Annotated in this window: 86 protein-coding genes and 1 tRNA gene (2 of these 87 cut by a window edge); 30 read left to right on the top strand and 57 right to left on the bottom strand. The window is 57.1% G+C overall.

Annotated elements, in window-relative coordinates; genetic code table 11:
* The 4 genes in view from ABIB18_RS10820 to yejF are tightly spaced (at most 11 nt apart) and all read left to right on the top strand, a layout consistent with a single transcriptional unit that may run on beyond the window.
* Positions 1–663 carry the 3' end of an extracellular solute-binding protein gene (locus tag ABIB18_RS10820; protein WP_354474171.1) on the top strand. 1,146 nt of this gene lie to the left of the window's left edge, so the window shows 663 of its 1,809 coding nt (coding positions 1,147–1,809); its start codon lies beyond the left edge, outside the window; the stop codon is at positions 661–663.
* 11 nt (positions 664–674) lie between these two features.
* Positions 675–1,766: a microcin C ABC transporter permease YejB gene (locus ABIB18_RS10825; RefSeq protein WP_031377232.1), complete on the top strand. Its 1,092-nt coding sequence runs from the start codon at positions 675–677 to the stop codon at positions 1,764–1,766.
* Complete coding sequence (locus ABIB18_RS10830) at positions 1,766–2,788, top strand: ABC transporter permease (protein WP_354474138.1); 1,023 nt, start codon at positions 1,766–1,768, stop codon at positions 2,786–2,788. Before ABIB18_RS10825 ends, ABIB18_RS10830 begins: the two co-directional genes overlap by 1 nt.
* Positions 2,789–4,393: a microcin C ABC transporter ATP-binding protein YejF gene (gene yejF / locus ABIB18_RS10835; RefSeq protein ID WP_031377234.1), complete on the top strand. Its 1,605-nt coding sequence runs from the start codon at positions 2,789–2,791 to the stop codon at positions 4,391–4,393.
* Here yejF and ABIB18_RS10840 read toward each other — a convergent pair.
* The 3 genes from ABIB18_RS10840 to rsuA form a co-directional block, all read right to left on the bottom strand.
* Positions 4,380–4,700 (bottom strand): YejG family protein, encoded by a 321-nt coding sequence (locus tag ABIB18_RS10840; RefSeq protein ID WP_031377235.1) that lies wholly within the window; start codon positions 4,698–4,700, stop codon positions 4,380–4,382. The genes yejF and ABIB18_RS10840 overlap by 14 nt on opposite strands.
* A 307-nt stretch (positions 4,701–5,007) precedes the next feature.
* Positions 5,008–6,204 (bottom strand): Bcr/CflA family multidrug efflux MFS transporter, encoded by a 1,197-nt coding sequence (locus ABIB18_RS10845; RefSeq protein ID WP_031377236.1) that lies wholly within the window; start codon positions 6,202–6,204, stop codon positions 5,008–5,010.
* A gap of 64 nt (positions 6,205–6,268) precedes the next feature.
* Positions 6,269–6,988 (bottom strand): 16S rRNA pseudouridine(516) synthase RsuA, encoded by a 720-nt coding sequence (rsuA, locus tag ABIB18_RS10850; protein ID WP_031377237.1) that lies wholly within the window; start codon positions 6,986–6,988, stop codon positions 6,269–6,271.
* 155 nt (positions 6,989–7,143) lie between these two features.
* Between rsuA and radD the strand changes: the two genes are divergently transcribed.
* On the top strand, positions 7,144–8,898 hold the full coding sequence (gene radD / locus ABIB18_RS10855) for a DNA repair helicase RadD (protein ID WP_354474139.1): 1,755 nt from the start codon (positions 7,144–7,146) through the stop codon (positions 8,896–8,898).
* Between the two features lie 176 nt (positions 8,899–9,074).
* Entirely contained in the window at positions 9,075–9,359 is a 285-nt protein-coding gene (gene rplY / locus ABIB18_RS10860; protein ID WP_013358540.1) for a 50S ribosomal protein L25, read from the top strand.
* 112 nt (positions 9,360–9,471) lie between these two features.
* Here rplY and yejK read toward each other — a convergent pair whose 3' ends face one another.
* On the bottom strand, positions 9,472–10,476 hold the full coding sequence (yejK, locus tag ABIB18_RS10865) for a nucleoid-associated protein YejK (RefSeq protein ID WP_354474140.1): 1,005 nt from the start codon (positions 10,474–10,476) through the stop codon (positions 9,472–9,474).
* Between the two features lie 158 nt (positions 10,477–10,634).
* Between yejK and ABIB18_RS10870 the strand changes: the two genes are divergently transcribed.
* The 3 genes from ABIB18_RS10870 (at position 10,635) to ABIB18_RS10880 (ending at position 12,789) form a co-directional block, all read left to right on the top strand.
* Positions 10,635–10,862, top strand: coding sequence for a YejL family protein (locus ABIB18_RS10870; protein ID WP_009089108.1), 228 nt, complete (start codon positions 10,635–10,637; stop codon positions 10,860–10,862).
* A gap of 22 nt (positions 10,863–10,884) precedes the next feature.
* Positions 10,885–12,639: an LPS biosynthesis-modulating metalloenzyme YejM gene (yejM, locus tag ABIB18_RS10875; protein ID WP_159223552.1), complete on the top strand. Its 1,755-nt coding sequence runs from the start codon at positions 10,885–10,887 to the stop codon at positions 12,637–12,639.
* Positions 12,640–12,712: 73 nt separating this feature from the next.
* Positions 12,713–12,789 (top strand) — tRNA-Pro (locus ABIB18_RS10880).
* A 249-nt stretch (positions 12,790–13,038) separates the two neighbouring features.
* On the opposite strand, the gene ABIB18_RS10885 is transcribed toward ABIB18_RS10880, so the two are convergent.
* Together ABIB18_RS10885 and ABIB18_RS10890 are read right to left on the bottom strand one after the other, a co-directional pair.
* Positions 13,039–13,422, bottom strand: coding sequence for a hypothetical protein (locus tag ABIB18_RS10885; RefSeq protein ID WP_354474141.1), 384 nt, complete (start codon positions 13,420–13,422; stop codon positions 13,039–13,041).
* 43 nt (positions 13,423–13,465) lie between these two features.
* Positions 13,466–13,858, bottom strand: a complete 393-nt coding sequence (locus tag ABIB18_RS10890) for a DUF2786 domain-containing protein (RefSeq protein ID WP_354474142.1) — start codon at positions 13,856–13,858, stop codon at positions 13,466–13,468.
* A 1,102-nt stretch (positions 13,859–14,960) separates the two neighbouring features.
* On the opposite strand from ABIB18_RS10890, the gene ABIB18_RS10895 reads away from it, so the two are divergent.
* Positions 14,961–15,164 carry a hypothetical protein gene (locus ABIB18_RS10895; protein ID WP_031377240.1) on the top strand — a complete coding sequence of 68 codons (204 nt, stop codon included), beginning with the start codon at positions 14,961–14,963 and terminating at the stop codon, positions 15,162–15,164.
* A gap of 71 nt (positions 15,165–15,235) precedes the next feature.
* Positions 15,236–15,952 carry a 4'-phosphopantetheinyl transferase family protein gene (locus ABIB18_RS10900; protein WP_031377241.1) on the top strand — a complete coding sequence of 239 codons (717 nt, stop codon included), beginning with the start codon at positions 15,236–15,238 and terminating at the stop codon, positions 15,950–15,952.
* Between the two features lie 157 nt (positions 15,953–16,109).
* Here ABIB18_RS10900 and ABIB18_RS10905 read toward each other — a convergent pair whose 3' ends face one another.
* The 3 genes from ABIB18_RS10905 to apbE form a co-directional block, all read right to left on the bottom strand.
* Positions 16,110–17,762, bottom strand: a complete 1,653-nt coding sequence (locus ABIB18_RS10905; RefSeq protein ID WP_069728979.1) for a multidrug ABC transporter permease/ATP-binding protein — start codon at positions 17,760–17,762, stop codon at positions 16,110–16,112.
* A gap of 96 nt (positions 17,763–17,858) precedes the next feature.
* Positions 17,859–18,500 (bottom strand): DNA oxidative demethylase AlkB, encoded by a 642-nt coding sequence (gene alkB / locus ABIB18_RS10910; RefSeq protein WP_031377243.1) that lies wholly within the window; start codon positions 18,498–18,500, stop codon positions 17,859–17,861.
* Positions 18,500–19,549 (bottom strand): FAD:protein FMN transferase ApbE, encoded by a 1,050-nt coding sequence (gene apbE / locus ABIB18_RS10915; RefSeq protein ID WP_354474143.1) that lies wholly within the window; start codon positions 19,547–19,549, stop codon positions 18,500–18,502. The genes alkB and apbE overlap by 1 nt, the downstream gene beginning before the upstream one ends.
* A gap of 180 nt (positions 19,550–19,729) precedes the next feature.
* Between apbE and ABIB18_RS10920 the strand changes: the two genes are divergently transcribed.
* The gene (locus tag ABIB18_RS10920) at positions 19,730–19,840 is read left to right on the top strand and encodes a response regulator (RefSeq protein WP_193387668.1); all 111 of its coding nucleotides are present in this window, start codon (positions 19,730–19,732) and stop codon (positions 19,838–19,840) included.
* Between the two features lie 150 nt (positions 19,841–19,990).
* The gene (locus tag ABIB18_RS10925) at positions 19,991–20,167 is read left to right on the top strand and encodes a hypothetical protein (protein ID WP_162836812.1); all 177 of its coding nucleotides are present in this window, start codon (positions 19,991–19,993) and stop codon (positions 20,165–20,167) included.
* 39 nt (positions 20,168–20,206) lie between these two features.
* Here the strand turns inward: ABIB18_RS10925 and ompC are convergent, their stop codons facing one another.
* From ompC to ABIB18_RS10955, 7 genes are all read right to left on the bottom strand, one after another.
* Entirely contained in the window at positions 20,207–21,319 is a 1,113-nt protein-coding gene (gene ompC / locus ABIB18_RS10930) for a porin OmpC (RefSeq protein WP_354474144.1), read from the bottom strand.
* A 599-nt stretch (positions 21,320–21,918) separates the two neighbouring features.
* On the bottom strand, positions 21,919–23,088 hold the full coding sequence (locus tag ABIB18_RS10935; protein ID WP_031377246.1) for a beta-barrel domain-containing protein: 1,170 nt from the start codon (positions 23,086–23,088) through the stop codon (positions 21,919–21,921).
* A complete protein-coding gene (locus tag ABIB18_RS10940) occupies positions 23,085–25,244 on the bottom strand; it encodes a type I secretion system permease/ATPase (RefSeq protein ID WP_354474145.1) in 2,160 nt (719 codons plus the stop codon). The genes ABIB18_RS10935 and ABIB18_RS10940 overlap by 4 nt, the downstream gene beginning before the upstream one ends.
* Before the next feature lie 28 nt (positions 25,245–25,272).
* The gene (locus ABIB18_RS10945) at positions 25,273–26,628 is read right to left on the bottom strand and encodes a TolC family outer membrane protein (RefSeq protein ID WP_354474146.1); all 1,356 of its coding nucleotides are present in this window, start codon (positions 26,626–26,628) and stop codon (positions 25,273–25,275) included.
* Between the two features lie 307 nt (positions 26,629–26,935).
* A complete protein-coding gene (locus ABIB18_RS10950) occupies positions 26,936–28,855 on the bottom strand; it encodes an Ig-like domain-containing protein (protein WP_354474147.1) in 1,920 nt (639 codons plus the stop codon).
* Between the two features lie 360 nt (positions 28,856–29,215).
* Complete coding sequence (locus ABIB18_RS23780; RefSeq protein WP_502922711.1) at positions 29,216–34,045, bottom strand: beta strand repeat-containing protein; 4,830 nt, start codon at positions 34,043–34,045, stop codon at positions 29,216–29,218.
* Entirely contained in the window at positions 33,984–47,210 is a 13,227-nt protein-coding gene (locus ABIB18_RS10955) for an Ig-like domain-containing protein (protein WP_502922710.1), read from the bottom strand. Before ABIB18_RS10955 ends, ABIB18_RS23780 begins: the two co-directional genes overlap by 62 nt.
* Before the next feature lie 741 nt (positions 47,211–47,951).
* Between ABIB18_RS10955 and ABIB18_RS10960 the strand changes: the two genes are divergently transcribed.
* Genes ABIB18_RS10960 through rcsB form a run of 3 tightly spaced genes read left to right on the top strand, consistent with a single transcriptional unit; the run spans position 47,952 to position 52,438 of the window.
* Positions 47,952–49,106 (top strand): MFS transporter, encoded by a 1,155-nt coding sequence (locus ABIB18_RS10960; RefSeq protein ID WP_031376600.1) that lies wholly within the window; start codon positions 47,952–47,954, stop codon positions 49,104–49,106.
* A gap of 22 nt (positions 49,107–49,128) precedes the next feature.
* Positions 49,129–51,786, top strand: a complete 2,658-nt coding sequence (rcsD, locus tag ABIB18_RS10965; protein ID WP_354474172.1) for a phosphotransferase RcsD — start codon at positions 49,129–49,131, stop codon at positions 51,784–51,786.
* A 1-nt stretch (position 51,787) separates the two neighbouring features.
* A complete protein-coding gene (gene rcsB / locus ABIB18_RS10970) occupies positions 51,788–52,438 on the top strand; it encodes a response regulator transcription factor RcsB (protein ID WP_031376602.1) in 651 nt (216 codons plus the stop codon).
* Between the two features lie 48 nt (positions 52,439–52,486).
* On the opposite strand, the gene rcsC is transcribed toward rcsB, so the two are convergent.
* Together rcsC and gyrA are read right to left on the bottom strand one after the other, a co-directional pair.
* Complete coding sequence (gene rcsC, locus ABIB18_RS10975; protein ID WP_354474148.1) at positions 52,487–55,339, bottom strand: two-component system sensor histidine kinase RcsC; 2,853 nt, start codon at positions 55,337–55,339, stop codon at positions 52,487–52,489.
* Between the two features lie 801 nt (positions 55,340–56,140).
* Positions 56,141–58,816 (bottom strand): DNA topoisomerase (ATP-hydrolyzing) subunit A, encoded by a 2,676-nt coding sequence (gene gyrA / locus ABIB18_RS10980; protein ID WP_031376220.1) that lies wholly within the window; start codon positions 58,814–58,816, stop codon positions 56,141–56,143.
* A gap of 177 nt (positions 58,817–58,993) precedes the next feature.
* Here gyrA and ubiG point away from each other — a divergent pair, with 177 nt between their 5' ends.
* From ubiG to yfaE, 4 genes are all read left to right on the top strand, one after another.
* Positions 58,994–59,719, top strand: coding sequence for a bifunctional 2-polyprenyl-6-hydroxyphenol methylase/3-demethylubiquinol 3-O-methyltransferase UbiG (gene ubiG / locus ABIB18_RS10985; protein WP_031376221.1), 726 nt, complete (start codon positions 58,994–58,996; stop codon positions 59,717–59,719).
* A 662-nt stretch (positions 59,720–60,381) separates the two neighbouring features.
* The gene (gene nrdA, locus ABIB18_RS10990) at positions 60,382–62,667 is read left to right on the top strand and encodes a class 1a ribonucleoside-diphosphate reductase subunit alpha (RefSeq protein ID WP_069728985.1); all 2,286 of its coding nucleotides are present in this window, start codon (positions 60,382–60,384) and stop codon (positions 62,665–62,667) included.
* 75 nt (positions 62,668–62,742) lie between these two features.
* Positions 62,743–63,873, top strand: coding sequence for a class Ia ribonucleoside-diphosphate reductase subunit beta (gene nrdB, locus ABIB18_RS10995; RefSeq protein WP_031376222.1), 1,131 nt, complete (start codon positions 62,743–62,745; stop codon positions 63,871–63,873).
* A gap of 2 nt (positions 63,874–63,875) precedes the next feature.
* Positions 63,876–64,136, top strand: a complete 261-nt coding sequence (yfaE, locus tag ABIB18_RS11000; RefSeq protein ID WP_031376223.1) for a class I ribonucleotide reductase maintenance protein YfaE — start codon at positions 63,876–63,878, stop codon at positions 64,134–64,136.
* Between the two features lie 100 nt (positions 64,137–64,236).
* Here the strand turns inward: yfaE and ABIB18_RS11005 are convergent, their stop codons facing one another.
* Entirely contained in the window at positions 64,237–65,433 is a 1,197-nt protein-coding gene (locus ABIB18_RS11005) for a nicotinamide mononucleotide deamidase-related protein YfaY (RefSeq protein ID WP_316552625.1), read from the bottom strand.
* A 246-nt stretch (positions 65,434–65,679) separates the two neighbouring features.
* Positions 65,680–65,991 (bottom strand): stress response protein ElaB, encoded by a 312-nt coding sequence (elaB, locus tag ABIB18_RS11010; RefSeq protein ID WP_031376225.1) that lies wholly within the window; start codon positions 65,989–65,991, stop codon positions 65,680–65,682.
* Positions 65,992–66,327: 336 nt separating this feature from the next.
* Here elaB and ABIB18_RS11015 point away from each other — a divergent pair, with 336 nt between their 5' ends.
* Entirely contained in the window at positions 66,328–67,986 is a 1,659-nt protein-coding gene (locus tag ABIB18_RS11015; RefSeq protein WP_031376226.1) for a glucan biosynthesis protein D, read from the top strand.
* Positions 67,987–68,251: 265 nt separating this feature from the next.
* Here the strand turns inward: ABIB18_RS11015 and ABIB18_RS11020 are convergent, their stop codons facing one another.
* The 15 genes from ABIB18_RS11020 to lrhA all read right to left on the bottom strand — a co-directional run bounded on the left by ABIB18_RS11020 (position 68,252) and on the right by lrhA (position 85,568).
* On the bottom strand, positions 68,252–68,710 hold the full coding sequence (locus tag ABIB18_RS11020) for a GNAT family N-acetyltransferase (protein ID WP_069728988.1): 459 nt from the start codon (positions 68,708–68,710) through the stop codon (positions 68,252–68,254).
* Between the two features lie 116 nt (positions 68,711–68,826).
* Positions 68,827–70,284 carry an NADH-quinone oxidoreductase subunit NuoN gene (nuoN, locus tag ABIB18_RS11025; RefSeq protein WP_031376228.1) on the bottom strand — a complete coding sequence of 486 codons (1,458 nt, stop codon included), beginning with the start codon at positions 70,282–70,284 and terminating at the stop codon, positions 68,827–68,829.
* A gap of 6 nt (positions 70,285–70,290) precedes the next feature.
* The gene (nuoM, locus tag ABIB18_RS11030) at positions 70,291–71,811 is read right to left on the bottom strand and encodes an NADH-quinone oxidoreductase subunit M (RefSeq protein WP_031376229.1); all 1,521 of its coding nucleotides are present in this window, start codon (positions 71,809–71,811) and stop codon (positions 70,291–70,293) included.
* A 205-nt stretch (positions 71,812–72,016) separates the two neighbouring features.
* Positions 72,017–73,852: an NADH-quinone oxidoreductase subunit L gene (nuoL, locus tag ABIB18_RS11035; protein WP_031376230.1), complete on the bottom strand. Its 1,836-nt coding sequence runs from the start codon at positions 73,850–73,852 to the stop codon at positions 72,017–72,019.
* Positions 73,849–74,151, bottom strand: coding sequence for an NADH-quinone oxidoreductase subunit NuoK (gene nuoK / locus ABIB18_RS11040; protein ID WP_003854236.1), 303 nt, complete (start codon positions 74,149–74,151; stop codon positions 73,849–73,851). The genes nuoL and nuoK overlap by 4 nt, the downstream gene beginning before the upstream one ends.
* On the bottom strand, positions 74,148–74,699 hold the full coding sequence (gene nuoJ / locus ABIB18_RS11045) for an NADH-quinone oxidoreductase subunit J (protein WP_031376231.1): 552 nt from the start codon (positions 74,697–74,699) through the stop codon (positions 74,148–74,150). Before nuoJ ends, nuoK begins: the two co-directional genes overlap by 4 nt.
* A gap of 10 nt (positions 74,700–74,709) precedes the next feature.
* Positions 74,710–75,252, bottom strand: coding sequence for an NADH-quinone oxidoreductase subunit NuoI (gene nuoI / locus ABIB18_RS11050; protein WP_031376232.1), 543 nt, complete (start codon positions 75,250–75,252; stop codon positions 74,710–74,712).
* Positions 75,253–75,263: 11 nt separating this feature from the next.
* Positions 75,264–76,241, bottom strand: a complete 978-nt coding sequence (nuoH, locus tag ABIB18_RS11055) for an NADH-quinone oxidoreductase subunit NuoH (protein ID WP_046288193.1) — start codon at positions 76,239–76,241, stop codon at positions 75,264–75,266.
* Entirely contained in the window at positions 76,238–78,961 is a 2,724-nt protein-coding gene (gene nuoG, locus ABIB18_RS11060) for an NADH-quinone oxidoreductase subunit NuoG (protein ID WP_354474149.1), read from the bottom strand. The genes nuoH and nuoG overlap by 4 nt, the downstream gene beginning before the upstream one ends.
* A gap of 114 nt (positions 78,962–79,075) precedes the next feature.
* Entirely contained in the window at positions 79,076–80,416 is a 1,341-nt protein-coding gene (gene nuoF, locus ABIB18_RS11065) for an NADH-quinone oxidoreductase subunit NuoF (RefSeq protein WP_031376234.1), read from the bottom strand.
* A 2-nt stretch (positions 80,417–80,418) separates the two neighbouring features.
* A complete protein-coding gene (nuoE, locus tag ABIB18_RS11070) occupies positions 80,419–80,934 on the bottom strand; it encodes an NADH-quinone oxidoreductase subunit NuoE (RefSeq protein WP_046288191.1) in 516 nt (171 codons plus the stop codon).
* A gap of 2 nt (positions 80,935–80,936) precedes the next feature.
* Positions 80,937–82,736: an NADH-quinone oxidoreductase subunit C/D gene (gene nuoC / locus ABIB18_RS11075; RefSeq protein WP_031376236.1), complete on the bottom strand. Its 1,800-nt coding sequence runs from the start codon at positions 82,734–82,736 to the stop codon at positions 80,937–80,939.
* 116 nt (positions 82,737–82,852) lie between these two features.
* Positions 82,853–83,530, bottom strand: coding sequence for a NuoB/complex I 20 kDa subunit family protein (locus tag ABIB18_RS11080; RefSeq protein ID WP_009089012.1), 678 nt, complete (start codon positions 83,528–83,530; stop codon positions 82,853–82,855).
* A 15-nt stretch (positions 83,531–83,545) separates the two neighbouring features.
* Complete coding sequence (locus tag ABIB18_RS11085; protein ID WP_031376237.1) at positions 83,546–83,989, bottom strand: NADH-quinone oxidoreductase subunit A; 444 nt, start codon at positions 83,987–83,989, stop codon at positions 83,546–83,548.
* Between the two features lie 655 nt (positions 83,990–84,644).
* Entirely contained in the window at positions 84,645–85,568 is a 924-nt protein-coding gene (gene lrhA, locus ABIB18_RS11090) for a transcriptional regulator LrhA (protein WP_021509211.1), read from the bottom strand.
* Between the two features lie 374 nt (positions 85,569–85,942).
* Between lrhA and ABIB18_RS11095 the strand changes: the two genes are divergently transcribed.
* The 3 genes from ABIB18_RS11095 (at position 85,943) to yfbR (ending at position 88,422) form a co-directional block, all read left to right on the top strand.
* Entirely contained in the window at positions 85,943–86,146 is a 204-nt protein-coding gene (locus ABIB18_RS11095) for a hypothetical protein (RefSeq protein WP_354474150.1), read from the top strand.
* Positions 86,147–86,535: 389 nt separating this feature from the next.
* Entirely contained in the window at positions 86,536–87,753 is a 1,218-nt protein-coding gene (locus ABIB18_RS11100; protein WP_046288189.1) for a pyridoxal phosphate-dependent aminotransferase, read from the top strand.
* A gap of 69 nt (positions 87,754–87,822) precedes the next feature.
* Positions 87,823–88,422: a 5'-deoxynucleotidase gene (yfbR, locus tag ABIB18_RS11105; RefSeq protein ID WP_031376238.1), complete on the top strand. Its 600-nt coding sequence runs from the start codon at positions 87,823–87,825 to the stop codon at positions 88,420–88,422.
* Positions 88,423–88,444: 22 nt separating this feature from the next.
* Here the strand turns inward: yfbR and ABIB18_RS11110 are convergent, their stop codons facing one another.
* The 3 genes from ABIB18_RS11110 to yfbV form a co-directional block, all read right to left on the bottom strand.
* Positions 88,445–89,104, bottom strand: coding sequence for a sugar phosphatase (locus ABIB18_RS11110; protein WP_031376239.1), 660 nt, complete (start codon positions 89,102–89,104; stop codon positions 88,445–88,447).
* A 13-nt stretch (positions 89,105–89,117) separates the two neighbouring features.
* Entirely contained in the window at positions 89,118–89,612 is a 495-nt protein-coding gene (locus ABIB18_RS11115) for a YfbU family protein (RefSeq protein WP_031376240.1), read from the bottom strand.
* A gap of 142 nt (positions 89,613–89,754) precedes the next feature.
* Positions 89,755–90,207: a terminus macrodomain insulation protein YfbV gene (yfbV, locus tag ABIB18_RS11120; protein ID WP_031376241.1), complete on the bottom strand. Its 453-nt coding sequence runs from the start codon at positions 90,205–90,207 to the stop codon at positions 89,755–89,757.
* A gap of 335 nt (positions 90,208–90,542) precedes the next feature.
* Between yfbV and ackA the strand changes: the two genes are divergently transcribed.
* Together ackA and pta are read left to right on the top strand one after the other, a co-directional pair.
* Positions 90,543–91,745, top strand: coding sequence for an acetate kinase (gene ackA / locus ABIB18_RS11125; RefSeq protein WP_031376242.1), 1,203 nt, complete (start codon positions 90,543–90,545; stop codon positions 91,743–91,745).
* Between the two features lie 70 nt (positions 91,746–91,815).
* Positions 91,816–93,960, top strand: a complete 2,145-nt coding sequence (gene pta, locus ABIB18_RS11130) for a phosphate acetyltransferase (RefSeq protein ID WP_072050970.1) — start codon at positions 91,816–91,818, stop codon at positions 93,958–93,960.
* Positions 93,961–94,038: 78 nt separating this feature from the next.
* Here pta and yfcD read toward each other — a convergent pair whose 3' ends face one another.
* Together yfcD and yfcF are read right to left on the bottom strand one after the other, a co-directional pair.
* Positions 94,039–94,563: an NUDIX hydrolase YfcD gene (yfcD, locus tag ABIB18_RS11135; protein WP_031376244.1), complete on the bottom strand. Its 525-nt coding sequence runs from the start codon at positions 94,561–94,563 to the stop codon at positions 94,039–94,041.
* Between the two features lie 110 nt (positions 94,564–94,673).
* Positions 94,674–95,315 carry a glutathione transferase gene (gene yfcF, locus ABIB18_RS11140; RefSeq protein WP_031376245.1) on the bottom strand — a complete coding sequence of 214 codons (642 nt, stop codon included), beginning with the start codon at positions 95,313–95,315 and terminating at the stop codon, positions 94,674–94,676.
* 182 nt (positions 95,316–95,497) lie between these two features.
* Between yfcF and ABIB18_RS11145 the strand changes: the two genes are divergently transcribed.
* Entirely contained in the window at positions 95,498–96,397 is a 900-nt protein-coding gene (locus ABIB18_RS11145) for a TIGR01777 family oxidoreductase (RefSeq protein WP_256150301.1), read from the top strand.
* Positions 96,398–96,753: 356 nt separating this feature from the next.
* Here ABIB18_RS11145 and hisP read toward each other — a convergent pair whose 3' ends face one another.
* From hisP to ABIB18_RS11220, 15 genes are all read right to left on the bottom strand, one after another.
* Entirely contained in the window at positions 96,754–97,527 is a 774-nt protein-coding gene (gene hisP, locus ABIB18_RS11150) for a histidine ABC transporter ATP-binding protein HisP (protein WP_031376246.1), read from the bottom strand.
* An 8-nt stretch (positions 97,528–97,535) separates the two neighbouring features.
* The gene (locus ABIB18_RS11155) at positions 97,536–98,252 is read right to left on the bottom strand and encodes an ABC transporter permease (RefSeq protein WP_031376247.1); all 717 of its coding nucleotides are present in this window, start codon (positions 98,250–98,252) and stop codon (positions 97,536–97,538) included.
* A complete protein-coding gene (locus ABIB18_RS11160; protein ID WP_031376248.1) occupies positions 98,245–98,934 on the bottom strand; it encodes a histidine ABC transporter permease HisQ in 690 nt (229 codons plus the stop codon). The genes ABIB18_RS11155 and ABIB18_RS11160 overlap by 8 nt, the downstream gene beginning before the upstream one ends.
* Positions 98,935–99,133: 199 nt before the next feature.
* A complete protein-coding gene (argT, locus tag ABIB18_RS11165; RefSeq protein ID WP_046288187.1) occupies positions 99,134–99,916 on the bottom strand; it encodes a lysine/arginine/ornithine ABC transporter substrate-binding protein ArgT in 783 nt (260 codons plus the stop codon).
* A 259-nt stretch (positions 99,917–100,175) separates the two neighbouring features.
* On the bottom strand, positions 100,176–100,745 hold the full coding sequence (locus ABIB18_RS11170; RefSeq protein WP_031376250.1) for a UbiX family flavin prenyltransferase: 570 nt from the start codon (positions 100,743–100,745) through the stop codon (positions 100,176–100,178).
* Between the two features lie 111 nt (positions 100,746–100,856).
* The gene (purF, locus tag ABIB18_RS11175) at positions 100,857–102,374 is read right to left on the bottom strand and encodes an amidophosphoribosyltransferase (protein WP_069728995.1); all 1,518 of its coding nucleotides are present in this window, start codon (positions 102,372–102,374) and stop codon (positions 100,857–100,859) included.
* Positions 102,375–102,411: 37 nt separating this feature from the next.
* On the bottom strand, positions 102,412–102,897 hold the full coding sequence (cvpA, locus tag ABIB18_RS11180) for a colicin V production protein (RefSeq protein WP_031376251.1): 486 nt from the start codon (positions 102,895–102,897) through the stop codon (positions 102,412–102,414).
* A gap of 264 nt (positions 102,898–103,161) precedes the next feature.
* Positions 103,162–103,902 (bottom strand): cell division protein DedD, encoded by a 741-nt coding sequence (gene dedD, locus ABIB18_RS11185; RefSeq protein WP_031376252.1) that lies wholly within the window; start codon positions 103,900–103,902, stop codon positions 103,162–103,164.
* The gene (gene folC / locus ABIB18_RS11190) at positions 103,892–105,160 is read right to left on the bottom strand and encodes a bifunctional tetrahydrofolate synthase/dihydrofolate synthase (protein ID WP_046288185.1); all 1,269 of its coding nucleotides are present in this window, start codon (positions 105,158–105,160) and stop codon (positions 103,892–103,894) included. Before folC ends, dedD begins: the two co-directional genes overlap by 11 nt.
* A gap of 94 nt (positions 105,161–105,254) precedes the next feature.
* On the bottom strand, positions 105,255–106,169 hold the full coding sequence (gene accD / locus ABIB18_RS11195; RefSeq protein WP_031377194.1) for an acetyl-CoA carboxylase, carboxyltransferase subunit beta: 915 nt from the start codon (positions 106,167–106,169) through the stop codon (positions 105,255–105,257).
* A 149-nt stretch (positions 106,170–106,318) separates the two neighbouring features.
* Entirely contained in the window at positions 106,319–106,981 is a 663-nt protein-coding gene (locus tag ABIB18_RS11200; protein WP_031377193.1) for a DedA family protein, read from the bottom strand.
* A gap of 29 nt (positions 106,982–107,010) precedes the next feature.
* Positions 107,011–107,814 carry a tRNA pseudouridine(38-40) synthase TruA gene (gene truA / locus ABIB18_RS11205; RefSeq protein WP_031377192.1) on the bottom strand — a complete coding sequence of 268 codons (804 nt, stop codon included), beginning with the start codon at positions 107,812–107,814 and terminating at the stop codon, positions 107,011–107,013.
* 2 nt (positions 107,815–107,816) lie between these two features.
* Complete coding sequence (locus ABIB18_RS11210) at positions 107,817–108,824, bottom strand: aspartate-semialdehyde dehydrogenase (RefSeq protein ID WP_031377191.1); 1,008 nt, start codon at positions 108,822–108,824, stop codon at positions 107,817–107,819.
* 103 nt (positions 108,825–108,927) lie between these two features.
* A complete protein-coding gene (gene pdxB, locus ABIB18_RS11215; RefSeq protein WP_031377190.1) occupies positions 108,928–110,061 on the bottom strand; it encodes a 4-phosphoerythronate dehydrogenase PdxB in 1,134 nt (377 codons plus the stop codon).
* 55 nt (positions 110,062–110,116) lie between these two features.
* Positions 110,117–110,896 (bottom strand): AraC family transcriptional regulator, encoded by a 780-nt coding sequence (locus ABIB18_RS11220; RefSeq protein ID WP_089561975.1) that lies wholly within the window; start codon positions 110,894–110,896, stop codon positions 110,117–110,119.
* A gap of 97 nt (positions 110,897–110,993) precedes the next feature.
* On the opposite strand from ABIB18_RS11220, the gene ABIB18_RS11225 reads away from it, so the two are divergent.
* Complete coding sequence (locus tag ABIB18_RS11225; RefSeq protein WP_046288513.1) at positions 110,994–111,893, top strand: DMT family transporter; 900 nt, start codon at positions 110,994–110,996, stop codon at positions 111,891–111,893.
* Here ABIB18_RS11225 and ABIB18_RS11230 read toward each other — a convergent pair.
* Entirely contained in the window at positions 111,874–113,262 is a 1,389-nt protein-coding gene (locus ABIB18_RS11230; protein WP_046288184.1) for a sensor histidine kinase, read from the bottom strand. The genes ABIB18_RS11225 and ABIB18_RS11230 overlap by 20 nt on opposite strands.
* Positions 113,253–113,924, bottom strand: a complete 672-nt coding sequence (tctD, locus tag ABIB18_RS11235) for a transcriptional regulator TctD (protein ID WP_069728999.1) — start codon at positions 113,922–113,924, stop codon at positions 113,253–113,255. Before tctD ends, ABIB18_RS11230 begins: the two co-directional genes overlap by 10 nt.
* A gap of 120 nt (positions 113,925–114,044) precedes the next feature.
* Here tctD and ABIB18_RS11240 point away from each other — a divergent pair, with 120 nt between their 5' ends.
* Positions 114,045–115,025, top strand: a complete 981-nt coding sequence (locus ABIB18_RS11240; protein ID WP_354474151.1) for a Bug family tripartite tricarboxylate transporter substrate binding protein — start codon at positions 114,045–114,047, stop codon at positions 115,023–115,025.
* Positions 115,026–115,037: 12 nt separating this feature from the next.
* A protein-coding gene (locus tag ABIB18_RS11245; RefSeq protein ID WP_031377187.1) for a tripartite tricarboxylate transporter TctB family protein crosses the window boundary here: on the top strand, positions 115,038–115,343 show its 5' portion. It continues 126 nt past the right edge of the window; the window shows 306 of its 432 coding nt (coding positions 1–306); it begins with the start codon at positions 115,038–115,040; its stop codon lies off the right edge, out of view.

Genomic DNA, 115,343 nt, shown 5'->3' on the forward strand with positions numbered 1-115,343 from the left:
GAACTGTTCACCCAGCCTTATCACCCGCCCGTTACCGACGGCAGCGGTTACGATCGCGCCCGTCTGCTTCAGGCGTTTTCCTTGCTGAAACAGGCGGGCTGGCAGATTAACCATCGCCGATTGGTGAACCAGAAAACCGGTCAGCCGTTTAGCGTCGAACTGCTGTTACGCAGCGGTACCAGTACGGAATGGGCGCTTCCGCTGCAGCACAATCTGGCGCGGCTCGGTATCACCCTCACTCTGCGCCAGGTGGACAGTTCACAGTATCTGCGGCGGCTGCGTGAGGGCGACTATGACATGATCGCCACCGCCTATTCTGCTATGCCGATCCCTTCCTCCAGCCTGCAGATTTACTGGCAGTCGGACTACATCGCCTCGTCGTGGAATACCGCGCGGGTTAAAGATCCGCTGGTCGACCATTTCGTCAAACAGATTGTGGCGCATCAGGGCGATCTCCCTGCCCTTCGGCCGCTGGCACAGGTACTGGATCGCATTCTGCTGTGGAATGCCTATATGATTCCGATGTGGTACAACGCAGAGCAACGGCTGGCGTACTGGGATAAGTTTTCCCATCCGGCCGGCAAACCGGCTTACAGCCTCGGGCTGGAAAACTGGTGGTATGACGTGAACAAAGCTGCCCGGCTGCCGGCCAGCAAACGCTAAGGAGTGGACCGTTGGCAACTTACTTTCTGCGCAGGCTGTTGCTGATTATTCCCACTCTGTGGGCGATCATCACCCTTAACTTTTTTATCGTACAGATTGCACCGGGCGGTCCGGTCGATCAGGCGCTGGCCAATATCCAGTTCGGTCAGACCACGGGTCTGGCGGGCGGCGGTGCCGACAGCGCGGGGTCCCGCGCCAGCCTGAATGCACTTAACCCGGCGGATAATCAGTATCGCGGCGCGCGCGGGCTGGATCCCGAAGTGATTGCGGAGATTAAGCAGCGCTACGGCTTTGATAAGCCGATCTGGCAACGCTATGGCGAAATGCTGTGGGACTATGCCCGCTTTGATTTTGGCGACAGCCTGTTCCGCAGCGCCTCGGTGCTTCAGCTGGTTAAAGAGAGTTTACCGGTGTCGATCAGTCTGGGTCTGTGGAGCACGCTGATTATCTATCTGGTGTCGATCCCGCTCGGCATCCGTAAAGCGGTACGCAACGGCAGCGCTTTTGATATCTGGAGCAGCACCTTCATCATTATTGGCTACTCGATTCCGGCCTTTCTGTTCGGCATCATGTTAATCGTGCTGTTTGCCGGCGGCAGCTATCTCGACTGGTTCCCGCTGCGCGGCCTCACCTCACCCCAGCATGACAGCCTGCCCTGGTACGGTCAGGTGCTCGACTATTTCTGGCACATCGCACTGCCGGTGCTGGCAACGGTGATTGGCGGCTTTGCTACCCTGACCATGCTGACAAAAAACGCCTTTCTGGATGAGATCCGTAAACTGTACGTGGTCACCGCCCGCGCCAAAGGGGTGCCGGAGCGCCGCATTCTGTATCATCACGTGTTCCGCAACGCGATGCTGCTGGTGATTGCCAGCTTCCCCGCCACCTTTATCAGCATGTTCTTCACCAGTTCAGTGCTGATCGAAGTAATATTTTCACTTAACGGCCTCGGATTGCTCGGCTATGACGCGACCCTGCAGCGCGACTACCCGGTGATGTTTGGTACGCTCTATATTTTCACCCTGATCGGCCTGTTGATGAATGTTCTCAGCGACTTAACCTATACGCTGGTCGATCCCCGTATTGATTTTGAGGGCCGCTGATGCGCTTATCTCCCCTGAATCAGCAGCGCTGGCAGCGCTTTCGCCATAACCGACGCGGTTACTGGTCGCTGTGGATCTTCCTGTTTATTTTCCTGCTGTCGCTGGCTGCCGAGCTGATCGCCAACGACAAGCCGCTGCTGGTGCATTATCAGCAGCGCTGGTATTTGCCGGTGCTGTTTGACTACAGCGAGACCGATTACGGCGGCGTGCTGGCAACCGCCGCCGATTATCAGGACCCCTGGCTGCGGCAGCGGATAGATCAGCAAGGCTGGGCGATCTGGGCGCCGATCCGCTTCAGTGACAGCACCATCAATTTTGCTACCCAGGTGCCCTTCCCTTCCCCGCCTTCGGCGCAGAACTGGCTGGGTACCGACGCAACCGGCGGTGATGTGATGGCGCGCCTGCTGTACGGCACGCGTATTTCACTGCTGTTTGGCCTGCTGCTGACGCTGTTTTCCAGCGTGATCGGCATGGTGGTCGGCGCGGTGCAGGGCTATTTCGGCGGCAGGGTTGATCTGATTGGACAACGGCTGATTGAAGTCTGGTCCGGCATGCCGTCGCTGTTTCTGCTGATTTTGCTCTCCAGCGTGATTCAGCCTGGTTTCTGGTGGCTACTGCTGGTGACGGTGACCTTTGGCTGGATGAGCCTGGTCAGCGTGGTGCGGGCCGAGTTCCTGCGCACCCGCAACTTCGACTATATCCGTGCGGCACAGGCGCTGGGCGTCAGTGACAGCCGGATTATGCTGCGCCACATGCTGCCGAATGCGATGGTGGCCACCCTGACCTTTCTGCCGTTTATTTTGTGTGGATCGATTACCACGCTGACCTCGCTCGATTTCCTCGGCTTCGGATTGCCGCTCGGTTCGCCGTCGCTGGGGGAACTGCTGCTGCAGGGTAAAAATAATCTGCAGGCGCCGTGGCTCGGCCTGGCGGGCTTTTTCTCACTGGCGATCCTGTTATCGCTGCTGATTTTTATCGGCGAAGCGGTACGTGACGCCTTCGGTCCGGGCAAAGGAGTCTGAATGGCTGCGCCACTGCTTGCTATCAACCATCTTTCGGTCGCCTTTCGTCAGGGCGAGCAGCTGCATCGGGTGGTGGATGAGGTTTCATTACGCGTTGAGGCCGGTGAAACGCTGGCGCTGGTGGGCGAATCGGGTTCCGGCAAAAGTGTCACCGCCCTGTCAGTGATGCGGCTGCTGCCTCCCTCGACGGTCGCCTGGCCAGGCGGGGAGATCCTGTTCAACGGTGAGGATCTGTTGCGCGCCAGTGAGCAGCGGCTGCGCGGCATTCGCGGCAATCAGATCGCGATGATCTTTCAGGAGCCGATGGTGTCGCTGAACCCGCTGCATACCGTGGAGAAGCAGCTGTACGAAGTGCTGTCGCTGCATCGCGGTATGCGGCCTGCGGCAGCGCGCGGCGAAATTCTCAGCGTGCTGGATCGGGTCGGGATCCGCCAGCCCGCCGCCCGGCTGCACGATTTTCCGCATCAGCTGTCGGGCGGCGAACGTCAGCGGGTGATGATCGCTATGGCGCTGTTAACCCGGCCAGCGCTGCTGATAGCTGATGAGCCGACCACCGCGCTGGATGTGACGGTGCAGGCACAGATTCTGACCCTGCTGCGCGAGCTGCAACGCGAATTCAATATGGGGATGCTGTTTATCACTCATAACCTGAATATTGTGCGTCAGCTGGCGGATAGCGTCAGCGTGATGCGTCAGGGAAAGGTGGTTGAGCAGAATCGCTGTCGGACGCTGCTCAGTCAGCCGCAGCATCCCTACACCCAACAGCTGCTGGCGGCAGAGCCGGAAGGCAGGCCATTGCCGCTGCCCGCCGATGCGCCGGTGATCCTGCGGGTCGATCAGCTTCGGGTCAGCTTCCCGTTGCGCCGTGGCCTGTTCCGCCGCCAGGTGGGTGAAAAACGGGCGCTCTCTGCGCTGAGCTTTACGCTGCGGCGCGGCGAAAGTCTCGGGCTGGTGGGCGAATCCGGTTCAGGTAAAAGCACCACCGGCCTGGCGCTGCTGCGGCTGATTGAGGCCGGCGGCGAGGTCTGGTTTGACGACCAGCCGCTGCATCAACTGTCACGGCGGCAATTGCTGCCGCTGCGTCGGCGCATTCAGGTGGTGTTTCAGGATCCGAACTCTTCGCTCAATCCGCGGATGACGGTGCAACAGATTATCGCCGAAGGGCTGGCGGTGCATCAGCCCGAGCTGACGGCACAACAGCAGGAACAGCGGGTTATCGCGGTGATGCAGGAGGTTGGGCTGGATGTGGAGAGCCGTCATCGTTATCCGGCTGAATTCTCCGGCGGTCAGCGGCAACGCATCGCCATCGCCCGGGCGCTGATCCTTGAACCGGAGATGCTGGTGCTGGATGAGCCGACTTCGTCGCTGGATCGCACGGTACAGAAACAGATCCTGACGCTGTTGCGTCGGTTACAGCAGCAGCGTCAGCTGAGCTATCTGTTTATCAGTCACGATCTTGAGGTGGTGCGCGCCCTGTGCCACCAGCTTATCGTGCTGCGTCAGGGGGAAGTGGTGGAACAGGGAGAGTGTGAAACGCTGTTTGCCTCGCCCGCGGCGGAATACACCCGCGAACTGCTGCGCTCAGCGCAACTTAGCGAGGGATAAAGGTTTCGGCAATCGCCACGCCCTGATTTTTCAGGCAGCAGTTGGTGGCACTTTCGTCGCGGCGCTGGATAAACAGGCAAGGCTGCCCTTCGCACTCGGCGACTTTACAGTCGACCTGGATGTCAGCCAGCACCTCTTTCAGCTGCTGCAGGATCTCCCAGGCCGGAATGCCGTCGTGGCTGATTAACCGCAGCGCGATAAAATCCTGATCGTCCAGCGTGGTGTCATCCGCTTCGATGGCACTGTGATGATCGCTGGTCCAGCGAAAGCGCTGTGGTAAGCGATGCACAATCGAAAGTTGCAGCATAATTATCAATGTCCCCAGGAGTTTTACTTCGCCATCCCCTCAGTGGCTGACGCCCGCTTTGCCAGCATCAGTGTCCGGACGTCAAGGCCCGGCTTCTCATTTCCCACTAAAGCGAATCGCTGAATTTATTTTTTGCGAGTGGTATCGCAATTCAGGCTATATGTACCGCGTTCGGCAGCACTTAACAATCATTTTAGACGCAATGTGGTTACTTTATTAGCTAAATATTTTCACAATATAGAAACAAAGTGGCGCAACAGATCGGGCCGTGCGGGATAACCGGGACGGCCTGATCGATTGAACGCGCTTAATGTGTGGCGTGACGGGGACGGGAAGCGTAGAAGAACAGCAGCAGAGAGAGCGTGGCGCACAGGGCAATAGTGCCAACCATCGGCCAGGCACTGTTAAAACTGACCAGCGACAGCAGCGCGCCGACAAACGCACCCACGCCGAAGCGCAGCGTGCCGGCCAGCGAGGAGGCGGTACCCGCCATATGCGGGAACTCATCAAGGATTACCGCCATCGCGTTCGATGAGACCATCGACACGCAGCCGATAAACATCGCCACTCCCATCACCAGCGGTAAAAAGCCGAGATCAAAGGCGCTGACGATCAGCAGCCAGATGCCCATGCAGAACTGAATCAACAGACCCAGACGGAACATCGCCACCGGGCCAAAACGGCGCACTGCCCGGCTGTTAATCAGGGTTAAGATGAACAGAAACACCACGTTAAGGCCGAAGTAATAGCCAAAGTTTTGCGGTGAAACGTGGTTCAGCTCGATATAGACAAAGGGGCCGGCGTTGAGAAAGGTAAACAGCCCGGCAAACGAAAATCCGCTCGACAGCATGTAGCTGAAGGCGCGTTTGTGCCGGAACAGGATCACGAAATTTCCCAGCGTGGTGCGCAGATGGAAACGCTGTCGCTGCTCGGGTTTCAGGGTTTCCCGAATCTGCGTGGTAACCAGCACGGTGGTGACCACCGCCGCCGCCGACAGCGCCCAGAAAATGGCGTGCCAGTTCCAGATCAACAGCAGCCAGCCGCCAATAATCGGAGCCAGCAGCGGCGCAATGGTGGTAATCAGCATCACGAACGACATCATGCGCGAGAAATCCTCTTTCGAGTAACTGTCACGCATCAGGGCATTGATCACCACGCTGGCGGCGGCGGCCGATAATCCATGCAGAAAACGCATGGCGATAAGCTGATCGATGGTCTGCGACAGCGCACACGCTGCGGCAGCAACGGCAAAAATCAGCGTGCCGAGGGCAATCACCGGCTTGCGGCCGTAGCTGTCGGCCAGCGGGCCGTAAATCAACTGGCCGATGGCGAACCCGAGGATGTAGAGGTTGAGCGTCATCTGCACGCTGCCGGCAGAAACGCCAAACTCACGCGCAATTTGCGGCATCGCCGGCAGATACATGTCAATCGACAGTGGCATCAACATCGCTAACAGACCGAGGATTACCACCAATCCTACCGGCGAATTCTTTTCCTTGCGCACAGCCTCTCCTGCCCTTGCTGATTAAACCGATCGGCCGCTGCGCGCTTGCAGTCAGCCTGCTCTGTTATTTTGCCTGCAGCTCTTTCGGCACGCCGATACTGGCGATCTCTTCGGCGGTCAACGGCCGGTATTCACCCGGTTCCAGATCTGTATCCAGCGAAATATCACCGATTCGCTCGCGATGCAGGCCCACGACCCGATTACCGACGGCAGCAAACATCCGTTTCACCTGATGGTAACGCCCTTCGCTCAGGGTCAGCAGTACCTCTGTTGGGGTAATCACCTCCAGCTGCGCCGGTTTAGTCAGGCTTTTTTCATTGTGCAGCTGCACGCCGGCCGTAAACTGCGCGGCGGTATCGTCGCTGACCGGCGACTCCAGCGTCACCCGATAGGTTTTTTCGCAGTGATGGCGCGGCGAGGTAATGCGGTGTGACCACTGGCCGTCATCCGTCAGCAGCACCAGCCCGGTGGTATCAATGTCGAGACGACCGGCGGCGTGCAGTTTGAATGCCATCGGCTCTTCGATAAAATAGATAATGGTCGGATGATCGGGGTCGTCGGTTGAACAGACGTAACCCTGCGGCTTATTCAGCATGAAGTAGCGTGGCCCGGTCTGCATCTGCAGTACGTTGCCGTCATATTCGACCTCGTGGTCGGGCAGCAGTTTGAAGGCGGTGTCGCGCACCACTTCACCGTTGACGGTGACACGCTGGCCACGGATCTCACGATGGGCGATGGCACGGCTGATTTCCAGTTGCTGAGAGATGAATTTGTCGAGTCGCATGAATTCGTTTTGCCTGTTACTGCGGAGGGAACCTGAAACGGCCTGGTTAACCGTTGAAAATGTACGGGAAGTATAGCGTGATCCGCGCCCGCCTGACAGCGCGTTTACCGCGCTTTCGTGGCATAATTACCCTCAGTTTGCCAAAAGTGATAGCCATGTCTTTTACCTTACGCCCCTATCAACAGGACGCGGTCAATGCCACCGTTGCGCATTTCCGTCGTCATCACCACCCTGCGGTTATTGTGCTGCCGACCGGTGCCGGAAAAAGTCTGGTGATTGCCGAGCTGGCCCGGCTGGCACGCGGCCGGGTGCTGGTGCTGGCGCACGTGAAAGAACTGGTAGCGCAGAATCACAGTAAATATCAGGCCTACGGGCTGGAAGCCGATATCTTTGCCGCTGGCCTGCAGCGAAAAGAGAGTCAGCGCAAAGTGGTGTTTGGTAGCGTGCAGTCGGTCGCCCGCAACCTGGACCAGTTCGACAGCGCCTTTTCGCTGGTGATTGTCGATGAGTGTCACCGCATTGGCGATGACAAAGAGAGCCAGTATCAGCAGATTTTTAACCATCTGCGGCAGCACAATCCGCAGTTGCGGTTGCTCGGCCTGACCGCCACCCCGTTCCGTCTCGGTAAGGGCTGGATTTACCAGTTTCACTACCACGGCATGGTTCGCGGCGATGAAAAGGCGCTGTTTCGTGACTGTATTTACGAGCTGCCGCTGCGCTACATGATTAAACATCAGTTTCTGGTGCCGCCGGAGCGGCTCGATATGCCGGTGGTGCAGTATGATTTCAGCCGCCTGACGGCACAGTCCAACGGCCTGTTCAGTGAAGCCGATCTCAACCGCGAACTGAAACAGCAGCAGCGCGTTACGCCGCATATCATCCGTCAGATTGTCGAGTTCGCAGAAGATCGACACGGCGTGATGATATTTGCCTCTACGGTCGAGCACGCGCGTGAAATTCTGCAACTGTTACCCGACAACAGCGCCCTGATATCAGCGGAGACCCCGGCCAAAGAGCGCGATGCGCTGATTGTGTCGTTTAAGGCGCAGCAGCTGAAGTTTCTGGTTAACGTGGCGGTGTTGACGACCGGTTTTGATGCGCCACACGTTGATCTGATCGCCATTCTGCGCCCGACCGAATCGGTCAGCCTGTATCAGCAGATTGTGGGCCGCGGCCTGCGGCTGTCGCCGGGCAAAACCGACTGCCTGATCCTTGATTACGCCGGTAACCCGCACGACCTGTTTACCCCGGAAGTGGGCGCGCCCAAAGGTGCCAGTGATAATCAGCCGGTACAGGTGTTCTGCCCCGCCTGCGGCTTTGCCAATACCTTCTGGGGCAAAGCCACCGCCGACGGCATGGTGATTGAGCATTTTGGCCGCCGCTGTCAGGGCGTGCTGGAAGATGACGACGGTGAGCGCGAGCAGTGCGACTTCCGCTTCCGCTTCAAAAGCTGCCCCGACTGCGGTGCAGAAAATGATATCGCCGCCCGACGCTGTCACCAGTGCGACAAAATTCTGGTCGATCCGGACGACATGCTGAAGGCCGCGCTGAAATTAAAAGATGCGCTGGTGCTGCGCTGCGGCGGAATGACGCTGGAACAGGGCCGCGATGCCAAAGGTGAATGGCTGAAAGCGACCTATTACGATGAGGAAGGCACCAGCGTCAGCGAACGTTTCCGCCTGCAGACGCCAGCCCAGCGCAAGGCGTTTGAACAGCTGTTTATGCGCCCACACCAGCGCGCGCCGGGCGTGCCGCTTGGCTGGCAAACCGCGGCCGACGTGCTGGCGCTGCAGCCGTTACTGCGCCATCCCGATTTTGTGGTAGCGCGGGCCAAAGGCCAGTTCTGGCAGATCCGCGAGAAGATGTTTGACTATCAGGGGCGCTTCCGTCGCGCCAATGAGCTGCGCTAATGAGCGCTATCGGATCCGGCTAACCGGATACCGAACCCGACTGGCGGGTATATCGTTTGCTACCACCTGGCATAACGGCTATACTGCCGCCCGCTTTTGCATGTGCATCAGCGGTATTGAATAACCTGCCTGTTACTGGGTCGCCTGTAGCAGGAATTAAATAAAGAGATATATTAATGCTCACTATCAATGCAGTAGAACGTAAAGAGCAGGGTAAGGGTGCGAGCCGCCGCCTGCGTACAGCAAACCGTTTCCCGGCCATCATCTACGGTGGTTCTGAAGCGGCTGTTGCCATCGACCTGGATCACGACTCCGTAATGAACCTGCAAGCTAAGCCAGGTTTCTACGACGAAGTGCTGACCCTGTCTGTTGACGGTAAAGAAACCAAAGTGAAAGTTCAGGCTGTTCAGCGTCACCCGTTCAAGCCAAAACTGTTTCACATCGACTTCGTTCGCGCTTAATCGCGAGCTTCGTTGAAAGCAGAAGGGCCGGTTGCGAAACCGGCCCTTTTCTTTTGGCGCGGCCAGGTGAAAACGGTGGCGCGCAGGTAAAGCCGGGCTCAGCCCGGCTTTTTTATTTGCTGCTGGTCCGGCGCTGAAGCTGATCGCGCAGGTTCGGCGGCGTGCCTTTGATGGTCAGGGTATCGGTGGCCGGATCCCAGAAAATGCGCTCACCTAACAGCATTGCATCAAAATTCAGCGTCAGTCCCCCGCCGCTGCCGGCAAATTTGGTTAACTGCCGCAGCGTGCTGCGGTCGGCCGGGAAACTCTCTTCCAGCTCGTAACCCTGTTCCTGGGTAAACGTCTGGAAGGTTTTTTCGCCCAGCGGCGGCAGCTCGCCCGACAGATCTTCCAGCGCAATTTCTTCACCCGCCTGCAACTGCTCGTTGCAGTAGCTGTAGACCTGCTGACGGTAGTTCTGACGCTCCTGCTTATCGAGATTCGACTCGCTGCAGTAATCATCCACCGCCTGTAACAGACCGCGGTTCTGCGCTTTGGTGTCTAAGCCCACCTCAGCACCGAGGAAATCCATAAAGAAGTCAGCCACTTTACGTCCGACGCGGCCACGCAGGAAGGTCAGGTAACGGGTTGATTCCGGGTTAGTTTCCCATTCGGTCAGGTCGATACGCGCCACAATATCGGCATGATTAATGTCGAGATAATGGGTACTGCTGATGTCCATCTGCTCGTTAACCCGCATGCTCGACTGGCTGTTGAGCACCGCAATCAGCAGATAATCCACGGCCAGATAGCGATAGTGAACAAACAGCACCACACCGCCTTCGGCAAACGGATATTTTGCCAGCTCATCGCGCAGGCGACCGGTGGCCGCGCGGCTAAAAGCGAGAAAATCATCGTTGCCCTGGCGACAATTACGCAGCGCGTCCGCCAGTTCACTCTCTGTGGTAAACAGGCCATAGGCTTTGCTTTTCGCGCTGTAAACCCGGTGCAGCTCCTCCACCATGGCGTTAACCGTGTTGGTGGCGGGTAACAGCGAATCGCGTAGCACCAGTTCAAGCTGGTTTTCATCGCGTTTAATTAACTGATGCAGGGCAATCTGGTCGATATCCAGACTCATGGTAGACTCTCCTTTTAGCACAGGCGCGTATTCAAACACCGCCGGCATCGGCTTTCAACTCAATGCGTAAAGCGAACAGTGCGCTTTCGATAAAATTGCGGAAAAAAGGTCGCTGTTCCGGTAATATATCGCCTTTTGAAATGAGCTCAGATAACGATATGCCACAATCTTCCCGTTACAGTGATGAACGCGTGGAACAACTCCTCGCGGAAATGGCCCAAATCCTGCAAAAGGACAAAGCCCCGACCGATCTCTCCCTGATGGTACTGGGAAACATGGTGACCAACCTGATAAACAGCGATGTCGCCCCTGCGCAACGTCGTTCACTGGCCCGATCTTTCGCTGATGCCTTGCAGGCGTCGGTACGTGACGATAACGCCCATTAATTTGCTGATTTGATCTCATAATATGGTAACCAACCGGCAGCGCTACCGCGAAAAAGTCTCCCAGATGATCAGTTGGGGGCACTGGTTTGCTCTGTTTAACATCCTTTTCGCGCTGATTTTAGGCAGTCGCTACCTGTTGGTCGCTGACTGGCCTTCTTCGCTGGCGGGGCGTATCTACGCCTATAGCAGCTGGGTTGGCCACTTCAGTTTTATCGTCTTTGCCGCCTATCTGTTGATCATCTTCCCGCTAACCTTTGTGGTGATGTCGCAACGGCTGTTGCGGGTGATCTCGGCGGTGGTCGCCACCGCCGGGCTGACGCTGGTGATGGTCGACAGTGCGGTATTCAGCCGCTTCCACCTGCACCTCAATCCGGTAGTGTGGGAGCTGGTGATCAACCCCGACCAGAGCGAGATGGCGCGTGACTGGCAGCTGATGTTTATCAGCGTGCCACTGATCTTCCTGGTCCAGATGCTGTTTGCCACCTGGAGCTGGCAGAAGCTGCGCAGCCTCAATCGCCGTTCATTTGGTAAACCGGTTGCCGCGCTGTTTATCAGCGCCTTCTTTGCCAGCCATCTGATGTATATCTGGGCCGATGCCAACTTCTATCGCCCGATTACTATGCAGCGCGCTAACCTGCCGCTCTCCTATCCGATGACCGCCCGTCGCTTCCTTGAGCGACACGGCTTACTGGATGCGCAGGAGTATCAGCGCCGTCTGGTGCAGCAAGGCGATCCGGAAGCGGTGTCGGTTGAATACCCGCTGAGTGAGATTACCTTCCGCGACGCCGGGACCCGCAATAACCTGCTGGTGCTGACCGTCGATGGCCTGAACAACGCCACGCTGGCAAAAGCACTGCCGCAGCTGAATCAATTTGCCAGTGAAAATGTGCGCTTTACCCAGCACTACAGCGCCGGTGATACGCCGGAAAAAGGGCTGTTTGGCCTGTTTTACGGTATCTCTTCCAGCTACATGAACGGAATACTGGCGTCCCGCACGCCGTCCGCCCTGCTTGGTGCGCTCAGCACCCAGGGCTATCAGTTTGGCCTGTTCTCGTCAGAAGGGTTTAATCCCCCACTCTATCGCCAGGCGCTGCTGACCGACTACTCGTTGCCTGCCAGCAACAGTCAACCGAATGCCAGCACCGTCACCCAGTGGCAGAACTGGCTGGACAGACAGCACGATGCCAGCAATCCGTGGTTCTCGTGGGTGGCGCTGAATGGCCCGAACGTCACCGGTGACAACGCAAAAGCACGTCAGCGCAGCTATCTGCGTCAGGCACCGGCGGTTGATGAGCAGATTAGCGCGGTGCTTAACACGCTGCAGGCGCGTGATTTGCTGAAAAATACCGTGGTGGTGATTACCGCCCAGCGTGGACTGGCGCTGGAAGGGAATCCTGACAGCGCCAGTAATCGCGAAACCCTGCAGGTGCCGCTGGTGATTCACTGGCCAGATACCCCTGCACAAACGGTGGATCGTCTTTCTGACCATCAGGATGTGATGGCAACGCTGATGCAGCGCCTGCTGCATGTCCGCACCAACCCGGTTAACTATTCACAGGGTGAAGATCTGTTTGCCGCGCGCCGTCGTCACGACTGGGTTGCCAGCAGCGAAGAGAACAAGCTGGTGATTACCACGCCGCAGGTAACGCTGGTGTTGAACAATAACGGCAGCTACCGTGCCTATGATGCGCAGGGCAAAGCGTTAAAAGATCATAAACCGGAGCTGGCGTTGCTGTTACAGGTGCTGACAGAAGAGAAGCGATTTATCGCTAACTGATTAATAATGAGGCAAATAGTTGGCTGGCGTCTTGCATTCATGGCGAGAACCAGTAGACTGATTGTCCAGAGTTCGGCACGTAGCGCAGCCTGGTAGCGCACGGTCATGGGGTGTCCGGGGTCGGAGGTTCAAATCCTCTCGTGCCGACCAAATTCCCTGAAGAAGCAGCCCAAAAGGCTGCTTTTTTTGTTTCTCAAGGTCAATATGAGGCGAGAGCGTTTCCTTTCTTCTCCACTGAGGTCAGAGCACTGACCATCAGTCCCGGCTTCATCCACTTAACCTTCCCGCTTTACACATAATCATTACACGAGACACCGATTATCCTGATGCCGCTGCTGACGACAGGCACAGCATATATCCTTATGCGTGCTTTGGATTAGTTTTTTCCAATTTTTAATGTCATTCCCACATATTGGTAACCTTACATTTAGCTATATCACCATTTGAGAATCTGATTTTAAAGTTATGTCCTTTAGCTGGTGCTCCACCTGACGGCAGATACAAATTATAAACGCCAGCCAGGAGGTTAGTAACTTCACTCGATGTTGAATCGATGGTATTGATTCGAAAGACAGGATGAACAATTATACCTCTAAATTTACAACTGGATTTAAGACTGTATATTCCGCTACTCTGTCCCAGAGCTTGATTAACAGAAGTAATACCAGGTGACTGCGGTTTCACAGATGGTTTAATAGAAACTGCTGGCTTGCTATTCAATGCAAAAAACTTGCTCTTCAAGTCCTTTAATTCTTTCTGTAAATTTTCAGCACGTCTATACATATCATCGCGTGAGTTTTTAAGCTGAGAAACTTCGTAATGTTGATCAGAGAGAAGACTGTATTGAACTAATGTTGCAGTCAAAGAAATAGCAAAAAAAAAACCCCAGAGCCCTGGCTATTTTTTTGTACTTGAAAACATCTTGAGAAATACGCAATACCGATTCCTGAGCTTCCACAGCGGTTACAACTAACTCTCTAATTTGTTCCTCTTGTGCCGTAGCCACTCTACGCCACTTGATAGCTAACTCTTCAGCTTCCCGTAACTGTTTATTATTTATAGGATTAAAGTAATCCTGGCTAACCTTGTCTTGTAAAACTGACGATGGATTAATGCCTTCACTTTGCATTAAAGAAGCAGCAACTTTAAGTGCTTGAGCGGCTTCGTTGGCATTAGAGTTGTTTAACGCAGAACTAATCAGCTTTCTCAGCTTAGACATATAAAACCTTCAAAGTCGAATCATTCACGCTTAGCCTCAACATAATCATTTCACATTTACCCAGAATTATTAGAGATTATTACCACCAGACCAAAGCAGAGCAGAGCAGAGCAGAGCAGAGCAGAGCAGAGCAGAGCATTCGAAGCGTTAAAAAGCACAGGTAGATTTGCTATGTAAGTACGCGTGGCAATCGTGAAAAATGAGAATGTGATATATTATTAATATTACAACCTTTTAACAAGCCTATTCTTTCTTTGTTCTATATGCTTACTTGCCTTTATACCATCCATTCCATTTACAAAAAAGCAGAAAAAGATAAACATCTTCTTGAAAATAAATATTTTCTCCCTGAAGTAAAGCACCCTTATCTTACCTGAAAGCATCCACATGCATTGAATACTTTTCACTGGCAGATATAAATAAAGACCTACATGAGACTTACAATACAATTATCTATACTGAAAAGCTGATTTTCATAAATTCAGCCCTGAATCAATTTAAGGAAAGCACCATGAGTATGCATGCTTACGTCTAATCGAATACTCAGGATGCGTTTTTTGCTAGCGGCTGAAAGGACGATCGAATCTATAAGATCGCTTGAACAATGTCCTTCAGCATTGTTGATGCCAGTCAGACCATTGACTCCGGTATCCGTAAAACTGTCTCTTTAAATTTTGTCATCAAACGGTCACGTAGCTCGCGCTCTGAGGATTCCGATCTATACTGAAAAGCGTGTGGGTAACGATAGGAGAGTTCATGACAGTAATCGAAAAAGACGATCCAACCGAAGCACCAGAGTCCGGCGATAAGCAACAAACACCGCCAGACAAGAAGTAACCCACTAAGGCCGCGCCAGACGCGGCCTTTTCTATGGCGGTTGCCGCTAAGCTCTGTCAGATGTCGCCCGATCGCCCGGCTCATCCCGCATAACCTCCCGTTCAGCCAGACAACATCCTGCACGCTTTCAGGCAGTTACCTGTTGCAGCGAAATCCAGTCTGCCTCACAAAATAAGCACAACGCGACGCCAATTCATCAAACTGAAACAAAAATGTCACAGAAATTGCCTACTCTGGACTCCCCTGAAATTGATGGATAATTTTTATGGCGATCAAAGCGAAAAGCCTGAAGGATGCAGAAGCATTATTGCATTCAGGCATTAGCAAAGTGGAACTGGCGTACGACATTGGCAGCGACGATTTCTTTCGTCTGGCGAGCCACTGGTGCGACCGCGGCGCTCGCATCAGCAAAGGTCACCACCATTTTGTCGTTTCACTGAAAAGTTTTGCCATTCCCCCGAACGACTGATCCCTGCGGTCGGCTTGCCCCGGCTTCCTACGCCTGATTTAATGCCCTTTTGGCTTTGATTACGGCACCGCATGCGCTATCCCGACGTTCCGCTGCCGCCTCCTGCAGGCGGCTTTATCCTTTCTCAGCATCTGAGCGACAGCGATCCCTGGCTGGCGGTGAGCCGCTTTGATCCGCAACACTACAGTGATGCGCTTGCTGTTGCATGGGGACTACCGCTGCCCGATCGCCTGCAGCGGGCGGTAAATAAGCGCCGTGCCGAATATCTCGCCAGTCGGCTGCTGGCCCGCTGTGTGATGGCGCGTCTCGGTATTGATGATTTTATTCTGACCAACGCCGCCGATCGTTCGCCCTGCTGGCCCGCCGGCGTGCAGGCTTCGCTGTCGCACAGCGCAGGCGTAGTGGTGCTGGCAGCAACCCGTCAGCCCGGTGGTGTCGGTGTGGATGTCGAACAGTTGATGTCAGACGCAACGGCCAATGAAACCGCTGACCTGCTGATGAATCCTCAGGAGCAGCAACTGCTGCGGGCGCTGCCCATCAGCTTCAACGCTGCCGCCACTCTGCTGTTTTCTCTGAAAGAATCACTTTATAAGGCGCTGTGGCCCCAGTTGCATCAGCCGATGGATTTTCAGCAGGCGGCGCTGGAAACGGTCGATCTCCGGCGTCAGTGCGCCACTTTACAGCTCACTCATCATTTCAGCGATCGCTTCACAACAGGGACCCGCTTGCAGGCGCAGTTTTTGTGGCAGGACGATCAGGTGATTACCCTGCTGACGCAGCAGGCATAAAAAAACCGGCTAAGCAATGCGGCTTAGCCGGGGTAAACACATGACGACAGAAGAAGTTTCAGGATGGCAGAGAGCCTGCTCTCTGCTGAATTCCAGCATAACGTGGTAGCCGCGCAGGCCGCCAATATGCCTTTTTGCTAAGCTTTGCCAGCCTGCATCAAAGCCCGGTATCGGTGCGTTCTACCGAGTCCAGCGTGGCCAGATCGCGTTCGCTGCCGGTCAGTTCACTCAGTTGCCCTTCTCGCATCTCCAGCAGTCGATCGGCATGAATAAAGTAGTGATCATCGTGGCTGATGGCGAATACCGTTTTGCCGGCCGCCTGCAACCACGGCAGCAGTTCACGATAGAAGATACGACGGAAATGCGGGTCCTGATCGGCGGCCCATTCATCCAGCAGCAGCACATCCCGCTCTTCAGCCACCGCCAGCAGCAGTGCCAGCCGTTTGCTCTGCCCTTTGGAGAGCTGCAGATTCAGCACTTTATTACCTTCGATCTTCAGTTTGTCCTGCATCTTCAGCCGTTCCAGCCACTGCTGCACTAACGCCGGGTTCGCCGGAATGCCTTCGTGGCTAATCAGCCGATCAAACAGATGCACATCAGTGAATACCGCCGAGAAGTGTTTACGCCAGTGATCGAGCCCGTCAGCGTCAATCGGTTGACCATCCAGCAGCAGACTGCCGGACTGCGGCTGATACAAGCCGGTCAGCAGCATCGCCAGGGTAGATTTACCGCTGCCATTGCCGCCAATCAGAAACACCAGTTCACCGCGGCGCAGGGTAAGGTTGATCGGGCCGACCTTAAAGCCATTTTCACCGTAGTGAAAACAGACATCCCGCAGCTCCAGCGTCTGCCAGTCAGCTTTGGACGGAGAAGCGTGGAATTCGGGCTGATAAGGTGCCAGATCAAAGGCATTGAGTTTGCGGAATGCCACCTGCGCGCTGAGCAAGGTGGGCAAAGCGCCGACTGCCGACAGCAGCGGCGTTCGCAGAAACAGCAGCGTCAGGGAAAAAGTCGCCGCCACCGCCGTGTTGGCCCAGCCGAGGCTGTTGGCCATAAAAAAGACCATGCCGATGGCGCCCAGCGTCATGATATTCGACCAGTTCACCGCACTGAGATGATAGGTATCGGCCCGCACAATATGGTGTCGCCAGGCGGTGGCATCTTCCTGATAGACGCTTTCATAGATCTGCCGGGCGCGCTCACGGTTAAGCTGCAACTCTTTGCGTCCGTCAATCACCGTCTGGTAGTCACGATAGAGGTGATCTTCGATTTCACGCAGCTTCGCCATGTGCTGATAAACGCGCGACACCAGCATCCAGCCACCCACCAGCGTCACGGCCAGCCAGCCGCTGGTCACCAGCAGCATTTTGGGTGACAGCCAGGCCAGATAGATCGCTGAACCCAGAGTGATGATGACGCCCTGAATCAGCTCCGGCAGACGCACAAAGGCCAGGGTAATGGCACGCACATCGCTGGTCAGACCCGCCAGCAGTTGCGCGCTGCCGAGTTGCTCAATCCGCTCCACCCGGGTATCAAGAATGCGTTTGATAAATTCACCGCGCATCCGCCAGACAAACTGATGGCCCAGCATCGTCAGCGCCAGCTGGGAGGCCAGCGTAACCGCCATCAGTACCACCAGCTGCAACAGAAACTGCGGCAGTACCGCATAGGAAGTATTGATCGCGACGATCATTTCGCGGTTGATAAAGGCGATCATGCCAATACCCAACACTGCGCTCAGCAGCGTCAGCGCAATAACCCCGATAAAAGGCCAGCGAAACTGGCGAAAAACAACGCTTAACAACGTCATGCAGGCAATCCAGCAGTCAAAAAACAGCCTGCAGTGTAATGTGATGCAAAATGATAGCAATAGTTATTCGCACTGCGCCGCGCACCGCATGGCGAATTAAAAGGCGCGGCGGAAAGTCAGGTTATAGCGCCACGCGCCGACCAACGGGTGCACGCCCGGCTTGAGCGGCAGGATGCCGTGATAACGCAGGCGTGACGGCCCGCCCCACACCACAATATCGCCATGCTCCAGCAGCACCCGCTGGGTGGTGTCGCCACGTTCAAAACCGCCAAACTGGAATACCGCCGGTAATCCCAGCGAGACCGAGACGATAGGCTGACGCAGATCTTTCTCATCTTTGTCCTGATGCAGGGTCAGCTTCGCGCCAGGTTCATAGCGATTGAGCAGGCAGGCATCAGGGTTAAAATCGGGAAAGCCCGCTTCACGCGCTGCGGCCTGCGCCAGACTGCGAAACAGCGGCGGCATCGGTGGCCACTTGCGCCCGTTGAGGTTATCCTGCTGCTGATACTGATAACCGCGTGAATCCACTGACCAGCCAAAGTCGCCGCAGTTGGTCATCGCCACCGACATGCGGTGACCGCCCGGCGTAATGCGATGCGCAAACGGATTCTGGTCGGCGATGGCCAGAATCTGCTGATACAACGCTTCAGCCTCATCGCGCGCCCGGCGGCGCAGGATCACCGCGCCGTCAGCCAGCGGTTCCTGCCACGGTTGCTCTTCGCTAAACAGATCTAACATCAGGGTGCTCCTGTCGACTCGGGTTTAATCACAAAGGCGGCAAACTGCGGTGACATCCAGCTCACAAAACCATCGCCTTCTTTACTGATCAGATAGACCGCCAGCTGCTGCTGGATTGCCAGCGCTTTGGCTTTTTTACTGCCCAGAACCATCAGGCCAGTATCCCAGCCGTCGGCCTCCAGCGCGGTGGTCGCGATCACGGTAGCCGAAACCAGTTTATGCTCAATCGGTCGGCCGGTAAGCGGGTCGATCACGTGAGAAACGCGCTTGCCGTCCAGTTCATAATAGTTGCGATAGCTGCCCGAGGTGCTGATGCCGTGTCCCTGTAGATCAACCCGCGCCTGCACCGCATTCTCACGGTCGGTCGGCTTCTGAATGGCGACCCGCCACGGCTGGTGCTGGGCGTTAAGCCCGCGGCTCAGCACTGCCCCGCCAACCGACACCAAATAATTATTAATCCCCAGCTGCTCCATCAGGCGCGCCAGATGATCGGTGGCAAAGCCCTCGCCTACCGTTGAGAGATCAACATACAAGCCAGGCAGATCCTTTTGCAGCCACTGGCCACCCGCGCCCTGCACTACCCGCAGATGCTGCAGACCGGTCTGCGCTTTGGCCGCCGCTATTTCCGCCTCATCCGGCGTATGGCTCGGCTGTTTTGTCGGGCCAAAGCCCCACAGATTGACCAGCGGTCCGACGGTGATATCCATCGCCCCTCCGGTTTTAGCACCAATGCGCAAGGCGAGCGTGACGATGTCCGCCATATTCTCGCTGACCGGCTGCGGCGTCAGCGCACGGCTCTGATTAAAGCGCGACAGCACCGAATCGGGCTTCCAGGTAGAGAGTTCGGCGTCGTCACTGTCGAGCTGCTGCTGAATGCGCTGCTGCAGTGCAGCTTTGCGGCCACTGTCGACGTCGGCCAGGCTGACCCGCCAGACCGTGCCCATGGTTTTGCCTTCCAGCACCATTGATGACGTCGCCGCTGGCTTATCACAACCGGCTAACAACAGGATGGCAAACGGCAAAGACAGCAGATTAATCTGATATCTCATTAATCCTCACTTGTAAAAATTTATCTATTCCTGCTACAAAGCATAAATCGCTGGTAAAGAGCGTAAAAGAGGGTTGAATCCTTCAGTCAATGACGCCAGTATCAACCGGTCATCTACTATGCATCCGCCCGTAACCGGGCGATTTACGTTTAACGGTTTGGTTTAATTAAGGAGCAGCAGATGATCTACGTGATTCTTGCCATCGCCCTGGGCCTGTTCATTTACAGCAGCTACAAAGTCTGGCATCAGCGCCGCCATCGTCACATGGCGCTGTCACGGCCGCGCCATTAACCCGCAGCGCTGCACCTGAACGGGGCAATGACCCTCTCAGCGTGCGCGGCAAGTTTACCAGAAGCGGCGGCAGGGCCGTGGCTATCAGAGCGGTAAAGCTGGCATGAATTCTGCACTGTTGAAACAGTGTTTATCTCTGAGAGGTGCAGAATGAAAACGTCACAGAACCTGCAGGCAGCCTGGCATCAGTGGCTGAGCTTTTCAGCCTTTTCTCTGGCGGGCGTGGCATTTGAAGGTGCCCGATTTGGCAGTGTGGTCTCACCGGTCACGGCAGTTGCGAAAGCGAAAAAGTGGCGAACGGCAGATGAGATAAAGGAAAAGGATTAATGACTCAGGTGCGCAGCCAGCGCTGCGCACCTGCACAAATCAGAACTGGTAAACCAGACCCAGTGCCACCACGTCGTCGGTATTAATACCGGCCTGGTCGGTGAACTGGTTGTCATCCAGCAGGTTGATTTGGTAATCCACATAGGTGGACATGTTTTTGTTGAAGTAGTAAGTCGCGCCTACATCAATGTATTTCTTCAGGTTTTGTTTACCCCAGCCCTGCACATCGGTGCCGCGTGAGGTGACATACGCCAGTGATGGACGCAGGCCGAAGTCGAACTGATACTGTGCCACCAGCTCCCAGTTTTCCGCTTTATCCGCATAACCAAACACCGGCGAATCGCTGCTACCGAAGCGGGTTGCGTTGTAAGACTTGGTGTACATCGCTGCCAGATAGATGTTGTTGGCATCGTATTTCAGACCGCCGGTGTAGGCTTCTGCTTTGTCGCCACGACCGAGGATACCCGCCTGGTTGCCGTTCTGATCGTTGGTACGGTCAGACTGGAAAGCCGACGCACCGATACCAAAACCGGAACCGAGATCGTAAGTGGTGCTCAGACCCCAGCCGTCACCGTTCTGGCCCAGCACATCACGACCGTTTGGTGACTCATCCCCATTGCCGTTTTTGCCCTGATACTGCACCGCAAAGTTCCAGCCATCGACCAGGCCGAAGAAGTTGCTGTTGCGGTAGGTCGCCATACCGTTGCCGCGCTGGAACATAAAGTTATCCGCGCCATAGGTATCACCACCGAACTCTGGCAGCACGTCGGTCCATGCGCCGATGTCATAGGCTACGCCGTAGTTACGACCGTAATCGAATGAACCTGCATCGCCAAACTTCACACCGGCAAAGCCGACGCGGGTATAGCTGTCAGCTGTACCTTCAGATTCTGCATTGTTCAGCGCCGCCTGATACTCCCACTGGCCGTAACCGGTCAGCTGATCGCTGACTTCGGTTTCGCCTTTAAAGCCAAAGCGGACGTAAGACTGATCGCCATCAGAACCATCGTTATCAGAGAAGTAGTGCAGACCATCGACTTTACCAAACAGGTCTAATTTGTTGCCGTCTTTATTGTAGATTTCAGCTGCGTTTGCTGATCCTGCTGCGACCAGCAACGCAGGGATCATCAGGGAGAGAACGCGACGTTTCATTTTATTACCCTCTGTAATGTGCCTTTATTATTTGCCACTGCGAACTGAATGATTAAAAATTCAGCCGGCAAGCCATTGTTGTTTTATAACGGGCAATAATCCATCACGAAAATGCTACTAAATTTCCAAAACTGTTTCATAGTTCGAAACAGTTATTTCTGAATGTAAGTTTTGGGGAACTAATAACCAGCACATATCGATAAAAAATATGGCACAAAAAGCTAATCGAATTTCGCCTCGTTTGTTATCAACACGTTACATCGGAATGCTCTGAAGCACTGAATGATAAAACTTATGCGTCATCAGGTAATACAATAGAGCCCGCTATCATCATTTATTTCATTATTACCTTCATTCACTCCGAATGAGATGTTTACCCTAATTTCCCGCCGGACATGTTTGTCCGGCATTTTTTTTGCCTGCGATCCGCCGTTGCGATTCGTTTTATGTAAACATGGTTTCCGGCGATTAATTAACTTTATTATTTTGCCGCACAGAAGGTTAATTTCCGCACTGCCTGCCGCTTATCTGGCGATATATCCGCCCACTTAATTTATCACCGTAACTAAGCACACTGCGATAATATCCGGACCGTGATTTTAGCGTTCGCGCATTGATTCTTTAACTTTATTCAGCGGTTTAAGCAGGTAATCCATCACCGATTTCTGACCCGTCTTAATTTCAACATTGGCCACCATACCGGGCACGATCGGGAATTTACGGCCGGCACGGTTCGTCAGTTCCGCTTTTTGGGTGCGAACATAGACCCGGTAGTAGTATTGATCCCGCTTAACCTCATCCTGCAGCGTATCCGGCGAGACGATTTCGACCTCACCCGGCAGATCGCCATAGATAGAGGAGTCGTAGGCGGTGATTTTGACGATTGCCGCCAGGCCGGGACGGATGTAAGCGATATCGCGCGGATTAATGCGGGTTTCAATCAGCAGCTGATCTTCCAGCGGCACAATCTCCATCAGCTTGCCGCCCGGCTCCAGTACCCCGCCCACCGTGGTCACCTGAATATCCTTAACGATGCCGCGCACCGGCGAATAGAGCGTGGCGCGCGTCAGCTGGTCCTCTTTCCCCGCCGCCACCTGCAGCTGCGCATCGAGTTCAGCATTGTTTTTCACCTGCTCTTCGTGGGCGCGCACCAGATAGTCATTGCGCGCCTCGTCAATTTTGCCGCGTAGGTCGCTGACCTGGCGACGCAAACGGATCACCTCGACCTGACCGGCCGCGCCTTTAGCGACCAGAGGCTCGGTCAGGCGCAGCTCATCCTGCACCAGCTTCAGCGACTGCTGCAGGTTGCTGATGGTTTCCGTCAGGTTGCGCCGCCGGGATTCATACAGCTGCCTTTCCCGCGTCACCAGCTGCGGCTCCTTCAGGGTTTCCGCGCTGAACTGCAGCGGCGTGCCTGACAGCTCCGCATCCAGCCGCTCCGAGGAGGCGCGCAGGGTGCGCACTTTAGCCTGCGCTTCACCGAAGTTGGACTGGAAGCGGGTTGGATCCAGCGTCGCCAGTATCTGCCCTTTCTCGACAATATCGCCTTCATGCACGTTGAGCTGTTTGACGATGCCGCCATCCAGGCTGTCAATAACCTGTGCGCGGCTGGAAGGGGTCACTTTGCCGGTGCCGACGGTTACCTCATCCAGAATGGCGAAGTGCGCCCAGATCAGGAATATCGCCAGCGCTGCCGTGCAAAGCCAGATAATGGCGGACGTACGGCGTTCATGTCGTGCCAGATCTTTATCAATCATCACCAGGCTCATGCAGCATCTCCTTTATTCGGCCCTGCCGCCGGTTGGGCGGCCGGAGTCGTGGCGCGGCGCAGGATCTCGTCACGCGGCCCATCGGCCACAATCCGGCCGTTATCCATCACCACAATGCGGTCGACCATCTTCAGCAGCGCCGGACGGTGCGTGACCAGTATCAGGGTGCGCCCGCTGATCCAGCCCTGAAGCTGACGGATCACATGCTCTTCCAGCTGCTCATCCATGGCGGCGGTCGGCTCATCCAGCAACACCACCTGCGGCTGACGCAGGATCATCCGGCTCAGCATCACCATCTGACGTTGCCCGCCGGACAGGCCGCGCCCGCCTTCATTAATAATACGATCCAGACTGGCCGCATCCTGCTGTACCAGCGATAGCGCGCCGCTGATGCGCAGCGCCTGTAACATCTCCTGTTCGCTGGCGTGCGGATTGCCCAGCATCAGGTTTTGCCGCAGCGTGCCAAAAAACAGTCGCGAATCGTGTGACAACCAGCCGAGCTGGCGGCGGAGATCGATCGGATCGATGCGTTCAATATCCACGCCATCAACAATCACCTTGCCCTGGCTCGCCATCGCCTGACCGGCGAGAATTTTGAGCAGGGTTGATTTTCCGGCACCGACTTTACCCAGAATGGCAATCTTCTCGCCCGGTTTGATCTGCAACTGCTGCACGTTGAGGACGTTCTTTTCATTCTCTTCGTCGTAGCTGTAATGCACGTTACGCAGATCGTACTGGCCGGTCAGCGTCGGACAGTGCGCCAGGGTCGCCGCGTCGGGCTGATCGAGCGGCTTCTTCAGCAGCTCATCCAGCCCTTTCATCGCCATTTTGGCATGCTGCCAGCGGGAAAAGACCATGGTGAGCTGCATCAGCGGCGCGATGGTGCGTGACGACAGCAGACTACAGGCGACCAGGGTGCCGGTGGTGATTTGCGAATCGAGAACCAGATAGACGCCGAACACCAGCATGCCGGCATAGGTGAGCTGCTGCACCGTGGCGGCCCAGCCGGTCAGCCGGGCGCCCCATAAGCGTTGCTGATTACTGATAGCGGCGCTGACCTCATGGGTCTGTTCCCACTGGCGCTGGAAATAGGGTTCCGCCTGCAGCGCTTTAATATCTTCAATACCTTCAATGGTTTCCACCAGCACCGCATTACGCAGCGCCCCTTCGCGCAGCCCCTCCTTCGCCAGCCGCGCCATCGGGATCTGCACCAGCATGCCAGGGATCACGATCAGCGGTATCGCCGCCAGCGGAATCAGCACCAGCCAGCCGCCGATAAATGACATGATGACCAGGAACAGGATAACAAACGGCAGATCGGCGGCCGCACCCACCGTGGTGGAGGTCAGCAGTTCACGTACCTGATCGATTTCACGCAGCTGCGAAATGAACGAACCGGTCGATTTGGGTCGTGCTTCATTGCGAATGCTCATCGCCCGGGCGAACAGCATGGCAGAGACTTTCAGGTCGATGCGCTTGCCCATTAAGTCGGAGACCTGGGTACGCATCAGGCGGATCAGATACTCAATCGCCGCCGCAATCAGCACCCCGACAAACAGCACCCACAGCGTGGCCTGCGACTGCGCCGGGATCACCCGATCGTAGACCTGCATTGAGAACAGAATGCCGGCCAGCGCCAGCACGTTGCTGATCACCGACGCCAACGAAATCTCGGTGATGCGCCGGCCCATGCCGCGAAAGTTCTTCCAGAACCAGTGCGGTTCATACGGCTGGACGAATTCATCGATGCGCGCATCGCGGCCGCGCGCTGCGACGCCAATCACCCCGACTTCGCCCTGTGCGCGGGCCAGCAGTTCAGACAGCGCGCCTTCACGCACCACGTCGCCGCCTTCGCTTAGCCAGTAGCGTGCGCTGCCGTCCGGGTCGATTCCTTCCAGTACCGCCACGCTGCTGTTTTCCAGTACCAGCACTACCGGGGTGATCTCCTGACGCCAGCGCAGCTTATTTTGCGGCACCATAGTCAGATGCAGCCCGAGCAGCCCGGAGAGCCGTTCCAGCTGCTGCGCCACCGGCAGATGTTCAAACCAACGCATCTGCTGGCGCAGTGTTTTGCCGTCGGCAGGTTTACCGAACCGCGCAGCCACGCGCAGCATGGCGGCAATCCAGTTATCGGTATTCAGGTTTTGTGCGCTCATGGTTAATGCCTTTTAATGCGAAAGCTCGCTATTGCAGCGAAGGAAGGAGATCGCCGCTGCTGCGCTGACGATCGATACCCAGGATATCGAGCAGATTGTCGACCGCAGCGGCATAGCGCACGGTGGCATCCCAGCCATCGTAAAGCGCGGTGATGCGTGAACTGTCCGCCTGAAACACATCCTGTTCCACGCTCAGCAGATCGTTCAGGCTGCGCTTACTGAGCCGGTACTCATCGGCATAGACATTGCGGGTATGGTCGGCGCTTTCCAGCTGCACTTCACCGGCCGCCTGGCGTTGCTGCGCGCCAATCATGTCGGCATAGGCGGTGGAGGCATTCTGATTGATAGTGAGTTTGGCCTGCTGAACCGCCGCCTGCGCCGCTTCACGATCGCCCTCGGCGGACTGGGTTTTAGCATTGACCATGCCGCCCTGGTAGAGCGGCGCTTCAACCTGCAGCTGGACCTCATCGTCCCAGTAAGACTGACGATCGTTTTCGTAGCGGGTCCGGCCAGCCTGAACTTTGATAGTTGGCCAGTGGCCGGACTGCGCCTGACGCACCCGCTCGCGCGCGGCTTCCTGCTTCGCCTGGGCGCTGCGCACCGCGGCGCTGTTGGCGTAAGCGATTTTATCGAGGGTGATCTGCTGATTGAGCAACGCCTGCGGCAGTTCAGGCAGGGCCGCCGGCACCACGCCGGTCAGCACCGTCAGCTGGGCTTTGGCTGAACGCAGCTGCGCCCGATACTGCTCCAGCGTGGCGTGCATCGCGGCGATACGGGTTTCCGCCTGTAACACGTCCGACTGCGAGTTGAGTCCGGCGTCGGCGCGCAGGCGGGCGATATCACGTATCCGCTCCAGTGAGGCGATATTGGTGTGGGCAGTTTCCGCCAGCGCCTGATAACGTTTGACTTCGAGATAGGCCTGCAGCGTATCTTCTGCCACGGTGGTCATTGAGTCGAACAGGCCAAACAGGTAGGCCTCTGACAAGGCGTGCTGCTCGTCGATAGCACCGCCGGTGCGGCCAAAATCGTACAGGAGCTGGCTGAGCATAATGCCGCCGGAGCCATTGTTATTCAGGCTGCCGGCGGAATCGGTCTGATGCGATCGGCCTGCCGCGCCCTGTAGGGAAATCTGCGGATACCAGGCACTTTTGGCGGCGTCGAGATCGCCTTCGCCAACGTGGATTTGAGCCGCCGCTTGCGAGATTTTCGGATTACGGGCGAAGGCGCGGAGAATGGCGTCACGCAGCGTTAAGGTGGCTATCTGTTCTTCGCTGGGGGCGGCACGCCAGTTAAATTCAGCTTTGGGCAAGGGGGCGGCAATGGCCGCAGGCAACACTACGCCATTCAGGGCGCATAACAAAAAGGTCAATCGCACTTTGTTCATTATGTTTACCAACAGGGGTTCTTATCAGCATGGTGTTTTCCCGGTGAACAAAGAGTGCAAAACGGTGCGCCGTTGCGGGCTTGCGCCTCATCAGACTGCGTCAATTAATTTATGGTTCGTAAGCCAGACGCTAAACGACCTTTAACATTATTAGATCATATCCCGCGCTTCTTCCTGCTAAATATCGATGAAATAATTAATTATTTTCTCAATCGCGCAAAATTTAATCGATGATGTTACGCCTGCCAATCCAGACGGGCTTAACAAACCCGTCCGGAAGGCAGTACGTTAACTAATGTGTTTCAGGTCAGACTAGCGGATGAACGGCGGGGTGTTGCCATAAGTGGTCGGCGAGCGTGTAAGGGGAATCGGTCACCAGATTGCTGTCGTGCGGCGCAGCAACAGCGGCAGACGCCTTCGCCGCCGGCAGCGTTTCGGCTGCCGCTGTCGGGCTGAGGTTATCCAGTAGCTGATCGACCGACAGCAGATTCAGCGTGGCAGCAGCGTCAGTATGTGAGGCCACCGTCACGGTCTGGCTGGCACTGGCCAGATTGCCGGCACTGTCTTTGGCGCTCACCGTCATCTGATATTCACCATCATCCAGCGGCGCCAGCTGTCCGGCCAGGATGGTCAGCGCCCAGCCGCCGTCTGCTTTCACGCTGGCGCTGTAGTGCTGATCGCCGAGGGTTAACTGCACCAGGCTGCCTGGCTCAAGGTGGGTCGAACTGCCCTGAATCAGATGCCAGCTGTTAACATCCGCAGCGTCAATCACGTTGTCGTCGAACGGCGTATCCAGCGTCAGGGTCGGACGCTGATGAGTAGCCACGGTGAACAGGCTGCTGTTGGTCTGGGTGTCGCTGTTGCCATACTCATCCCAGCGATGATAGGTGACGGCGACCGGTCCCTCCGGCAGCGCCTGCAGATCGCTGGCGCTCAGGGTCACCATCCCCTTCGCGTCCGGCTGGTAGGTTTTGCCATTGATCACCAGCTCGTTAGCGCCCTCAACATAGAGGCTGAGATCGTGCTGCGCTTCCTGATAGTTGAGGATCATATCGCCGCCGATATCCATTTCGACATAGATCGGGATAAAGCCGGTTTTGATGTTCAGCTCATGGCTGGCGTCGGTATAGTTGTTGGCACCGTCAATCGACCAGGCGCGGATCTCGCCGATATTAATAAAAGCCTGCACATCCGCCGCCGGGATCACCACCTGCCAGTGTCCATCCTCACTCAGCGTGGCGGCATAATCTTTCTCGTTGGCGCCGGTGATCACCAGCCGATGGCCTGGCATCACGGTCGACAGCGTGCCGCTCAGCCGTAAATCCTGCTGGGTTTCCGCCAGATTGATCACATCATCCGCCGTCACCTTATCAAAGCTAATCTGCGGCAGGCTGCTCAGGTGGGTGATCAGCGTCAGCGGGTGAGATTCAGTGGTGGTGTTGCCATTCGGATCAACCGCACTAACCCTCAGACTGTAGACGCCATCCTGCTGCGCTTTGAGATCGCTCTCGTGAAAGGTGCCGGTCCATTTGCCGTCGCCGCCAACAATCGCCGTGGTGGTGATGCTGCCCAGCGTCAGAGTTACCCGTGAGCCAGCAGGCAGATGGGTGCCGCTGCCGCTGATGTCGACGCCATACACACTCTCCTCAATGTTAACCGCGTTATCGCCGCTGATGGTGTCCACCGTCAGAGTCGGCTTAAGGCTGCGGTCGGCATAGAGACCAAAATCGACCGTGGTGTCGGTGCTGTTACCGGCTTTATCGGTGATGGTCAGCGTCAGGGTGTGATTGCCGTCCGGCAGCCCGTTCAGCACCTCGGCGGGCATCGAGGCGTTCCAGTAGCCCCACTGATTGACGGTGCTCTGCCAGCTCTGATCGTTGAAGGTCAGGGTGACGGTTGATCCCGCCTCCCCCACCGCCTGACCGCGCAGATGGACCGGGTTTTGCACTTCCCAGTTGGCGATCACCCCATCGCTGGCGATCGGTTCATACGGCCGCAGCGCGGCGGGCGGCTGGGTATCTGCGGCCGCGGTAACCGCCAGCGTCGTCAGCCCAATCGCCGGACTGAGCGCGCTGTCGGTGAAGAGATCGGCAGACGGCGTTGCGATGGTGGACGTCACTGCCGGGGCCAGGCTGCGCGCGGTGTTATCGGGAACGGCAAATTCACTCACCGCCGCCTGAAAAATGGATTCGAGCCGGACGGCACGAAACGTATCACGCTGGGACATAGGTAACCTCAATTCAGAACAGAAACGCAGGCGCAAACCATCAGATAAACTGATCGTTAAGGTTGGCGCAGTTATGTCAGGCAAGCGTAAGCTGCCCGTTTCCGCTGGTCGGAACCGGTTACCCGCAGGTAACAAGGATTAATGAATAGGCTGCTAAAAAAGCCGCTAAAGAATTTTAGATGTCAGATTTTCTGCATTAACCGGCGTGGCGCCGTTTGCTGCCCCTACCCTAATCTTTCACCCTGCTGATGAATAGTGGCGAAAATCTGGAAAATGGAATTATCACGGCCGGAAAATAAAAAATCAGCGGGCGCTCACACACCCGCTGATTCCATCAGGCTTACTGATATTTTAGCCGCACTACACGATATGCACCTGCAGGTTATGTTGCACCAGCACATCGCCCAGCGTGTTATCGCTGGTCAGCGCCGAATTGTGATAAACCTCGAAGGTTTGCCCCTGCACGGTACGCTCGCCGGTTACCGCCCAGATGCCGCCATTGCTGTTCGCCAGCGTCACCTGGCTGCCATCGGCACCCTTGATGATCAAATCATCACTTTGCTGGTCGGTAATGCTCAGTGCTTCATTCAGATCGAGTTTCACCGAGTTAGTCCCGGTTTTGCCGAGGTCGAGTACTTCAATGTGCTCGACTTTCAGACCCAGCGAGGTGAGATCCAGATTCAGATGCTCCCCGTTCAGCACCAGCGTATCGGTGCCTGCGCCGCCATCGATGTGCGTAAAGTTGAGATCACTGACCGTCACGGTATCAGCCCCACTGCTGCCGGTAACCGCTGCACCTTCCACCGTGCTGCCATCAGCCAGCGTGATCACCACGCCACCAATGGTGTAGCTGGCCTCCCCGGCTGGCGCAGCGGCGGCAACGGTTTCCGGTGCGGAAGCGCTTTCACTGCTGCTGGCCGGCGCGGTGATATCCGCGTCGGTGGTCAGGGTCGAGACCACCGCAGCATGGGTGACGTTTTCCTCACTGCTGCTGGTGTTGTGCTGCGTTTCACCGCCGGCACTGGCCACCGTGGCGCTGTCATCGGCCACCGGGAACAGTGCCACCGATTCGGTGGCGGCAGTCGTAATCGGCAACAATGACCCTAACAGCAGAGTATTGGTGGTCGAATAGCTGTTGCCTGCCACATCAGTGATGGTGATTTTTGCCAGCGTACCCAGCGACAGCAGCAGGCCGCCAACCGACAACAACGACGGCGCGAAGTTAGCGGAGTAACGCCCCAGCGCATCGGTGGTGGTATTGATCGTCGGTCCGTTGCTGCCGTTGGCGAGCAGCAGCGTGACGCTGACTTTCGATCCCTGCGCCGCATTCAGCGAGCCGCCCTGCACCGTCAGTCCGGTCAGCAACGACGTCACGATGCTGAGCACCGGATCGGCGCCCACCAGCGGTGAATTGTGTGACAGTGCGGTAAAGGAGCTGCTGCTGGTGACGGTATTGCCGCCAATATCAGCCACCGTTACGGTCAGCGGATGACTGCCATCAGAGATCCCTTTCAGGGTGGCTGACGGTACGCTGATGCTCCATGCCCCATTCGCGCCAATGGTGGTGGTGAGGATATTGCCCGCGAGGTTAACCGTTACCGTGCCGCCAGCGGCATTGGTGCTGGTGCCGCTGATGGTTTCGGCGGTATTGGCTTCGGCAATATTCAGGTAACCGTCACCGCCAAAATAGCTGCCCAGACTGACCGTCGGCGTGGTGTGACTGACTACGCCGAGTACGGCCGAGCCGCTGCCGCTGCTGCCCGCGCCATTGGTGACGCTGGCGGTGACGGTGTACTGACCATCGGCAATTGCCGCCAGGCTGGCCGCCGGAATCGACAGGCTCCAGTTACCGTTGCTGTTCACCGTGGTGCTGTAGGTCTGTCCGCCCAGCGCCACGCGCACCACCGATCCTTCCGCATTGGTGGTACTGCCGCTAATGGTTTGCGCCGTTTTGACATCCACTGCGCTCAGCGCATTGTCACCAAACAGTGAGGTGATGGCGACCGTCGGCGCAGTATGCGCAATCACGCTCAGCGCACCGCTGCTGTTCGCCACGTTGCCATAGGCGTCGGTGCCGGTCACGGTCACAGTTTTGCTGCCGTCGGTGATTGCCGCCAGATCCGCTTTCGGAACGCTGATACTCCAGCTACCGCCGCTCACCACTTTAGTGGTGTAGGTCAGCCCGTTCAGCGTGGCGCTGACGGTTGATCCGGCCGCCAGGCTTGAGCTGCCGCTGATGGTCTGATTGGAGGCCAGATCCGCTGCGCTCAGCACGCCATCGCCAAACACCGTGTTCACCGACAGCGTCGGCTGAATCAGCCCCAGCGAGACACCGGCACTGGTGCTGCTGGTGTTGCCCACCGGATCGGTGACCGAGGCGCTGACCGTGAAGTTGCCGCTCAGCAGCGTCGAAAGAATGGCAGGCGATACAGTGGCAGAGAAGGTGCCATCCGGGTTAACCAGCGCGGTGGCGGTGGTATTGCCAATCGCCAGCCGGACGCTGCTGCCCGCCGCCACGCCTGATACCGTACCGCTGATGGTCTGCGTCACCAGCGATTCTGCCAGGTTCAGCACGCCGTCACCAAACAGCGGGTTAAGCGTCACTTTCGGCAGGTTGTGAATGCCGACCAGCGCGCCCGCCGAGGTGCTGCTGGTGTTGCCCGCGCTGTCTGTAACGCTGACGCCGACGGTGAGATTGCCATCGGTAATGCCCTGCAACAGCGTTGGCGTCAGCGAAACGTTGAAGTTGCCACTGGCATCGGTGGTGGTGATGAACTGCTGCGATCCGACAGAGACCACCACACGCGAGCCCGGTTCTGCCCCGCCAACCACGCCGCCGATCACCTGGGTGACCAGCGCATCCGCCACGTTAAGCAGGCCGTCGCCAAACAGCGGATTAACGGTGATGGTGGGCAGCAGCGTATCGACCCGGATCCCGGCACTGGTGCTGGCGGTATTGCCCGCCGGATCGGTGACCGAGGCACCGACCGTCAGGTTGCCCTGCGCCAGCGTGCCCAGAATATCCGGCGTGACCGTCGCCGTGAAGGCACCGCCTGCGCCGACCGTGGTGGTGAGCTGGCTACTGCCAATGTTCAGCGTCACGATCGATCCCTGCGCCACATTGTTGACCACACCGCTGATCACCTGGCCGGTGGCGATGTCCGCCAGGTTCAGCACGCCATCACCAAACAGTGAGGTCAGGCTGATCGACGGGGTCTGGGTGAAGATGCCGATGGTCGCGCTGTTAGAAGCGACGTTACCGGCCCGATCGGTGACGCTCACGCCCAGCGTCAGGTTGCCATCCAGCAGTGAACTAAGATCGCCGCCCGGCAGGTTAACGCTCCATGTGCCGCCCGCCTGCACCGTGGTGGTGTAGGTATGGCTGCCAAAGGTGACGGTGACCTGTGAACCGGCGGCGGCGTTCTGAATCACCCCGCCGACCACCTGACCGGTTGCCGCTTCAGCAATGTTAAGAAGATTATCGCCACCAAACAGCCCGGTCAGGGTACCAACGACCGGCACGGCATTGACAATCGCCGTCACGGTTTCCGGGACGCTACGGACGTTACCGGCCGCATCGGTCAGGGTGACGTTCAGCGCCAGATCGCCATCACTCAGCAGCCCCAGTACGGAAGGCGGTACCACAATCGCCCACTTACCATCCTGGCCCACGGCGGCTGACAGCGTGGTTCCGCCCAGTACTACCGAGACCGTCGCGCCAACCCCTGCCGAGGTGGCCACGCCGCTGATGGTTTGTGCCACCGTGGTATCGATGGCGCTCAGCGTTCCGTCGCCGAAGACCGAATCGACCACCAGGGTTAGCGCGCTGTTGACCAGTTTATTCACGGTCAGAGTGGCGTCAGTCTGGTTACCGCTGACGTCATTAACCCGCACGCCAAACACCAGCGCGCCATCATTCAGGCTCGACAGCACCTGTGGATCGACATCGAGACTCCAGCGGCCGTCAGCACCGACCACCGCCGTGGCAATCGGTGCGCCGTCACCGAGATAGAGACTGACGGTTTGCCCTTCAGCCCCCTGGGCACTGCCGGTCAGCACCTGGTTGACGAGCAGATCCGCTGCGTTGATCAGGTTGTCGCCGAGGAAGGCGTCAATCAGGATCAGCGGTGCCGTGTTGTCCACCGTCACCGTTTCATTGACGGTGGTAACGTTGCCCGCCGCGTCGGACAGTTGCGCCGTAATCACCGGTGCAGCACCATCCTGCAGCGCCTGCATGTCGCTGGCCGGTACGGTAGTGGACCAGCTGCCGTTGCTCTGTACGATGGCGTTATAGCTTTTGTTATTGAAGGTGACGACCACCGTGCGCCCGACTTCGGCGCTGTCGGCGGTGCCGCTGATCACCTGACTGGTGGCGCTTTCACTGCCGTTGACCCGATTGTCGCCAGCAAAGGTGTTGAGCGTCAGGGTCGGTGGCGTCAGATCGATCTGCACGCTGCCGCTGGTGGATACCGAGGTCGTGCCATTGTTAGCGATGACCGTAATGGCGACGCTGCCGTCAGCATTGCCGAAATCGCTGACCGGCAGGGCGACGGTCGACCAGCTACCGTTGGCGTTCAGGGTGGTGGAATAGTTGATGTCATTAATCACTACCGTGACCGCGCCGCCCGCACCAAGATTAGCCGAGGTGCCGCTCACCACTACCCCGCCCGCCTGATCGGCGGTACTGATGATGTTATCGCCTGAAATAGTACCCAGCGTCACCAGCGGTCCTGGAGGTGGCGTGAGATTGACGTTTAAGGTCAGATCCTGGCTGGTGGTGTTGCCCGCCAGGTCGCTGACGCTTAACGCCAGGGTCGTCGTCGGCTGGCTGAAGGTGGCCATCTGTTCTGGCGTCAGGGTCAGGCTCCAGCTGCCGTTCGCGCCGACCACCGCCGTTCCGAGCGCCGTCGCGCCCAGCGAGACGCTGAGCACGGTGCCCGGTTCGGCACCGGCAGCCATGCCGCTCAGCAGCTGCGGCTGGATGCTCTCGCTATAGCTGAGCGCGCCATCGCCGGCAAAGGTGCCGACAGTCAGCACCGGCGGCGTGGTATCAACCACCAGCGAACTGCTGATGGTGCTGCTGTTACCGGCCGCATCGGTTGCCGTCACGGTGACCGGATAGCTACCGTCAGTGAACACCGAGAGATCCGCGTTGCTCAGCGGCATCGGCCAGCGTGCTGTACACCGCATCACCCATGGTGATCCGCACCGTCTGACTAGCACCGGTTTCGCCGGTGGTGCCGCTCAGGGTAAAGCCCGCTGCAACATCGGCGGCATTGATGTAGCCATCGAGGAACTGAGCATCAACGGTCGGCTGCGGTGCAGTGAGATCGGCGGTAAAGGCCAGCTCCGTGGTGCCAGTGTTACCCGCCGCGTCGACCACGTTAACCGTCAGAGTATGCGCGCCATCACCCAGTGAACTCAGCGCGTTGGCCGGAATGTTTACCACCCAGTTACCTGCACCATCCACCGCGCCGTTGTAACGCGAACCGTTCAGATCGACGGTGATGCTCACGGCCTGATTATCACCAATGCTACCGGTGGAGCCGGTCAGCGTAACGCCCGCCGCCGCTTCACTGATATTCAGCACACTGTCAGCGCCAAATGCACCGTCGTTAAAGGTTGGGGTCGGGGCTGTGACCTCGGTCACCACGTTGAGCGCCGTGCTGTCGGTGTTACCGGCCAGATCGCTGGCGGTGACCGTGATGGTGTGGCTGCCGCTGCTGAAAGTCGCCAGTTGCGCAGGTGTCAGCGTCAGCGACCAGCTGCCATCGGTCTGTACTGTCGCGGTCAGCGGTTGATCGCCATTAAAACCTGAGATCAGCACGCTGACCGTCTGTCCGGCCCCGCTAAGCCCGGTCGAGCCGCTCAGCACCTGCTCGCTTGCCGCATCAGCCGCACTGAGCGCACCGTCGCCAAACGGCAGATTAAGGGTAACGTCCGGCAGGTTATTCACCGCGACCAGCACGTTGCCGCCCACGCTGGCGCTGTTGCCGTTAACATCGGTGACCGTCACCGTGACCGGCCAGTTACCATCCGGCAGCGACTGCAATACCGCCGGTGGCAGATCCAGCGTCCAGCGGCTATCGCCGTCGCTCAGGGTGGCGGAATAGACGGTGCCATTAACGGTAACCTGCACCGACGCCGGATTGGTGACGTTGATGGTGCCGCTCAGTGCACCGCCTGCCGCCGCCTCGTCAGCGTTGATACGGCCATCAGTGAATGGCGTATCCAGCGTAGGCGCAACAAGCGGCGTCGTGGCGGTGATAAAGCTCTGGGTCGCTTCCGTGCTGTTACCCGCCCGATCGGTGGTGGTCACGGTAAGGGTGTGCTGCCCGTTGCCGAGAATAGCGATGTATTCCGGCGTCAGGCTGGCGGTCCAGTTGCCATCTGCATCAACCGTGACCGACAACGGAATGTTGTCGTTTCCGACCGTCACGCTGACCGTCTGACCGTCGCCCACCGCGGTGGTGCCGCTGATAACCTGCACCGTTGCCGCTTCGCTGCTGTTGATCACATTGTCACCAAACAGCGTGGTGGCGAAGGTCGGCGTTACCGGCGGCGTCAGCAGAATTTCAATCCCGGCTGTAGCCTGCGCCGGGTTACCGGCGGCATCAACGGTGGAGACCACCACCTCGGTCAGGCCGTCTGGCTCACTGCTCAGCGCGCCAGGTGCCAGATAGAGCGACCAGTTCCCGTCCTGGCCCACGGTGGTGCTGAAGGTCTGCTCACCGACCTGGATCGTGACAATGGTGCCTGGGGTCACACTGCTGCTGCCGTTCAGCGACAGCTCGCCGGCCGCATCGGCGGCGCTCACCAGCCCGTCGCTAAACGGCGCCGCCAGGCTGATGGTCGGCAGGGTATTAAAGGCGACATCCAGCGAGGTAGTGGTATCGGTGGTGACGTTACCTGCTGGGTCGGTTACCGTCACGCTGATGGTTTGTGAGCCATCGGCTAACTGCTGGAGATCGGCGGCCGGAATGGTGACCGACCAGTTCCCGCCCGTTCCGGCGGTGGTGGTGTAGGTGACGTTGTTTAAGGTGACCGCCACCGGCAGACCTTCTGCGGTGTTACCGGTGATGGTCAGATCCTGCAACGACTCCGCCAGGTTCAGGCTGCTGCCGGCACTGAGCGCAATGTCCGTCACCACCGGCAAGGTGGTATTGACCGTGACATCATGGGTTGCCGTGGCCGGGTTGCCGGCCACATCGCTGGCGCGCACGCTGAAGGTCTGGGTGGAATCTGCCGGCAGGCCGTTGAAGGCCGTCGCGGGCACGGTCACCGTCCAGTTGCCGTTCGCGTCGAGCGTGGTGCTGTAATCGACATCGTTGAAAGTGACTGTGACCGCGGTGCCACCAGCCAGCTGGGTGCTGGTGCCGCTGACCACCACGTCGCCGGTCGCTTCAGTGGCGTTGATCACATCATCACCGGCCACCACGTTGACGCTGAGCGTCGGCTGGGCCTGATCGCTGGCGACCACCACCAGACTGGTGCTGCTGCTGGCCGGGTTACCGGCGACATCAGCGGACACCACCACCAGCGCCTGCTCACCATCCGGCAGAGTAGCGATATCGGCCGCCGGTACGATCACCGTCCAGCCGCCACCGGCCGCGACCGTGCCACTGTAGTCGATATTATTCAGCGTGACCGTCACCACCTGTCCCTCGGCAAGGTTGGTGCTGGTGCCGCTGACGGTCAGATCCTGCCCTGCTTCAGCCTGATTGAGGTAGTTATCACCGCTGACAGGCCCGATGGTCAGGGTCGGCAGCGTCGCGCTGTCGGCATCACGGGTCAGCGTCTGGCTGATGCTGGTCTGGTTGCCTGCGGCATCGGTCAGCGAGACCCCGACCGGATAGCTGCCATCCGTCAGCCCCTGCAGCACGCTGGCGGGCAGCGTCACCTGCCAGCTGCCGTCTGACAGCACCTGGGTCTGGTAATCCACATTCTGGAAGCTGACGGTGACAATCTGTCCGGCATCAGCAACCGAGGCGGTACCGCTGACCGCCACATCCTGCAACAGCTCCAGTGAGTTGATGGTGTTGTCGCCGCCAATCGCATTCACGTTCAGCGCTGGCGGGGTGAAATCGACCGTGACGCTGCTGGCGAGTGAGCCACTGTTGCCTGCGGCATCACTGACGTTGACCTCCAGGGTATTAATACCGTCGCTCAGGGTCTGCAACTGGGCTGGCGTCAGGGTCACCGTCCAGTTGCCCTGGGCATCAACCACCGCTGAATAGCTCTCGCCGCCCAGCGTCACGCTCACCGTCTGGCCTGCGCCCAGTAATCCGGTGGTACCGCTCAGCGTCTGGCTGGAGTCAGCTTCATTGCGGCTCAGATAGCCATCGCCGAATGGCGTGTCAATGCTGACCGACAACGAGGCGGTCGCCAGATTGATCTCCCGCGTTTCGGTGACCGGGTTGCCCGCGGTATCACGCACGGTGACGGTGACGGTATAGAGACCGGCCGGAATATCCGTCAGTGCGCCCGCCGGCAGCGTCAGGCTCCAGTTGCCCTCTCCGTTGACGGTGGTGGTCCAGATCTGGTTATTCAGCGTCAGGGTAACCAGCTGCCCTTCACCGGCGTCGCTGCTGCCGCTCAGGATAACCGGTGCCGTACTTTCGGCGATGTTGATGATGTCATCACCCGCCACCGCATCAAGGGTTAACACCGGTGGCGTGCGATCCACCACGACACTGCCGTCGGTGCTGGCAGTGTTGCCTGCCGCATCCTGTACCGTCACGGTATAGCCGACGGTCTGTTCCGGCAGATCCGCCAGGGCGACCGCCGGGACAGAAACCGTCCAGTTGCCATTGTCGTCGGCCGTCGTGGTATAGGTGTTGCCGTTCAGCACTACGCTGACACTCTGGCCGTCTCCGCTGGCACCGGTGGTCCCGCTGAGGGTTTGCGTACTGGTGATGTCGCTGCTGTTGAGCGTGCCGTCACCAAACGGGCTGGTGATGGTCGGATCGGGCAGATTGGTGGCCAGTACGTTGAGCGTCGCCGCGCTGCTGAGCGTCGCGCCTCCGCTGTCGGTAGCGGTCACCGTCAGGGTGTAAGCACCATCCGCCAGACCGGCCAGCGCGTTGGCCGGTACGATCAGACTCCAGTTGCCGTTGGCCGCGACCTGCGCGGTGTAGCTGACATCGTTAAGCAATACCGTCACCGTGCCACCCTGCGGCACATTGACCGAGCTGCCGGTTACGATCAGCGGCTCAGCCAGTTCCTGGGCATTCAGGTAGTTATCGCCACTCAGTGCATTGAGCGCCAGGCCGGAAGCGTTGCTGTTAACGTCGAAGGCCAGGGTGTTGGTGGCGGTGTTGCCCGCCACGTCGCTGACGGCCACCGTGAAGCTGGCACTGCCGTCATTAAGCGCACTCAGCGCGCCCGCCGGTACGGTCAGGCTCCAGGCGCCGCTGGCCTGCACCGCGGCACTGTAGACGTTGCCGTCCAGCGTCACGGTCACCAGTTGCCCTGGCTCGACGTTGCTGACGGTGCCGGAGAGACGCTGATCGGTCAGCCGCTCTGCACCATCCACCACGTTGTTGCCGGCAAAGGTATCCAGCGTCAGGGTTGGCAGGCTGGCAGGATCGACTTTCAGCGCCAGACTGGTGTTACTACTGGTGCTGTTGCCGGCGGCATCGCTGGCGGTAACGGTCAGCGGATAGTTGCCGTTGCCCAGCCCGCTGTAGATAGTGGCGGGCAGATCGAGACTCCAGTTGCCTTTCGCGTCTGCCGTGGTGCTGGCGCTGCTGCCGTTGAAGCTGGCGACGATCAGGGCATTGGCTTCGCTGCTGCCGGTCAGCGCCAGCGGCTGCTGGCTCTCTGCGGCATTAATGATGCCACCTGACGGCGTATTCAGGCTCAGCGGCGGAGGCAGCGTATCAACCGCAACCGTTCCGCCCGCCTGGCTGCTGTTACCGGCCACATCGCTGACCACCACGGTATACGGTGTTTCACCCTGCGGTAACGCTGACAGCACTTCAGCCGGAATCGTCACCTGCCAGTTGCCGGCCTGATCGACCGTGCCGCTGTAGCTGACGCCATCCAGCGTCACGCTGACCGCCTGGCCATCGCCGCTGACGCCGGTCGTGCCGGTGATGGTGCCGCTGGTCGCCGCTTCCGCGCCATTAAGCACCCCGTCCCCGAACGCGTCGCCTGGGGTGGCAACCGGCAGCGCGGTGGCGATCACCGTCACCACCGTGTCGGTAGTCGCCAGTGGCGTACCGTCGGCATTCGTGACGGTGGTGGTCACGGTCAGCGGGCCGTCGGCGACATTAGTCAATGTGCCAGCCGGTAAGGTCAGGTTCCAGCTACCGTCGGCCGCCACGGTGGTGGTGACGGTGGTGCCATTCGCGGTCACCTCTACGATGCTGCCTTGTGGCAGACCGCTGGTGCTGCCGCTGACCAGCACATCGCCAGTCAGTTCACTGGCGTTGAGGTAGTTATCGCCGGTGATCGGGGCCAGTGCAACGGAAGGCTGGGTATTATCCACGTTGAAGTTAAGCGGGCTGCTGCTGGTGTTGCCGACCGCATTGATCACGCTGACGTTCAGGGTCTGGCTGCCCTCCGCCAGACCGGCCAGCGCCCCAGCCGGCAGCACGATGCTCCAGCTGCCGCTGGCTTCGACCACGCCGCTGTAGTTGCTTCCATTGAGAGAGACGGTGACCTGCTGTCCTGCTTCCACGTTGGTGGAGGTGCCGCGCAGGGTAATCGGCTGCAGCTGTTCGGCAGCGCTGACAACGCCATCGCCGGAAAAGGCATCACTGTCTACGGTCAGCGTTGGCTGGAGTTCAGGTGCGTTCACCACATTCAGATCGATGGTCTGACTGGTCTGGTTGCCATTGGCGTCGGTGGCGGTGACGGTTACCGGGTTGCTGCCAGACGGCAGCCCGGTGAGATTGTCCGGCGCGATTTGCAACGACCACTGACCGTTGGCGCCAACGGTGGTGCTGTAGAGCGTATCGTTAAATTCAACTGTAACCCGATCGCCATTCTGACCGGTGCCGCTGATTACCAATGGCTGCGTCAGATCATTGACGCTCAGGGCGTTATCGCCGCTGATCGGATCGACCACCAGCAACGGTGCAGCGGTCGCAACGTTCAGCGTGCTGCTCTGGCTGCTGCTGTTGCCCGCCGTGTCGCTGACGGTCACCACTACCGGATAGCTGCTGCCGTTAGTCAGGCCCGCCAGGGCGGCTGGCGGCACGTCCAGTGACCAGTTACCGTCGGCATTGACCGTGCCGGTATAGGTCACGCCGTTCAGCGTCAGGCTGACCCGATCGCCTTCACTGCCGGTTCCGCTGAAGCTGATGCCCGCCGTCTGTTCTGCGCCGTTCAGCACCCCATCACCGGCCGGTGAATTGAGGCTGAAGTCCGGTGCGGCAGTATCGACGGTCAGCGGCAAGGCGCTGGTATTGCTGTTGCCACCGGCGCTGGTCACCGTGACGTTGAGATCGTAGCGGCCATCGGTCAGCGCCTGCAGATCGGCGCGGGGTACGGTGGCGGTCCAGCGGCCATCGTCAGCAACAATGGCATCGTAGGGGACGCCGTTCAGCAGCAGGCTCACGCTGCTGCCCGGGGCGACGGTGCCGCTGATCGGCAGATCGGCGTCAGCTTCTGCGCCGTTAATAATGCCATCGGTGGCAATCGGATTAACCACCAGCGTTGGTGTGCCGGTATCGACCGTCAGCGGCACCGTGGTGCTGGCACTGTTGCCGGCCAGATCGGTGGTAGTGACGGTGATCGGATTGCTGCCCTGCGCCAGCGCTTGCAGCGCCGACGGCGGCAGAACCACGCTCCAGTCGCCATTCGCCGCCACCGTTGCCGGATAGCTGCTGCCGCCCACGCTGACGCTAACCGCCTGGCCCGGCGTCGTGGTGCCGGTCAGGGTTTGCGCCGCGCTGGCTTCTTCACTGTTGAGTATGCTGTCAGTAAACGGCGTATTGATGACCGGTGCGGTCAGCGGCGTGGTGGCGACCAGCAGCGTCTGGCTGCTGGAAACCTCGCCTGAGGTCACGGTTACCGTGGTGGTGCCCTGTGCCAGATTAGCCAGATCGCCGGCTGGCACGGTGATCGTCCAGGCCCCGGTTTCGTCGGTGGTACCGCTGTAAACGGTGCCGCCCGGCACCAGCGTAACGCTGACCACGCTACCGACGGCCAGGTTGGTTGAACTGCCGCTGAGGGTCAGATCGCTCTGCGCTTCGATCGCGTTGAGCTGATTATCCTCGGCGATTGGCGCAATCGACAGCAGCGGTGCGTTAGTGGTGATGACGGTGAACTGTCCGCTGGCAGGCTGCGCCGGGTTACCGGCGACATCGAGGATCGCCACGGTAAAGGTTTTCTCCCCGGCCGCGCCCAGCGATCCGGCCGGTAGCGTGACGCTCCAGACGCCATTTGCCTGGACCACACCATCGTAAGACTGACCGTTAATCGCCAGCACTACCGGCTGCCCGGCCGGTACGCCGGTGACGGTGCCGGTAACCTGAATATCACTCAGCTGTTCGGCACTATCGACCTGATTATCCGCCGTGACCGGATCAATGGTCAGCGCCGGCGGGGTCGCCGCCAGCACGGTAACATCCGACAGCACGCTGCTGCTGTTGCCGTACGTATCGCTGATCGACACGTTAACCGGATAGATAGCGTCTGCCAGCTGGCTGATTACCGCAGCCGGCACCGTGACGCTCCAGCTGCCGCTGGTATCGACCGTCGCGGTATAAACCGTGCCGTTAAAGTCGACCGACACCGCATCGCCTGCGCTGCCGCCACGGCCATCGATGGTCAGATCCTGACTGTGCTCAGCGATGTTGATATAGCCGTCGCTGGCTGGGGTTGAGACTTCGAGCAGCGGTGGCGTGGTGGCAAAGGTCACTAAATCCGTCGTCTGGCTGACGTTGCCATCACTGTCGGTGGCCACCACCGTCACTGCCTGGGCACCGTTCGGCACCAGAGCCAGATCGGCAGCAGGAACAGTGATACTCCAGCTCCCCTCCTGCGCCACCACGGCGCTGTAGGTCTGGCCGTTGAGCGAGACGCGAATAATATCGCCTTCATCACCGCTGCCGCTGACGCTCAGCGGCTGCTGCGCATCGGCAACGTTAATCACGCCATCATCGGTGAGTGGGTTGACGGTTAAAGCTGGCACTGCGGTAGCTACCCGCAGCTCGGTCGAGAGGTCACTGCTGTTACCGGCCGGATCGGTGACGGTAACGCTCACCGGATAGGTCTGGTCAGTGAGTGCGCCGAGATCGGACACCGGCACCGACGCGGTCCAGCTACCGTTGCCATCCACCGTGGCGGTGTAGGTTTTGTCGTTCAATACCACCGACACCGTATCGCCCGCCGTGCCGGTACCGCTGAACAGCAGCGGCTGCGTCAGATCGCCGTTGCTGAGCACACCGTCACCGCCCGGTGCCGCCACCGTTGCCTCAGGCAACTGGGTACTGACCGCCAGCGGCTGGGTTTGCGTAATGATATTGCCGCTGGCATCGGTCAGGCTGACGTCGAGACGGTAGCTGCTGCCATCCGCCAGCGCCTGCAGCGCGTCAGACGGCACGGTCACCGTCCAGTTGCCGGAGCCATCCACGGTGGTGGTATATGTCTGGTCATTCAGCGTGACCGAAACCAATTCCCCCGGCGCAGCGCCGGATCCGCTGACCGGCAGCCCGGCCGCCACTTCACTGCTGTTGAGAATGCCATCGCCACCGGCCACCGGTGCCACAATCAGGTTCGGCAACCGGGTATCGACGCTGAAGTCCAGCGTGTCCTCAACGCGGTTGCCTGCTTCATCAATCACCGTGATATTGAGGCTGTTGCTCCCCTGTGGCAGCAGGGCGAGATCGCTGGCAGGCACGGCCAGGCTCCAGCTGCCGTCAGGATTGACCGTGGCACTGTAGGTTTTACCGTTCAGTTCCAGTTCGACCTGTTGACCCGCCGCCGCTTTGCCGGTGCTGCCGCCGATCGCCAGATCGCTGCTGGCGTCAGCGCGGTTGAGAATGCCATCCGTGAGCGCGCTGTCGTTAAGCGTGATCTGTGGCTGATTGCTGACCACCACGTTGAGCTGCGCTGAATCGGTCAGCAGGGTGTTATTGGCATCGATGGCGGTCACCGACACTGCCTGGACGCCGTCAGTAATATCGGTCAGATCGCTGGCCGGAACGGTGACGCTCCAGAATCCGTTGCTGCCGACCACGCCGCTGTAGGTGCTGCCGTTAAAGGCCACCAGCACCGACTGTCCTGCGGCGACGCCAACTGCTGAACCGGAGATCACCAGATCGTTGCCAGCCTCCTGCTGGTTTAGGAAGCCATCGCCGCTCAACGGTTCGCTGATGGTCAGAACGCCCGGCTCACCTGGCGCGGGTGTAATGTTGATCTCGCGGCTGTCAGTGGCAGCGGTCCCTGCCGCGTTGCTGACGCTCACCGTAAGTGTGGTGCTGCCCGCGGCCAGCGCGCTGAGCGCCGCAGACGGAATCAGAGCGCTCCAGTTCCCCTCAGGCCCGACCTGTGTAGTGTACGTTGCGCCAGCCAGCGTGATGGTGACCGTCTGGCCCGCTTCGACATTACTGGTGCTGCCGGTCAGGGTCTGATCGACCGCTTTTTCGCTGTTATCCAGCAGATCGTCTGCGGCAAAAACGTTGACCGTAATCGCTGGTACGCCAGGTTCAGGCGAAGCTTCTACCGCGATACCGCGGCTTTCACTGGCCCCGGTACCTGCCACGCTGGAGACCGTAGCGCTGATGGTGGCGCTGCCGGCAGGCAGTGCGGCCAGTGCGCTGGCTGGCAGGGTCAGGCTCCAGTTACCGTCCGTATCTACCGCGGCGCTGAAGGTCTGATCGCCAACGGTGACGGTGACAATCTGACCGGCTTCAACGTTAGTGGTGCTGCCGCTCAGCAACTGGTCGCTGGCTTTTTCGTCATTGCTCAGCACATCATCGACCGCAAACGGATTGATGGTCAGAACCGGTGCATTCGGCACGGTGACCGGGGCTTCAACCGTGATCGGCAGGCTGTCACTGGCGGTGATGCCTGCTGCGTTGCTGACCGTGACCGACAAGGTGGTGGAACCGCTCGCCAGCGCGCCAAGCGCATCGGCCGGAATGCTGATATTCCAGCTGCCATCGTCGCCGACGGTGCCGCTGTAGGACTCTCCGCCCAGCGTCACGGTAACGATCTGGCCCGCTTCGACATTGGTGGTGGTACCGGACACCGCCTGCGCGTCCAGCTTCTCTTCGTTGCTTAACAGGTTATCGTCGGTAAACGCCGCCACGCTCAGGGTCGGCGTACCCGGCGCGGTCACCGGGGCTTCTACCGCGATATCACGGGTTTCGCTCACCGTGGTGCCGGCCAGATCGCTGACCGATACGCTCAACGTAACGCTGCCAGCGGCTAAGGCTGCCAGCGTTGAGGCCGGAATGGTGACGCTCCAGCTGCCGTCTGCGGCCACGGTGGTGCTGAACGTCTCACCGCCGAGCGTTACCGTGATCGGCTGACCGGTTTCAATGTTGCTGGTGGTGCCGCTCAGCAGCTGATCGCCGGTTTTCTCACTGTTGCTGAGAATATCATCCCCGGCAAACGGGTTGATGGCGACGGTTGGCTCGCCCGGTAAGGTGACCGGTGCCGTGACGCTGATGGGCAGCGTGTCGTTGAGCGTGGTGCCGGCAGCGTTGCTGACCGATACCGTGATGGTGGTCTCGCCAGCGGCCAGCGCCGTCAGTGCCGCGGACGGCACCGTCAGGCTCCAGCCACCGTCAGCATCGACGCTGGCGCTGTAAACCTGGCCGCCAAGCGTCACGGTGACGACCTGCCCCGCTTCGATGTTGCTGGTGGTGCCGCTCAGGATCTGATCAACGCCTTTTTCTTCGTTGCTGAGCAGGTTATCACCGGCGAAATCGTTGATGGTCAGGGTCGGGATGGCCGGACCGGTGCCCGCTGCCTCAACCGCGATATCGCGTGTTTCATTGACGGTGGTTCCCGCCAGGTTCGTGACGGCCACAGTAATGGCATTCGAACCGGCGGGGAGATTGCCCAGCGCCGCCGCCGGGATAATCACCTGCCAGTTGCCATCTACATCGATGATGCCGATATAGTTCTGCCCGCCGAGGTTCACAATCACCTCTGAACCCGCTTCGACATTGGTGGTGCTGCCGCTGAGCGTCTGGGCGGTGCCCTTTTCAGCATTGCTAAGGATGTCATCTCCGGCAAACTGACCAATCGAGATGGACGGTTCGCCCGGCTGGACAACCGGGGCGTCAACGATGATCGGCAGCGCGCTGGTCGCGGTGTCGCCGGCCGCATTACTGACCGATACGGTGATGGTGGTTTCACCGGCTGCCAGCGCCGTTAGCGCGGCGGCAGGCACGGTAAGGCTCCAGCTGCCATCTGCGCCCACGCTGGTGCTGTAAGTCTGACCGCCCAGCGTCACCGTGACGGTTTGTCCGGCCTCAATGTTGCTGGTGCTGCCACTGAGCGTTTGATCGGTGGTTTTTTCGACATTGCTTAGCTGGTTATCGCCGGCGAAATCAGCCAGCGTCACGCCGGGCGCGCCGGGCGTCACCGGAGTTTCCACGTTGATATCGCGGTTTTCGCTGGCTTCAACGCCGGCCTGATTGGTGACGACAACCGAAATAGCGAGGCTACCCGCAGCCAGCCCATTCAGTGCCTGGGCCGGTACGCTAATACTCCAGCTACCATCGGCACCCACCGCAGTGCTGTAGGTCTGATCGCCGAGCGTGATGGTAACTACCTGCCCCGCTTCCACGTTGCTGGTGCTGCCGCTCAGGGTCTGGTCACTGTTTTTTTCGTCATTGCTCAGGATATCGTCGCCGGCAAACGGGTTGATGGCGATAACTGGCGCGCCTGGCTGGGTGAGCGGCGCGTCAACGCTGATCGCCAGGCTGTCGGTGGCTGGCGTGCCTGCCGCGTTGGCCACGCTGACGGTAATGGTGGTGCTGCCCGACGCCAGTGCCGCTAACGCTTCAGCTGGCACGGTGATATTCCAGCTGCCATCGGCTGCTACGCTGCCGCTGTAGTTCTGGCCGCCGAGCGTTACGGTGACAACCTGACCGGCTTCGACGTTGGTGGTGGTGCCGCTCAGGGTCTGGTCGGCGGTTTTTTCGGCGTTACTCAGTACGTTATCACCGGTAAACGGGTCGATCTCCACCCCCGGCATACCCGGCTCGGTGACCGGGGCCTGAACCTGAATCGGACGGCTTTCGCTGGCCTGGGTACCCGCCTGATTGCTGACGGTGGCGGTAATCGTCTGAGCGCCCTGCGTCAGTGCCGCAAGCGTGGCGGGAGGCAAAGTGATGCTCCAGCTTCCGTCGGCACCGACCGTGGCGTTGAAACTTTGGCTGCCCAGCGTAATGGTGACGATCTGGCCCGCCTGAACATTGCTGGTACTTCCGCTCAGCGTCTGGTCAGTGGTTTTCTCACTGCCGCTCAGCACGTCGTCACCGGCAAACGGGTTGATGGTGATTGTCGGGGCATCCGGCGTGGTATCGGGTTGCTGGACGGTGATCCCCAGACTGGCCGCGGCGGCGGTGCCGGCGGCGTTACTCACGATGACTGAAATGGAGGTGCTGCCTGCCGCCAGCGCCGCCAGGGCACTGGCCGGAATACTGACGCTCCAGCTGCCATCGGCACCGACGCTGGCATTGTAGGTCTGGCCGCCGAGGGTGATGGTTACAATCTGACCTGCTTCAACGTTGCTGGTGGTGCCGCTCAGCAGTTGGGCGGTTGATTTCTCCGCGTTATCCAGCACGTCATCGCCGGCAAATGGATTAAGGGTAATGGTCGGCGCGCCAGCCGTCGGGGGATTACCCGGCGTGCCGGGATCGACACCGTTGTTGTTATCACCACCGCCGCCGCCGCCACCACCACCGCCACCCCCTGCGCCAATCGCCAGACCGGCCAGGCCCAGCACGCCGAGACCGCCGGCAGTAATCACACCCATTGACGAGTTGGTGTTATCCGCCAGCAACAGCGGCTCTACGCTGTCGAGCGATTCATAGGTCGGTGTCACCGCGTTAGAGGCCAGTTCGGCCCCTTCTGCCGTTTGCGGAAACAGGGCGTGTTCCGGTGGATTAACCCCATCATCAAAAACCAGTTCGCTGTGTTCGCCTTCGGCATCATCAAAGAAAAATTTCTGATAGCGGACAGTACTGCCATCACGCATATGCAGAACAAGATCGTTTCCCTGGCGTTCGTACTGCGCCACCATTGCGCGCGTGCCGCTAATGCGGACCACGCTGGGTTCGGTGAGGTTAATGGTTTGTGATGAACCGCCTGTACTCTGCGAGATAAGCGTGCCGTTTTCGCGCGAAATGATATCGACCCGGCCCTGCGTGAGTTCTGCCATTTGTAACCTCTACTCCACCAGATTGGCTAATATACTGAATCTAAAAACATAAAATATTTTTATGCTTATAGTATTCACACATTCCTTCACCTTCTGTCAGACAGAAAGTGTCTTAGCCCGGTGTATCCAAAGGCAGTAAAGCCAGGTGACGCTACACACCGGGGAAAATTCCCGGCGTGGCGCTATTTTTATTGGATTATTTGTGTGTAGTTATACGCAAAACGCAGCGGTTTCGCCTGCTTAATCTTTAACGCAAGGGAGATAAAAATCAATTTTAATGTGCAGATTTTATTATGTTTTAACATTCTTTTCATAAGCAACACTTGCAATAAGGCTTTCAGCAAATTTGCTTTATCGTTGTTTTTACATGTCAATTTGTTGCGGGAAGTTTCTATGATTGGGTTAAAAAGGTTAAAAAATAACCTCCACCTGAACTTTAGAGCGGAAAAAAGAATTTCTTAATTAAGCGATTCAGCCATCATTTATCGCTGGCCCTGATCGCCATTTGCGCTGACAAGTGGTTGAAAAATGGCGATCAAATTTGGCTTAAGTCACGTTACGTGCTGCGAGATTAGCCAGGAAAGTTCTGGAAAAAATCCGCGCACCGCTAAAAGTCGGTAAACTCGCGGTTTTGTTACGCATCTGCCGCTGCACCACACCGGTAATAAATGGCGCGGCGGGTGCCAGTTTTCATGGCCGCAATGCTACACTTTTTCGCTTTGCCACTGATGAATCTGACCTATGACTGCACTGGACGCTGCACAGCAAAATAAACCCGATAGCCGCCTGAACTGGGGCACCCGCACGGTGTTTTTAATCAATGGTTTAGGCATGTCAGCCTGGGCACCGCTGGTGCCGTTTGCGCGCGACCGCCTGCAGCTTAACGGTGCCTCACTGGGCGCGTTACTGCTCTGTCTGGGCATTGGTTCGCTGGCGGCGATGCCGATCACCGGCACATTAGTTGCGCGATTTGGCTGCCGGCGGGTGATGTGTCTTTCGACAGTGCTGGTGCTGGCAATGATGCCGCTGCTGGCCACGGCTGATTCCCATCTGGTAATGGCCGCAGCTCTGATGTGTTTTGGTGCCGGTCTGGGCATGCTGGATGTGGCAATGAACTACCAGGCAGTTCAGGTCGAAAAAGCGGCCGGCAAGCCGATGATGTCTGGCTTTCACGGTTTTTTCAGCCTCGGTGGCATTCTGGGCGCTGGCGCGGTGAGTCTGCTGTTAAGCCTGAGTTTTACGCCGCTGAGCGCCGTGATGGTGATCATGGCGGTGATGCTGCTGCTGTTACTGTGGCGTCTGCCCGGCTTAATGAACCAGCGTTTGCATCAGCCCGATCAGCCCTGGCTGGTGATCCCACGTGGCTGGGTCGCCTTTCTGGGTGCGCTCTGCTTTATCCTGTTTCTGGCGGAAGGAGCGGTGCTGGACTGGGGCGCGCTGCTGCTGTTGCAGAACCCGGCCATGTCGCCGACCCATGCCGGTCTGGGCTATGCACTGTTCTCAACGGCGATGACGCTGGGCCGGTTTGGCGGCGATAAAATCATTCACCGCTTCGGTCGTTATCCGGTGATGCTGACTGGCGCGCTCACGGCCGCTGCGGGCATGAGCCTGGCAGTGTGGCTGCCGTGGCCGGAGATGGCGCTACTGGCTTTTCTGCTGGTCGGTTTCGGTTTATCGAATACCGTGCCGATGTTATTCAATGCGGCGGGGAATCAACAGGATATGCCGGCAAACCTGGCGATTTCTGCCATGACAACGCTGGGATATGCGGGTATTCTCTCAGGTCCGGCCTTAATCGGATTCATATCACAATGGATCAGCCTCAGCGGCGCATTTTTATTAATCGCGCTGTTGCTGTTAGCTGTGGCCGCCAGTGCGCGAAAAGTTGCGCGATAATTCAGGTATCAGACACGCTATGTTGCCTTATAAGTTTCCCCTGACATCCGGCAATGTCACCCGCTTCTTTGTGGTTTTCAATCTGGTGCTGCTGTTGGCGCTGGGCTTTATGGTGCATAACTCGGTCAATGCCTGGCTGACCAGCAAACGTTACGCCATGACCGATCTGGCGCGCGACGTGCAGAAACGCATCGACGCCTATCGTTTTGCCACCTGGCAGATTTATGAAAACCTTTCAACCAGCGCCGCGGGTGCCGCACCCAGCGCCAATCTGCAAGAGACGCGACTGCGTCCTGACGTCTATTATCTGGAAAAAACCCGCCGCAAAACCGAGGCGTTAATTTTTGGATCGCATGACAGCAGCACGCTGGACATGACCATGCGGATGTCGAACTATCTCGACACGCTGTGGGGCGCCGAAAATCCGACCTGGTCGATGTACTTTCTGAATGGTCAGGATAACAGCCTGATCATGATCTCTACCCTGCCGCTGAAAGATATGGCGACCCGCTATAAAGAGAGCGCCATCAGTTCCATGGTGGATGCCCGTCGTGCGGAGATGCTGCAGCAGGCTAATGCGCTGGATGAACGCGAAAGTTTCTCGGCGCTGCGCCATCTCGCCTTTCAAAACGATCACTACTTTACCCTGCGTACCACCTTTAATCAGCCCGGCCATCTGGCGACGGTGGTGGCCTTTGATCTGCCGGTCAACGATCTGATCCCACAAAACATGCCACTGGAAAACTTCCAGCTGCGGCAGGACAGCTCGGTGAGTACCACCACCACGGATCAGCAGGAGACGGAAGATACCCAGATTTCGCTGGTGAATCCGAATGTGGAAATCGCCGCGACGCTGCCGAGCACCTCGCTGCAGCTGGTCTATCGGGTACCGATTAGCCGGCTGATTATCGATACCCTGCATAACCTGCTGTGGCCACTGCTGATCAATCTGCTGCTTTTCCTGCTGTCGCTGGCCGGCATGGTGCTGCTGCGCCAGCAGTCACTGCGTCCCAGCGAGAACCAGAGCGCTGAACTGGACTCGTTGCGGGTTCTGAATGAAGAGATTGTGGCCAGCCTGCCGGTCGGCCTGCTGGTCTACGACTTTGCCAGTAACCGTACCCTGCTGAGTAATAAGATCGCAGAACACCTTCTGCCACACCTTAATTTGCAGAAGATCATTAATATGTCCGACCAGCATCAGGGCGTGCTGCAGGCGACCATCAATAACGAAGTGTATGAGATCCGCCACGCCCGCAGCGTGTTGTCGCCACATACTCAGCTGTTTATGATGCGCGACCAGGATCGTGAGCTGCTGGTCAACAAGAAGCTGCAAAAAGCGCAGCAGGTACTGGATCGTAATCACCAGATGCGTCAGCAGCTGCTGCATAACCTTGGCCATGCCCTGAATCAGCCGCTGGAGAAAATCGTGGCCCAGCTGGTGCAGCTCAGCCAGCGTGACAGCGATGAAACGGTGCTGGACGTGCTGGATGAGAGCCAGGGTCTGGCGCGACTGGTTGACGATATTGTGCTGCTTAACCGACTGGAGGCGCACGACTGGTCACCGGATGCGACGGTGTTCAGCCTGCAGGAACTGCTGGATGAGATTGCGCTGGAAAGCCTGCCACTGATGCGCCGTAAAGGACTGTCGCTGGTGGTGAATAACCATCTGGCGAACGACGAGATGCGGTTTGGCGATCGCCGGGCACTGCGTAAGGTATTGATTACCCTGATGCACTATGCGCTGACCACCACGCGCTGGGGCAAAATCACGCTGGAGGTCAAAGCGGCCGATAAGCAGGCCGACCGGCTGATGATTGAACTGGTCGATACCGGTGCCGGCCTGACGGTCGATGAACTGGCGAATGTCGACTTCCCATTCCTCGGTGATACCAGCCAGGATCGCTATGGTCAGGCGTCAGGTATGGCGTTCTTCCTGTGTAAACAGCTGTGCAAGCAGATGGGCGGCAGCCTGGATATCGTGGCAAAAGCCGATATCGGCACCCGCTACAACATGCAGTTGCCGCTGGTGCTGGAACAGAAAACTGAAGAGGAAGAGGAAAAAATTCTTGATGGCGTCACCGCACTGGTGGAGATCGCTGTGGAAGACGTGCACAAGATCGTCTGCCGCCATCTGGAAAACTGGGGTGCGCGTTGTCTGACACCAGACGAGCGTATTTCCGGTCAGGATCACGATGTGCTGATAACCGATGATCCCACCAAACTGAGCGGCTGGTCACTGCTGCTGGCCGGGGATGAACCCGGTCATCACGCGCTGAATGACCAGCAGTTTCGGGTTAATTTCAATCTCAGTAATGCGCTGCTCGATGCATTGCTGGCGCTGATTGAGAAGCAACTGTCACACGATGTGATGGAAGATGACGCTGAAGAAGAAGCGGCCACGCCATTGATGAGCGGCGGCTATTTCCAGCTGTTTACTGAGACAGTACCGGTTGATGTAAAGAGACTGTATACTGAGTCGGCGGAAAAGGACTACGCCTCGCTTGCTCAGACAGCGCATCGCCTTAAGGGCGTGTTTGCCATGCTTAATCTGACTCCCGGCAAACAGCTTTGTGAAGAGTTAGAACACCACATTAAAGCGTGTGACGATTCAAACATTACAAATACCACCAGTGATATTGACGCTTACGTCAATCAACTGCTGCAGCAAGGTAACCAATAAGATGAATAACTTAAACGTAATTATTGCCGATGACCATCCAATTGTTCTTTTCGGTATCCGAAAATCTCTGGAACAAATTGAATGGGTTAACGTTGTAGGTGAGTTCGAAGACTCAACAGCACTGATCAACAATCTGTCTAAGCTGGATGCGAATGTCCTGATCACCGATCTCTCTATGCCCGGTGAGAAGTATGGCGATGGCATCACGCTGATTAAATATATTAAACGTCACTATCCGGATCTGTCGATTATCGTTCTGACCATGAACAATAACCCGGCAATTCTGAGCTCGGTACTGGATCTCGATATTGAAGGGATTGTACTGAAGCAAGGCGCGCCAACCGACCTGCCGAAAGCGCTGGCCGCGTTGCAGAAAGGCAAAAAGTATACGCCGGAAAGCGTAGCGAAACTGCTGGAGAAGATCAGCGCTGGCGGTTACGGCGACAAACGCCTGTCACCGAAAGAGAGCGAAGTGCTGCGTCTGTTCGCTGAAGGCTTCCTGGTTACCGAAATTGCCAAGAAACTGAACCGCAGTATTAAGACCATCAGTAGCCAGAAGAAATCAGCCATGATGAAACTGGGCGTGGATAACGATATCGCGCTGCTGAACTACCTGTCGTCTGTCAGCCAGACTCAGGTCGAAAAAGACTAGTATCACGAGGCGGTGCCAGCGGCACCGCCTTTACTTCTGCCCTCTGCTCTATCCTGCCCGCGTTTTACGTACCCGCTCCGCATAGATCGCCAGCGTTACCTTCAGCACATCCAGCGTCACCGGCTTCGACAGACAGTTATCCATGCCTGCATCCATACAACGCTGCTTCTCTTCAGCCAGCGCATTCGCGGTAACGCCAACCACCGGGAACAGATGTCCCAACTGACGAAGCCGCTGCGTCAGTCGGTAACCATCCATGTTCGGCATATTGACGTCGGTCAGCACGATATCAATCTCATTGCGGCTCAGAACGTTGAGCGCATCGACGCCATCCTGCGCCGTTTTGACCTGATACCCCAGCGTACCGAGCTGTTCTGACAGCAGCATGCGGTTGATTGGGTGATCGTCCACAATCAGTACCATGATGTCATCGTTATGCACTTTCTCTTCCACCGGTCCGGCCAGCAGCAGCGCGTCTGCCGCGTCGCTGTCCAGCGCGATGCGATAGATGCGCGCCAGCAGCGTCGGTACTTCGTGCAGCGTGGCGGTAGAATGGATCCAGCGTCCCGGCTGGCGTTCACGCGGCATATCGACATGCGATCCGTCAAAGGTCACCAGCGCCCGCAGCGGCAAGTCAATATCCAGTTCGTGGTCGGTCATCACCACATCGTCCGGACCGGGCTTGCCGTGGTACTCAGCCACCTGAATGCCCTGCTGACGTAACTGGCGCGCAATAAATTCCGCCAGGTATTCGTTGCACATCGCCAGCCAGATTTTCTTATCCTGCATTCCTTCCAGCAACGGCAGCGCAGGCTGCTGTCCTTTGTAGATCGGGATACGCACGATGAACTGACTGCCCATACCCGGCTCAGAGTCGACCTCAATATCGCCGTCCATCATGTTGATCAGCTTTTCACAAATCGCCAGCCCCAGTCCGGTACCCTGGAAATTACGCTGCACGCCGTTGCCCACCTGGAAGAACGGATCAAACAGCCGCGGCAGCTCTTTGGCCGGAATGCCGACGCCGGTATCACGAACGCGGAACGCCAGATAACCCTCGGCAACGTAGGCATGCAGGATGATGCAGCCGGTATGGGTGAACTTGATTGCGTTGTTCAGCAGATTCGAGATCACCTGCTGCAGACGCAACGGATCGCCATCCAGCACCTGCGGCACGTCATGTTCGATGAAGCAGTAGAGCGTCAGCCGTTTTTTCACCACCAGCGACAGATAGTTGCCGACGATATGGGTAACAATTTCACGCGGGGCAAACGGGCGTGGCTCAATCTTCAGCTGTTCCGACTCAATTTTAGAGAAGTCGAGAATATCGCTGATGATTTTCAGCAGCAGGCTGGAGGAGTTATTCATCGCGGTTACCAGCGAATCAATGCCGCTTGGCAACTGCTTAGTCTGCAACAGGTCGAGGTTACCGATGATGCCATACAGCGGCGTACGCAGTTCGTGACTGACGGTGGCGAGGAACATCGATTTCGACTGGCTGGCCTGCTCGGAGGCGTGCGCCATCTCCTGCAGCGACTGTTCCATTCGGACGCGCGCCGAGACATCCACCAGCACGCAAATCGCCACATTCTCATTGCGATAGCGTGAGTGAACAAAGCTGATTTGCAGGTTGGTGTTACTGCCGGTCAGCACATCGACAAAATTCACCTGCTGACCGCCAATGATTTCGTTCAGCCGCTGACGATCTTCCTGGGTCAGCAGCGTCAGATAGTTGTGCGCCAGTTCATTACTCAGGATATTGGTACCGTCGCTGGTGCGTAAAATACAGATACCGACCGGCGCTGAGGCGACAATCTTGCGGTTAAATTGCTCATGCTCTTCCAGCCGGTGCGCATTCTCTTCGGCGGGCAGAAACATCCGCCGCTCAAACAGCCAGGCGAGCGTAAACAGCATGACGGCACTGAAGATATTCAGCAGCAGCGCATTAATCATCATCAGTTTTAACTGATCGACCACCACGTCAGTGGGAATCGACCAGACGATGTTGAGATCGGACGGCGGCAGCGGTTTTTTCAGGACCAGTTGACGATAGCCGTTGAGGTAGCCAAACCAGGTCTTATCGTCAGGCAGATCATCCAGCGAAAAACCGAGACCGCCACGGCGTGAATTGATCAGCGGACGGTAATTTTCATCAGTGATGGAGGCGATAACCGGCAGGCTGCCGGGCTGAATAAACTCATCCAGACGGATATTTTGCTCAACGCCCAGCAGCGCCTGCAATTTGTTGGCGACATAAACCGGCACCACCATATAGAAGGTGCCCACGCCTGGCTGCGTGGTGCTGTTAATCCAGTACATCGGATTACGGCGCTCTTCTTCATTGCTGTTGCGGTAACGCAGCACGTTTTCGCGCAGGGATTTCAGACTGCGTTCACGATCGGCATTGCTGCTGCCGATAGTAAAGTCGGCCAGGCACTGATTTTCACCGCCGATAAAGAACACCCGATTCAGCTCGTACGACGAAGCGAAGTTACTTTTCCAGTAATTAATGTAGTAACTGAGCGAATCCAGCGAGTTACGCCAGGTATTGCTCATCGAGGTACAGTCTCCGTCGGAAAACAGCGGGGTAAACTGCGGCTGGGTCGATTTGCCCGGCATCATGCCGGTCAGCACATCCAGCCCGCTGCTGGCATTGGTCAGACGGTTCTCGGTGATATATTTCAGCTCTCGCATCATGTCGGCTGAATGCCGGACATACCACTCGATTGAGCCGTAATTGCTGGCGAACTCCTGGCGGACCTGGGTCTCTTTTTCATGCAACACGCTGATGATGTAAAAGGCGGTCAGCACGGCGCCCAGCGTCCAGATTAGCAGCGCCAGCGCGCGAAAAAGATAGCGCGAGATGCGAAGCGTGGTGCGGAAAGAGACAGGATATTTCAAGTGGAACTCGCAGTTGGCAAGGTTAGTCGCATCGTCATTTTTTAATGCCCATACACTAGCTTTATCGGGCAAAAAAAGCCAGTCGGACGCGGGCTTAGCACCCGGTTTGGGAATCTTTTAACGGCGCGTTGCTATCGTTTCTGAAGCAGCACCCGGCACGAAGACGGCGAGCAACATCACACTTTGCGGCGATCCCTGAAACAGCCAGCCCGGTTTTCAGACTGCAATACCCGATATTCCCCATTACTGCCGCCATTAAAGCGCCAGCGCATAACCGCCAACCCGGAAAGGCCCGCTCTACCCGTCTCCCTACCCATCACAATCAGCAGCCACCATAACCGCCAGCGCACAGCCGCCACCCGGAAAAGCCCGCTCTGCCCGAAAAGCAAAGCGTCCGCGCCACGGAAGGCACGGCCGATCCGCAGGGAAGCGGGTTTCTTTAGCGATCGGGCAGTGCGGGCCTTTCGCCGCCCCCTTCTCACCGCCGCTCCACTTTCCACTTCACCACCCGTCACCTTTCCCACCACAATCAGCAGACACCACAGCCGCCAGCGCACAATCGCCTACCAAGAAAGGCCCGCTCTGCCCGAAAAGCAAAGCGTCCGCGCCACGGAAGGCGCGGCCGATCCGCAGGGAAGCGGGTTTCCTTGGCGATCGGGCAGTGCGGGCCTTTCGCCGCACCCCACTCACCGCAGCGCCCCTTAATGCTTTACAACCTCGTCCGATCACCCAAAAAAAACGGCAGGCCGGGTTTCCCCTGACCTGCCGTTTCGACAACGTACTCAGCTAGCGCCCGAAGAATTACTCTTCGTCGTCTGCCGCCGCGTCATCTTCATCATCGATATCCGCTTCTGGCGCGATCTCTTCGTCATCAAGCTCCGCTTCTGGCGCGATATCATCCTCGCCTTCAGCTACGCTACCGTCGATTGAATCCAGCTCTTCTTCTTCAACCGGTTCAGCAACCCGTTGCAGCCCGACCACGTTTTCATCTTCAGCCGTACGAATCAGAATCACACCCTGGGTATTACGACCCACGACGCTGACTTCTGAAACCCGCGTACGTACCAGCGTACCGGCATCGGTGATCATCATGATCTGATCGCCATCGACAACCTGCACCGCACCAATCACCGGGCCGTTACGATCGGTAACCTTGATTGAGATAACACCCTGCGTCGCACGCGACTTGGTTGGGTATTCGCTGTTAGCAGTACGTTTGCCGTAACCATTCTGCGTCACGGTGAGGATTGCACCCTCTTCACGCGGCACAATCAACGACACCACGCGATCGCCTTCGGCCAGCTTGATGCCGCGCACACCGGATGCGGTACGGCCCATCGCACGGACCGCGGTTTCCGCGAAGCGCACCACTTTACCGGCAGCCGAGAACAGCATGGCTTCGTCGTTGCCGTTGGTCAGCGCCACGCCGATCAGCTCGTCGTCGTCACGCAGATTGACGGCGATAATACCGGCACTGCGCGGACGGCTGAACTCTTTCAGCGCGGTCTTCTTCACGGTACCGCTGGCGGTCGCCATGAAGATGTTGAAGCCTTCGGTGTACTCGCGTACCGGCAGAATCGCGGTAATGCGTTCGTTAGCTTCCAGCGGCAGCAGGTTGACGATCGGACGTCCACGTGCGCCACGGCTCGCTTCCGGCAGCTGGTAAACCTTCATCCAGTAGAGACGGCCACGGCTTGAGAAGCAGAGGATCGTGTCATGGGTGTTAGCAACCAGCAGACGATCAATGAAGTCTTCTTCTTTGATACGCGCGGCCGACTTGCCTTTACCACCACGACGCTGCGCTTCGTAATCGGTCAGAGGCTGATACTTCACGTAGCCCTGATGCGACAGCGTCACGACCACATCTTCCTGATTGATCAGGTCTTCGATATTGATGTCGGCAGTATTGGCGGTGATCTCGGTACGACGCTCATCACCAAACTGATCGCGCATCAGTTCCAGCTCTTCGCGAATCACTTCCATCAGACGCTCGGCGCTTGACAGGATATGCAGCAATTCAGCGATCTGATCCAGCAGCGCTTTATACTCATCCAGCAGTTTTTCATGCTCAAGGCCGGTCAGTTTCTGCAGACGCAGATCCAGAATCGCCTGAGCCTGCTGCTCGGTCAGATAGTACTGGCCGTCACGAATACCGAACTGCGCATCCAGCCACTCCGGACGTGCGGCGTCATCACCGGCACGCTCCAGCATCGCGGAAACGTTACCCAGATCCCATGCCTGTGCCACCAGACCCGCTTTCGCTTCCGCCGGGCTTGGTGCACGACGAATCAGCTCAATGATCGGATCGATGTTAGCCAGCGCAATCGCCAGACCTTCAAGGATATGCGCACGGTCACGGGCTTTACGCAGTTCGAAAATGGTACGGCGGGTCACCACTTCACGACGATGGCGGACAAAGGCTTCCAGAATCTCCTTCAGCGCCATAATCTTTGGCTGGCCCTGATGCAGTGCCACCATGTTGATGCCGAACGAGGTCTGCAGCTGAGTCAGTGAATAGAGATTGTTCAGCACCACTTCGCCGACCGCATCACGCTTGATCTCAATCACGATGCGCATGCCGTCTTTATCGGATTCATCACGCAGCGCGCTGATGCCTTCGACACGCTTCTCTTTCACCAGCTCGGCGATTTTCTCAATCAGACGCGCCTTGTTAACCTGGTAAGGCAGCTCATGAATGATGATGGTCTCACGGCCGGTTTTGGCGTCCGCTTCGACTTCGCCACGTGCACGGATATAAATTTTGCCGCGCCCGGTACGGTAAGCTTCTTCAATGCCACGACGACCATTGATGATGGCAGCGGTCGGGAAATCAGGTCCCGGAATATGCTCCATCAGCCCTTCAATGCTGATGTTCTCATCTTCAATGTAAGCCAGGCAGCCGTTGATCACTTCACGCAGGTTATGCGGCGGGATATTGGTTGCCATACCCACGGCGATACCGGAGGAACCGTTAACCAGCAGGTTTGGAATTTTGGTCGGCAGAACTTCAGGGATCTGCTCAGTGCCGTCGTAGTTAGGGACAAAATCGACGGTCTCTTTTTCCAGGTCAGCTAACAGATCGTGGGCGATTCTGGACATGCGGACTTCGGTATAACGCATCGCCGCAGCGGAGTCGCCGTCGATGGAGCCGAAGTTGCCTTGACCGTCCACCAGCATGTAACGCAGGGAGAAAGGCTGGGCCATACGTACAATGGTGTCGTAAACGGCGGAATCACCATGCGGGTGATATTTACCGATAACGTCACCGACGACGCGGGCAGATTTTTTATAGGGTTTGTTCCAGTCGTTACCCAGTTCGCTCATCGCAAAGAGTACGCGACGATGCACCGGCTTCAGGCCGTCACGCACATCGGGTAAAGCTCGGCCAACGATGACCGACATGGCGTAATCGAGGTAAGAATTCTTTAACTCTTCTTCGATATTGACCGGTGTAATTTCTCTCGCAAGGTCGCTCATGGAGCCGCTATCCCTCTACTTAATCCCGGATTTTAAAGGTGCGAAAGTATATCACACTGCAATGCTCTGGTGAACGTTAACCACCGATTTCAGCCGCTTTTCCTTACGCCTGAAAGGTGTGCCATAACCGGTTAAGCGTTTATACTGATGGCACATTTTGTCAGGAGTTACGATTCAATGAATGCACAACCGCAGAATCATCAGCAGAACGTCGATGCGCAGGAAATTGCCAAATTTGAGGCCGTTGCCTCGCGCTGGTGGGATCTGGAGGGTGAATTTAAACCGCTGCACCGGATTAACCCGCTGCGACTGGGCTATATCGCCCAGCGCAGTAACGGTCTGTTTGGTAAAAAAGTGCTCGACGTCGGCTGTGGCGGCGGCATCTTAGCCGAAAGCATGGCGCGTGAAGGCGCTATCGTCACCGGGCTGGATATGGGTGCTGAACCGCTGGCCGTAGCGCGTCTGCATGCTCAGGAGAGCGGCGTAACGCTCGACTATGTCCAGCAGACGGTAGAAGCTCACGCCGAACAGTATGCTGGCCACTACGATGTGGTGACCTGCATGGAGATGCTGGAGCACGTGCCCGATCCGCGCTCGGTGGTTCACGCCTGCGCGCAACTGGTGAAACCTGGCGGCGAAGTCTTTTTCTCTACCCTGAACCGCAATCCAAAAGCCTGGCTGCTGGCGGTGTTTGGCGCTGAATATGTGCTGCGCATGGTGCCGCGCGGGACCCACGACGTGAAGAAATTCATTCGTCCATCTGAACTGCTGAGCTGGGTAGATGAAACCGCGCTGCGTGAACGTCACATCATCGGCCTGCACTACAACCCGCTGACCAATCGCTTCAGGCTGGCACCGGGCACCGACGTCAATTATATGGTGCATACCCACCGCGCCGTTTAAGCGCCCTGCCCGTCGGCAATCCGGCGGGCGACGTGCTGCGCTTGTTGGCCGGATGGCTCAGCACCTCGCTGCGCCTGCCCGGCTCCCGCTGGGCTCTGCTTCCTCCTTTATTATGCTTATCGGGCTGATCTGTCGCCTATGCCTCTGGCTGTTGACAGGCGATAAGCTAGTCGGATAAGCCACAGCCGACCGGCCAGACTGGCGCTGCAGAAACCGATCGGCATCATTCTGTTGTCTGCCAACGGGTTAGGCTGGGCACATACTGAGCGGTTCAGATTTTCTCTTTTCCCGCATTTCCTGCCACACAACCGCTAGCGGGTTTTGGCGGTTTTTCACCCTTTCCAGGACCTGGCGCAAAGGATTGAATAAGAAATACGCGTCCGATCAAATTAAGAAAAAAAAGTAGGATCGGGTTGACATGATGGCGGGCCTTATAAGACGCGGGCCAGGAAATATCGCAGAAATTACAACCCCTCCTGACATCATTTTTTCCTCTTGTTAAGCGGCAGTAAAATACTAAAATATGCCTCCATATTGTTATGGCTTTTGCCAACACCCCCTAGATGTTGTGTTTATCCACAAATTATTCACAATGAATATGCTGTGTATAAACCGGGATTTCTTTTAATTTTTGGATACTCACGCAAAGGTAAAAACGCGACATGAACCAAAGTCTGCTCGTTACTAAACGCGATGGCCGCCAGGAGCGCATTGATCTCGACAAAATTCACCGTGTACTGGACTGGGCAGCCGAAGGGCTGAACAACGTCTCGGTATCGCAGGTGGAGCTGCGCTCCCACATTCAGTTCTATGATGGCATCAGAACATCTGACATTCATGAGACCATCATCAAGGCCGCAGCAGACCTCATCTCTCGCGAAGCCCCGGATTATCAGTACCTCGCCGCACGCCTGGCGATCTTCCATCTGCGCAAAAAAGCCTACGGCCAGTTTGAGCCGCCGAAGCTGTATGACCAGGTGGTTAAAATGGTCGGCATGGGCAAATATGACCGCCACCTGCTGGAAGATTACAGCGAAGAAGAATTTGCTCAGATGGACGAGTTCCTCGACCACTGGCGTGACATGAACTTCTCGTATGCCGCAGTGAAGCAGCTGGAAGGCAAATATCTGGTGCAGAACCGCGTCTCGGGTGAAATCTACGAGAGCGCGCAGTTCCTCTATATTCTGGTCGCCGCCTGCCTGTTCTCGGGCTATCCGCGCGACACGCGTATGGATTACATCAAGCGTTTCTATGATGCGATCTCAACCTTCAAGATCTCGCTGCCGACGCCTATCATGTCCGGCGTGCGGACGCCAACGCGTCAGTTCAGCTCCTGCGTCCTGATTGAGTGCGGCGACAGCCTCGACTCTATCAACGCCACCTCCAGCGCGATTGTGAAATATGTCTCTCAGCGTGCCGGTATCGGCATTAATGCCGGTCGTATCCGTGCGCTGGGCAGCCCAATCCGCGGTGGTGAAGCATTCCATACCGGCTGTATCCCGTTCTATAAGCACTTCCAGACGGCGGTCAAGTCCTGCTCACAGGGCGGCGTTCGTGGCGGCGCAGCAACGCTGTTCTACCCGATGTGGCATCTGGAAATTGAAAGCCTGCTGGTGCTGAAAAACAACCGTGGCGTTGAAGGCAACCGCGTACGCCACATGGACTACGGCGTACAGCTCAACAAATTGATGTACCAGCGCCTGCTGAAAGGGGAAGATATCACCCTGTTCAGCCCGTCTGATGTGCCGGGCCTGTATGATGCGTTCTTCGCCGATCAGGATGAGTTTGAACGCCTCTACACCAAATATGAGCAGGACCAGAGCATCCGCAAGCAGCGGGTTAAAGCAGTCGATCTGTTCTCACTGATGATGCAGGAACGTGCCTCTACCGGCCGCATCTACATTCAGAACGTCGATCACTGCAACACCCACAGCCCGTTTGACGCCAGCATTGCGCCGGTTCGCCAGTCTAACCTGTGCCTTGAGATCGCGCTGCCGACCAAACCGCTGGAAGACGTTAACGACGAAAACGGTGAAATCGCCCTGTGTACGCTGTCGGCGTTCAACCTTGGCGCGATTGACAGCCTCGACGATCTGGAAGAGCTGGCTACCCTGGCAGTACGTGCACTTGATGCGCTGCTCGATTATCAGGACTACCCGATCCCGGCCGCCAAACGTGGCGCGATGGGCCGTCGTACCCTGGGTATCGGCGTGATTAACTTCGCTTACTACCTGGCGAAACACGGTGTGCGTTACTCCGATGGCAGCGCCAATGGACTGACCCATAAAACTTTTGAAGCCATTCAGTATTACCTGCTGAAAGCCTCAAACGCGCTGGCTAAAGAGCAAGGTGCCTGCCCGTGGTTCAACGAAACCACCTATTCGCAGGGCATCCTGCCAATCGACACCTACAAGAAAGATCTCGACACCATCAGCAACGAGCCGCTGCATCTGGACTGGGAAAGCCTGCGTGAAGAGATAAAAACTCACGGCCTGCGCAACTCAACGCTCTCTGCACTGATGCCGTCTGAGACCTCGTCGCAGATCTCCAATGCCACCAACGGCATTGAACCGCCGCGCGGTCACATCAGCATTAAAGCCTCGAAAGATGGCATTCTGCGTCAGGTGGTGCCGGAGTATGAGCGTCTGAAAGATCAGTACGAACTGCTGTGGGAAATGCCGAACAACGACGGCTACCTGCAACTGGTGGGTCTGATGCAGAAGTTTATCGACCAGGCGATCTCGTCTAACACCAACTACGATCCGTCGCGCTTTGCCAACGGTAAAGTGCCGATGAAACAGTTGCTGAAAGATCTGCTGACCGCTTACAAATTTGGCGTGAAAACGCTCTACTACCAGAACACCCGTGACGGTGCTGAAGATGCGCAGGACGATCTGGCACCTTCTATCCAGGATGATGGCTGCGAAAGCGGCGCATGTAAGATCTAACGGGCGGGCGGGAGAAACTCCCGCCCCACTCCTTTCACGGGGCGGCTTCGCTTCGTTCACTTTTGGACATTTTTTATGGCTTACTCCACTTTCTCACAGAACAAAAATGACCAGCTGAAAGAGCCGATGTTTTTCGGTCAGTCGGTAAACGTGGCGCGCTTCGACCAGCAGAAATATGACATCTTTGAAAAGCTGATCGAAAAGCAGCTCTCCTTCTTCTGGCGTCCGGAAGAGGTCGATGTCTCACGCGATCGCATCGACTATCAGGCGCTGCCGGACCACGAAAAACACATCTTCATCAGCAACCTGAAATACCAGACCCTGCTGGACTCGATTCAGGGCCGTAGCCCGAACGTGGCGCTGCTGCCGCTGATCTCCATTCCTGAACTGGAAACCTGGATCGAAACCTGGGCATTTTCCGAGACTATCCACTCGCGCTCCTACACCCACATCATCCGCAACATCGTTAACGATCCGGCGGTGGTGTTTGACGATATCGTCACCAATGAGCAGATTCTGGCCCGTGCCCAGGATATCTCACGCTATTACGACGATCTGATTGAGATGACCAACTACTGGCATCTGCTGGGCGAAGGCACCCATCAGGTCAACGGCAAATCGGTCACCGTCAGCCTGCGCGCCCTGAAGAAGCAGCTCTATATCTGCCTGATGAGCGTTAATGCGCTGGAAGCGATCCGCTTCTACGTCAGCTTCGCCTGTTCATTCGCCTTCGCTGAGCGCGAACTGATGGAAGGCAATGCGAAAATCATCCGCCTGATCGCCCGTGACGAAGCGCTGCACCTGACCGGCACTCAGCATATGCTGAACCTGCTGCGCAGTGGTGAAGACGATCCGGAGATGAAAGAGATTGCGGCGGAGTGCCGTGAAGAGTGCTTCGAACTGTTTAAGAAAGCCGCTCTGCAGGAAAAAGAGTGGGCGGAATATCTGTTCAGCGGCGGTTCAATGATCGGCCTGAACAAAGATATTCTCTGCCAGTACATTGAGTACATCACCAATATCCGCATGCAGGCGGTCGGGCTTGATCTGCCGTTCCAGACGCGCTCTAACCCGATCCCATGGATCAACTCATGGCTGGTCTCTGACAACGTGCAGGTCGCGCCGCAGGAAGTGGAAGTCAGCTCCTATCTGGTCGGTCAGATCGATTCAGAAGTGGGCGAGAACGACTTCGACGACTTCCAGCTGTAATCATGAGCCGTGCCGTTGTTATTTTGCGCAGCTCCGGTGCCCGACTGGAGAGCGCAGACGATCACCCTAATCTGCTGACCCTGCTGGAAGCTAACAACCTGTGCGTGGAGTTTCAGTGTCGGGAAGGCTACTGTGGCTCCTGCCGGATGCGTTTGCTGAAAGGCGAAGTGCACTACCCGCAGAGGCCGCTGGCGTTTGTTCAGCAGGACGAGATCCTGCCCTGCTGTTGCAAAGCCAAAGGCGAGATCGAGCTTGAGTTATAACTGAAGCGGCGTTCCCCGGACTTACAGCCACCTGGGTTAAGTTGGTCAGCATTCTGAAACAAAACGGGCGCCTCAGGTGCCCGTTTTGTTTTCACTGAAATCACTGCCTGACCGTTTCAATCACATCAATCCAGCCGTGACCGGTAGTGACTTCACTGCCGTGCAGCCAGCGTCGCAACATATTCATCGCCATCATCGCCACCACCTTCTGCCGCGTCTCCAGATTATGCCGGCCGGTACTGAACTTCACGCGCTGGCCCCAGCTGCCTGCGGGCGTATGCAACGCCACCGCAATCTCCTCCTGCTGCAGGTCGCCAACCGAGAGCGCCAGCGTCGCCTGTTGCTGCGTCGCCAGTTCACGGGTTCGCGCCACCTGTTGCGTCAGCGTTTCCTGCTGCGGCGGCAGAATCTGTGCGCCACGCAGCGGCACGCCGGCTGCGGCCAGCTGCCAGTTAAGCAAGCCGGCGGTGTACTGCTCACTGAGCGTCAGCTGATAATCACGCTGCTGTAGCTCGCGGGCCAGCAGTGCCGGCAATCCCGCGGTGCCTTCATAAAGGGTGCACTCCGCCAGCTGCAGCCGCACCTGCTGCCACACCTGCTCCATCGCCACCCGCTGACTGGCCGGACCGGTCAATTTGATCTCGATGATCGGCATTGAGGAGCGGTAACCCATCACCACGCCCTCCGGTAAGCTCAGCGGTTCGAGCTCCGCCGCGAGATCGCTTTCGCCACGACCAAAAGTGGTCAGGCGCAGACAGATTGGCGGCTCGGGCGGGGAAAATCGGGCTTTCAGACGCGGAATGATCTGCTGCTCAACCATCACTTTAAATTCAGACGGCACGCCAGGGGTGAAGAACATCCAGCAGCGGTTCAACTGCAGGGCGAAGCCGCAGGCGGTGCCGACCGGATTATCAATCAGCTCGGCATTGGCCGGGATCTCCGCCTGTTTGCGGTTGCTGGCCGCCATCACCCGGCCGCGACTGGCGAACCAGGCTTCCATTTGCGTCAGCCACGCCTGTTGCAGCTCCAGCTCAACACCGCAGGCCTGCGCCGCAGCCAGCGCGCTGAGATCGTCACTGGTCGGTCCCAGCCCACCATTAACAATCAGCACATCCGCCTGCTGGCTGCGCGCCTGTAGCGTGCTCACCAGCGATTCAAGGGCATCGCCAACCGTGGTGCGGCTGGTCATCGGTAAACCGTGCTGGAACAAAATATCGGCCAGCCAGGCCGCATTGGTATCGACGATTTGGCCGTGCAGCACCTCATCCCCGGTTGAAAGCATCTCTACTCTGATCACGTTGGTTCTCCTTATGCCGGTCGCTTTACTGTAGGAAGTCCGCAGATGAAACACAATCAGCATCGCTGACCGCTGACCACCAACGGCGCTGACGGTCTGACCGCGAGGGAGTCGCACGCTGGCGGCACGGCGGGGAGATAGCTGATAGCGGGAGTCGACAAGGCACGGCGGAAACGACAACAAAAACGGCGGGGATCGCCCGCCGTTTTTATCATCAGTATGCTGTTACGGTGCCGTCAGAGGTAATCAGCGACGCGCCAGCAGCAGGCCGAGTACCAGACCGGCAGTCGCGCCGATACCGATGCCCTGCCACGGTTTCTCATGCACGTAATCATCGGCACGGTAGGCCGCTTGTTTAGCACGATAGTAATAGCTGTCGGACGCCTGGCTGACACGGGCTTTAACGTCATGCAGCGCCTGTTCCGCTTTGGTTTTAAGCTCGATATATTTTTGATCCGCCGGATCACCTGATGACTTCAACACTTCTTCCAGCGTTTCGGTCAGCAGCGTAATATCATCATCCAGGTTGGTTTCGAATTGATCAGTCTGATTTACCATCATTTCCTCCGTGTGAATTGCAAAGCAGTCCATTAACTATAGCCCCAATCTGGCGCTCTGCCGGTTTACCGCACCAGGAATCACCTGATAATTCATTTGCTAACGCCATCCAGACCAGCAGGATAACAGCTGTGCTTTCGCAAAGAAGTGTAAGACGCCGCGGCAAACATCGAATTTCGCTTCGCTTCTTTGATTAATCTGATAAATTTTCTCCGGACTGAATTTTCACGTCACCCGACTGTCGTACCCTCCTGTTGCCTGTGATTATCGGGCCATAAAAGTGCATTTCGCACGACAGTCACGACAAACTCGAACAGCTAAGGAATGATCTCTGGCATGAATCGAAGAATGTTTATGAAAGCGTCAATGGCCTTCTCCGCCGTCAGCGGCATGACCGGCCTGTCAACGCTGTTTGCGCAATCCGCCTGGGCAGAAGATGGCATTGCTGACGGAACCGCAGTACGCTTCGATTTCGACGTATTGAAGAAGAACGCGGCCGCCCTGGCGAAGCAACCCTGGAGTGGCGCGCCAGGCGCGTTGCCGCAGACGCTGGCGACACTGACCCCGCAGGCGTATAACGAAATTCAGTATGACGCCAACCATTCACTGTGGAACAACATTCCCGACCGTGAACTTGACGTTCAGTTCTTCCACGTCGGGATGGGCTTTAAACGCCGTATCCGCATGTTCTCAGTCGACGGCGAGAGCCGCCAGGCACGTGAGATCCATTTCCGTCCTGAGCTGTTCAACTACAACAATGCCCACGTTGATACCAAACAGCTGGAAGGCAAAACCGATCTCGGCTTTGCCGGTTTCCGGGCGTTTAAAAAGCCGGAACTGGCGCGCCGTGATATCGTCTCCTTCCTTGGTGCCAGCTACTTCCGTGCCGTTGACGAAACGTTCCAGTACGGCTTATCCGCCCGTGGTGTCGCCATCAACACCTTCAGTAACGGTCAGGAAGAGTTCCCGGATTTCACCGCGTTCTGGTTTGAAACGCCGAAAGCGGAAGACACCACCTTTACCTGTTACGCGTTACTCGATGGGGCCAGCATTACCGGTGCCTATAAGTTCATCATCCACTGCGAAGATAAACGCGTGGTAATGGAAGTGGAAAACCACCTGTTTGCCCGTAAAGAGATCCGTCAGATTGGTATCTCGCCAATGACCAGTATGTTCAGCTGCGGCACCAATGAACGCCGCATGTGCAACACCTACCATCCTCAGATTCATGACTCCGATCGCCTGGCAATGTGGACCGGAAAAGGCGAATGGATTGCCCGTCCGCTGAATAATCCGCAGCGCCTGCAATTCAATGCTTATGAAGACGAGAACCCGCGCGGATTTGGTCTGTTGCAGCTTAATCACGATTTCAAAGATTATCAGGACGTGATTGGCTGGTATGACAAACGCCCGAGCCTGTGGGTTGAGCCGGTCGGTAAATGGGGTAAAGGCGCGATCAATCTGATGGAGATCCCGACCACCGGTGAGACGCTGGATAACATCGTCTGCTTCTGGCAGCCGGCTGAACCGGTGAAGGCAGGCAGCGAGCTGAACTTCTCCTACAAACTCTACTGGAGCGGTCTGCCGCCGGTTCGCAGCGGTCTGGCGCGCGTCGATGCTACCCGCACCGGTATGGGTGGTTTCCCGGAAGGCTGGGCACCTGGCGAACACTTCCCGGAAACCTGGAGCCGTCGCTTCGCCATCGACTTTATAGGTGGCGATCTGCAGGCTGCGGCGCCGAAAGGCATTGAACCGGTGATTACCGTTTCATCCGGCAGCGTGAAGCAGGTTGAGATCCTCTACGTGGAACCGCTGAAAGGCTACCGTATTCTGTTTGACTGGTATCCAAACAGCGATTCTACCCAGCCGGTGGATATGCGTCTGTTCCTGCGCAGCAAGGAGGAAACTCTGAGTGAAACCTGGCTTTATCAGTACTTCCCGCCCGCACCGGACCAGCGCAAATATGTTGATGACCGGCAGATGACGCCGGGCTAAGTCCGAAAGGCGAGGCACTGGCCTCGCCTTTTCAAACCGGTAAAGTCTGCACCGATTAGCGGTGAGATCGAACCTGCTCAGGGAACACGGTCAGATCGGAAAGACGCAAAAGCTGTCATCCATGACTGCTCGGCCCGCGCCGTCCCTGCCGCGGGACGCTTTCCTCTTCTGACCTTGCTCCCTTCGCCTTAAACTTATCGATTGCTTCCAGACTCACCTTGATTTGGCTATGCCACTATTCCAGACTGAGATTTATTCGCCTTTTTTATGGCGCGTTCTTCAGCATATCGACGTGAGGGATCCCATCTTCCAGGTAGTTCTCCCCCACCGCGACAAAGCCATGCTGCCCATAGAAACTTTCCAGATGTGCCTGCGCGGAGAGAAACAGATCCCGTCCCGGCCAGTGCTGCTGACAACTATTGATTGCCTGCTCCATCAGACGATTACCCAGCCGCGCACCGCGCACGCTATCGGATACGATTACCCGGCCGATCTTTACCGGACTGGCCGCATCGGCCGGGGCCAGCAGCCGCGCATAGGCGACCAGCTGGTTGTCGTGCATTCCAAGCAGATGACGGTTGTCACCCTGTAGATCGTCGCCATCCACATCCAGATAGGCGCACTGCTGTTCCACCACAAACACCGCGCAGCGCAGTGCCAGCAGCGCATACAGCTCGGTAGTGGTTAGTTCACGATGATGTTTATCCAGCCAGGTTATGTCCATAGGGTCTCCTTGTCAGCGCGGATCGACCTGTGGCGGAACAAATCTCCGCCGCGCGCAGGCAAATTGCGGGCAAAAAAATCAGGCCCGCAGGCCTGATTGTCTGGTAAGGGTCGAACTTACATCAGCGGCTGGGCCATCTGTACCAGCGTAATCAGTGGCTGCGGGTAGACCCCTAACAGCAGCACCAGAATCGCTGAAATCAGCACCACTACACCGCCAGCGGTAAAGGCCCAGTTAGCAGGCGTATCGCGGGTATGCAGTTCCGGCGGGCTGAGATAGAGGCTCACCGTGACGCGCAGATAGTAGTAGAGGCCAATTGCACTGCCCGCTACCACCGCACCGGTTAACCACCACAGGTGCGCGCTGACGCCCGAGGCGATAACGTAGAATTTACCAATAAAGCCGAGCGTCATCGGGATACCGGCCAGCGACAGCATCATCACCGTCATCACGGCTGACAGGATCGGACGATGCCAGAACAGACCACGATAGGAGTAGAGCGAATCGGCATCCGGACCACGATACGGGCTGGACATCAGGCTGACCACGCCAAACGCGCCGAGGCTGCTGAACAGGTAACCGGCCAGATAAACCCCGGCCGTTTCCAGCGACAGCTGATGATCTTTCACCGCAATCAACGCCACCAGCAGATAACCGAGGTGGGCGATAGAAGAGTAACCCAGCAGACGCTTGATGTTGCTCTGCGAAATCGCCATCAGGTTACCGAACAGGATCGAGACAAACGCGATCACGCCCAGTACCGTCCGCACCGCTTCACTGTCGGTCACCGGCGCGTACATGAACAGACGCATAATCACGCCGAAGATAGCAATCTTGCTGGCGGTTGCCAGGAAGGTTGAAACCGGCGCAGGCGCACCCTGATAAACATCCGGCGTCCAGAGATGGAACGGCACCAGCGAAAGCTTGAAGCCGAGACCGATGATCATCATGCCCAGACCCACCAGTAACAGCGGCTCCTGAATCATGCTGTCGGTCAGGCTCTTGCCAAGCGTCACGAAGCTCAGGTTACCGGAGTCTGCGTAAATCAGCGCAATACCAAACAGCAGGAACGACGAGGCCGCCGCCGACAGGATGGTGTATTTCAGCGCCGCTTCCAGCGAACGTTTCTGGCGGAAAGCGTAGCCAATCAGACCAAACAGCGGCAGTGACAGCAGCTCAATCCCGATGAACAGCGCCGCCAGATGGTTAGCGCTGGCCAGCACGATGCCACCGAGTGCCGCAATCAGCACCAGCAGATAGAACTCATCTTTGTTGTCGGGGAAATCTGTCAGCCAAGGATAAGCAAAGGTACAGGTTGCCAGACTCGCCAGTACCACCAGCGCGGTATAGAAAATGGAATAGCCATCGACCCGCAGCAGCGGCGTGACATCCATCGCCCCGACCTGGCCGACAAAGTAGAGTGACAGCAGCGCCAGGTTCAGGCCCACCACCGTTAGCGTGGCGTTAACGAAGTGGTTGCGTCGCCAGGCAATGGACAGCATCACAACCACCACCGTCAATCCGACGATTAACAGCGGCAGCAACGCGATCAATTGTTGAGGAGTTATTGTCATGGCGAATTACGGCCTTGTAGTTGAAATTGAAGCGGTAAACCACTGCTGAATATTGCTCATGGCAGCGTGCGAAGTATCCAGAATCGGCTGTGGATAGACGCCCAGCAGCACCAGCAGCACCACCAGAACCCCGATGGTCAGAAACTCACGCGGCGACATGCCCGGCAGCGGATCTTTCGATTTCGCTTCGCCATAGTAAGCGCGCTGCATCATCACCAGCGAGTAGACCGAGGCGAACACCAGGCCAAAGGTGGCGATGACGATAATCACCGGCACCACCTGGAAGCTGCCGGTCAGAATCATAAATTCGCCGACGAAGTTACCGGTGCCCGGCATCCCGAGGTTAGCCACGGCAAAGAACAGCGACAGGCCAGGGATCCATTTAATCCGTGACCACAAGCCGCCCATCTGACGCATGTCACGGGTATGCAGACGCTCGTACAGCTGACCACACAGGATGAACAGTGCTGCGGCTGACAGGCCGTGCGCAATCATCTGCACTACCGCACCCTGGAACGCCAGCTGGCTGCCGGTGTAGATCGCAATCAGCACAAAGCCCATGTGCGAGATTGAGGTGTAGGCGATCAGACGTTTGATGTCGGTCTGCGAGAACGCCATCCAGGCACCGTAGAAAATACCGATGATGCCTAACCACATGGCAATCGGCGCGAACTCGGCGGAGGCGTTCGGGAACAGCGGCAGGCTAAAGCGCAGTAAACCGTAAGCCGCCGTCTTCAGCAGAATACCGGCCAGGTCGACCGAACCTGCAGTCGGTGCCTGACTGTGTGCATCAGGCAACCAGCCGTGCAACGGAACCACCGGCATTTTCACCGCGAAGGCGATAAAGAAGCCCAGCATCAGCAGATACTCGACACCGCTCGACATTGGCGTTTTCAGCAGCTGCTCGTAGTTAAAGGTCCAGACGCCGGTGGCGTTGTAGTGGACGAAAACCAGTCCCAGAATCGCAATCAGCATCACCAGACCTGACGCCTGGGTATAGATGAAGAATTTGGTGGCGGCGGTAATACGAGTTTTACCGTCAGAGGCTTTATGACCCCAGAGCGCGATGAGGAAGTACATCGGCACCAGCATCATTTCCCAGAAGAAGAAGAACAGGAACATGTCGATGGCAAGGAACACCCCGATCACGCCACCCAGAATCCACATCAGATTCAGGTGGAAAAAGCCCTGATACTTTGAAATCTCATTCCAGGAACAGAGCACCGCCATCAGGCCGAGCAGGCCGGTCAGTACCACCATCAGCAGCGACAGACCGTCGATGGCGACATGGAAGCTGATGCCGAAGCGTGGGATCCACGGTACGGAGAAACTTGACTGCCACTGCGGAATGCCCGCTGCCTGCGTCAGTGAATAGCCTCCCTGCAACCAGAGTTGCAGCGAAAGCGCCAACGTCAGCCCCATGGTGATCAGTGCGATCCAGCGTGGCACCTTCGCGCCGAGGCGCTCGGTCAGCCAGCAAATCAGACCACCGACGAAGGGTATGATAATTAGCCAAGGTAATAACACGGCACACTTCCCTTATATTTCCTTTTCTGAGCTATCTTACTTGCCATTTTCACCCCCGGCAGTGCTCACAATCCTCACATACCTCGGTATGCTCCGGTTGCTGTGCGCTGGCGGTGATGAAACTGGCGACGACGATAACGCTCATTACTCAGGTTATTTTGACATTCTTCGTTGGGGTGAGCTAACCCACCCCGCTCATCAATCTTTAAATCACCAGCATCAGGGCCAGCACGACCACGGCACCGACACTCATCGACGCAACGTACCAGCGCAGGTACCCGTTTTCACTGACCACCAGACCTTTATTGGCGATACGTGAGAACAACGCGGGCAGGTTCATCAGGGCATTCAGTGGATCACGTTTCAGCAGCCACGCAATACCGAGGTAAGGTTTGACGAACACTTTGTCGTAAAGCCAGTCGAAGCCCCATGCAGCGAACCACCAGGTACCGAAGAAACGGCCCGGCGCACTGTTAGCGATCTTCGTTACCAGCTCACGTTTGCCCAGCCACAGCGCGGCAGCGATCAGAATGCCGACCACAGCGACCACGCCAGAGGTGATTTCAAGTCCCACTTTACCGGCTTCACCAAACTCATTGGCAGGCAGTACGCCAGCCAGTGGCGGCGTAATCAGCGCGCCGATGAAGGTGGAAAGCAGCAGCAGCACAATCAGTGGCAGATGATGGGTAATGCCTTTACCGGCATGCGCATGAATTTTCTCTTCACCATGGAACACGATGAAGATCATGCGGAAGGTGTAGATAGAGGTCAGGAAAGCGCCCACCAGACCGGCAACCATCAGGTTGATGTGACCGTTGGCCAGTGCGCCAAACAGGATCTCATCTTTACTGTAGAAGCCCGCGGTAATCAGCGGCAGCGCCGCCAGCGCCGCGCCGCCCACCAGGAAGCAGGTATAAACCAGCGGAATGCTCTTACGCAGGCCGCCCATCTTAAAGATGTTCTGCTCATGGTGACAGGCCAGGATCACTGAACCGGAGGAGAGGAACAGTAACGCTTTAAAGAAGGCGTGCGTCATCAGGTGGAAAATCGCCGCATCCCATGCCTGGACGCCCAGCGCCAGGAACATGTAGCCAATCTGGCTCATGGTGGAGTAAGCGAGTACGCGTTTGATATCGGTTTGCACCAGCGCGGCAAAGCCAGCCAGCACCAGGGTAATCGCCCCGATAATGCCGACCAGATGCAACACTTCCGGCGTCAGCAGGAACAGACCGTGACTACGGGCAATCAGGTAGACACCGGCGGTCACCATGGTCGCGGCGTGGATCAGTGCCGAGACCGGCGTCGGACCGGCCATCGCATCTGCCAGCCAGGTCTGCAGCGGTAACTGCGCCGATTTACCGACCGCGCCGCCCAACAGCATCAGCGTCGCCCACTGCAGCATGTGGTTGTCTGCGGCAAAGTGCGCCGGTGCCAGTTCCATCATCTCGCGGAAGTTCAGCGTGCCCAGCTCGTTGTAGAGAATGAACAGCGCGAACGCCAGAAACACGTCGCCGACACGGGTGATGATGAACGCTTTCATCGCCGCTTTGCCGTTGTCCGGATTGCTGTAGTAGAAGCCGATCAGCAGATAAGAGCAGAGCCCTACCCCTTCCCAGCCGAGATACATCAGCATCAGGTTATCGGCCAGTACCAGAACCACCATGCTGGCGATAAACAGGTTGGTGTAGGCGAAGAAGCGCGAGTAGCCCTCTTCACCGCGCATGTACCAGGAGGCGAACATGTGGATGAAGAAACCGACGCCGGTGACCACTGACAGCATGGTCAGCGACAGGCCGTCCAGCGTCAGGTTCACTTTCATATCAAAATTGCCGACATGCATCCAGGTCCAGAGCGCCTGAGTATAAGCCTGCTGGCCGTTGGCGAAGAAGTCGATGCCGACCATCACCGTGGTCAGCGCCGCCAGTCCTACCGATCCCATACCAATAGCGGCCGACAGATTTTCTGACCAGCGACCACGGGAAAACGCTAACAGCAGGAAGCCGATTAGCGGAAACAGTACTGTTAAATAGAGAAGATTCATCCGCGCATCTCGCTCACAGTGTCAATGTTCAGCGTCTGACGACGACGATAGAGCTGGAGCAGCAGCGCCAGGCCAATACTCGCTTCGGCGGCGGCCAGACTGATCGCCAGGATATACATCACCTGTCCATCGGCCTGCCCCCAGTAGCTCCCCGCAACCACCAGCGCTAAGGCGGCGGCGTTAATCATGATCTCCAGGCCAATCAGCATAAACAGCAGATTGCGGCGGATCACCAGCGAGGTCAGACCAAGGACAAACAGCACGGCAGCAAGTATCAATCCATGTTGTAACGGGATCATGCATTCTCCTTTTTCGCTTGCGCTGCGTCAGAAACGCGGTTGCTGAGAACTTCACCCTGACGATCTTCACGACCGACGTGGAACGCCACTACCAGACCCGCCAGCAGCAGCATTGACGCCAGTTCAACCGCCAGCACGTAAGGACCAAACAGGCTGATGCCGACCGCTTTCGCGTCGATAATGGTGCCGTCAATGCCCTGATCGTTAGCGGTCAGGATGGCGTAGACCATGACTACCAGCAGCAACAGCGAGACCAGGCCAGGCCCAATCCACAGTGACGGACTCAGCCACTCGCGTTCCTGCTTCTCAGTCTGTTTGCCCAGGTTCAGCATCATCACCACGAAGACGAACAGCACCATAATCGCACCGGCGTAAACAATGATCTCCAGCGCGCCGGCAAAATAGGCGCCCATAGAGAAGAAGACGCCGGCAATCGACAGCAGCGAAATGATCAGGTACAGCAACGCATGTACCGGATTAGTGTGGGTAATGACGCGCAACGTCGTCAGCACCGCCACCAGCCCGCAAAGATAAAACGCAAATTCCATGCCTTGCTCCTTAAGGTAATAAGCCTTTGACGTCGATAGGCTTAGCTTCATTTTCCGCTTCGCCTTTATCTTTACCGTCAATCGCCATACCCGCCATGCGGTAGAAGTTGTATTCCGGATATTTACCCGGACCCGAGATCAGCAGATCGTCCTTTTCGTACACCAGATCCTGACGCTTGAACTCACCCAGTTCGAAATCAGGCGTCAGCTGAATCGCCGTGGTCGGACAGGCTTCCTCACACATGCCGCAGAAGATGCAGCGTGAGAAGTTGATGCGGAAGAACTCCGGGTACCAGCGACCATCTTTGGTTTCCGCTTTCTGCAGCGAAATACAGCCGACCGGACAGGCAACGGCGCACAGGTTACAGGCTACGCAACGCTCTTCGCCATCCGGATCGCGGGTTAACACGATGCGGCCGCGATAGCGTGGTGGCAGATAAACCGGCTCTTCCGGGTACATCTGCGTTTCACGTTTGGCGAAGGCGTGCAGGCCAATCAGCCAGATACTGCGGACTGTCGTGCCGAAGCCAACGACAATATCTTTTAAAGTCATTTGTTAACCCCTTACTGCGCTGTGTAGAGAATCACTGCGGCGGTCGCCAGCAGGTTCAACAGCGTCAACGGCAGACACACTTTCCAGCCGAACGACAGCACCTGGTCATAGCGTGGACGCGGAAGCGCAGCACGAATCAGGATGAACATCATCATAAAGAACGCCGTTTTCAGGGCGAACCAGATGAACGGCGGCAGGAATGGGCCATGCCAGCCACCAAAGAACAGCGTGACGATCAGCGCCGACACGGTGGTAATCGCCACATATTCGCCGACAAAGAACAGGCCGAACTTCATACCGGCATATTCAATGTGGTAACCATCGGCCAGTTCCTGCTCGGCTTCCGGCTGGTCAAATGGATGACGGTGACACACCGCAACGCCAGCAATACAGAAGGTTACGAAGCCGAAGAACTGCGGAATGATGTTCCACAGGTGCGTCTGGCTGTTGACGATATCGTTCATGTTGAACGAGCCCGCCTGCGCCACCACACCCATCAGCGACAGCCCGAGAAACACTTCGTAGCTCAGCGTCTGCGCCGAAGCACGCATCGCACCCAGCAGCGAGTATTTGTTGTTACTCGACCAGCCAGCGAACAGCACGGCGTAGACCGCCAGGCCCGCCATCATCAGGAAGAACAGCAGACCGATATTCAGGTCCGTCACCATCCAGGTCGGCGAAACCGGCACAATCGCAAACGCCAGCAGCAGCGACACGAAAGCGATAACCGGTGCCAGGGTGAAAATGAAGCGGTCGGTAAACGGCGGGACCCAGTCCTCTTTAAAGAACATTTTGATCATATCCGCCACCAGCTGCAGCGATCCGCCCCAGCCTACCCGGTTCGGTCCGTAACGGTTCTGGAACAGGCCGAGCAGACGACGCTCGGCAAAGCTCATGAACGCGCCACAGGCCACCACCACCAGCAGAATGACGATGGCTTTACCGATGGCCAGCAGAATGTCGATAACATCCGGTGTTAACCAGCTCATTGCGCCGTCTCCTGCAGTTTGTCGATTTTTCCGTTCGCCAGGAACGGCGGTACACCCGGCATGCCCAGCGGCAGGCCAATCTGTCCCGCCTGCAGTGACGCTGAGAAACGGACCGGCAGACGTACGGTTTCACCGGCACAGGTAAACTCAACGGCTGCGCCGTTGTTAACACTCAGTTTCGCCGCATCATCCGGGTTAATCACCAGCATCGGCTGCGCCATGCGCTGCTGGAATACCGGCGAACGCTGTGACATCTCTTCACTGCCAAACAGCTGATAGTAAGGTGCCACGCGCCACTGCGTTTCGCTGACAAACGCCGCAGGGACGTTGCTGAACCACGGCAGCTGGGCGGCGCTGGCTTCAAACAGGCGTACGCCCGGATCGCCATTACGCAGTTTACCGCCCACTTCAACCTGGAATTTGTTCCACGCCTGCGGTGAGTTCCAGCCCGGTGCCCAGGCAAACGGAATCTGCGAACGTGGCGCGCCTGGCTGGTTGTTGCCTTCCATTGAGAAGGCGAACATGGTGTCCTGATCCTGCGGCTGACGCGGTTCGTGCACGCTGATGTTGGCGCGCGCGGCGGTACGGCCACTAGAACGGTGCGGTGAACGCGACAGTTTCTGCCCGCGAATACGGAAGCTGGCATCCGGTGCCGCATCCTTGATGCCGGCCAGCTGTGGCAGATGACTCACCACCGCATCGATCACGTGGTCCAGCTGCGTCCAGTCGACGTGACGACTTTCCAGCGTGCTGTGCAGCGAATGCAGCCAGCGCCAGCTTTCAAGCATCACAATGCTGTTGTCGTAGTAGGAAGGATCGTAAACCTGGAAGAAACGCTGTGCGCGGCCTTCATGGTTAATCGAGGTTCCGTCACTTTCGGCGAAGCTGGCGGTCGATAACACCAGCCCGGCTTTCTCCAGCGTGGCGGTACGCTGATGATCCACCACAATCACGTTGGTGGTCTGTGCCAGTGCCGCATCAACCAGCGCTTTCGGTGCATGACGATAGAGATCGTTTTCCAGCACCACCAGCGCATCGGCTTCACCGTTGCTCAGTTGCCCCAGCGCGCTTTCCAGCGTATTGCCGCCCATCAGGCCAAGACCCACACTGTTGGCATGTCCCGCCAGCAGCGTAATCCCGACATCGGCACCGCGCGCTTTCAGCGCTTTGGCCACGTTGGCAGCCGCTTCGATCATCGCGCTGCTGCCGGAATGGGTACCGGAAATGATTAACGGTTTTTTCGCGCCGGCCAGCGCCTGCACGATAACATCCATCTTGCCGTTCAGTTTGCTGTCGAAATCGGTCACCGCCGGAGCAGTTTCATCCAGCGCGTTGGCGATGGCGAAACCGAGGCGCGCCTGATCTTCAACCGGTGCACGGTAGCTCCAGGCAGCGATATCATCCAGACGGGTTTCATCGACGTTAGTGATAAACAGCGGATGTTTGGCGTTCTGACCGATATTGAGAATCGCTGCAATCTGCCAGTCTGCCACTTTCTGGGCGGCAGCCATGTCGCGCGCTTTGCCTTTAACGGCCTGACGCACTGACAGCGCCACGCGTGCGCCAACCTGGGTCAGATCTTCACCCAGCACCAGCACCGCATCGTAGCTTTCAATTTCGCGCAGCGATGGCGTGTAGATCCCGCCTTCTCGCAGTACTTTCAGCATCAGTTCCAGCCGGGCCTGTTCGCCAGCCGGCATCCCGGTGGAGAAGTTTTCGGCGCCAACCAGCTCACGCAGCGCAAAGTTGCTTTCAACACTGGCGCGCGGCGAACCGATACCAATCACTTTTTTCGCCTGACGCAGCAGATCTGCGCCGGCATTAACTGCCTGTTCTGCGTTCAGCGTCACCCAGTCGTTGCCGCGCAGCAGCATCGGCTGGCGAGGACGATCTTTGCGGTTAACGTAGCCGTAACCAAAACGGCCACGGTCACACAGGAAGTAGTGGTTTACCGTGCCGTTGTAGCGGTTCTCAATGCGGCGCAGCTCCCCGTAACGCTCACCCGGACTGGTGTTACAGCCAACGCTGCACTGCTGGCAGATGCTCGGAGCAAACTGCATATCCCATTTACGGTTATAGCGTTCAGAGTGGGTTTTATCGGTGAACACGCCGGTCGGGCAGATCTCAACCAGGTTACCGGAGAATTCGCTCTCCAGCGTGCCATCTTCCGGGCGACCGAAATAGACGTTGTCGTGCGCGCCATAGACCCCGAGATCTTTGCCGTCGGCATAATCTTTGTAGTAACGCACACAGCGATAGCAGGCGATACAGCGGTTCATCTCGTGAGAAATGAACGGGCCAAGATCCTGATTGCGGTGGGTACGTTTGGTGAAGCGATAACGGCGGAAGCTGTGGCCGGTCATCACTGTCATATCCTGCAGGTGACAGTTACCCCCTTCTTCACAGACCGGGCAGTCGTGCGGGTGGTTGGTCATCAGCCACTCCACCACGCTTTCGCGGAACTCTTTCGCTTCGCCATCGTCGATGGAGATAAATGTGCCGTCAGAAGCCGGCGTCATGCAGGACATGACAAGACGGCCGCGGGTATCTTCGGCATTCTGGAATTGCTTTACCGCGCACTGGCGGCAGGCCCCAACGCTTCCCAGCGCCGGATGCCAGCAAAAATAAGGAATATCAAGGCCCAGAGAGAGACACGCCTGTAGCAGGTTGTCCGCTCCGTTCACATCATACTCTTTACCGTCTACATGGATTGTAGCCATAGTGACATGCTTCCGTAAGGCTCGTCAGAAACGAGCGTTAATCAAATTCTTACCCCGACACACTGCGATTATCGGGGCGGCGGCACCAGGCCTGATTCCGTGTGCTGCGGCGAATTACCAGCGCGCTTTCAGCAGGTTTGGCTGAATCCCGCCAATCGCGCGGGTATTACCGAACACCTGCGGCGCAATGCCGGCTTCAAACTCTTCACGGAAATATTTAATCGCACTCTGCAGCGGCTCAACCGCACCCGGCGCGTGTGCGCAGAAGGTTTTACCCGGGCCGAGCTGACGGCAGAGTTGCTGTAAGGTTTCGATGTCGCCTGGCTGACCCTGCTTCTGCTCCAGCGCGCGCAGAATTTTTACGCTCCACGGCAGACCGTCACGGCATGGCGTACACCAGCCGCACGATTCACGGGCGAAGAACTCTTCAAGATTACGCACCAGCGAAACCATGTTGATTTCATGATCGACCGCCATCGCCAGCGCGGTTCCCAGACGGCTGCCGGCTTTACCAATGCTGGCAAACTCCATCGGCAGATCCAGGTGCTCATCCGTCAGAAAGTCGGTCCCTGCCCCGCCTGGCTGCCAGGCTTTGAAGCGCAGTCCGTCACGCATCCCGCCGGCGTAATCTTCCAGAATTTCACGTGCAGTAATGCCGAACGGCAGTTCCCAGACGCCAGGATTTTTCACCCGACCGGAAAAGCCCATCATCTTGGTGCCGGCGTCGTCACTTTTCGAGATGCCTTTGTACCAGTCGACGCCGTTTGCCAGGATGGCCGGCACGTTTGACAACGTTTCCACATTGTTAACGCAGGTCGGTTTACCCCATGCGCCCGCACTCGCCGGGAACGGCGGTTTGGAACGCGGGTTAGCACGACGGCCTTCCAGCGAGTTAATCAGTGCTGTCTCTTCGCCGCAGATATAACGACCCGCGCCGGTGTGCACAATCAGTTCGAAGTCAAAACCGGTGCCGAGAATGTTTTTACCGAGATAGCCCGCTTCGGTGGCTTCAGCAATCGCCCGGCGCAGATGCACCGCAGCTTCAATGTATTCGCCACGCAGGAAGATGTAGCCACGGTAAGCCTTCAGCGCAAAGGCACTGATCAGCATCCCTTCCACCAGCTGGTGAGGCATCTGCTCCATCAGCAGGCGGTCTTTATAGGTGCCCGGCTCCATTTCATCGGCGTTACACAGCAGGTAACGGATGTTCATCGACTCATCTTTCGGCATCAGGCTCCACTTCAGGCCGGTGGAGAAGCCCGCACCGCCGCGCCCTTTCAGGCCAGAGTCTTTTACTGCCGCCACGATTTCGTCAGGTGACATGCTGTTTAACGCTTTCTCAGCGCCGGCATAACCGTTTTTACTGCGGTATTCATCAATCCACACCGGCTGCTTGTCGTCGCGCATCCGCCAGGTAAGAGGATGGGTTTCAGCAGTACGAATGATAGTTTTCAATGTCATTGATACTGCTCCAGCAAAGTGGCGATGCCTTCAGGCGTCAGATGCACGTGGGTGTCTTCATCCACCATCATCGTTGGCCCTTTATCGCAGTTGCCCAGACAGCAGGTCGGCAGCAGGGTAAAGCGTCCGTCCGCCGTGGTCTGGCCTGGTTTGATATTCAGATTCTGTTCCAGCGCAGCCTGAATGCCCTGATAGCCGGTGATGTGACACACCACGCTGTCGCAGTAACGGATCACATGGCGGCCAACCGGCTGACGGAAGATCTGGCTATAGAATGTCGCCACGCCTTCCACATCACTGGCCGGAATGCCCAGCACCTCAGCGATAGCGTGAATCGCGCCATCCGGCACCCAGCCGCGCGCTTTCTGCACAATCTTCAGCGCTTCGATTGAGGCTGCACGCGCATCTTCATAGTGGTGTTTTTCGTGCTCAATGGCGTGATGTTCTTCCGCGCTCAGCACGAAGACCTCGTTGGGGTCGATCGTTTTAATGGCAATGTGTTGATCGTGCATAATTAGCGGTCCACGTCTGACATAACAAAATCGATACTACCGAGGTATACGATCAGGTCGGATACCAGGCTGCCGCGGATGACTGAAGGAATCTGCTGCAGATGCGGGAAGCTGGGCGTACGCACGCGGGTGCGGTAGCTCATGGTGCTGCCGTCGCTGGTGAGGTAGTAACTGTTGATCCCTTTGGTCGCTTCAATCATCTGGAAGGATTCGTTGGCCGGCATTACCGGGCCCCACGAGACCTGCAGGAAGTGGGTGATCAGCGTTTCAATATGCTGCAACGTCCGCTCTTTTGGCGGCGGTGTGGTCAGCGGGTGATCGGCTTTGAACGGCCCTTCCGGCATGTTGTTCAGGCACTGCTCAAGAATACGCAGCGACTGCCACATCTCTTCCATCTTCAGCTGGACGCGGCTGTAAGCATCACTGATGCCGGAACCGATTGGGATTTCGAAATCGAAGTTTTCGTAGCCGGAGTACGGACGCCATTTACGCACGTCAAAGTCGAGACCGGTGGCGCGCAGACCAGCACCGGTGGTGCCCCACGCCAGCGCTTCTTCCATGTTGTACGCGGCAACGCCTTTGGAACGACCTACCAGCACGCTGTTACGCAGGGCGGCTTTGTCATATTCCTTCAGGCGCTTCGGCATCCAGTCAAGGAAGTCACGCAGCAGACGTTCCCAGCCTTTCGGCAGGTCGTGCGCCACGCCGCCAATGCGGAACCACGCCGGGTGCATACGGAAGCCGGTAATGGCTTCAACCACGTCATAAATTTTCTGGCGATCGGTAAAGGCAAAGAACACCGGCGTCATGGCGCCAACGTCCTGAATAAAGGTCGAAATGTAGAGCAGATGGCTATTGATACGGAACAGTTCTGACAGCATCACGCGGATCACGTTAACGCGATCCGGTACCACGATACCGGCCAGTTTCTCTACTGCCAGCACATAAGGCATCTCATTGACGCAACCGCCAAGATATTCGACGCGGTCGGTGTAAGGAATGTAGCTGTGCCACGACTGACGCTCACCCATCTTTTCGGCACCGCGATGGTGATAACCGATGTCAGGTACGCAGTCGACGATCTCTTCGCCATCCAGCTGCAGAATGATACGGAAGGCCCCGTGCGCCGACGGGTGGTTAGGACCAAGGTTGAGGAACATGAAGTCCTCATTGGCAGTGCTGCGCTTCATGCCCCAGTCTTCAGGCTTGAAAGTCAGCGCCTCCATCTCCAGATCTTCTTTCTGTTTGGTCAGCGTAAACGGATCGAATTCGGTGGCGCGCGCCGGGTAGTCCTTGCGCAGCGGGTGACCTTCCCAGGTCGGCGGCATCATAATGCGGGTCAGGTGCGGGTGACCATCAAAGGTCACGCCAAACATCTCCCAGGTCTCACGCTCATACCAGTTGGCATTCGGGAAAAGGCGGGTGAGGGTCGGCAGGTGCATATCATTTTCAGATAACGCTACCTTGAGCATGATGTCGCGATTACGTTCAATCGACAGCAGATGATAGAAAACGGAAAAATCCGCAGCAGGTAAGCCTGCGCGGTGGGTACGTAAACGCTCATCCATGCCATGCAGGTCATACAGCATGACGTAAGGCTTGGGTAATTTACGCAGGAACTCGGTGATTTCCAGTAGCTGTTCACGCTTCACCCAGACTACCGGAATACCGGTGCGGGTCGCCTGAACGGTAAAGGCATCCGGCCCAAAACGGTTACGCAACTCGCCGATCACCGGGTCATCCAGGTGATCACGGGTTTGCCATGAAGGCTGAGCGAGATCTTGCGTGGTCAAATCTGTCATACGTTACTCACCATTCCGGCCTGGTCTCAGGCACTCAAATGAAGGCGTCAGGATGGGGCCATGCATTAAATTGTGATGTTCTGCTGCAGGCGCGGTTTGCCATCCATACGGTTAACTTACACTTCGTCCGGGCTACGCAGGTTAGTGACCGCAATGCGCTCACCGCGTTTTCTCTCACGCTCGGATTGCATGTTGGCGCGGTAAACCCCCTGATCGCCGACCACCCAGGAGAGCGGACGGCGCTCTTTGCCGATCGACTCCTGCAACAGCAGCAGCGCCTGCATATAGGCTTCCGGACGCGGCGGGCAGCCAGGAATGTACACATCAACCGGCAGGAATTTATCCACGCCCTGCACCACGGAATAGATGTCATACATGCCGCCGGAGTTAGCGCAGGCACCCATTGAGATCACCCATTTCGGCTCCAGCATCTGGTCATACAGACGCTGAATCACCGGGGCCATTTTGGTAAACGGCGTACCGGCGATCACCATAAAGTCGGCCTGACGAGGCGAGGCACGCATAACTTCGGCACCGAAACGTGCCACGTCATGCACTGCGGTAAACGAGGTCGTCATCTCTACATAACAACAGGAGAGGCCGAAGTTGTAAGGCCACAGGGAGTTTTTACGTCCCCAGTTCACCATGTCGTGCAGGGCATTTTCGAGTTTGCCCATGTAAACGCTGCGATGAACGTGCTGCTCCAGCGGATCGCTGACGATTTCCTGCTTTTGCAGAGGATAACGGTCGTTCTCACCACCGTTCGGGTCTATGCGGGTGAGCGTATAGTCCATCTTATTGCCTCTCTTTTACTGCTTGTGAGGATTGGTGTGACTGATCGTGGTGGTTTTAACCACGACGCGACGACGTGCAGGAGCCCAATCGAGTGCGCCGATGCGTACCAGATAGACTAAGCCCGCCAGGAGCACCAAAATGAAAATTGCGGCTTCCACAAAGCCGACCCAGCCGCTTTCGCGGATTGAGGTCGCCCATGCGTATAAAAAGAGGGCTTCGACGTCGAAGATGACGAAAAACATCGCAACCAGATAAAATTTTGCCGACAGGCGGATGTGGGTATCGCCCACTGACTCGATGCCCGATTCGAACGGCGTGTCTTTATGACGCGCGCGTGCTCTGCCGCCAAGCAGCCATCCTCCGGTCAACATGAAAGCACACAGGCCAAATGCGATGACGATAAATACGATAAACGCCCAATGCTGAGCGATGATTTCGGTGGTAGTTGACATACTCATTGCTTACTCATCAAAAGTGGCGCTGGCATCCTGCACGCGTTTCCCGCAGCAAACTGACCACATCGATTCAAGGGAAGGATAAAAACCTTTTAAACGTCGCTGTTATTCTTAAATAAACAGCAATTTTATGGGGTTTTTTACTCCTTTCTATAACCTTTTGTCAACTTTGACAAAAGTATCCAAACATTATTTCACACCTGCATCATATTATTAACAAATGATGCCCCGCTTTCCAGCTAAATCGCTTCAGTCTGTGGGGTTAATTTTAGTGTAGCGGGTATTTACATGCATGGATCGTGCATTTAACAAACATATTTTGACAGGTATCACTGTGTTTTCCTTCCCCTTAGCAGGGGTATTTTCTTGATCCAGAACACACTTCTGCCCTTTTTGCGTTAAATTTCTCCGTTTTTTAGCACTAGCCGAAACATAACGTCCGTTTTTTTGGTGGGTAAATTTCAGATAGCGCAAAGATGAAATTAATTGCAACCGGTGACTATTGAAAAAGACGATCCAGGGGGAAATTCAGAGGGTCAGGAAGGTAGCGGCAGGCAAAAAAAAGCCTCTCGCTCTGCTTACAGAATGAAAGGCTTTTTTATCGGGGTTTTGATGCGCGCATTCTGCGCATTATTTGCGCAGCATGGAGGCAGCAAAATTATTCTTCGTCATCCAGTAACAGAGTACCGTCAGGATTAGCGCTCAGGTTGTACGGATCGTTGGTGGACTGCATGGCATTAAAGATCGCCAGCGCCAGTTCATTATCGCTGTCAGGATTACGACACAGCAGATACTGCGTATCCGGCAGAACCGGCAGCCCTTCCGCTGCGCCCATCACCCGCAGTTCCGGACTCATCATCTCTACCGGGCGTGCCGTCACACCCAATCCTGCTTTAACCGCAGCACGTACCGCAGCCAGCGTCGACGCGACATACGAAATACGCCATGGGATGCCCGCTTCGTTGAGGTGATCGATCGCCATATCGCGATAAGGGCTTGGCTCATCCAGCAATACCAATGGAATGGCTTCACCACGCTGGAAGATGTAATCCGCCGCGCAATACCACAAGGTTGGCGAGGTGCGCAGCACCTGATAGGTGAAATTGCCCGGGCTGGAGGTGGTGACCACAAGGTCCACTTCGCCCTGATTGAGCATTTCCATCATGAAAGGGTTACGTTTTACCCGTACATCAATCGCCAGTTTCGGATAAACCGAGGTTACGCGGTTTAGCAGGAACGGCAGAATGGTGTCAGAGGTGTCATCGGAAGCGCCAATAGTCAGCACACCCTGAATATTGCTGTACATCAGAGAGGTGCAGGCTTCGTCGTTAAAACGAAGGATTTTTCTGGCGTAACCTAACAGCTGGATCCCGTGCTCTGTTAACAGCTTATTACGTCCATGTCTGGCAAACAGCTCTTTACCTACCAATTGCTCCAGACGTTGCATCTGCTGGCTGACTGCTGACTGGGTTCTGCAGACCGCTGCAGCCGCCGCAGCAAAAGTATTCAGGTCAGCAACGGCAACGAAGGTTCTCAGCAGATCGAGGTCGAGATTCAGTATCGGACGATTTGCATTAGTCATGTTTTTTCTTCACTTATTAGATTTTTACGAACTACTACCCTGGTGTTATTACTAAGCTTATCAAAGTGATAAACAGTAATGGTGCTCAATGACAGTCCTGTGTTGAGACTGACACAAAAAATTTCACGAACGTTTACAGACCGCTGATGACCCCTATAAAGCTAAAGATCCACAGGGTCGGAAGACAGATACAACTTCTGAACCGAAGGCGCGGGGTGCGCGTATGCAGGAAGCTGCGTAGTTGTCTTATTCCCACCCAAAAAGGCCAGGCGGGACAGAATGCGTGATGGGGCGACGCATTAAGCGGAGCGGCCATACACACTAAATAATAAATTATACTTAATCATTTTTGACTTCAAAATGGAAATGATTTTGTGAAAACCGCCGTAAATTTTGTGCTAAAGGCATTTCCAGCACATCCTGGCAGCGTATCGCTTTCTTTTCATCCCGCCGGTAAAAAAAATTTCAGCAGAGAAGCAACAGACGATACGCTGAATTGCGCTTATCTGCTGCCATCCGGCCCTGATCATGTGGCACTTCTCCGGGAATCACAGGGTGATAGCCGCACCAATCTTTAACAGTCTTAAGCCGTAAGTGAAATCGCCCTGCCCTGAACGGTCATTATTTAACCATCAATAAAATATCGTTTAACTATTTCACACAGTGTGTATTTCAAAAGCGAGGAAAGGTTCCGCCGCCATAAGTTCCAAAAATGTTTCATAATGTGCGAAAGGACAGCGGATTCCGCCTCCCATTATTAGCTCAAAATATCGTTTAATCATTCTAATGTGGATAGTTTAACTAATTATTACGTTAACAAATATCTTTTGCACTACACGCGACCGGAAAAGTTGCTGAACGCGCCAAAACCGAGCGGCACCCTTCTTTTGTGTCCGTGAGGAGAGTACATTGTGCTGGTTTGATTTCTGCGGCAGCCAAAAGGATTCTGCCCATTAAGGCGGTAACAATGACTTTTCAGATTGATAAATCCGGTAAGCTGGATAACGTTTGCTACGACATCCGTGGCCCGGTATTGAAAGAGGCTAAACGCCTCGAAGAAGAAGGCAACAAGGTTCTTAAACTGAACATCGGCAATCCGGCGCCGTTTGGCTTCGAAGCCCCTGATGAAATTCTGGTGGATGTGATCCGTAACCTGCCGAGCGCGCAGGGTTATTGCGACTCCAAAGGACTCTATTCCGCCCGCAAAGCGATCATGCAGCATTACCAGGCGCGTGACATGCGCGATGTCACCGTAGAAGATATCTATATTGGTAATGGCGTCTCTGAGTTAATCGTGCAGGCGATGCAGGCCCTGCTGAACAGTGGCGATGAAATGCTGGTGCCGGCACCCGACTATCCGTTATGGACCGCGGCCGTGTCGCTGTCGAGCGGTAAAGCGGTGCACTATCTGTGTGACGAATCGGCTGACTGGTTTCCCGACCTGGACGATATCCGCAGTAAGATCACCCCGCGCACTCGCGGCATCGTCATCATCAACCCGAATAACCCCACCGGTGCGGTTTACAGCAAAGAGCTGCTGTTAGAGATTGTCGACATTGCCCGTCAGCATAACCTGATCATTTTCGCCGATGAGATTTACGACAAAATTCTTTACGACGAAGCCCAGCATCACTGTATCGCCGCTCTGGCACCCGATCTGCTGACCGTCACCTTCAACGGCCTGTCGAAAACCTATCGCGTTGCGGGCTTCCGTCAGGGCTGGATGGTGCTGAACGGCCCGAAAAAACATGCTAAAGGCTACATTGAGGGGCTGGAGATGCTCGCCTCAATGCGTCTGTGCGCCAACGTACCGGCTCAGCATGCGATTCAGACTGCGCTGGGGGGTTACCAGAGTATCAGTGAATTTATCGTGCCTGGTGGTCGTCTGTATGAGCAGCGCCAGCGCGCCTGGGAACTGATTAACGATATTCCCGGCGTCAGCTGCGTCAAACCCCAGGGTGCGCTGTATATGTTCCCGCGCATCGATGCGAAAAAATTCAACATCTTTGACGATCAGAAGATGGTGCTGGATTTCCTGCTGCAGGAAAAAGTTCTGCTGGTGCAGGGCAGCGCCTTTAACTGGCCGTGGCCGGATCACCTGCGCATCGTTACCCTGCCGCGCGTCGATGACCTGGAAATGGCGATCAATAAATTTGGCCGTTTCCTGCAAGGCTACCGTCAATAATCTCAGCCGCGTATACTGACGCTATTTGGGGAGAGCCGGTCTCTCCCCTGTCGGCTCACAGGAACGCTCATGACTCAAAGCCACTTTTTTGCCCACCTCTCCCGCCTTAAGCTGATCAATCGCTGGCCGCTGATGCGCAATGTGCGTACCGAAAACGTCTCTGAGCACAGTCTGCAGGTGGCGATGGTGGCGCACGCCCTGGCGGTGATTAAAAATCTGAAATTCAACGGTACGCTTAACGCCGATCGCATCGCTATGCTGGCGCTCTATCATGATGCCAGCGAAGTGCTGACCGGCGATCTGCCGACGCCGGTGAAGTATTACAACGCGCAGATTGCCCATGAATATAAAAAGATTGAAAAAATTGCCCAGCAGAAGCTGATCGAGATGCTGCCTGAGGAGTTTCAGGCGATCTATCGCCCGTTGATTGATGAGCATCTGCACAGTGAAGAAGAACAGGCGGTAGTGAAGCAGGCCGATGCGCTCTGTGCTTATGTGAAGTGTCTGGAAGAGCTCTCCGCCGGCAATAATGAATTTTTGCTGGCGAAGGCGCGGCTGGAAACGACGCTGGCGCAACGTCGCTCACCGGAAATGGATTACTTCGTTGAGGTATTCATTCCCAGCTTCAGCCTGTCACTGGATGAGATTTCACAGGATACGCCGCTCTGAATCTGGCGGCGCAGTGAGGCTATTACGCCTTGCGCCCAATACTGAACTGGCCGCTGCTCTGTCGGTTGACGATTAACGACTCAAGCGACGACAGCTGCAGCGTGACGTCATTCAGTCGCGGCGTTTCAGCCGGTGCATTGACTGCAATCACCGCACAGCCGGCATTCAGACCGGATAAAATCCCGGCGGGCGCATCCTCAACCACAACGCATGACGTTGCCGCTAAGCCAAGCTTTTCAGCGCCCAGCAGATAAGGGTCCGGTTCCGGTTTGCCCTTTGCCACCTGCTCCGCGGTGATAAACACCGCCGGCTGCGGTAAGCCAGCGGCTTTATGCCGCGCATGCGCCACCGGTACCGAACCTGAAGTGACAATCGCCCACGGGATCTGCAGTTCGTTCAGCGTGTTCAGCAACGCGTGGGCGCCAGGCAGGGCCTGAACGCCATCCGTATCGGCTGCCTCTGCTTGTTCCAGCGCAATAAACTCTGCCTGAATAGCCGCTTCCGGCTGACCAGCCATAAAGTGACGCAGTGAGGTGATCGCCTGTTTGCCATGAATAAACGCCAGGATCTCTTCCGCTGCAATGCCGTGGCGGGCGCCCCACTGGCTCCAGGCACGTTCAACTGCAGGCAATGAATCCACTAAGGTGCCGTCTAAATCAAATAGAAAACCACTGTAGGTCACGCGTCACTCCTCATCAGGCATTAATCACTTGCGCAATTTCATTGGCGCTTAAATGGTACTGTCGCGGACAAGTCTGCCATAAAGCCAGCATGCGTTGATACTTTTCCCACATCGGCGTCTGGGCATTAAAGCCGTGCGTGCCGGAATCAAAATGGGTATAGCGCCCTTCGCTGTTCACCATAAAGCGCACGTAGCCCAGATAGCGCGCTTCGGTTGCGGCATCAAAACCGAGGAACGCCAGACGCCGCTCCTCGAGCGTGCCGCTATCTTTGAGGTTCGACCAGGAGACGTGCAGCGCATGGTGCATCTCCATAATGTCGATGATGGTCCGGCAGGTCTCTTCGCTGAGTTCGCCGAACTCTTTGTCCAGCTCGCGCATCTGCAGCGCGTAGCCGCGTTCGATAATGGTTTGATAGCGGCGGAAGCGCTCGGCATTTTCTGGCTCAAGCATCGCCATGATTTTGTACTGGTTGGTAAGGATCAAACGCTGTGCATGGGTCATTTCCATCATTCACTCCCGGCCAGAGCCGCTCAGGTAACAGACAATGCGGAAATGATCACACAGCGTTAGCGATACGGAAATCTCCGTATCGCCTTTCTTTGATCTGGCTGCAGGTTAACCGGTATTTTAGTCAAAAACCCGGTATAACTCAGAGGTCGTCGAGGAAGGTGCGGTCCAGCTGTTTGAAGGCGCGTTTCAGCACGTCAGCCAGCGCCTGATAGGTTGGTTTGCCCTCAACCGGGGCGATCGCCTGACCCGCTTCTTCCAGCTTTGCGCGGACTTCGTGGAACCAGTTAAGCAAGGTGGGCGGAAGCGGCGTAATAGAACGTTTTCCCAGCCACCACAAGCCCTGCATCGGCAAGCTGCAGGCAAACAGCGCAGTCGCAACTGCCGGGCCAAGCTGACCGCCCATGGCAATCTGCCAGGTTAGCGTGAAAATCGCTAAAGGTGGCATAAAGCGAATGGCAAAGCGCGTCGCTGATGAGACACGGTTTTCAGGGAACACCGGTGCCAGGCGCTTGTCAGCCGGCCAGGTCTTCATATAGTGCTGTCCGCGCTGAAACATCCGGAACCAACTGGTACTGCCCGATTCATTCGCCATGGCTCACCTCAACTAATACTGCAAAGATTAAAAAATAGTTATAACTACACAACTTTACGTGACATCCTTCAATTTTTTTTGTCTTTAAAGGTGACTCCAGCTATTCTGACGCCGTTTCGACACCTTTCTGGCAGCGACCAGCGCCTTTGGGAAGAGGAGAGGTCAGGTTTCGACAAATAAATTTCAAATTTTTGCGTAAAATTACCAAAATTTTTTGCGGAAAAGCAGAATTCTGACTACCGCATGATGTTTATCATTAATCTACCAGCTTTCATGGGCTACGCTGATAGTCTGATTGCGTTTTTTTTAGCCACTCTCTAAAAATAGGTACTTCCATGTCGAGTAAGTTAGTTCTGGTCCTGAACTGTGGCAGCTCTTCCCTTAAGTTTGCCATCCTCAATCCTGCCAGCGGTGACGAATTTTTGTCTGGCCTGGCGGAATGCTTTCATCTTCCTGAAGCGCGTATCAAATGGAAGCTGGACGGTCAAAAACAGGAAGCCCCTCTCGGTGCCGGCGCAGCGCATAGCGAAGCACTGAATTTCATTGTTAAAACCATTCTGGCACAAAAACCAGCGCTTTCGGCACAAATTGCTGCAATCGGCCATCGCATCGTTCACGGCGGCGAGAAACTGACCCAATCAGTGGTGATTACTGAAGAAGTGATCCAGGGCATTAAAGACGCCTCTTCCTTTGCCCCGCTGCATAATCCAGCGCACCTGATCGGTATCGATGAGGCGATGAAAAACTTCCCGCATCTGTCAGATAAGAATGTCGCGGTATTTGACACCGCTTTCCATCAGACAATGCCGGAAGAGTCCTACCTTTATGCGCTGCCGTACAAATTGTATAAAGAGCACGGCGTTCGTCGCTATGGCGCGCACGGCACCAGTCACTATTACGTGACGCATGAAGCGGCCAAAATGCTCAACAAGCCGCTGGCATCGCTCAACATCATTACCTGTCACCTCGGCAACGGCGGTTCGGTTTCCGCGATCCGCAACGGCGAATGCGTTGATACCTCAATGGGCCTGACGCCGCTGGAAGGCCTGGTGATGGGCACCCGCAGTGGTGATATCGATCCGGCGATCATCTTCTTCCTGCACGACACCCTCGGCATGAGCGTTGATGCAATCAACAAGTTGCTGACCAAAGAGTCTGGACTGTTAGGGCTGACTGAAGTGACCAGCGACTGCCGTTATGTTGAAGAAAACTACACCACTAAAGAAGATGCGAAGCGCGCGATGAATGTGTTCTGCCATCGCCTGGCCAAATACATCGGCAGCTACACCGCGCTGATGGAAGGTCGCCTTGACGCCGTTATCTTCACCGGCGGTATCGGTGAAAACGCCGCGATGGTGCGCGAACTGACGCTGAAAAAACTGGCGCTGCTCGGATTCGATGTGGATCACGATCGTAACCTGGCAGCCCGCTTCGGTCAGTCCGGCTACATCAATAAAGAGGGCACCCGCCCGGCGCTGGTTATCCCAACCAACGAAGAGTTGGTCATCGCCCAGGACGCCGCGCGTCTGACCGCGTAATCGCTTCTCTCCGTCAGCTCAGGCTGACGGAGTTGTTTTTGACACCCTGCAATTCCTGAGAGGTTCAATCGTGTCACGTACAATTATGCTCATTCCGACCGGCACCAGCGTCGGCCTGACCAGCGTCAGCCTCGGCGTTATTCGCGCCATGGAACGTAAAGGCGTGCGGCTTAGCGTCTTCAAGCCGATTGCTCAGCCGCGCTCTGGCGGTGATACACCGGATCAGACCACCACCATTATCCGTAAAAACTCGTCGATTCCTGCTGCTGAACCGCTGCAGATGGCACGCGTTGAATCTCTGCTGGGCTCTAACCAGCAGGACGTGCTGATGGAAGAGATCATCTCCCGTTATCATGCCAACACCCAGGATGCCGAAGTGGTGCTGGTTGAAGGTCTGGTGCCGACCCGTAAGCATCAGTTCGCCAACGCGCTGAACTACGAAATCGCCAAAACGCTGAACGCGGAAATCGTCTTCGTAATGGCGCTGGGTAATGACTCTCCGGCACAGCTGAAAGAACGCATTGAGCTGACGCAAAGCAGCTTCGGCGGACAGAAAAATAAAAACATCACTGGCGTGATCATCAACAAACTTAACGCGCCGGTGGATGAACAGGGGCGTACCCGCCCTGACCTGTCAGAAATTTTTGATGACTCGTCAAAAGCCAGCATCGCGAACATCGATCCGAAACAGCTGTTCTCCGATAGCCCGCTGCCGGTATTGGGCTGCGTGCCGTGGAGCTTTGATCTGATCGCTACCCGCGCCATCGATATGTGCCGTCACCTTAATGCACGCATCATCAACGAAGGTGAGATTCAGACCCGCCGGGTGAAATCTGTCACCTTCTGCGCCCGTAGCATTCCGCATATGCTGGAGCATTTCCGTCCAGGATCGCTGCTGGTGACTTCGGCTGACCGTCCGGATGTGCTGGTTGCCGCCTGTCTGGCCGCCATGAACGGCATTGAGATTGGTGCCATCCTGCTGACCGGTAACTATGAGATTGACGAGCGTATTGCCAGACTGTGTGAGCGTGCGTTCCAGACCGGCCTGCCGGTGTTTATGGTAAAAACCAATACCTGGCAGACCTCGCTCAGCCTGCAGAGCTTTAACCTTGAAGTCCCGGCTGATGACACCCAGCGCATCGAAAAAGTGCAGGAGTACGTCGCCAGCTACATCAACGCTGACTGGATTGAGTCACTGACCGCTACTTCGGAACGCAGTCGTCGCCTCTCTCCACCGGCCTTCCGTTATCAGCTGACCGAGCTGGCGCGCAAAGCCGGCAAACGTGTGGTGCTGCCAGAGGGTGATGAGCCGCGTACTGTGAAAGCCGCGGCCATCTGTGCCGAACGCGGCATCGCGACCTGCGTGCTGTTAGGTAACCCGGATGAAATTCAGCGCGTCGCCGCCGCTCAGGGCGTCGAACTGGGCAAAGGCGTCGAGATTGTCGATCCGGCTCAGGTGCGTGAAAACTACGTGCCGCGTCTGGTTGAGCTGCGTAAGAGCAAGGGCATGACCGAAGTGGTGGCGCAGGAGCAACTGGAAGACAACGTGGTGCTGGGCACCATGATGCTGGAGCGTGGCGAAGTCGACGGTCTGGTATCGGGTGCCGTACACACCACCGCTAACACCATTCGTCCACCGTTGCAGCTGATCAAAACCGCACCGAACAGTTCGCTGGTGTCGTCAGTGTTCTTTATGCTGCTGCCTGAGCAGGTGCTGGTTTACGGTGACTGTGCGATTAACCCGGACCCGAGCGCCGAGCAGCTGGCCGAAATCGCCATTCAGTCTGCAGATTCGGCTAAGGCCTTTGGTATCGACCCTCGCGTGGCGATGATCTCCTACTCCACCGGCACCTCAGGTGCTGGCAGCGACGTCGAAAAAGTCCGTGAAGCGACCCGTATTGCGCAGGAGAAACGTCCGGATCTGGTGATTGATGGTCCGCTGCAGTATGACGCAGCGATCATGGAAGACGTGGCGAAATCCAAAGCGCCAAACTCACAGGTGGCCGGTCGCGCCACGGTGTTTATCTTCCCGGATCTCAACACCGGTAACACCACTTATAAAGCGGTACAACGTTCTGCCGACCTGATCTCAATTGGTCCGATGCTGCAGGGCATGCGTAAACCGGTCAACGACCTGTCTCGCGGCGCACTGGTGGATGACATTGTCTACACCATCGCCTTAACCGCCATTCAGTCACAGCAGGCTGAAGGCTAAGCCTCACTGTGTCATACCGGGCATGCCACTGCGCATGCCCTTTTTTTGTCTGCGATACGCCACCGTCGCCGGTTGATATCAGGCCCGGTTCTCGCCGTTACGGCTCATCCACAGCGACAATGCCTTAAGCGAATCGTCGGTAAATTCGTCGCAACGCGCGGTGATTTCATCAGGCGTCATCCAGATAATCTCATCCACTTCCGTTTCCTGCATTGCGAAAGGACCGTGCGATACGCAGCTGAACAGTCCACCCCAGACGCGGCAATGCTCATCTTCGAAGTAGAATTTACCGTGTTCGGCAAACGGAACGTCGGCAATCCCCAGTTCCTCTTCCGCTTCACGTCGTGCCGATTCCAGCATATCTTCGCCGCTCTGCACCACGCCGCCTGCCGTTGCGTCCAGCTTGCCCGGCATAAAATCTTTGGTCTCGGTGCGACGCTGTACCAGAATTTTCCCCATACCGTCATGAACCACGATATAGGTGGCACGGTGACGCAGACATTCAGCACGCATCTGTGCACGTGTCGCCTGAGCAACCACTTCGTTCTCTTCGTTGACGATGTCGACCCACTCGACACCCTCACCCGCAATGTGATCCACCATCCGTAACCCTTTCCTGTTTGGCGTGCCCGGATGCACGCGCTGTTTACCACGTTATTATCATAGTGTGGCGTAAGGTAATCACTTCCGTTAGCTTGAGCAAGCCTCGAAAGTTATCGATTTTTGCCGCTTTCAGCTAACCACAGTTGTACTGAGGCACGCTGCCACTGAAACTCAGCATAGTGTTGTAAGCGCGCGGGTAACGGATCGCCGTGCAGTACCAGCCGGTTAAGCATCACCGCCAGATCGGTATCGGCGATGGACCATTCACCAAACAGATTCTGCTGCCCATCGGGTAACAGCCGTTCAACCGCCGTAACCAGCTTATCCACTGCCTGCTGCGCCGAGGCGGTCAGCGGTGAAAATCGCTCGCCGGCGAACAGCACTTCCGTCGGCCGTTCCTGACGGATCCACATAAAGTCGCTGCGCAGCCAGGCCTGAATCTCTCTTGCCCTGGCGCGCTTCTCACGGTCGCGGGGATAGAGGCGCTCAAACTCGGGTGCCGGAAACCGCTCTTCCAAATATTCGCTGATGGCCGAAGACTCGCTCAGCAGAAAATCATCGATTTGCAGCGTAGGCACCCGGCAGGTTAACGACAGCTCACGATAGGCCGCAGCGAACTGCTGGTTTTGCGACAAATCGACACGTTTCAGGGTAAAAGGGATGCCTTTTTCGGTGAGAGCAACATAAGCCGACATGGCGTAAGGACTGAAAAATGATGAATCTGACCACAGGGTGATGGACGGATAATTCATCGGTTACCTCAATTGGCTGTCAGGATTGCATCATGTTTACCGATTTTTATTTCTGAAGGCAACGCTGAGCTGGTCCGATGTTTCGACCGATTGCAAGAAAGCGCGACGCGACTCACCTCACACTGGCCTCACTCTTCTATGCTGAAGAGAACAAATAACAAAAACGTCAAGGGAGCCGCAACATGCACATTCTTATTACCGGCGGAACAGGATTAATTGGTCGCCATCTGATTCCGCGCCTGCAGCAACTCGGACACCAGATTAGCGTGGTGACGCGTGATGTGGTCAGCGCGCGTGAAAAGCTGGGCGACGACGTGGCGCTCTGGTCAGGTCTGGCGCAACAGCACGATCTCAATAATGTTGATGCGGTAATCAACCTGGCGGGTGAACCGATTGCCGACAAACGCTGGACCGAACCGCATAAACAGCAGTTGTGTGAAAGCCGCTGGCAGATCACTGAACAGATCGCCTCGCTGATCAATGCCAGCACCACTCCACCCTCAGTGCTGATTTCCGGCTCCGCGACCGGGTTTTATGGCGATACCGGCGATCTGGTGCTGACCGAAGAGGATCCTGGACACGACGAATTCACTCACCAGCTGTGCGCCCGCTGGGAGCAACTGGCGCTCAGTGCCGAAAGCGATCGTACCCGCGTCTGTCTGTTACGTACCGGCGTGGTGCTGGCAGCAGAAGGTGGCGCGCTCAGCAAAATGAAGCTGCCGTTCAAACTGGGTATTGGCGGCCCGATCGGCAGCGGTAAGCAATATATGCCGTGGATCCATCTCGACGATATGCTCAACGCCATACTCTGGCTGCTGGATCATGACGATCTGCGCGGTCCGTTCAACATGGTTGCTCCTTATGCGGTACGCAATGAGCAGTTTGCAGCGACCCTGGGCCGGGTAATGCACCGTCCGGCCTTTATGCGCACCCCCGCCAGCGCGATTAAGCTGATGATGGGTGAATCAGCGGTGCTGGTGCTGGGTGGGCAGCATGTGTTGCCTAAACGGCTGGAAGCCTCAGGATTTACCTTCCGCTGGTATGATCTGCAGCAAGCATTACAGGATGTGATTAAGCATTAACGCGGGCGGCGGAATGGGTCGGGCGGATAATCGGGCTTCGCTGGGGCCGATTACTCTGCTGCAATCGCAGCGTTGGCCAGTGAGAGCGCCGATTGCCGTTACCGGTCGGAGATTAAGGCCGAAACCGCCACGAACGCGACGATAAGCCACCGTTACCACCCGCGAAATCCGTACCAGTCATAAGTAGTGTCTGGTACCGTCCGGCCGGCAATAAAAGTTCAGCGAGAGTGCGATTTTCAGACTGAGCCGGCGCACCCTATCGTGATGCGCCGGCTGGCGGGACAGATGATCGACCGCGGCTGCGGCATCCGCATTGCGGCAGCCCGCGCCAGCACGACGCGGACGCGGACGCGAACTTACTTCAGCGAGCCTTTCAGGAACTGCTGCAGGCGGGTGCTCTTCGGGCTGCCGAACAGTTCCACCGGCGATCCCTGCTCTTCAATTTTGCCCTGATGCAGGAAAATGACATGACTGGAGACGTGACGGGCAAATTCCATCTCGTGCGTCACCACCACCATGGTTTTCCCCTCTTCCGCCAGTTTCTGCATAATGCGCAGTACTTCACCGACCAGCTCCGGATCGAGCGCCGAGGTGGGTTCATCAAACAGCAACACTTCCGGCTCCATCGCCAGCGCGCGCGCAATCGACACGCGCTGCTGCTGACCACCGGAAAGATGGACCGGGTATTTCGCCTGTGCCCGTGCATCAATCCCGACCTTATCGAGGTATTTGATTGCCCGTTCACGCGCTTCCGCTTTGCTCAGTCCCAGCACCTGAATCGGCGCTTCCATCACGTTTTCCAGCACCGTCATATGGCTCCACAGATTGAAGTGCTGGAATACCATGGTCAGGCTGGTACGCAGGGCGCGCAGTTGCTCTTTGTTTGCCACTTTCAGCTGACCATCTTTGTCACGGACTAAGTTGATCTGCTGATTATTAACCACAATCGTGCCTTCGCTCGGTTTTTCGAGGAAGTTGATGCAGCGTAAAAAGGTACTTTTTCCCGAACCGGACGATCCGATAATGGTGATCACATCGCCCGCGTTAGCGGTTAACGAGACCCCTTTCAGCACTTCGTGTTCACCGTAACGTTTATGTAATTCGGTGACGCTTAATTTATTGTCAGCCATAGTTCTACTCAATGCGATGAAGAGGGTTTGACGTGGGCCAGCCAGCGCCGCTCCGCCAGACGGAACAGGCTGATTAACACGTAAGAAATAATCAGATACAGCACCGCGGCCAGGCCGAACGCGGTAAACGGCTGATAGGTCGCCGAGTTGATATCACGCGCAATTTTCAGCAAATCCGGCACCGTCGCGGTAAACGCCAGCGCGGTGGAATGCAGCATTAAAATCACTTCATTGCTGTAGGCCGGTAACGCGGTGCGCAGCGCCGACGGCAGAATAATGCAGCGATAGAGTTTGAAGGTGGAGAAGCCATAGGCCCGCGCCGCCTCGATTTCACCGTGCGGTACCGAGCGGATAGCCCCGGCAAAGATTTCGGTGGTGTAGGCACAGGTGTTGAGGGTAAACGCCAGTAAGGTACAGTTCAGCCCGCTGCGGAAAAAGGCATTCAGCAGTTCAGTGCCTTTAACAATTTCCAGTGTGTACATACCGGAGTAGAACACCAGCAGCTGCACATAGAGCGGTGTACCGCGAAACACATAGGTAAACAGCCAGACCGGAAAACTGATAAACCGATTCGGTGAAACCCGCGCAATCGCCAGCAGGATCGCCAGCGATCCACCAATCACCACCGACAGGATCAACAGCCACAGCGTAATGGCGACGCCGGTAAAGCGGTAACCATCGGTCCAGAGCAGCGATTTCCAGTATTCCTGAATAATATCAATCATAGCTCGCCCTCTTCACGCCAACCGTATAGCGCCGGTTAAGCCACCACAGCACGCCATTCGACAGCGTGGTAAACACCAGATAGATCACGCCCGCCACAATCGCAAAGTAGAACGGTTGCCAGGTACTTTTACCGGCCAGCTGCGTGGCTTTCACCACATCTTCCAGCCCCAGCAGAGATACCAGCGCGGTGGCCTTGAGGATCACCTGCCAGTTGTTGCCGATACCCGGCAACGCATAGCGCATCATCGCCGGGAACAGAATGCGGCGGAACACCTGTGAACCGGTGAAACCGAACGCGGTGGCCGCTTCGATCTGCCCTTTTGGCACCGCCATAAAGGCACCACGGAAGGTTTCTGTGAAGTAGGCACCATAGATAAAGCCGAGCGTAATGATACCCGCGACCATCGGGTCGATATCAAACTGGGCCATCCCCAGCGCGTCGGTAATCTGGTTAAGCACGATCTGCAGACCGTAGAAGATCAGCAGCATAAGAACGAGGTCCGGCACACCGCGAATCAGGGTGGTGTAGCCTTCAAAGATCATCGCCAGCAGCCGGTTACGTGACAGTTTGGCACCCGCGCCAATCAGCCCGAGCAGCACTGCCAGAACCACCGAGGTCAGCGCCAGCTCCAGTGTCACCAGCGTGCCCCGAAGAATTACATCAGAATAGCCATACAGCATCGAGAGGGTCCTGTCGTGGGGTGGAAACGGAACGCTGCCCGCCAGCAATCGACGGGCAGTTTTGCTCTGCTCAGCCATTCCGGACAGCAGCAGACCGTGCATTGCCGGTAAAGTAAACGCCGCTAGCTGGCGCTCTCTTTTCCCGCATCCGATCCGGCCTGCTAAGGTCCGTCATACCATGGGCAGAGCGACAGGATGGTTAGTCGCCGTACACATTAAAGTCGAAGTACTTCTTCGCAATCTTGTCGTAGGTGCCATCTTTACGCATTTCAGCAAAGGCTTTGTCGATGGCCGCTTTCAGCTCGCTGTCATCTTTACGCAGCCCCATACCGGTGCCGACGCCGAAGATTTTGTCATCTTTCACTGCCGGACCGGCGAAGGCGTAGTTTTTCCCGACCGGCTGCTTCAGGAACCCTTCGCTCGCCTGCACTTCGTCCTGGAACGCCGCATCAATACGTCCGGCATTCAGATCCTGATAGACCAGATCCTGGTTCGCGTACGGTGTCACGCTCACGCCTTTTGGCCGCCAGTACTGGTTGGCGTAAGTTTCCTGGGTGGTGCCCTGCAACAGACCGATGTTTTTGCCTTTCAGCGACTCAATCGTCGGTTCGATTTTAGACCCTTTCGGTGCCACTAAGCGCGCGTTGGCGGCGTAAAGTTTTTCCGAGAAGGCGATTTCTTCCTGACGTTTTGCTGTGATCGAGAGAGAAGAGATGATGGCGTCAATTTTCTTCGCTTTCAGCGAGGGGATCAGGGCGTCAAAGTCGCTCTCAACGTAAGTACACTGGGTATGAATGCGTTTGCAGATTTCGTTAGCGAGGTCGATATCAAAGCCCACTAACTGCCCTTGCGCGTTTTTTGACTCAAACGGTGGGTAGGTTGGATCTGTGCCGATACGGATTGAACCTGGTACCGCCGCAAATACGCTGGCAGCACTGGATAAACCCAGCATCAGGGAAAGAGCCAGAACACGCTTTTTCATAGATTACCCTCAAGTGAAGTGCTTTTTGTTATGTGGTACGTGATGTGTTTGCGCAAAGTAAGTTGCATGTTTCATGCCAGTTCTGCAAGTTATTCGCGCACTTAGCGTGACGTCCGACAGCCGAAAACGCTGAGCTTGTGAGGGGAATATAACAGTGAAGTAAAAGAGAAAAAGCGATGATGTTAACTTTTGGTGCATCAAATGCACGAAGAGTGATCCGAGGCGCGCTTATGCACTAAATAAGTGCGCCAGCGGAACTTTATGCACCTTGCCAGCGCGCGAACAAATCTTCTGGCAATTCGATATCAAACTGATCGATGACCCGATTGACCGTTTGATCAACCAGTTGCCCGATGTTTTCAGGGCGATGATAGAACGCCGGTACTGGCGGCATAATGATGGCGCCCAGCTCAGCGGCGGTGGTCATCATGCGCAGGTGGCCAACGTGCAGCGGCGTTTCACGCACGCACAGCACCAGCTTGCGCTGCTCTTTTAATACCACGTCAGCCGCGCGGGTCAGCAGTGAATCACTGTAACTGTGGACGATGCCGGACAGGGTTTTCATTGAGCACGGCAAAATCGCCATCCCGAGGGTTTTAAACGATCCTGACGAAATGCTTGCCGCAATATCGCGCACGTCGTGCACCACATCGGCCAGCGCCTGCACGTCACGTAGTGAGTAATCGCTCTCCAGCCCTAACGTCTGGCGCGCCGCCTGGCTCATCACCAGATGCGTTTCCACCTCATCGACCTGCTGCAAAACCTGCAGCATGCGCACGCCATAAATCACCCCGCTGGCGCCTGAGATGCCAATGATGAGTCGTTTCATATTCCAACCTTGCTCTACCCGGATGCATCATCATAACGCGGCCTGGGGATTTCTGAAAACAAACAGGGCGGGATTGCTCCCGCCCTGCTTTATCTGCCCTAACGCTGGCGCTTAGCCTTCGTTGTGCAGCTCGAGGTTTTCCACCTCATTCTGACGCGCAACCGCTTTTGCATCGTCATTACGCAGCGACTGGAGGTATTCCAGATAGCGCTGGTCAACATCCTTCGTGACATAAATTCCGTTAAACACCGAGCATTCAAACTGGGTAATGTCCGGGTTCTCTTCGCGAACCGCTTCGATCAGGTCATCCAGGTCCTGGAAAATCAGCGCATCCGCTTTGATCAGCTGGCGGATCTCTTCGACTTCACGACCGTGGGCAATCAGCTCGGTGGCGCTTGGCATATCAATGCCATATACGTTCGGGAAACGAATCTCCGGAGCCGCTGACGCCAGATAAACCCGCTTCGCACCGGCTTCACGCGCCATCTCAATGATCTGCTCTGAGGTGGTGCCGCGTACGATGGAGTCATCCACCAGCAACACGTTTTTATCGCGGAACTCGGCGCGGTTAGCATTCAGCTTACGGCGAACCGCGCTGCGACGTAACTGCTGGCCCGGCATGATAAAGGTGCGGCCGACGTAACGGTTTTTCACGAAGCCCTGGCGATACGGCTTATCGAGAATGCGCGCAATTTCCAGTGCGATATCGGTTGAGGTTTCCGGAATCGGGATCACTACATCGATATCCAGATCTTCCCACTCGCGGGCAATTTTCTCGCCCAGCTTGGTGCCCATGCGCACGCGGGCGCTGTAGACCGAAATCTTATCGAGGAACGAGTCAGGACGTGCAAAGTAGACATACTCGAACAGGCAGGGATTGCTTTTCGGGTTTTCGGCGCACTGGCGGGTAGAAAGCTGCCCCTGCTCAGTGACATAGACCGCTTCACCCGGTGCGACGTCACGGATGAATTCAAACCCTAACGTATCCAGCGCCACGCTCTCCGAGGCCACCATATATTCGGTACGGCCATCGGCGATCACGCGTTTGCCCAGCACCAGCGGACGGATACCGTTCGGGTCGCGGAACGCTACCATGCCATGACCGATAATCATCGCCACCACCGCATAGGCTCCGCGCACCTGCTGATGCACCGCAGCGACGGCGGCAAAAATATTGTCGGCTTCCAGCGGATCGTTCTGGAAGCGATCCAGCTCCTGCGCGAAAATATTGAGCAGGATTTCAGAATCTGAGGTGGTATTCACATGACGGCGGCCCTTTTCGAACAGGTGCTTACGCAGTTCGTGGGCGTTGGTGAGATTTCCGTTGTGCGCCAGCGTAATACCGTACGGCGAGTTTACGTAGAATGGCTGCGCTTCAGAGGCACTTGAGCTGCCCGCGGTCGGATAACGCGCGTGACCAATGCCCATGTTGCCCTGCAAACGCTGCATGTGGCGTGCTTCGAAAACGTCGCTGACCAGGCCATTTGCCTTTCGCAGACGGAAGCACTTCAGCGCATCGATAGTACAAATGCCTGCGGCATCCTGCCCGCGGTGCTGGAGCACCGTTAACGCGTCATAGATCGACTGGTTTACCGGCATGAAACCGGTGATACCGACAATACCACACATGTTGTCATTTCCTCATTAAGCCGCACTCCCGGTCGCATCACCGGGGTAAAAAACTCGACGTGCTTTTCAGGTAATCGAAAAACCACCTGATTATATAACTGAACTCGGGAATGAGTTGAGACTGTTGCCAGTCCGGACTTTTCGAAAAGCCGGTGAAAGTATCGAGGAAGAACAGCAGAGCGGCCACTATCAGCACACCACGCAACGCCCCGAAACAGACGCCCAACACCCGGTCGGTTCCCGACAGGCCGGTTTTTTCCACCAGCGAGCCGATCACGTAATTCACAATCGCACCGACAATCAGGGTGGCGACAAACAACACCCCAATGGCGATACCGTTACGAACCAGTTCGTCGTCAAAACCTGTAAACCAGACTGCAAGGTAGGCGTAGTAATGACTGGCGACAAAAAACGCGCATCCCCAGGTAACAAGAGATAAGGCTTCCCGGACAAACCCACGGATCAGGCTGACCAGAGCCGAAAAACCAACTACCGCAATAATGACGTAATCAATCCAGATCATGAACTCTTCCAGCGCCAGTGCCATTGCACCCCTGCATCCAGTTCGGGGCGCATTCTAACAGAAAAAGAAAACGTTTGCGTAGCGGTTTTCCTGTTCTGCATCCATAAAAAAGGCGATGAAAAAAACCTTCGTCGCCCGGTTGATTTCCCGACGGTCAGGCCGTTGAAAATCGTCATTTTTTACCCGTTTATCCGCTTTAACCCGCCGTGCTTTAGCCCAATTGACGCTGCCTGTTACTGCTATTGGCAGCGCCAATTGATGAGTTTAGCGAGCGCTGTACGGCTTCACGACGCCGCCCAGCCCGGAGATGCTTTTCAGCTCGCCTACCGCACTTTGCATTTTGGCTTTTGAGGCGTCCGGTCCCACGTAAATGCGGGTGATCTGTCCCTGTACCGGCGTTGATGGCACGGTAAAGGCGCGATAGCCCGACAGTCGCAGCTGCGCGACAATCTCATTCACCTTGCTGGCGTTTTTCAGCGCACCCAGCTGTACCACATAAGCCTGACCGGCTGGTGCGCTCGGTTCGGCCGCCTTCGGCGTCTCGGCCTGCTTCGGCTGCTCCACGGTTTTCGGTGGCTCAACCGGTTTTGGCTTCGGCTGTTCGACCGGTTTAGGCTTCGGCTGCTCAACCGGCTTCGGTTTAGGCTGCTCGACCGGTTTCGGTTTCACCGGCGTCGGCTGATGCACCGGCGGTGGCGTTACAACGGCCGGCTCGCTCTCTTCGGTGGGTTTTGCGCGTCCCTGTTCAGCCGCTGCGGTGGTTTTTCCGCTGCTGCTGCTGACCGCATTACCTGCGCCTTCCGGCGGCTGGGCCGGCAGCGACTGGGTCACCGGCGGCACCATTTCGCTGTCCTGCTGATCGTCGGGTTTCGGCACCAGCGGAATGGCGGCGAACTCTTCTTTATAGTGCTTCTTCTGCCCATCCAGCAGCCCCGGCAATACAATCACGCCGACGGCCACCAGAATGACGGTGCCGACTAAACGGTTCTGAAACTTACTTGCCACGTCCTTTCTCCGTTTCAATCGATTCCATGACCTGTGCCACGGTGTGGAACGATCCACACACCAGCACAATGTCCTGCGGCTGCGCCTGCTGGCGCGCCTGCTGCCAGGCCTGCTCTACCGTGCTGAACGCCTCGCCCTGCGGCAGCCACTGCAGCAGCTGCTCCGCCGTCGCGCCGCGCGGGCCGTCGAGCGGTGCGCAGTACCAGGCATCCACCGCCGGTGACAACGCCGCCAGCGTACCGGCAATATCTTTGTCGTGCAGCATACCCACCACCGCGAGTACCCGGCCGGTTTTGGGCAGCGCGGCCAGCCGTGACGCCAGATAGTGCGCCGCATGCGGATTATGCGCCACGTCGAGAATCACCCGCGGCGATTCGCTGATGGTCTGAAAGCGGCCCGGCAGCATGGCTAACGGCAGCGTAGCGCGGATCTGCGCCTCACTGACCTGCAGCCCGGAGGCGCGCAGCGCGACCAGCGCCGTCGCGGCATTCGGCAGCGGCACCTGCGGCAGCGGCAGATCGTTCAGCTCACCGTGCGCGTCACGCAGCGACCAGCTTTCCGGCTGCTGACGATAACACCAGTCACGGTCGCGTTGCAGCAGCTGTGCGCCCTTCTCACTGGCTACTGCGGCAATGCTGTGCGGCATATCAGGCTCACCCACCACCGCCGGTTTGCCGGCACGGAACACACCCGCTTTTTCGCGGCCAATGCTTTCCCGATCCGGACCGAGCCAGTCGATGTGATCGAGCGCAATGCTGGTGACCACCGCCACATCTGCATCCACGATATTGGTGGCGTCGAGCCGTCCGCCGAGGCCGACTTCGAGGATCACCACGTCCAGTTGCGCCTGTTGAAACAGCTTCAGCGCTGACAAGGTGCCAAACTCAAAATAGGTCAGTGAGATATCACCACGTCCGGCTTCAATGTCGGCAAAGCTGGCACAGTGCTGCGCTTCGCTCAGCTCCTGCCCCTGAACCCGTACCCGTTCGGTATAGCGTACCAGATGCGGCGAGCTGTAAACGCCCACGCGATAGCCGGCCGCCATCAGCAGCGTTTCCAGGGTACGACAGGTGGTGCCTTTGCCGTTGGTGCCGGCGACGGTGAAGACGAAGGGAGCGGGTTTCAGCAGGTCAAGACGTTGCGCGACCTGGCGAATGCGATCCAGCCCCAGTTCGATGGCCTGAGTGTGCAGGTGCTCAAGATAATAAAGCCACGTGGCCAAAGGCGACGTGGCTTGAGGGAGGTGAAGATTGTCCATATGTCCCGTTTTGCTTATTTATACCCGACAGACTGGTGCTGAGGTATACGGTGCATTGGTGAAAGGCGCGACGGGCGCGCCTTTCTATCTCCTGTCAGGCCTCGTTGCTCTCCGGCTCAGTCGTCGCCGGGGCGGACTGTTCACCGTCGTGCAGCGGTGCTGGCAGGTTCATCATTTTTGCCAGCAGGCTTGCCAGTTTGTACCGCATTTCCGGACGGCGAATGATCATATCAATCGCGCCCTTTTCAATCAGGAACTCACTGCGCTGGAAGCCCGGCGGCAGTTTTTCACGCACGGTCTGCTCGATAACGCGGGGACCGGCAAAGCCGATCAGCGCTTTCGGTTCCGCCACGTTGAGGTCGCCCAGCATGGCAAAGCTGGCTGACACGCCGCCCATGGTCGGGTCGGTCAGTACCGAGATGTAAGGCAGACCGCGTTCCTGCATTTTAGCCAGCGCGGCGCTGGTTTTCGCCATCTGCATCAGCGACATCAGCGCTTCCTGCATACGCGCGCCGCCACTGGCAGAGAAGCAGATCAGCGGGCAGTTATCCGCCAGCGCCTGCTCAACCGCACGCACAAAACGGGCACCCACTACCGAGCCCATTGAACCGCCCATAAAGGCGAATTCGAAGGCGGCAGTGACAACCGGCATGCCATGCAGCTGGCCTTTCATCACGATCAGCGCATCTTTCTCGTTAGTCGCCTTTTGCGCAGCGACCAGACGATCTTTGTACTTTTTCGAGTCGCGGAACTTCAGCAGATCCTTGGGTTCCAGTTCACTGCCCAGCTCAACCAGGGTGCCCTGATCGAGGAAGCTGCCGAGGCGCTCACGGGCGTGCATACGCATGTGATGGTCACACTTCGGACAGACTTCAAGATTACGCTCCAGCTCGGCACGGTAGAGAACCTGGCCACAGCTGTCGCACTTGGTCCAGACCCCTTCCGGGATACTGGCGCGGCGCGCAGGCGTAACGTTGCTTTTATTAAGAATGCGTTCAATCCAGCTCATTGATGACCTTTCTGTTTAAAACTGACCTGGTCCAGTCGTCTTGATACTGCTGAAAACCGCTTCAGCAGACGGTAAATGTCGCTCATTAAACCACAACCCGTTCAGACTGTGGATAAAAATCTGGTCTTACCCCTGAGCAAAGCGGCCACTCAGGGCTGCTTCTGCTGCTTTGCCTGGCGGCGATGACGCCAGACTTCAATCACGCCCGGCAATACCGACACCAGGATAATCCCGACAATCAGCAGCTTCAGGTTTTCCTGCACCACCGGCAAATCGCCAAACAGGTAACCGGCATAGGAGAACAGCAGGACCCAGGCCAGCGCACCGGTGACGTTGAACAGCGCAAAGTGACGATAGGACATGTGGCCCATACCGGCAACAAACGGCGCAAAGGTGCGAACAATCGGCACAAAACGCGCCAGGATAATGGTTTTACCGCCGTGACGGGCGTAAAACGCATGGGTTTTATCCAGGTAGCTGCGACGGAAGATTCTGGAGTTCGGGTTACTGAACAACCGCTCGCCAAACAGACGGCCAATGGTGTAGTTCACCGCATCGCCAAGGATCGCCGCAACCACTAACAGCGCCACCATCAGATGCACATTCAGGTCGTTGCCAGGCAACGCCGCCAGTGCACCCGCCACAAACAGTAACGAGTCGCCAGGCAGGAATGGCGTCACCACTAAACCGGTTTCGCAGAACAAAATCAGGAACAAAATAGCGTAAATCCAGACACCGTACTGCGCAACCAGTTCGGCAAGATGCACATCAATGTGCAAAATAAAATCAACCAGAAAATGGATGAACTCCATAACGCGCCCTTTTAAGCCCTAAAAGTGAATTAATCCGCGAGGAACAACGGTCCCATCGACGGCTGTGGTAACGCAAAGTGGGATGGATAATCCACCGCCACCAGATACAACCCTTCTGCCCGGGCAGTGGCTGCAGCCAATGTCCGATCCTTCGCCGCCAGCAGCGTGGCCATCCAGGATTCCGGCTGATTGCCACAGCCAATCTCCATCAGGCTGCCGACGATATTGCGCACCATGTGATGCACAAAGGCGTTGGCTTTAATATCGACAATCACGTAAGGCCCCTGACGCGTCACATTCAGGTGAATCACGTTGCGCCACGGGGTACGCGACTGACACTGCACGGCGCGAAACGAGGTAAAGTCATTCTCACCCAGCAGACACTGGCCGGCGCGATGCATCTTTTCAGCATCCAGCGGATGATAAAAATGGGTCACGCCCTGCGCCAGCACCGCCGGACGCAGCCGCTGATTGTAAATCAGGTAGCGATAACGACGGGCGGTTGCGCTGAAACGGGCGTGAAACGCCTCTGGCACCGCTTTTACCCAACGTACCGCGATATCCGGCGGCAGGTTGGCATTGACGCCGAGTGTCCAGGCCCCGTCCGCCCGCTGCGAAGTGGTTTCAAAATGCACCACCTGCCCGGTCCCGTGGACGCCCGCATCGGTGCGTCCGGCACAAAACACGCTGACCGGATGATCGGCGACTTTTGACAGCGCGCGCTCTAACTTTTCCTGCACGCTGCGCACTTCCTGCTGACGCTGCCAGCCATAATAGCGGCTGCCGTCATACTCGATGCCGAGCGCCAGTTTTTGCGTCTGACCGTCGGACATGGTTACAGATACTCCTGAACCAGTTTCTCAGCCGTTTTCACCGCCATCAACGCGCCGCCAAAACGAATATTGTCGGCCACTGACCAGAACTGCAGCAGCTCCGGAATACCGTAATCGTTACGCACGCCGCCAATGCTCAGTGCACCGTTACCCGACGCATCGGTGACCGGCGTCGGCACCGAATCCTCTTCGCTCAGCGAGATGTCTGACACCAGCGCCAGTTCGGCACGCGCCTCTTCAGCCGAAAGCGGACGCAGGTTTTCAATGTGGACAATCTGCGCATTGCCGTAAAACACCGGTGCCTGCACGCTGCTGACCGCAATCGGTAAGCCTTCATCCTGCAGCACTTTACGCACCTGATCGACCAGACGGCGTTCGCTTTCAACGCTGCCTTCCGCGTCCACCTGCTGCGGCATCAGGTTAAACGCCAGCTGACGACCAAAGTGATGTTCATCTGCCGGAATGCCGTTCAGCAGGCGGGCACTTTCACCGGCCAGCGCATCCACCGCCACTTTGCCGTAGCTGGAGACCGAGATCAGGTTGGTGACCTGCAACCGGCCTAATCCAGCCGCATCGACCAGCGGTTTGATCGCGGTCAGCAACTGACTGACCAGGTTGTCCGCCACGCTGATAATATTGCGGTTGCGGTAATCGGCCAGCACATGCGGATTTACATCCGGCACTACCAGCGGCACATCCGGTGACAGCGCAAACAGCTCGCTGCTGTCGATGACCAGACAACCGGCGTTCGCCGCATCATCGGCAAAGCGGGCGGATGCGTCGCGGCCGGCGACGAAAAAGGCCAGCTGCGCCTGCGACCAGTCAAATTCTGCCGCATTTTCAACCCGCACCGAGCGGCCTTCAAAACGTTTGATCTCACCGGCGCTGTTTTCACTGGCCAGCAAATACAATTCACCAACCGGGAACTGGCGTTCCGCCAGCAATTCCAGTACAGCGTTCCCTACTGCGCCTGTCGCGCCCAGTAGCGCAATATTCCAGCCGTCAGACATGTTGGTTTACTCCAGACAATGACATAAAAACAGAAGGCGGTGATCTCACCGCCGAGGGATTCGGATTTTTCCCTGCCCGCAGGCCGTTGTGCCAGGGCATCAACTATCGGGAAGAGAGCGTTGCGTTAAAACCCAGTTGGGTCAGCATCTCAGCCGTGCTGGCGTCGTCACAGATCACCTGCAACGAGGACCATTCGCGGCGCTCCTGATACTGCTTACGCAGGCGATCAAATTCGCCAGGCTGAGCCGCCACTTTTCGCAGGGGCGCATCGTCGCGGCGCACATCATACACCAGATGCACCAGGCGTTTCAGCGTTGCCTGATCCAGCGGGCCATTCAGGGTGATTTCACTGAATTCCGGCACCGGCAGCAGGCTGCTGAGCGGGACCTGTTGCGGCTGACCGATAAAGTCACACCAGGCTTCAAACACCTGAGTAGTGCCGCGCGCCTTGCCTTCGAGGGTATAGCCCGCAATGTGCGCCGTGGCGATGTCTACTTTGTCGAGCAGCGCCAGCGACAGATCCGGCTCCGGTTCCCAGACGTCAAGCACTACGCTGAGATCGGCGCGCATCTTCAGCACTTCCAGCAGCGCGGCATTGTCGACCACCGGGCCGCGACAGGCGTTAATCAGAATGGTATTGGGCTTCAGCGCCATCAGTAATGCCGCATCTGCCAGGTGCCAGCTTTTATAGCGGCCGGCTTTAAACAGTGGCGTATGGAAGGTCAAAATATCCGCCTGCTCCACCAGCTGCTCCAGCGAAAGAAAATCGCCTTCGTCACCGCGATCGGCGCGCGGCGGATCGCACAGCAGGGTTTTCACCCCCCACGCCGCCAGCCGTTTCTGCAACCGTCCACCGACGTTGCCGACGCCGACAATGCCGACGGTGCGGTCACGCAGCTGGAAGCCGTCACGTTCCGCCAACAGCAGCAAAGACGAGAAGACATACTCCACCACCGCGATGGCGTTGCAGCCGGGCGCGGCGGAAAAGGCAATGCCCGCCTGCTGCAGCCAGTTTTCGTCGATATGGTCGGTGCCGGCAGTGGCGGTACCGACAAACTTCACCGGCTTACCGGCCAGCAGCGCTTCATTGACCTGGGTCACCGATCGCACCATCAGGCCATCGGCATCGGCCAGTTCCGCCGCCGGCAAGGGACGACCCGGAACCGCCACCACTTCGCCGGTCCGGCTGAACAACTCACGGGCATAAGGCATATTTTCATCGACGAGAATCTTCACCACGGCTTTCCTGTCTGTTGCATTGAAGGCCATTATTCTGGCACAAAGCGACGCGTTAGCCTAACCGCGCGCGGTAACGATCCGGTGTGGTTCCGGCCTGCTGCTGAAACATCACAATCAGCGCCGATGCCGAGCTATAGCCCAGTTCGTGGGCGATGCTCTGCACGCTGACGCCCTGCTCCAGCAGTACGATAGCGCGCAGAAAACGCAGCCGCTGTCGCCACTCGCCGAAGGTCATGTGCAACTGCTGCTGACAGCGCCGCGCCAGCGTGCGTTCGGTGGTAAAAACCCGCGCTGCCCAGCCGGCCAGCGTGGTGTTATCACCCGGATTAGCTTCCAGCGCATGCAGCACCGGTGCCAGAAATTTATCGGTTGAGGTCGGCAGGTAGCTCTCCTGTACCTGCGCCAGCGGCAGACGATCGCGTAGTACCTCACACAGCCGCCACTGCGCTTCGGTGACCGGCTGCTCGATCTGCTGCCCGGCAAACTCATCCATGATGGCGTGCACAATCGGATCGACAATCAGCAGGCAGGCGCGCTGTGGCAGGCCGGTACACAGCGCGGCGGCGAGGTTAAAGGTGCGGAACTGCGCCTGACGGTAGTTATAGCTGCTGTGCCGGTGGCCTGGCGGGATCCACACCGGGATATCGGCCGGAGTCAGCAGCCGCTCACCCTCTACCCGCATCTCCAGCACGTGACTTTTCACAAAGATCAGCTGTCCCCAGTCATGGGCATGCGGCAGATATTCGGTATGCGCGTTGGCCTGTTCGAAACGCATAAAGTAGTGCAGCTGTGGCGCATCCAGCGGCGGCTGGTAGGTAATCTGTAAGGTCATTATGTCCGGAGAGCGATTAATTTTGTCTGATATTAACTATCTGGATAAATCCGGACAAGCGTACACTGCGCCTCATCTAATGCTGTGGAGCGTGACCATGTTTTTCCTCTATCCGCTGTGTGCGGTGTTGATCTGGTCGATCAACTCGATTGTCAGCAAACTGTCGGCTTCCGCCATCGATCCGGCGGCGATCTCTTTCTACCGCTGGCTGCTGGCGTTGCTGGTATTGACGCCGTTTGTGTTGCCCGGCGTATGGCGGACGCGTCAGGCGATCCGGCCACATCTGTGGCGGTTACTGATCCTCGGCCTGCTCGGCATGGTGCTGTATCAGAGCCTGGCTTATTATGCCGCCCAGAGCGTCAGCGCACTGTTCATGGGCATTATCGGGGCGTTGATCCCGCTGCTCACCGTGTTGCTGAGCGTAGTGATCCTAAGGATCGCGCCGACGCTCGGCATTCTGCTCGGCAGTATCATCTCGTTTATCGGTCTGGTGTGGCTGGTGAGTCAGGGCGATGTGATGCAGTTACTGAGTCACGGACTCGGCAAAGGCGAACTGCTGATGCTGGCCGCCTCCGCCGCTTATGCGCTGTATGGCGTGCTGACCCGGCGCTGGGCGCTGCCGTTGCCGATCTGGCACAGCCTGTATGTGCAGATTTTATTCGGCGTACTGTTGCTGTTACCGGGCTTTCTGCTGGCGCCTGAGGTGTCACTTAACCGGCATAACCTGCCGCTGGTGGCGTTTGCCGGTCTGTTTGCCTCGATCATTGCGCCCTTTTTGTGGATCCACGGCGTGCAGCGCCTCGGGGCCAGTACCACCAGTATCTTTATGAACCTGATCCCGGTGTTTACCGCACTGATCGCGGTGCTGTTCCTGCATGAGCAACTGCACAGTTACCACTGGATTGGTGGCGGCCTGACCCTGTCCGGCGTGATTCTGGCCCAGCGGCTGCGTACGCCGCTAACCCGCGCTAAACCGGTCAACCTGCGTCGGTTGTAAACCGTATCGTCACGCGCAGCCCGCCCAGTTGCGGGCTGCGATCGAGCTGCATGGTGGCACCATGCCAGGCACAGATATCCTGCACCAGCGCCAGACCAATGCCGGCCCCTGGCTGAATACCAACATTATCCAGCCGCTGAAAAGGCTGTAACGCTTTTCGCTGTTCCGCCCCGTCGATGCCGGGACCGCTGTCTTCAATCTCCAGTTTGCCCGCCACCACCCGCGCGGTGACGACGCCGTGATGCGGGGTATATTTAATCGCATTATCCAGCAGGTTGGCGCACAGTTCGCCGAGCAGCACCCCGTCTCCGATCACCTGACTGCTCTCCTCGCCCTCATAACCGAGATCGATTTGCCGGGTGCGTGCCGCCGTGTAGCGGCTCAGGCAGGCTTCACGGACGATGGCCGCCAGATCGACCCGCATCATCGGCTTGTCTTCGCCGTGACGTGCCTTGATGCGTGCCAGTTGCAATAGCCGATCGGTGAGTAAGATGGTTTCATCCAGCGTATGACGCATGCCGAGTAAACTCTCCTGCCACTGTTCCGGACGTTCGCTGTTGAGCGCCACGCTCACCTGGGTTTTGAGGATAGTCAGCGGCGTGCGCAGCTGATGTGCCGCGTCAGCGCTGAAACGATCCTGCCGCGCCAGCAGGCCGCGCAGACGTTCCAGATAACGGTTAAAGGCGATGATCAACGGCTGCAGTTCTGACCACGGCAACGACGGCAGCGGGGTCAATTCGCCGCCGTCACGCTGTAATACAATGCGCGAAAGCTGCCGCAGCGGACGTAATACCCGGCGCAGCATCAGGCTGGCCAGCAGCAGCGTCATCAGCACCAGCCCGCTCTGGCTGATCAGGGCGGTACGCATCAGTCCGCGGGCAAACTCCTGGCGGGAGTTAACAGTTTCAGCCACCAGCACCAGCGCCATCCCGTCGACGCCCGCCTCACTCACCGGTTGCCACAGTGCCGCCACCCGAATGCGATGCTGGTGATAGCGTCCGTCATAAAAGTGCACCAGCGCCGGATAAGCGGTCGACATTTTGCTGGCCGGCGGAATCGGTGGCAGATCGTCATAGCCCGACAGCGTTTTCCCCTGTGGCGAAATCACCTGATAAAACAGCTGGTCGTTCATATTGCGTTCGAAACTGTCGAGCACCACCCAGGGCACGTCCACCTCCAGATGATGCTGCCGCACCACCAGCCGTTCTGCCACGGTGCGCGCCGAGGCCAGCAGCGAGCGATCGTAAGCCTGATTGGCCGCCGCCAGCCCGCTCTGATAATGGGTGTAAACCGACAGCGCCCACAGCAGTAACAGCGGCAGACCCAGCCACGCCAGCAGTTCGCCGCGCAGCGAATGAATCAGCCGCACGGCAGCGTTTCCAGGCTGTAGCCGAGTCCGCGCAGCGTCACGATAGCCACGTCGCTACCCGCCAGTTTTTTACGCACCCGGTGGACATACAGCTCAATGCTCTCCGGGCTGGCCTCATCCGCCAGGCTAAAAGTCTGTTCATACAGATGCTGACGGGAAACCGGCCGGCCGTGGCGCTGCATCAGGGTGGTGAGGATGCTCGACTCACGCGGCGTCAGCGCCAGCGGCCGGTCTGCCAGCAGAAAATAGCCTTCGCCATCCAGCACCAGCTGGCCCAGCGACTGGCTTTGCGCCGCCTGGCTCTGGCTGCGCCGCAGCAGCGCCCGCAACCGCGCTTCCAGTTCATCCAGCTCAAACGGCTTGGTCAGGTAATCATCCGCCCCGAGATTCAGGCCGCGCACCCGGTCATCCAGCGCGCTACGCGCCGTCAGCAGCAAAACCGGCACGCTCTGACCCCGCCGCCGCAACCGCGTCAGCACTTCCAGGCCATCGATGCGCGGCAGCGAGACGTCCAGCACCACCAGCGCATAGGCTTCACATTGCAAGGCGTGATCGGCCGCGACGCCATCCGCCACCCAGTCGACGGCAAAGCCTTTTTGCGTCAGCGCTTTCTGCAACCAACACGCCAGGTCAACCGTGTCCTCTACCAGTAAGAGACGCATATCACATCCTGTTATTAAATCCGGGCAGTGAAAGGTAAATGAAAGGTAATTGTTTTAACAATTCAGCAACGCCAATATTTCGGCGGCAATCACACTCTGGAAGAATGAATGGAGCGCACGATGAAAAAAATAATCCATACCGCCCTGACCACTGCCCTGCTGTCGCTGATGGTGCCTGCTGCCATTGCCGCCAACGGTCCGGGCCGTACCGAATGTATTGCACCGGCTAAGCCGGGCGGCGGGTTTGACCTCACCTGCAAGCTGTTGCAGGTCTCGCTGCAGGAAACCAAACAGATTGAGACGCCAATGCGCGTTACCTATATGCCTGGCGGCGTCGGCGCGGTGGCCTACAACGCGATCATCGCTCAGCGCCCGGCTGAAGCCGGCACGGTAGTGGCTTTCTCGGGCGGCTCGCTGCTGAATCTGTCGCAGGGCAAATTTGGTCGCTACTCGGTTGATGATGTGAAGTGGCTGGCGGCAGTGGGAACCGACTACGGCATGGTGGCGGTACGTGAAGATGCGCCGTGGAAAACCCTTGGCGAGCTGATGGCGGCGATGAAAGAAGATCCGACCAAAGTGGTGGTCGGTGCCGGTGCCTCGATCGGCAGTCAGGACTGGATGAAAACCGCCCTGCTGGCGCGTGAAGCTGGCATCGATCCGCGCAAGATGCGTTACGTCGCTTTTGAAGGCGGCGGCGAGCCGGTTACCGCGCTGCTCGGCAACCATATTCAGGTGGTCTCTGGCGACATGAGTGAAATGGTGCCGCATCTGCAGGGCGGCAAAATGCGGGTGCTGGCGGTAATGTCCGATCAGCGTCTGCCGGGCCAGCTGGCGCAGGTGCCAACCGCCAAAGAGCAAGGCTTTAACATCGTCTGGCCGATCATTCGCGGCTACTACCTCGGCCCGAAAGTCAGCGATGCCGACTATCAGTGGTGGGAACAGGCATTCAAAAAGATGGTGGAAACGCCGGAGTTCAAAAAGCAGCGCGATCTGCGCGGCCTGTTCGAATTTAACCTGACGGGTCAGGAACTCGACAGCTACGTCAAAAAACAGGTGGCGGATTACCGTGAGCAGGCTAAATCGTTTGGCCTGGCCAAATAACCGGAGCGAATCATGAGCGATCGTATTTTTGCTGGCCTGTGGCTGGCGCTGTGCCTCGGCGGCATGGTGGTGGCCTGGCAAATTCAGAGCGAATACAGCTACGAACCGGTGGGACCGCGCCCCTTCCCGATGGCGATCCTCGGCCTGATGGCGATCTGCGCCCTGCTGATGCTGTTTCGCAAACCCGACACCATTCACTGGCCGTCCGGCGGCACGCTGAAGCGGCTGGTGGCGCTGGCGCTGATGATGCTGCTGTACGGCTGGCTGTTTGAAACGCTGGGCTTTGCCATCTGCACCACGCTGCTGACCTTTGGCATC

Source organism: Pantoea sp. UYEF8, assembly GCF_040546285.1.
In the GTDB taxonomy this organism is placed as follows: Bacteria; Pseudomonadota; Gammaproteobacteria; order Enterobacterales; family Enterobacteriaceae; genus Pantoea; species Pantoea brenneri.

Coding starts and splice junctions, on each gene's coding strand:
- ABIB18_RS10830 (WP_354474138.1), top strand. CDS start 1,766: ATGCGCTTATCTCCCCTGAATCAGCAGCGCTGGCAGCGCTTTCGCCAT.
- yejF (WP_031377234.1), top strand. CDS start 2,789: ATGGCTGCGCCACTGCTTGCTATCAACCATCTTTCGGTCGCCTTTCGT.
- ABIB18_RS10840 (WP_031377235.1), bottom strand. CDS start 4,700: ATGCTGCAACTTTCGATTGTGCATCGCTTACCACAGCGCTTTCGCTGG.
- rsuA (WP_031377237.1), bottom strand. CDS start 6,988: ATGCGACTCGACAAATTCATCTCTCAGCAACTGGAAATCAGCCGTGCC.
- radD (WP_354474139.1), top strand. CDS start 7,144: ATGTCTTTTACCTTACGCCCCTATCAACAGGACGCGGTCAATGCCACC.
- rplY (WP_013358540.1), top strand. CDS start 9,075: ATGCTCACTATCAATGCAGTAGAACGTAAAGAGCAGGGTAAGGGTGCG.
- yejK (WP_354474140.1), bottom strand. CDS start 10,476: ATGAGTCTGGATATCGACCAGATTGCCCTGCATCAGTTAATTAAACGC.
- ABIB18_RS10870 (WP_009089108.1), top strand. CDS start 10,635: ATGCCACAATCTTCCCGTTACAGTGATGAACGCGTGGAACAACTCCTC.
- yejM (WP_159223552.1), top strand. CDS start 10,885: ATGGTAACCAACCGGCAGCGCTACCGCGAAAAAGTCTCCCAGATGATC.
- ABIB18_RS10885 (WP_354474141.1), bottom strand. CDS start 13,422: ATGTATAGACGTGCTGAAAATTTACAGAAAGAATTAAAGGACTTGAAG.
- ABIB18_RS10890 (WP_354474142.1), bottom strand. CDS start 13,858: ATGTCTAAGCTGAGAAAGCTGATTAGTTCTGCGTTAAACAACTCTAAT.
- ABIB18_RS10895 (WP_031377240.1), top strand. CDS start 14,961: ATGGCGATCAAAGCGAAAAGCCTGAAGGATGCAGAAGCATTATTGCAT.
- ABIB18_RS10900 (WP_031377241.1), top strand. CDS start 15,236: ATGCGCTATCCCGACGTTCCGCTGCCGCCTCCTGCAGGCGGCTTTATC.
- ABIB18_RS10905 (WP_069728979.1), bottom strand. CDS start 17,762: ATGACGTTGTTAAGCGTTGTTTTTCGCCAGTTTCGCTGGCCTTTTATC.
- alkB (WP_031377243.1), bottom strand. CDS start 18,500: ATGTTAGATCTGTTTAGCGAAGAGCAACCGTGGCAGGAACCGCTGGCT.
- apbE (WP_354474143.1), bottom strand. CDS start 19,549: ATGAGATATCAGATTAATCTGCTGTCTTTGCCGTTTGCCATCCTGTTG.
- ABIB18_RS10920 (WP_193387668.1), top strand. CDS start 19,730: ATGATCTACGTGATTCTTGCCATCGCCCTGGGCCTGTTCATTTACAGC.
- ABIB18_RS10925 (WP_162836812.1), top strand. CDS start 19,991: ATGAAAACGTCACAGAACCTGCAGGCAGCCTGGCATCAGTGGCTGAGC.
- ompC (WP_354474144.1), bottom strand. CDS start 21,319: ATGAAACGTCGCGTTCTCTCCCTGATGATCCCTGCGTTGCTGGTCGCA.
- ABIB18_RS10935 (WP_031377246.1), bottom strand. CDS start 23,088: ATGAGCCTGGTGATGATTGATAAAGATCTGGCACGACATGAACGCCGT.
- ABIB18_RS10940 (WP_354474145.1), bottom strand. CDS start 25,244: ATGAGCGCACAAAACCTGAATACCGATAACTGGATTGCCGCCATGCTG.
- ABIB18_RS10945 (WP_354474146.1), bottom strand. CDS start 26,628: ATGAACAAAGTGCGATTGACCTTTTTGTTATGCGCCCTGAATGGCGTA.
- ABIB18_RS10950 (WP_354474147.1), bottom strand. CDS start 28,855: ATGTCCCAGCGTGATACGTTTCGTGCCGTCCGGCTCGAATCCATTTTT.
- ABIB18_RS23780 (WP_502922711.1), bottom strand. CDS start 34,045: ATGCGGTGTACAGCACGCTGGCCGATGCCGCTGAGCAACGCGGATCTC.
- ABIB18_RS10955 (WP_502922710.1), bottom strand. CDS start 47,210: ATGGCAGAACTCACGCAGGGCCGGGTCGATATCATTTCGCGCGAAAAC.
- ABIB18_RS10960 (WP_031376600.1), top strand. CDS start 47,952: ATGACTGCACTGGACGCTGCACAGCAAAATAAACCCGATAGCCGCCTG.
- rcsB (WP_031376602.1), top strand. CDS start 51,788: ATGAATAACTTAAACGTAATTATTGCCGATGACCATCCAATTGTTCTT.
- gyrA (WP_031376220.1), bottom strand. CDS start 58,816: ATGAGCGACCTTGCGAGAGAAATTACACCGGTCAATATCGAAGAAGAG.
- ubiG (WP_031376221.1), top strand. CDS start 58,994: ATGAATGCACAACCGCAGAATCATCAGCAGAACGTCGATGCGCAGGAA.
- nrdA (WP_069728985.1), top strand. CDS start 60,382: ATGAACCAAAGTCTGCTCGTTACTAAACGCGATGGCCGCCAGGAGCGC.
- nrdB (WP_031376222.1), top strand. CDS start 62,743: ATGGCTTACTCCACTTTCTCACAGAACAAAAATGACCAGCTGAAAGAG.
- yfaE (WP_031376223.1), top strand. CDS start 63,876: ATGAGCCGTGCCGTTGTTATTTTGCGCAGCTCCGGTGCCCGACTGGAG.
- elaB (WP_031376225.1), bottom strand. CDS start 65,991: ATGGTAAATCAGACTGATCAATTCGAAACCAACCTGGATGATGATATT.
- ABIB18_RS11015 (WP_031376226.1), top strand. CDS start 66,328: ATGAATCGAAGAATGTTTATGAAAGCGTCAATGGCCTTCTCCGCCGTC.
- ABIB18_RS11020 (WP_069728988.1), bottom strand. CDS start 68,710: ATGGACATAACCTGGCTGGATAAACATCATCGTGAACTAACCACTACC.
- nuoN (WP_031376228.1), bottom strand. CDS start 70,284: ATGACAATAACTCCTCAACAATTGATCGCGTTGCTGCCGCTGTTAATC.
- nuoL (WP_031376230.1), bottom strand. CDS start 73,852: ATGAATCTTCTCTATTTAACAGTACTGTTTCCGCTAATCGGCTTCCTG.
- nuoK (WP_003854236.1), bottom strand. CDS start 74,151: ATGATCCCGTTACAACATGGATTGATACTTGCTGCCGTGCTGTTTGTC.
- nuoJ (WP_031376231.1), bottom strand. CDS start 74,699: ATGGAATTTGCGTTTTATCTTTGCGGGCTGGTGGCGGTGCTGACGACG.
- nuoI (WP_031376232.1), bottom strand. CDS start 75,252: ATGACTTTAAAAGATATTGTCGTTGGCTTCGGCACGACAGTCCGCAGT.
- nuoH (WP_046288193.1), bottom strand. CDS start 76,241: ATGAGCTGGTTAACACCGGATGTTATCGACATTCTGCTGGCCATCGGT.
- nuoG (WP_354474149.1), bottom strand. CDS start 78,961: ATGGCTACAATCCATGTAGACGGTAAAGAGTATGATGTGAACGGAGCG.
- nuoE (WP_046288191.1), bottom strand. CDS start 80,934: ATGCACGATCAACACATTGCCATTAAAACGATCGACCCCAACGAGGTC.
- nuoC (WP_031376236.1), bottom strand. CDS start 82,736: ATGACAGATTTGACCACGCAAGATCTCGCTCAGCCTTCATGGCAAACC.
- ABIB18_RS11080 (WP_009089012.1), bottom strand. CDS start 83,530: ATGGACTATACGCTCACCCGCATAGACCCGAACGGTGGTGAGAACGAC.
- ABIB18_RS11085 (WP_031376237.1), bottom strand. CDS start 83,989: ATGAGTATGTCAACTACCACCGAAATCATCGCTCAGCATTGGGCGTTT.
- lrhA (WP_021509211.1), bottom strand. CDS start 85,568: ATGACTAATGCAAATCGTCCGATACTGAATCTCGACCTCGATCTGCTG.
- ABIB18_RS11100 (WP_046288189.1), top strand. CDS start 86,536: ATGACTTTTCAGATTGATAAATCCGGTAAGCTGGATAACGTTTGCTAC.
- yfbR (WP_031376238.1), top strand. CDS start 87,823: ATGACTCAAAGCCACTTTTTTGCCCACCTCTCCCGCCTTAAGCTGATC.
- ABIB18_RS11115 (WP_031376240.1), bottom strand. CDS start 89,612: ATGGAAATGACCCATGCACAGCGTTTGATCCTTACCAACCAGTACAAA.
- yfbV (WP_031376241.1), bottom strand. CDS start 90,207: ATGGCGAATGAATCGGGCAGTACCAGTTGGTTCCGGATGTTTCAGCGC.
- ackA (WP_031376242.1), top strand. CDS start 90,543: ATGTCGAGTAAGTTAGTTCTGGTCCTGAACTGTGGCAGCTCTTCCCTT.
- yfcD (WP_031376244.1), bottom strand. CDS start 94,563: ATGGTGGATCACATTGCGGGTGAGGGTGTCGAGTGGGTCGACATCGTC.
- yfcF (WP_031376245.1), bottom strand. CDS start 95,315: ATGAATTATCCGTCCATCACCCTGTGGTCAGATTCATCATTTTTCAGT.
- ABIB18_RS11145 (WP_256150301.1), top strand. CDS start 95,498: ATGCACATTCTTATTACCGGCGGAACAGGATTAATTGGTCGCCATCTG.
- hisP (WP_031376246.1), bottom strand. CDS start 97,527: ATGGCTGACAATAAATTAAGCGTCACCGAATTACATAAACGTTACGGT.
- ABIB18_RS11155 (WP_031376247.1), bottom strand. CDS start 98,252: ATGATTGATATTATTCAGGAATACTGGAAATCGCTGCTCTGGACCGAT.
- ABIB18_RS11160 (WP_031376248.1), bottom strand. CDS start 98,934: ATGCTGTATGGCTATTCTGATGTAATTCTTCGGGGCACGCTGGTGACA.
- argT (WP_046288187.1), bottom strand. CDS start 99,916: ATGAAAAAGCGTGTTCTGGCTCTTTCCCTGATGCTGGGTTTATCCAGT.
- ABIB18_RS11170 (WP_031376250.1), bottom strand. CDS start 100,745: ATGAAACGACTCATCATTGGCATCTCAGGCGCCAGCGGGGTGATTTAT.
- purF (WP_069728995.1), bottom strand. CDS start 102,374: ATGTGTGGTATTGTCGGTATCACCGGTTTCATGCCGGTAAACCAGTCG.
- cvpA (WP_031376251.1), bottom strand. CDS start 102,897: ATGATCTGGATTGATTACGTCATTATTGCGGTAGTTGGTTTTTCGGCT.
- folC (WP_046288185.1), bottom strand. CDS start 105,160: ATGGACAATCTTCACCTCCCTCAAGCCACGTCGCCTTTGGCCACGTGG.
- accD (WP_031377194.1), bottom strand. CDS start 106,169: ATGAGCTGGATTGAACGCATTCTTAATAAAAGCAACGTTACGCCTGCG.
- ABIB18_RS11200 (WP_031377193.1), bottom strand. CDS start 106,981: ATGGAGTTCATCCATTTTCTGGTTGATTTTATTTTGCACATTGATGTG.
- truA (WP_031377192.1), bottom strand. CDS start 107,814: ATGTCCGACGGTCAGACGCAAAAACTGGCGCTCGGCATCGAGTATGAC.
- ABIB18_RS11210 (WP_031377191.1), bottom strand. CDS start 108,824: ATGTCTGACGGCTGGAATATTGCGCTACTGGGCGCGACAGGCGCAGTA.
- ABIB18_RS11220 (WP_089561975.1), bottom strand. CDS start 110,896: ATGACCTTACAGATTACCTACCAGCCGCCGCTGGATGCGCCACAGCTG.
- ABIB18_RS11225 (WP_046288513.1), top strand. CDS start 110,994: ATGTTTTTCCTCTATCCGCTGTGTGCGGTGTTGATCTGGTCGATCAAC.
- tctD (WP_069728999.1), bottom strand. CDS start 113,924: ATGCGTCTCTTACTGGTAGAGGACACGGTTGACCTGGCGTGTTGGTTG.
- ABIB18_RS11240 (WP_354474151.1), top strand. CDS start 114,045: ATGAAAAAAATAATCCATACCGCCCTGACCACTGCCCTGCTGTCGCTG.